General features: G+C 67.0%; 93 protein-coding genes and 2 other RNA genes (2 of these 95 only partly in view). 42 read left to right on the forward strand and 53 right to left on the reverse strand.

Annotated elements, in window-relative coordinates:
- The 3 genes from ACCQ12_RS12890 to ACCQ12_RS12900 all read right to left on the reverse strand — a co-directional run.
- Positions 1-989 carry the beginning of a YhdP family protein gene (locus ACCQ12_RS12890; protein WP_372381890.1) on the reverse strand. Its footprint begins 2929 nt before the window's first position, so only the first 989 of its 3918 coding nucleotides appear in the window; the start codon lies at positions 987-989; its stop codon lies off the left edge, out of view.
- Between the two features lie 169 nt (positions 990-1158).
- The gene (gene rng, locus ACCQ12_RS12895; protein ID WP_047695708.1) at positions 1159-2658 is read right to left on the reverse strand and encodes a ribonuclease G; all 1500 of its coding nucleotides are present in this window, start codon (positions 2656-2658) and stop codon (positions 1159-1161) included.
- A complete protein-coding gene (locus ACCQ12_RS12900) occupies positions 2658-3230 on the reverse strand; it encodes a Maf-like protein (protein ID WP_372381891.1) in 573 nt (190 codons plus the stop codon). Before ACCQ12_RS12900 ends, rng begins: the two co-directional genes overlap by 1 nt.
- Positions 3231-3360: 130 nt before the next feature.
- Between ACCQ12_RS12900 and ACCQ12_RS12905 the strand changes: the two genes are divergently transcribed.
- The 3 genes from ACCQ12_RS12905 to ACCQ12_RS12915 all read left to right on the forward strand — a co-directional run bounded on the left by ACCQ12_RS12905 (position 3361) and on the right by ACCQ12_RS12915 (position 8501).
- Positions 3361-4095: an SIMPL domain-containing protein gene (locus ACCQ12_RS12905; RefSeq protein ID WP_166751470.1), complete on the forward strand. Its 735-nt coding sequence runs from the start codon at positions 3361-3363 to the stop codon at positions 4093-4095.
- Between the two features lie 321 nt (positions 4096-4416).
- Positions 4417-7521, forward strand: a complete 3105-nt coding sequence (locus tag ACCQ12_RS12910) for a TonB-dependent receptor domain-containing protein (protein WP_372381892.1) — start codon at positions 4417-4419, stop codon at positions 7519-7521.
- A 305-nt stretch (positions 7522-7826) separates the two neighbouring features.
- Entirely contained in the window at positions 7827-8501 is a 675-nt protein-coding gene (locus ACCQ12_RS12915; RefSeq protein WP_506191662.1) for an energy transducer TonB, read from the forward strand.
- 430 nt (positions 8502-8931) lie between these two features.
- Here ACCQ12_RS12915 and rlmH read toward each other — a convergent pair whose 3' ends face one another.
- A complete protein-coding gene (rlmH, locus tag ACCQ12_RS12920) occupies positions 8932-9402 on the reverse strand; it encodes a 23S rRNA (pseudouridine(1915)-N(3))-methyltransferase RlmH (RefSeq protein ID WP_184439090.1) in 471 nt (156 codons plus the stop codon).
- Between the two features lie 121 nt (positions 9403-9523).
- Between rlmH and ACCQ12_RS12925 the strand changes: the two genes are divergently transcribed.
- Complete coding sequence (locus ACCQ12_RS12925) at positions 9524-11059, forward strand: alkaline phosphatase PhoX (protein WP_047695702.1); 1536 nt, start codon at positions 9524-9526, stop codon at positions 11057-11059.
- A gap of 245 nt (positions 11060-11304) precedes the next feature.
- Here the strand turns inward: ACCQ12_RS12925 and ACCQ12_RS12930 are convergent, their stop codons facing one another.
- The 7 genes from ACCQ12_RS12930 to ACCQ12_RS12960 all read right to left on the reverse strand — a co-directional run bounded on the left by ACCQ12_RS12930 (position 11305) and on the right by ACCQ12_RS12960 (position 19211).
- Positions 11305-12420: a J domain-containing protein gene (locus tag ACCQ12_RS12930; RefSeq protein ID WP_372381893.1), complete on the reverse strand. Its 1116-nt coding sequence runs from the start codon at positions 12418-12420 to the stop codon at positions 11305-11307.
- An 11-nt stretch (positions 12421-12431) separates the two neighbouring features.
- On the reverse strand, positions 12432-12848 hold the full coding sequence (rsfS, locus tag ACCQ12_RS12935) for a ribosome silencing factor (RefSeq protein ID WP_047695700.1): 417 nt from the start codon (positions 12846-12848) through the stop codon (positions 12432-12434).
- A gap of 56 nt (positions 12849-12904) precedes the next feature.
- Positions 12905-13711 carry a nicotinate-nucleotide adenylyltransferase gene (gene nadD, locus ACCQ12_RS12940; RefSeq protein ID WP_372381894.1) on the reverse strand — a complete coding sequence of 269 codons (807 nt, stop codon included), beginning with the start codon at positions 13709-13711 and terminating at the stop codon, positions 12905-12907.
- Complete coding sequence (gene holA / locus ACCQ12_RS12945; RefSeq protein ID WP_047695698.1) at positions 13708-14736, reverse strand: DNA polymerase III subunit delta; 1029 nt, start codon at positions 14734-14736, stop codon at positions 13708-13710. Before holA ends, nadD begins: the two co-directional genes overlap by 4 nt.
- Before the next feature lie 154 nt (positions 14737-14890).
- Complete coding sequence (locus tag ACCQ12_RS12950) at positions 14891-15532, reverse strand: LPS-assembly lipoprotein LptE (RefSeq protein ID WP_047695697.1); 642 nt, start codon at positions 15530-15532, stop codon at positions 14891-14893.
- A gap of 351 nt (positions 15533-15883) precedes the next feature.
- Entirely contained in the window at positions 15884-18526 is a 2643-nt protein-coding gene (gene leuS, locus ACCQ12_RS12955) for a leucine--tRNA ligase (protein ID WP_372381895.1), read from the reverse strand.
- Positions 18527-18593: 67 nt separating this feature from the next.
- Entirely contained in the window at positions 18594-19211 is a 618-nt protein-coding gene (locus tag ACCQ12_RS12960) for a DUF998 domain-containing protein (protein ID WP_372381896.1), read from the reverse strand.
- Positions 19212-19376: 165 nt separating this feature from the next.
- Here ACCQ12_RS12960 and trxA point away from each other — a divergent pair, with 165 nt between their 5' ends.
- The 4 genes from trxA (at position 19377) to ACCQ12_RS12980 (ending at position 22372) form a co-directional block, all read left to right on the forward strand.
- The gene (gene trxA / locus ACCQ12_RS12965; protein WP_372381897.1) at positions 19377-20234 is read left to right on the forward strand and encodes a thioredoxin; all 858 of its coding nucleotides are present in this window, start codon (positions 19377-19379) and stop codon (positions 20232-20234) included.
- Positions 20235-20456: 222 nt separating this feature from the next.
- Positions 20457-20906, forward strand: a complete 450-nt coding sequence (locus tag ACCQ12_RS12970) for a DUF4442 domain-containing protein (RefSeq protein ID WP_104580527.1) — start codon at positions 20457-20459, stop codon at positions 20904-20906.
- 181 nt (positions 20907-21087) lie between these two features.
- Positions 21088-21327: a DUF378 domain-containing protein gene (locus ACCQ12_RS12975; protein ID WP_372381898.1), complete on the forward strand. Its 240-nt coding sequence runs from the start codon at positions 21088-21090 to the stop codon at positions 21325-21327.
- Between the two features lie 124 nt (positions 21328-21451).
- Positions 21452-22372: a peptidylprolyl isomerase gene (locus tag ACCQ12_RS12980; RefSeq protein WP_372381899.1), complete on the forward strand. Its 921-nt coding sequence runs from the start codon at positions 21452-21454 to the stop codon at positions 22370-22372.
- A gap of 59 nt (positions 22373-22431) precedes the next feature.
- On the opposite strand, the gene ACCQ12_RS12985 is transcribed toward ACCQ12_RS12980, so the two are convergent.
- Positions 22432-23319, reverse strand: a complete 888-nt coding sequence (locus ACCQ12_RS12985) for a DMT family transporter (protein ID WP_047695692.1) — start codon at positions 23317-23319, stop codon at positions 22432-22434.
- Positions 23320-23489: 170 nt separating this feature from the next.
- Between ACCQ12_RS12985 and ACCQ12_RS12990 the strand changes: the two genes are divergently transcribed.
- The 4 genes from ACCQ12_RS12990 to ACCQ12_RS13005 all read left to right on the forward strand — a co-directional run bounded on the left by ACCQ12_RS12990 (position 23490) and on the right by ACCQ12_RS13005 (position 26985).
- On the forward strand, positions 23490-24482 hold the full coding sequence (locus tag ACCQ12_RS12990; RefSeq protein WP_372381900.1) for a LysR substrate-binding domain-containing protein: 993 nt from the start codon (positions 23490-23492) through the stop codon (positions 24480-24482).
- Between the two features lie 369 nt (positions 24483-24851).
- Positions 24852-25166, forward strand: coding sequence for a metalloregulator ArsR/SmtB family transcription factor (locus ACCQ12_RS12995; protein ID WP_064508264.1), 315 nt, complete (start codon positions 24852-24854; stop codon positions 25164-25166).
- 111 nt (positions 25167-25277) lie between these two features.
- Entirely contained in the window at positions 25278-26612 is a 1335-nt protein-coding gene (locus ACCQ12_RS13000) for a DUF2867 domain-containing protein (RefSeq protein ID WP_372383615.1), read from the forward strand.
- A gap of 79 nt (positions 26613-26691) precedes the next feature.
- Positions 26692-26985, forward strand: a complete 294-nt coding sequence (locus tag ACCQ12_RS13005) for a hypothetical protein (protein WP_039412560.1) — start codon at positions 26692-26694, stop codon at positions 26983-26985.
- Between the two features lie 189 nt (positions 26986-27174).
- Here the strand turns inward: ACCQ12_RS13005 and ACCQ12_RS13010 are convergent, their stop codons facing one another.
- Together ACCQ12_RS13010 and ACCQ12_RS13015 are read right to left on the reverse strand one after the other, a co-directional pair.
- Positions 27175-27978, reverse strand: coding sequence for a DUF4349 domain-containing protein (locus tag ACCQ12_RS13010; RefSeq protein ID WP_372381901.1), 804 nt, complete (start codon positions 27976-27978; stop codon positions 27175-27177).
- Positions 27975-28331, reverse strand: a complete 357-nt coding sequence (locus tag ACCQ12_RS13015; RefSeq protein WP_372381902.1) for a GFA family protein — start codon at positions 28329-28331, stop codon at positions 27975-27977. Before ACCQ12_RS13015 ends, ACCQ12_RS13010 begins: the two co-directional genes overlap by 4 nt.
- Before the next feature lie 221 nt (positions 28332-28552).
- On the opposite strand from ACCQ12_RS13015, the gene ACCQ12_RS13020 reads away from it, so the two are divergent.
- On the forward strand, positions 28553-30358 hold the full coding sequence (locus tag ACCQ12_RS13020; protein ID WP_372381903.1) for a DUF885 domain-containing protein: 1806 nt from the start codon (positions 28553-28555) through the stop codon (positions 30356-30358).
- Between the two features lie 503 nt (positions 30359-30861).
- On the opposite strand, the gene ACCQ12_RS13025 is transcribed toward ACCQ12_RS13020, so the two are convergent.
- The gene (locus ACCQ12_RS13025; RefSeq protein ID WP_372381904.1) at positions 30862-32694 is read right to left on the reverse strand and encodes an ABC transporter ATP-binding protein; all 1833 of its coding nucleotides are present in this window, start codon (positions 32692-32694) and stop codon (positions 30862-30864) included.
- Positions 32695-32850: 156 nt separating this feature from the next.
- A complete protein-coding gene (locus ACCQ12_RS13030) occupies positions 32851-33447 on the reverse strand; it encodes a plasmid pRiA4b ORF-3 family protein (RefSeq protein ID WP_372381905.1) in 597 nt (198 codons plus the stop codon).
- Positions 33448-33574: 127 nt separating this feature from the next.
- Between ACCQ12_RS13030 and ACCQ12_RS13035 the strand changes: the two genes are divergently transcribed.
- Positions 33575-33651: non-coding RNA, sX9 sRNA (locus tag ACCQ12_RS13035), on the forward strand.
- A 4-nt stretch (positions 33652-33655) separates the two neighbouring features.
- Here ACCQ12_RS13035 and ACCQ12_RS13040 read toward each other — a convergent pair.
- Genes ACCQ12_RS13040 through ACCQ12_RS13055 form a run of 4 tightly spaced genes read right to left on the reverse strand, consistent with a single transcriptional unit; the run spans position 33656 to position 40165 of the window.
- Entirely contained in the window at positions 33656-36715 is a 3060-nt protein-coding gene (locus tag ACCQ12_RS13040) for an efflux RND transporter permease subunit (RefSeq protein ID WP_372381906.1), read from the reverse strand.
- On the reverse strand, positions 36712-37818 hold the full coding sequence (locus tag ACCQ12_RS13045) for an efflux RND transporter periplasmic adaptor subunit (RefSeq protein WP_372381907.1): 1107 nt from the start codon (positions 37816-37818) through the stop codon (positions 36712-36714). The genes ACCQ12_RS13040 and ACCQ12_RS13045 overlap by 4 nt, the downstream gene beginning before the upstream one ends.
- A 21-nt stretch (positions 37819-37839) precedes the next feature.
- Positions 37840-38676 (reverse strand): MipA/OmpV family protein, encoded by an 837-nt coding sequence (locus tag ACCQ12_RS13050; protein ID WP_372381908.1) that lies wholly within the window; start codon positions 38674-38676, stop codon positions 37840-37842.
- Positions 38677-38695: 19 nt separating this feature from the next.
- On the reverse strand, positions 38696-40165 hold the full coding sequence (locus ACCQ12_RS13055; RefSeq protein ID WP_372383616.1) for an efflux transporter outer membrane subunit: 1470 nt from the start codon (positions 40163-40165) through the stop codon (positions 38696-38698).
- Positions 40166-40270: 105 nt separating this feature from the next.
- Here ACCQ12_RS13055 and ACCQ12_RS13060 point away from each other — a divergent pair, with 105 nt between their 5' ends.
- Positions 40271-40960: a response regulator gene (locus tag ACCQ12_RS13060; protein WP_372381909.1), complete on the forward strand. Its 690-nt coding sequence runs from the start codon at positions 40271-40273 to the stop codon at positions 40958-40960.
- A complete protein-coding gene (locus tag ACCQ12_RS13065) occupies positions 40957-42150 on the forward strand; it encodes a sensor histidine kinase (RefSeq protein ID WP_047695681.1) in 1194 nt (397 codons plus the stop codon). The genes ACCQ12_RS13060 and ACCQ12_RS13065 overlap by 4 nt, the downstream gene beginning before the upstream one ends.
- Positions 42151-42214: 64 nt before the next feature.
- Here the strand turns inward: ACCQ12_RS13065 and ACCQ12_RS13070 are convergent, their stop codons facing one another.
- The 3 genes from ACCQ12_RS13070 to rraA all read right to left on the reverse strand — a co-directional run bounded on the left by ACCQ12_RS13070 (position 42215) and on the right by rraA (position 45809).
- Positions 42215-43480 carry a cation:proton antiporter gene (locus ACCQ12_RS13070; protein WP_372381910.1) on the reverse strand — a complete coding sequence of 422 codons (1266 nt, stop codon included), beginning with the start codon at positions 43478-43480 and terminating at the stop codon, positions 42215-42217.
- Between the two features lie 210 nt (positions 43481-43690).
- Entirely contained in the window at positions 43691-45286 is a 1596-nt protein-coding gene (locus ACCQ12_RS13075) for a serine hydrolase (protein WP_186005746.1), read from the reverse strand.
- 22 nt (positions 45287-45308) lie between these two features.
- Complete coding sequence (gene rraA / locus ACCQ12_RS13080; protein WP_184371261.1) at positions 45309-45809, reverse strand: ribonuclease E activity regulator RraA; 501 nt, start codon at positions 45807-45809, stop codon at positions 45309-45311.
- A 300-nt stretch (positions 45810-46109) separates the two neighbouring features.
- On the opposite strand from rraA, the gene ACCQ12_RS13085 reads away from it, so the two are divergent.
- Both ACCQ12_RS13085 and ACCQ12_RS13090 read left to right on the forward strand, forming a co-directional pair.
- Entirely contained in the window at positions 46110-46943 is an 834-nt protein-coding gene (locus ACCQ12_RS13085; protein ID WP_166748977.1) for a DUF72 domain-containing protein, read from the forward strand.
- Between the two features lie 352 nt (positions 46944-47295).
- Positions 47296-48243, forward strand: coding sequence for a DMT family transporter (locus ACCQ12_RS13090; RefSeq protein WP_372381911.1), 948 nt, complete (start codon positions 47296-47298; stop codon positions 48241-48243).
- A 129-nt stretch (positions 48244-48372) separates the two neighbouring features.
- Here the strand turns inward: ACCQ12_RS13090 and ACCQ12_RS13095 are convergent, their stop codons facing one another.
- From ACCQ12_RS13095 to ACCQ12_RS13110, 4 genes are all read right to left on the reverse strand, one after another.
- A complete protein-coding gene (locus ACCQ12_RS13095; protein ID WP_372381912.1) occupies positions 48373-49443 on the reverse strand; it encodes a GGDEF domain-containing protein in 1071 nt (356 codons plus the stop codon).
- A 118-nt stretch (positions 49444-49561) separates the two neighbouring features.
- Positions 49562-50284 carry a pseudouridine synthase gene (locus ACCQ12_RS13100; protein ID WP_372381913.1) on the reverse strand — a complete coding sequence of 241 codons (723 nt, stop codon included), beginning with the start codon at positions 50282-50284 and terminating at the stop codon, positions 49562-49564.
- Positions 50285-50365: 81 nt separating this feature from the next.
- Positions 50366-52771, reverse strand: coding sequence for a putative bifunctional diguanylate cyclase/phosphodiesterase (locus ACCQ12_RS13105; protein ID WP_372381914.1), 2406 nt, complete (start codon positions 52769-52771; stop codon positions 50366-50368).
- Positions 52772-53029: 258 nt separating this feature from the next.
- Positions 53030-54934 (reverse strand): DEAD/DEAH box helicase, encoded by a 1905-nt coding sequence (locus tag ACCQ12_RS13110; protein WP_372381915.1) that lies wholly within the window; start codon positions 54932-54934, stop codon positions 53030-53032.
- Between the two features lie 170 nt (positions 54935-55104).
- Here ACCQ12_RS13110 and ACCQ12_RS13115 point away from each other — a divergent pair, with 170 nt between their 5' ends.
- From ACCQ12_RS13115 to ACCQ12_RS13125, 3 genes are all read left to right on the forward strand, one after another.
- Positions 55105-55605 carry an RNA polymerase sigma factor gene (locus tag ACCQ12_RS13115; RefSeq protein ID WP_372381916.1) on the forward strand — a complete coding sequence of 167 codons (501 nt, stop codon included), beginning with the start codon at positions 55105-55107 and terminating at the stop codon, positions 55603-55605.
- A gap of 28 nt (positions 55606-55633) precedes the next feature.
- A complete protein-coding gene (locus tag ACCQ12_RS13120) occupies positions 55634-56281 on the forward strand; it encodes a hypothetical protein (protein WP_372381917.1) in 648 nt (215 codons plus the stop codon).
- A gap of 161 nt (positions 56282-56442) precedes the next feature.
- The gene (locus ACCQ12_RS13125) at positions 56443-56685 is read left to right on the forward strand and encodes an RNA-binding S4 domain-containing protein (protein WP_047695671.1); all 243 of its coding nucleotides are present in this window, start codon (positions 56443-56445) and stop codon (positions 56683-56685) included.
- Positions 56686-56861: 176 nt separating this feature from the next.
- On the opposite strand, the gene ubiM is transcribed toward ACCQ12_RS13125, so the two are convergent.
- From ubiM to ACCQ12_RS13150, 5 genes are all read right to left on the reverse strand, one after another.
- Positions 56862-58037, reverse strand: coding sequence for a 5-demethoxyubiquinol-8 5-hydroxylase UbiM (ubiM, locus tag ACCQ12_RS13130; protein ID WP_372381918.1), 1176 nt, complete (start codon positions 58035-58037; stop codon positions 56862-56864).
- An 86-nt stretch (positions 58038-58123) separates the two neighbouring features.
- Positions 58124-58525 carry an MAPEG family protein gene (locus ACCQ12_RS13135; protein WP_039411317.1) on the reverse strand — a complete coding sequence of 134 codons (402 nt, stop codon included), beginning with the start codon at positions 58523-58525 and terminating at the stop codon, positions 58124-58126.
- 25 nt (positions 58526-58550) lie between these two features.
- Positions 58551-59096 (reverse strand): DUF4019 domain-containing protein, encoded by a 546-nt coding sequence (locus tag ACCQ12_RS13140; RefSeq protein ID WP_184385019.1) that lies wholly within the window; start codon positions 59094-59096, stop codon positions 58551-58553.
- A gap of 240 nt (positions 59097-59336) precedes the next feature.
- A complete protein-coding gene (locus tag ACCQ12_RS13145) occupies positions 59337-59591 on the reverse strand; it encodes a hypothetical protein (RefSeq protein WP_047695669.1) in 255 nt (84 codons plus the stop codon).
- Positions 59592-59669: 78 nt separating this feature from the next.
- Entirely contained in the window at positions 59670-60848 is a 1179-nt protein-coding gene (locus ACCQ12_RS13150; RefSeq protein ID WP_372381919.1) for a COG3904 family protein, read from the reverse strand.
- A gap of 269 nt (positions 60849-61117) precedes the next feature.
- Here ACCQ12_RS13150 and ACCQ12_RS13155 point away from each other — a divergent pair, with 269 nt between their 5' ends.
- The 4 genes from ACCQ12_RS13155 to ACCQ12_RS13170 are packed head-to-tail and all read left to right on the forward strand — an operon-like array spanning position 61118 to position 65856.
- Positions 61118-62581: a DNA-3-methyladenine glycosylase 2 gene (locus tag ACCQ12_RS13155; RefSeq protein WP_184439032.1), complete on the forward strand. Its 1464-nt coding sequence runs from the start codon at positions 61118-61120 to the stop codon at positions 62579-62581.
- Entirely contained in the window at positions 62578-63123 is a 546-nt protein-coding gene (locus ACCQ12_RS13160) for a methylated-DNA--[protein]-cysteine S-methyltransferase (protein ID WP_372381920.1), read from the forward strand. Before ACCQ12_RS13155 ends, ACCQ12_RS13160 begins: the two co-directional genes overlap by 4 nt.
- A gap of 37 nt (positions 63124-63160) precedes the next feature.
- Positions 63161-64465: an alkaline phosphatase family protein gene (locus ACCQ12_RS13165; protein ID WP_372381921.1), complete on the forward strand. Its 1305-nt coding sequence runs from the start codon at positions 63161-63163 to the stop codon at positions 64463-64465.
- 53 nt (positions 64466-64518) lie between these two features.
- Positions 64519-65856, forward strand: coding sequence for a chloride channel protein (locus tag ACCQ12_RS13170; RefSeq protein ID WP_372381922.1), 1338 nt, complete (start codon positions 64519-64521; stop codon positions 65854-65856).
- 259 nt (positions 65857-66115) lie between these two features.
- On the opposite strand, the gene ACCQ12_RS13175 is transcribed toward ACCQ12_RS13170, so the two are convergent.
- Entirely contained in the window at positions 66116-66298 is a 183-nt protein-coding gene (locus tag ACCQ12_RS13175; protein WP_008571876.1) for a 30S ribosomal protein THX, read from the reverse strand.
- 283 nt (positions 66299-66581) lie between these two features.
- The gene (locus ACCQ12_RS13180; RefSeq protein ID WP_166745043.1) at positions 66582-66998 is read right to left on the reverse strand and encodes a MerC domain-containing protein; all 417 of its coding nucleotides are present in this window, start codon (positions 66996-66998) and stop codon (positions 66582-66584) included.
- Between the two features lie 161 nt (positions 66999-67159).
- Between ACCQ12_RS13180 and ACCQ12_RS13185 the strand changes: the two genes are divergently transcribed.
- On the forward strand, positions 67160-69226 hold the full coding sequence (locus ACCQ12_RS13185; RefSeq protein WP_372381923.1) for a TonB-dependent receptor: 2067 nt from the start codon (positions 67160-67162) through the stop codon (positions 69224-69226).
- 392 nt (positions 69227-69618) lie between these two features.
- Positions 69619-72000 carry a TonB-dependent receptor gene (locus tag ACCQ12_RS13190; RefSeq protein WP_372381924.1) on the forward strand — a complete coding sequence of 794 codons (2382 nt, stop codon included), beginning with the start codon at positions 69619-69621 and terminating at the stop codon, positions 71998-72000.
- A gap of 327 nt (positions 72001-72327) precedes the next feature.
- On the opposite strand, the gene ACCQ12_RS13195 is transcribed toward ACCQ12_RS13190, so the two are convergent.
- Both ACCQ12_RS13195 and ACCQ12_RS13200 read right to left on the reverse strand, forming a co-directional pair.
- Positions 72328-73359, reverse strand: coding sequence for an aldo/keto reductase (locus ACCQ12_RS13195; protein WP_372381925.1), 1032 nt, complete (start codon positions 73357-73359; stop codon positions 72328-72330).
- Positions 73360-73501: 142 nt separating this feature from the next.
- Entirely contained in the window at positions 73502-74710 is a 1209-nt protein-coding gene (locus ACCQ12_RS13200) for an MFS transporter (protein ID WP_372381926.1), read from the reverse strand.
- Between the two features lie 100 nt (positions 74711-74810).
- Between ACCQ12_RS13200 and ACCQ12_RS13205 the strand changes: the two genes are divergently transcribed.
- From ACCQ12_RS13205 to ACCQ12_RS13215, 3 genes are all read left to right on the forward strand, one after another.
- Positions 74811-75716 carry a LysR family transcriptional regulator gene (locus ACCQ12_RS13205; protein WP_166748988.1) on the forward strand — a complete coding sequence of 302 codons (906 nt, stop codon included), beginning with the start codon at positions 74811-74813 and terminating at the stop codon, positions 75714-75716.
- Between the two features lie 488 nt (positions 75717-76204).
- Positions 76205-77167 (forward strand): metallophosphoesterase family protein, encoded by a 963-nt coding sequence (locus ACCQ12_RS13210; protein WP_184439013.1) that lies wholly within the window; start codon positions 76205-76207, stop codon positions 77165-77167.
- Between the two features lie 105 nt (positions 77168-77272).
- Entirely contained in the window at positions 77273-79573 is a 2301-nt protein-coding gene (locus tag ACCQ12_RS13215; protein ID WP_372381927.1) for a TonB-dependent receptor, read from the forward strand.
- Between the two features lie 3 nt (positions 79574-79576).
- On the opposite strand, the gene ACCQ12_RS13220 is transcribed toward ACCQ12_RS13215, so the two are convergent.
- Both ACCQ12_RS13220 and ACCQ12_RS13225 read right to left on the reverse strand, forming a co-directional pair.
- Positions 79577-79652: non-coding RNA, sX9 sRNA (locus tag ACCQ12_RS13220), on the reverse strand.
- A 253-nt stretch (positions 79653-79905) separates the two neighbouring features.
- A complete protein-coding gene (locus ACCQ12_RS13225) occupies positions 79906-80109 on the reverse strand; it encodes a hypothetical protein (RefSeq protein ID WP_372381928.1) in 204 nt (67 codons plus the stop codon).
- Between the two features lie 218 nt (positions 80110-80327).
- Here ACCQ12_RS13225 and ACCQ12_RS13230 point away from each other — a divergent pair, with 218 nt between their 5' ends.
- On the forward strand, positions 80328-81236 hold the full coding sequence (locus ACCQ12_RS13230) for an AraC family transcriptional regulator (protein ID WP_372381929.1): 909 nt from the start codon (positions 80328-80330) through the stop codon (positions 81234-81236).
- Between the two features lie 11 nt (positions 81237-81247).
- Here the strand turns inward: ACCQ12_RS13230 and ACCQ12_RS13235 are convergent, their stop codons facing one another.
- From ACCQ12_RS13235 to ACCQ12_RS13250, 4 genes are read right to left on the reverse strand one after another with little or no spacing between them, the layout of a single operon-like run.
- Complete coding sequence (locus tag ACCQ12_RS13235; RefSeq protein WP_372381930.1) at positions 81248-81934, reverse strand: TetR/AcrR family transcriptional regulator; 687 nt, start codon at positions 81932-81934, stop codon at positions 81248-81250.
- Positions 81927-83414, reverse strand: coding sequence for an efflux transporter outer membrane subunit (locus ACCQ12_RS13240; protein WP_372381931.1), 1488 nt, complete (start codon positions 83412-83414; stop codon positions 81927-81929). Before ACCQ12_RS13240 ends, ACCQ12_RS13235 begins: the two co-directional genes overlap by 8 nt.
- 1 nt (position 83415) lies before the next feature.
- Positions 83416-86559, reverse strand: coding sequence for an efflux RND transporter permease subunit (locus tag ACCQ12_RS13245; RefSeq protein ID WP_372381932.1), 3144 nt, complete (start codon positions 86557-86559; stop codon positions 83416-83418).
- A 15-nt stretch (positions 86560-86574) separates the two neighbouring features.
- Positions 86575-87774 carry an efflux RND transporter periplasmic adaptor subunit gene (locus tag ACCQ12_RS13250; RefSeq protein WP_372381933.1) on the reverse strand — a complete coding sequence of 400 codons (1200 nt, stop codon included), beginning with the start codon at positions 87772-87774 and terminating at the stop codon, positions 86575-86577.
- A gap of 108 nt (positions 87775-87882) precedes the next feature.
- Here ACCQ12_RS13250 and ACCQ12_RS13255 point away from each other — a divergent pair, with 108 nt between their 5' ends.
- Complete coding sequence (locus tag ACCQ12_RS13255; RefSeq protein ID WP_372381934.1) at positions 87883-88524, forward strand: TetR/AcrR family transcriptional regulator; 642 nt, start codon at positions 87883-87885, stop codon at positions 88522-88524.
- 107 nt (positions 88525-88631) lie between these two features.
- Here the strand turns inward: ACCQ12_RS13255 and ACCQ12_RS13260 are convergent, their stop codons facing one another.
- The 9 genes from ACCQ12_RS13260 to creB form a co-directional block, all read right to left on the reverse strand.
- Positions 88632-89138, reverse strand: coding sequence for a transcriptional repressor (locus tag ACCQ12_RS13260; protein ID WP_039413527.1), 507 nt, complete (start codon positions 89136-89138; stop codon positions 88632-88634).
- A 13-nt stretch (positions 89139-89151) separates the two neighbouring features.
- On the reverse strand, positions 89152-90555 hold the full coding sequence (gene gltX, locus ACCQ12_RS13265) for a glutamate--tRNA ligase (protein ID WP_047695895.1): 1404 nt from the start codon (positions 90553-90555) through the stop codon (positions 89152-89154).
- Between the two features lie 69 nt (positions 90556-90624).
- Entirely contained in the window at positions 90625-91716 is a 1092-nt protein-coding gene (locus ACCQ12_RS13270) for a DUF3616 domain-containing protein (protein ID WP_372381935.1), read from the reverse strand.
- 138 nt (positions 91717-91854) lie between these two features.
- A complete protein-coding gene (locus tag ACCQ12_RS13275) occupies positions 91855-92751 on the reverse strand; it encodes a carbon-nitrogen hydrolase family protein (RefSeq protein WP_372381936.1) in 897 nt (298 codons plus the stop codon).
- Positions 92752-92817: 66 nt separating this feature from the next.
- On the reverse strand, positions 92818-93420 hold the full coding sequence (locus tag ACCQ12_RS13280; protein WP_372381937.1) for a GNAT family N-acetyltransferase: 603 nt from the start codon (positions 93418-93420) through the stop codon (positions 92818-92820).
- Positions 93421-93469: 49 nt separating this feature from the next.
- Entirely contained in the window at positions 93470-93883 is a 414-nt protein-coding gene (locus ACCQ12_RS13285) for a hypothetical protein (RefSeq protein ID WP_355604229.1), read from the reverse strand.
- 7 nt (positions 93884-93890) lie between these two features.
- Positions 93891-95210, reverse strand: a complete 1320-nt coding sequence (gene creD / locus ACCQ12_RS13290; RefSeq protein ID WP_228890479.1) for a cell envelope integrity protein CreD — start codon at positions 95208-95210, stop codon at positions 93891-93893.
- Positions 95211-95332: 122 nt separating this feature from the next.
- Positions 95333-96781 (reverse strand): two-component system sensor histidine kinase CreC, encoded by a 1449-nt coding sequence (creC, locus tag ACCQ12_RS13295; RefSeq protein WP_372381938.1) that lies wholly within the window; start codon positions 96779-96781, stop codon positions 95333-95335.
- Positions 96782-96828: 47 nt separating this feature from the next.
- Entirely contained in the window at positions 96829-97533 is a 705-nt protein-coding gene (gene creB, locus ACCQ12_RS13300; RefSeq protein WP_179454244.1) for a two-component system response regulator CreB, read from the reverse strand.
- A gap of 208 nt (positions 97534-97741) precedes the next feature.
- On the opposite strand from creB, the gene ACCQ12_RS13305 reads away from it, so the two are divergent.
- From ACCQ12_RS13305 to ACCQ12_RS13350, 10 genes are all read left to right on the forward strand, one after another.
- Positions 97742-98650, forward strand: coding sequence for a 23S rRNA (adenine(2030)-N(6))-methyltransferase RlmJ (locus ACCQ12_RS13305; RefSeq protein ID WP_372381939.1), 909 nt, complete (start codon positions 97742-97744; stop codon positions 98648-98650).
- A 385-nt stretch (positions 98651-99035) separates the two neighbouring features.
- Positions 99036-99578: a GNAT family N-acetyltransferase gene (locus ACCQ12_RS13310; RefSeq protein ID WP_047697449.1), complete on the forward strand. Its 543-nt coding sequence runs from the start codon at positions 99036-99038 to the stop codon at positions 99576-99578.
- Between the two features lie 985 nt (positions 99579-100563).
- On the forward strand, positions 100564-104031 hold the full coding sequence (gene mfd, locus ACCQ12_RS13315; RefSeq protein ID WP_372381940.1) for a transcription-repair coupling factor: 3468 nt from the start codon (positions 100564-100566) through the stop codon (positions 104029-104031).
- Between the two features lie 492 nt (positions 104032-104523).
- Positions 104524-104853, forward strand: a complete 330-nt coding sequence (locus ACCQ12_RS13320; RefSeq protein ID WP_039414978.1) for an STAS domain-containing protein — start codon at positions 104524-104526, stop codon at positions 104851-104853.
- Positions 104854-104869: 16 nt separating this feature from the next.
- On the forward strand, positions 104870-106879 hold the full coding sequence (locus ACCQ12_RS13325; RefSeq protein WP_372381941.1) for a chemotaxis protein CheA: 2010 nt from the start codon (positions 104870-104872) through the stop codon (positions 106877-106879).
- Between the two features lie 66 nt (positions 106880-106945).
- Positions 106946-109099: a methyl-accepting chemotaxis protein gene (locus ACCQ12_RS13330; RefSeq protein WP_372381942.1), complete on the forward strand. Its 2154-nt coding sequence runs from the start codon at positions 106946-106948 to the stop codon at positions 109097-109099.
- Between the two features lie 10 nt (positions 109100-109109).
- Entirely contained in the window at positions 109110-109622 is a 513-nt protein-coding gene (locus tag ACCQ12_RS13335) for a chemotaxis protein CheW (RefSeq protein WP_104581733.1), read from the forward strand.
- Between the two features lie 25 nt (positions 109623-109647).
- Positions 109648-110931 (forward strand): EAL domain-containing response regulator, encoded by a 1284-nt coding sequence (locus ACCQ12_RS13340; RefSeq protein ID WP_372381943.1) that lies wholly within the window; start codon positions 109648-109650, stop codon positions 110929-110931.
- 4 nt (positions 110932-110935) lie between these two features.
- The gene (locus ACCQ12_RS13345) at positions 110936-111742 is read left to right on the forward strand and encodes a CheR family methyltransferase (protein ID WP_372381944.1); all 807 of its coding nucleotides are present in this window, start codon (positions 110936-110938) and stop codon (positions 111740-111742) included.
- Complete coding sequence (locus tag ACCQ12_RS13350; protein WP_166751881.1) at positions 111739-112866, forward strand: protein-glutamate methylesterase/protein-glutamine glutaminase; 1128 nt, start codon at positions 111739-111741, stop codon at positions 112864-112866. Before ACCQ12_RS13345 ends, ACCQ12_RS13350 begins: the two co-directional genes overlap by 4 nt.
- A gap of 116 nt (positions 112867-112982) precedes the next feature.
- Here ACCQ12_RS13350 and ACCQ12_RS13355 read toward each other — a convergent pair whose 3' ends face one another.
- Both ACCQ12_RS13355 and ACCQ12_RS13360 read right to left on the reverse strand, forming a co-directional pair.
- Positions 112983-114545, reverse strand: coding sequence for a phospholipase D family protein (locus ACCQ12_RS13355; RefSeq protein WP_372381945.1), 1563 nt, complete (start codon positions 114543-114545; stop codon positions 112983-112985).
- 298 nt (positions 114546-114843) lie between these two features.
- Positions 114844-115343: the end of a M13 family metallopeptidase gene (locus ACCQ12_RS13360; protein WP_372381946.1), read on the reverse strand. 1603 nt of this gene lie beyond the right edge of the window; only the last 500 of its 2103 coding nucleotides appear in the window; its start codon lies off the right edge, out of view; it ends in the stop codon at positions 114844-114846.

Here is a 115343-nt window from a genome sequence, read left to right on the forward strand (position 1 = left end):
CCACCGGCGATGCTCAGCCCGTCCAGCTGCTGCACGGTGCCGGCCTGACCCAGCCGCAACCGGGGCGCATCCAGTCGCCAGCCGCCATCGATGGTCTGCCAGCGCGCGCGTGCCTGCAGCCGCTCCCAATGCAGCGTGCGGCGCGCGGTCTCCTCCGCCAGCGGTGCGCCGGACAGCGCCAGCTGGGTGAGGTCCGCATCCACGGTGACGCCGGTGATCCGGCGCGCGCGCAACTGCGCCCAGGCCTGCACGCGTCCGCTACCGCCTTCCACCCGCAGGCCACCGAGGGTGAGCAGCGACGTCCAGGCAGCCAGATCGGCCGGGGCGGCCTGCGCATAGACGCTGCCATCGCCGCTGTCGCGGTCGAACGCCAGCACGCCGGTCAGCGGCGCGCGCTTGAGATCGATCCAGTTCCGGCTGCCGACCCGGACGGTCGAGCCATTGACGCGCAGGCGCAGGTCGATGCGTGGCAGGGTGGTGTCCAGGCCGATCGAGGGCGCGGCGACGCGCAGGCGCGCTTCGGTCAGCTGGATCTCGCCCAGCCGGCGCAGGGCCTCCAGCGGATCGGAGCGTCGGGCGCTCGGCAGGCCCTGCACCGACCACACGCCGTCGTCACTGCGCTGCAGGGTCAGCGCCAGCCCGCGCAGCCGCACTTCGGTCAGCGACTGCCCGGGCAGCAGGCCCGCATACATGGCCAGCAGAATCTCGGCCTGCCCCACCCGCACCTCGCCGTGCGGGCCGATCCGCAGGCCGTCCAGCCGCAGCAACGGCCCGCGCCGGGTCCACTCGGTATCGAGATGATCGAAGGCGATCTGTTGCCCGGCCCGCTGGCTCAGCCACGCGGCAATCTGCTGCGGATGCTCCTCGGCCAGCGGCAACGCCTGACTGGCCGCGCCCACCAACAACGCGACCGCCACCACCACCAGCGCAACGGCAGTGATCGCATAACGGCGGAACAGTCGCAGACGGCGGCGCAGCGGGGTGGGCATTAACGGCGAGGAATGGGGACTAGGGAATGGGGAATCGTAAGAGCACCAGCGCTGGCGTACGAACGCTTAGCCGTCTGATCGCGCATTGGCGCTGAAGGGATGGCAGACGTGACGTGGGGCGGCTGTTGCTTCAAGCCGATTCCCCACTCCCGATTCCCGATTCCCGGATTCACAGCAACACCACATCGAACTGCTCCTGCAGGTACTGGTCATCGGACTGGAAGCGGATGCTCTTGCCGAGGAACTCTTCCAGCTCGGCTACGGCCGCCGATTCCTCGTCGGTGATGCGCGCGACCACCTTGGACGAGGCGATTACCAGCAACCGCGCGGCGTCGAACTGGCGCACGGCGCGGGTGATTTCGCGGAAGATCTCGTAGGTCACCGTTTCGGCGGTCTTGATGGTGCCGCGCCCGCCGCACTGGCCGCAGGTTTCCGAAAGCTGACGCTCCAGGCTTTCCACGGTGCGCTTGCGGGTCATCTCCACCAGGCCCAACGGCGAAAACTCGTACACGGTGGTCTTGGCATGGTCGCGCGCCAGCGCCTTCTCCAGCGTGCGCAGCACCTGGCGGCGGTGCTCCGGGTCGTCCATGTCGATGAAGTCGATGATGATGATGCCGCCCAGGTTGCGCAGCCGCAGCTGCCGCGCCACCGCCTGCGCCGCCTCCAGATTGGTGCGGAACACGGTTTCTTCCAGATTGCGCTGCCCCACGAACGAGCCGGTGTTGACGTCGATGGTGGTCATCGCTTCGGTCTGGTCGATCACCAGATAGCCGCCGGACTTGAGCGGCACCTGCTTGTTCAACGCACGCCCGATCTCGTCCTCGACCCCGTACAGGTCGAAGATCGGCCGGTCGCCGGTATACAGCTCCAGCCGCTCGGCCAGCACCGGCATGTATTTGGCCACGAACGCCTGCAGCTGCGCGAAGGTCTCGTTGGAATCGACCTTGACCTTCTCCACGTCGCGCCGGATCAAATCGCGCACCGCACGCAGCGGCAGGCTCAGGTCTTCATAGATGATGCTGCACGACGGCGCTTCGCGACCGCGCCGCTCGACCACGTTCCACACCCGCGACAGATACGCGATGTCCTCGGCCAACGCTTCGGCCGGCTGGCCCTCGGCGTTGGTGCGGATGATGTAGCCGAACCCGCCGTGCTGGGCCGAGACCTCGCTGACGATGGTCTTCAGGCGCAGCCGTTCGGCCTCGTCCTCGATCCGAGCCGACACTCCGACGACCTTGGACTGCGGCAGCAGCACCAGATAGCGCGAAGGAATGCTGATCTGCGTGGTCAGCCGCGCGCCCTTGGTGCCGATCGGGTCCTTGACCACCTGCACCACGATGTCCTGACCGTCGCGCAGCAGCTCCACGATCGGCACCGCGGCGGGCGGCGGCGGCGGGATCGGGGTTTCTTCGGTATCGACCACACTGGCCGGCGCCGGTGCCGGGCGCACCACGTCGTTGGCGTGCAGGAACGCGGCGCGCTCCAGCCCCACCTCGACGAACGCGGCCTGCATGCCCGGCATCACCCGCTGCACCTTGCCCTTGTAGATGTTGCCCACCACGCCCCGACGCCAACCGCGCTCGATATGCAGCTCCTGCAGCATGCCGTTCTCGATCACCGCCACGCGGGTTTCGCGCGGGGTGACGTTGACCAAGATCTCTTCCGACATCAATGCGCTCCGAAGGCTGTGAGCAACTGCGAGGTGTGATACAGCGGCAATCCCATCACGCCGGAATAGCTTCCGGACAGGTGACGAATGAAACGCTCCGCGCGCCCCTGGATCGCATACGCGCCGGCCTTGCCCATCGGCTCGCCACAGGCTACGTAGGCAGCGATCTGCGCGTCATCGAGCGTGTCGAAGGTCACCTCCGACACCACCACGGCCTGCGCCGGCGCCCGCTGCGTGCAGACTAGAGCCACCGCCGTGAGTACCTGGTGGGTGCGCCCGGACAGCACGCGCAGCATCGCGATCGCATCGTCGCCATCGACCGGCTTGCCGAATACCCGATCGCCCAACACCACCTCGGTGTCGGAGCCCAGCACGATGGCGTCGGGGTCGCGCGCGCGCACCTGCGCAAGCCCGGCGCGCGCCTTGTCCAGCGCGACGCGCTGCACGTAGTGTTCGGGCGATTCGTCCGGCGCGCGCAGCTCGGGCACGTCCAGTTCCAGTGTCTGGAACGGTACCTCCAGGCGTTGCAGGAGTTCTTGTCGGCGCGGCGAGCGCGAGGCGAGATAGAGCATCCGCCCAGCATACCTGTTGCCCGTGCCCGCCCGCTGACTCGGCACTCGCGTCCGCGCTGCGCGGTGGCGTCCGGCTCACAACATATTCATCGACCTCCCAACACGCTCTTGCCACAGACAAGGAGATCCCATGCGTACCACCCTCAAGCCGTTGTTGCTGGCCCTGTCCATCGCCGCCGGAACCGCCATGACCGCCCACGCCCAGACTGCCCCGAGCTACACCATTCCCAACGACGGCACCCTGCTCAACGTGTCGGCCGAGGCCGAGGCCAAGCGCGTGCCGGACATCGCCACGCTGTCCGCCGGCGTTGTCACCCAGGCCGCCGACGGCAACGCCGCCATGCGCCAGAACGCCGAGCAGATGAGCAAGGTCATGAGCGCCGTGAAGGCGGCCGGCATCGCCGACAAGGACGTGCAGACCAGCGGCATCAACCTGAGCCCGCAATACACCTACAAGGAGAATGAGGCGCCCAAGATCAACGGCTACCAGGCCAGCAACACGGTCAGCCTCAAGGTCCGCGACATCGCCAAGCTCGGCAAGGTGCTCGACGCCCTGGTCGCTCACGGCGCCAACGACATCAATGGCCCCAGCTTCTCGATCGACCAACCCGAACCGGTGTACGACGAAGCCCGCGTCGCCGCACTGAAGAAGGCGCAGACCCGCGCCGAGACCTACGCCAAATCGCTGGGTCTGAAGGTGCGCCGCATCGTCAGCATTTCCGAAGGCCGCAGTGGCGGCGGCGTGCGCCCGATGATGATGGCCGCCTCGATGCGCTCGGCCAAGGCCGAAATGGACACCCCGGTGGCCCCGGGCGAAAGCACGCTCTCGATCAATCTGGACGTGACATTCGAGCTCGGTCGCTGAGAAAACGGACTCCCGCCAATCGCCGTTCCTCGCTGCCCTCTTCGGAGGGCAGTGTCGTTTGTGGAGTGTCGGAACGGATCACGTGGGGCGAGAAACGACGCGGCAGCCCGGCACCAATCAAGTGCCGCTTAAAACTTTGAGGCGGGTAACTTACAAGTGCCCAATATCACACTTCTCAAAATGAATAGGCGGATTTTGGTGTTTGTGCTTAAAGAAACATGAAATTTAGAGAAATCATTCTTTAAGCAGGCTCTACAGCTCTCTAGCATCAATGGTCAGCGTACCGTCATATTCGTGATGGCGCTCCTCTGGAGAGAGACGATGACCCGCTACCCTGTCTTGAAGCACCCCTTGAATCCACCGTCGCGCATGCGCTACGGCCGCATCAGCGTGCTTGCACTTGCACTGTGTGGTGCGGTGGGTGTCATGGTCACCGGCACTGCAGCCGCGCAGAGCACCACCGCCGGCATTTACGGAAGCGCACCGGCAGGCGCCGGCGCCACCGTCACCGCACAGAGCGACAGCGGGTTCACACGGACAGCGACTGTCGACGCCAACGGCCGCTACGCCATCGGCAATCTTCCAGTGGGTACGTACACGGTCACCCTGCAGCGCGAGGGCCAGGCGGCGGAGACACGCAAGAACATCGCGCTGCGCGTCGGCGCGGGTACCGATGTGTCGTTCGGCGTTGGCGCCTCCGGCGATGCCGCCACCCTGGGCACCATTACCGTGACCGGCAAGAACATCTCGCCGGTGGATGTGTCGGCCACCGCCTCGCGCACGGTGATTACCACCGAACAGCTGCAGCGCTTGCCGCTGGCACGCTCAGGCGAAGCGATTGCGCTGCTGTCGCCCGGAGCCGTGCAGGGCAGCGGCTACTTCGGCAATGCGATCTCGTTCGGCGGCGCGGGTGTGACCGAAAACGCGTATTACCTCAACGGCTATCTGAGCTCCAATCCGCTTTCCAACATCGGTGGCGTCACCCTGCCATTCGGCGCCATCGATCAGCAGGAAACCTACACCGGCGGTTACAGCGCGCGCTACGGTCGCTCGGCCGGCGGTGTGCTCAGCCAGCTGGGCAAGCGCGGCACCAACGAGTGGCATTTTGGCGCGCAGGTCTTGTGGCGCCCCAAGTCGCTATCCAGCACGGACAAAAACGTGTTGTATCCCGATACCGCGCCGCCCGACGGTTACGAGTACAGCGACCCCACCCTGCCAGGCACGCTTTACCGCAGCCGAAAGGATGACACCTTCTGGAATACGGTCTACAGCGTGTATGGCGGCGGCCCGTTGATCGAGGACCGCCTGTTCGTGTTCGTTGCCGCCGAGCAGGAGCGCAGCGAAGGCGTTTCCACTGCGCGCCGGGACGACCCGGTCATCGGCCGCAACAACTATCGCATCGACGAGCCCAAGGTCTACGCCAAGATCGACTGGAATATCAACGACAGCAACCTGCTCGAACTGACCGGCGTCAAGAACAATTACCGCGAAGGCGGTGCTTACAGCGATTTCAACGGATATCAGGGAGTCGACGGCGACGCCAACGGTGCGTTCGCCGATACGGTCAAGGTCAACGACCGCTATTACATCGGCAAATACACCAGCTATATCACCGACGATCTGACCTTGAGCGCCACCTACGGTAAAAGCCGGCAGACCGACTTCCGCAACAACCCAAGCACCGCGCCGCTGCTGAGCAGCACGAATCTGCAAGATCCGGCCATCACCGGCGGCAGCGAGATTCGCAACAACCAGACATCCAGCCAGGCACGCGATGGCGAGAATACGACGCGCGGGCTGCGCATCGACCTGGAATATGTGCTGGGCAGCCACACGCTGACCGCGGGCGTAGACAACATGTATTTCAACGCCCGCAATGAGGGCGTCATCACCACCGGCCCAGGCTTTCGCTGGATCTACGGCCGCTCTTCGCGCCCCACCTCGCCCATCAGCGCCGCGCTGGGCGTCGGGCCGGCCGGCGGCAACGGGTATTACGCCTATCGCTCGGTCTTCAATACCGCCACCAGCATGTCGGTGCAACAAAAAGCCTATTTCCTCGAAGACAAGTGGCAGCTCAACGATACGCTGCTGCTGACGCTGGGGATTCGCAACGACAAGTTCACCAACTTCAACGACGTCGGCGCGCCCTATGTCACCAGTGGCGACCAGTGGGCGCCGCGCCTGGGATTGAGCTGGGATGTGTTCGGCGACTCCTCGCTCAAGGTCTACGGCAACGCCGGCCGCTACTACCTGGCCTTGCCCAATAGCGTGGCCATCCGCGGTGCCTCGCCGTCCACCTTTACGCGCGAGTACTTCACCTACACCGGCATAGACGCCCAGGGCACGCCCACCGGCCTGACACCCGTGGCCGTGGACCCGAGCGCAGGCTTTGCGTGCTCCGGCAATATCGTCTCCTCCAACCTGGAATGCGGCCAGGCACCGGATGCGGCAGGCATCGCCGCGAGCGATCTCAAATCGATGTACCAGGACGAGTTCATGCTCGGCTTCGACAAGACCCTGGGCGAGAGCTGGGTCACCGGCGCCAAGGCCACCTACCGCACACTGGGCGCCACCATCGACGATGTCTGCGATGCGGACCGGATGCGTACCAAGTTGACCGCCTCCGGCATCGACCCGAGCACCGTCAACGTGCCCGGCTGCATCATCTTCAATCCGGGCGAAACCAACTCCTTCAGTCTGGCCAACCTCGATGGGTCCGGCCGCACCTCGGTGTCGATGTCGCCCTCGGACTGGGGCTTCGACAAGAAGGCCAAACGCACCTACCTGGCGGTGGACCTGTTCCTGCAGCATCCGTTCGACGGCAAGTGGGAAGGCCGTATCGATTACACCTGGTCGCGCAACTTCGGCAACACCGAAGGCCAGATCAAATCCGATATCGGCCAGACCGATGTCTCCAAGACGCAGGACTGGGATGCTGCCGCGCTGATGTGGTACTCGGGTGGCTACCTGGCCAACGATCGGCGTCACCAGATCAAGATCTACGGCTCCTACCAGATCGCGCCCGAGTGGCTGATTGCGGGCAATATCCGTGTGCTGTCCGGTACGCCGAAATCCTGCCTGGGCTATGTCAGCATCAATGGCATCAGCGAGGATTCCGATGCCGGCGATCCGGTGGGCTACGGTTCGTCGTACCACACCTGCAACGGCCAGCCGTCGCGTCCCGGCGATGCCGGCCGGTTGCCCTGGACCAAGATCGTCGACCTGGGTCTGACCTACCGCCCTGCCTTTGCCGACAACAAGTTTGCGGTGACCCTGCAGGCCTTCAACATCTTCAATGAGCGCAAGCCGCTGCAGGTTGATTCCACCTGGGAAGACGACACGTTCACGCTGTCCAACACCTACAACATGGGCCGGTTTTTCACCCAGCCGCGCTACGCCATGTTCTCGGTGTCTTACGACTACTGACGCCCTCTCCCGTCACTGTCGTTTCCCCGGCCCTGCAAGGGCCGGGCTTTTCTGCCAAAACGCCCAGCTTCGGTTGGGCGTTTTCAGTGGCGACACGATCGAAGCAGGCACCCTCGAAGAAAGCCGGCGGATCGACGCCGCGACCTCGATGGAGTGCATCCGCAGGCCCGTGCCGATCCGTTGCGTCAGACGAACGTCTGCGCCGTGCTTGTGCCGGTGCGCGCGCTGCGGTAAACCTACGCTACCGGATGGTGTATGGCGTCCGGGCCGCGCTGGTCCTTTCCGCAGTTCCGTTCTGGAGGTGGATGATGGTTCGCACGCAATCGCAGGTTTCTTCCCGTCCCCTTGGCATCGACAGCTCGCGCGTCCTGGCGATGAGCACCGCCGTGGCGTTGCACCTTCTGGCCGGTGGCCTGTTGTTGATTCCGCTCTCGCATCGGGCGATTCCGCAGCAGACCGTGCCGAAGGAGCGGTGGCTTATGCCGATGAGTATTCCAACCCCGCCGCCACCGGTGGTGTTTCCAGTCAACGTGACGTTCAAGCCGAAAACACATTCGCCCACCAAAACGCTAACGGTACCGGTGCAGACCGCGGTGGTCAGTCAGGAGCCCGTTGTCGATAACCCAGCGTTTGCCGTTCCGGCAACGGTCTCCGACGTGGTCGCAGAAGGCACCCCCACGACAACTGCGCCCAGCGGGCCGATCGAAGCAGGCCAATTGCAGTATTTGAGTTCGCCAGCGCCGAGCTACCCGGCGGCCGCATTGCGGGTCGGCCAGCAAGGTACGGTGATGCTGCGCGTGCTGGTCGGCACCGATGGACGCCCGACCGAAGTGAGCGTGCAGACCAGCAGCGGCCATCGGGTGCTGGATCTGGCCGCACGCAGTCAGGTGCTACGCAGCTGGCGCTTCCAGCCGGCCATGCAGAACGGCCAGGCGGTGCAGGCCTACGGCCTGGTGCCGGTGAGTTTTTCGTTGAATTGATGAGTGGTCGAATGCGGTGGCCCGGGCATCGGGTCACCGTCTTCGATGCGCTGCGCAGGCATCGGTCCATCCCTCCTTCGCAAGGTCATGGTCTGGATCTAGCCAAGGCAGAGCACCGCGAAGGCACAGATCCTGGCGACAAAGCAGCGATCGAGACGTCGATGACGCGCGCGTAGCAGGCCCCTCCGGTCCCAGCGCTAGCGTCATGTCCAACGCCGCGACGGCGCGCGACGCGGCCTACCTGGCAGCCAGTAGATAGCTGTGACCGGCAATCCGGCGTACGGTCAAATGGAGACGCGAGACCGGGAATCGGGATGTAAGGCCGAGCGCAATCAGGTTCGGTAGCCATTCCTGCACCGGCCAACCGCTGGCAGTCTGCCTCAGCCAGGCACCGTTACAGCCATGCCCAGAGCCACCACGCGCCTGCCACTTATGCGCGGTGATACGGATGATTGGCCAGCATCGCCGCGGCGCGATACAGCTGCTCGGCGACGATCAGGCGCACCAGCATGTGCGGCAGCGTGAGCGGACCGATCGACCAGCTTTCGTTGGCGCTCTTCAAGACCTCGGCCGCATGCCCCTCCGGGCCGCCGATCAGAAACGCCAGATCGCGGCCCTGCCCGCGCCAATGTTCCATGCGCTGGGCCAGCTGTTCGGAACTGAGCGGGCGCCCCGGCACATCGAGCGCCACCACGTAAGCATTTTTCGGAAGCGCGGCAAGCACACGGCGGCCTTCGTCGTCGGTGGCGCGTTGCGCGTCGCGCCCCTTGCCACGCAGGCCGGGTTCGATCTCGACCAGCTCCAGCGGCATCCAGTGCGACAGACGCTTTTGATATTCGGCAAAACCTTGCGCCACCCAGGCTGGTGCGCGCTCGCCGGTGGCGATGAGTCGGCATTTCATGGCGACATGATATCCGCGTCACAGCCTGGGCAGTCCGTGCCGATGTGTCGCTGCGTGTCATGGTGTCGTTACAGCCGGCAATTAGTGTCGCCCGACCACCCAGCCCCGCAGGAGTCGTTCGATGCCGATTTTCGATCCCGCCCGCCGCCAGGTTCTCAAGGGCAGTGCTGCCGTCATGGCCGCTGGCGCCCTTGGCAGCCTGAGTGCGCTGCAATCGCGCCAGGCCCAGGCCGCCACCTCGCCGTCGTCGCGGCTTGCGCCGGTTCCCAGCCGCTACGGTCCGCTCGCCCCGGTGGCCGACCAGAGCACCGGCTTGCCATTGCTGCAATTGCCACGCGGTTTCAGCTACCGCTCGTTCGGCTGGAGCGGCGACCGCATGGACGACGGGCAGCCCTGCCCCGACCGCCACGACGGCATGGCCGTGGTCGGCCTGCGCCGGCCCGACTGGCGCCCGGGCAGCGATCCGCTGCGCGGCCTGGAATACGTGCTGATCCGCAACCACGAACGCGGCGCCACCACGCCGTTCCGCGCGCCGGCGATGTACGACACCGGCATCGTCAGCGGCACCCAGCAGGCCGGCGGCGGCACCACCACGCTGAGTTACGGCCGGCGCGGCTGGGGCAGCCTGGAGCCCAGCCTGGGCGGCACCCTGGTCAACTGCGCCGGCGGCCCGACCCCCTGGGGCACCTGGCTGAGCTGCGAAGAAATCAAGACCAACGCGGTGTCCAGCACCGGTCGCAAGCATGGCTACGTGTTCGAAGTGGACCCCGACAGCCATCGCACCACCGGCCGCCCGTTGGTAGGCCTGGGCCGTTTCAGCCACGAAGCGGTGGCGATCGACCCGCGCACCGGCATCGTCTATCTCACCGAAGACGACCGCAACAAGGCCGGCCTGTATCGCTTCATCCCCAACGACCGGCGCGGCCGCAACGGTTCGCTGGAAAACGGCGGCCGGCTGCAGGCCGCACGCGTGCGCGGGCGTCGCAATGCCGACCTGACCGTGGCCAGCATCGGCCAGCAGTTCCAGCTGGAGTGGGTGGATATCGCCGAGCCCGATCTGGACAGCATCGCCGCACCGGCCGGCTTTGCCGACATCGGCGCCAACGACACCTTGAGCGGGCCGTTCGCGCAGGCCTGGGCCGATGGCGCACTGCGCATGAGCCGCGGCGAAGGCATCTGGTACAGCTACGGCAAGATGTTCATCGTCGACACCAGCACCGGTGTGGATGCGCAGGGCCGCCGCGGTTACGGCAATGGCGCGGTGTGGGTGCTGGACCTGTTTACCCAGCGCCTGAGCGCTCTATTCGTCAGCGGCAACCAGCTGGCCGCGCATAACCCGGACAACGTGACGGTCAGCGCGCGCGGCGGCGTGGTGCTGTGCGAAGACGGCGGCGAAAGCCCGGACGAATACGGTCCCGGCGCACGCTTGTTGGGCCTGACCCGCAACGGCGAATCGTTTTATCTTGCGAAGAACAACGTGCAGCTGACCTCGCAGCAGATCGCCGATGCCGGCAAGACCATTGCCGAAGGCGACTACCGCGACACCGAGTTCTGCGGTGCGTGCTGGGACCCGTTGGCGCGCACCTTGTTCGTCAACATCCAGACCCCCGGCATCACCCTGGCGATCACCGGGCCGTGGGAACGCGGCCCGTTGTAAACGTCGCGGTGGGCACGCGCGATCATGGCCGGTCGTGAACGACCGGCCATGATTTGCCAGTCATTGGCGGAAAGCGGCTGTCGGCGGTTGGCGTTGGCCAGCCGCCTTGCGATGACTGCTGTATGCGCGTCTCATGAGCGTGTTGCAAAAACCAGCGATGCCGGGCGGACAAGGTGCTGTGTCCGGCATCACTCAGCTGAGCTGCGGTATCGGCCGACTTCCGCTGGTTGGCGGATACGCGCCCGTCAGAACCAGGGTGCGTCGGGCATGCCCGCCATGGCGCGCTGCAGCTTGAGCCAGCGCTTGAACGCCGAGGGGTCGGCGAGCTCGCGCAGGCTGTGCTGGGCATCCCACAGATCCTCTTCGACATCGCGCTTGAGTTGCGCCATCAACCGAGACAGCCGCTCGGGCTTGGGACGCGATGGCAGCTCCAGCCCGTACTCCTGGCAGAACTGCATCGCCTGCTGCGCAACCTGCTGTTGCAACGCCTTGCACTGCCGATCCAGTTCGCGGTTGTAGTCCTGCAACCGTGCCGGGCTCATTGCGTCCACGCCTTGCGCATCCAGCAGGCCGATCTCTGCCTGCAATTCGAGCAGGCCCAGCAGATCGCCGGCCTTGTAGGCGGCATTGAGCCGCTGCATCAGGATGGTGCGCGATGCGTGATCGTCGCTGTCCTTGGCGCGGTCGGGATGCAGATTGCCGGCCAGCTTGCGGTATAGCTCGCGCAGCGGAGGCGGTTCGGCACTACCGGCCACCGCTTTCTTTTCGGCGCGCGTGCGACGTTGCGTCTCGCGTTGCTGTTGCTGCGCGTGTTCCTGCTGCAAGCGCTCGCTGACGCGTTCGTAGAGCTCCTCGGGCGAATCGATGCCATCCAGTTCGTCGGCATCCAGCCCGTAGGCTTCGCCAAGAATCTGCTTCATCAACGCGTCGGATTCGGACACTTCCTGCGCATAGCTCACCGCGCTATGGCGATCGTAAATCGGCCGCAGCGCCTCGTGCCCGGCCTCGATCAACGGGCCGGAGATATCGCACACCAGCTCGGACAGGAACTGCCGTTCGGCCTTGCCCAACTTGATGGCGACAGACGCGCGATCGAGTTGTTCGACCAGGGCAACGTCGGCCTCGCGGCGGAGGTCGAACAAGGGCTGTAGTTCGCCGTGATAGCGCTCGCGCCACTGGGCGAGCGCTACCTGCCAGGCCTGCAATTGGGACCGGTGGCCCTGCAGATCGTGCAGCAGCCGGTCGAAGCGTTTGCGCGCCGGCGATAGCGGCGGACCGTTCGCCTGCGCTGGCTGGCCGCGCAGTTGCCGCAATGCCTGCGAATCAGGCGAGGCCGGCGATACGCGGGCTTTTTTCGGCATGCCGGGCGTTGTCAGTCTTCGACTGCGCCGGACTCGTCCGCATCGGAGGGACGCTGGTCGCCTACCGTCCACAGACGTTCCAGTGCGTAGAACTCGCGCACGCGCGGCAGCATCACATGCACCACCACATCGCCCAGGTCCACCAGCACCCACTCGGCTTCGCGCTCGCCTTCCACGCCCAGCGGCATCACATCCAGGCGCTTGGCGAACTTGACCACTTCGTCGGCGATCGATTTGACGTGGCGGGTCGAGGTGCCGGAGGCGATCACCATGTAATCGCAGACGCTGGACTTGCCGCGCACATCGATCTCGACCACGTCCTTGGCTTTCAGTTCCTCGACGGCTTCGCGCACGGTGGCCAACAGGGCCGGCACCGACGGCGGCGGATTCGGAAGGGAGGTCTTGATGACTTGGGCTTGGCTGGTCAAAGCGGCGACTCGATGGAATTGGCGTGAATTATAGGCCGGTCCGGGCGGACGCGTGTTCAGCTAGCCGGCCGGGCGCTGCCATACAGGCCTTCGCGCTGGATCATTCCGGCCACCGGCGGCGGCACCAGCGCCTGCCAGGCGCCGCCTGCAGCAATCCGGGAGCGCACCGCGCTGGCCGATTCGCCGCGCAACGGCTGATGCAGCAGATACAGGCGGCCCGCCGGCGCCGCGACCAGGTCGTCGGCGCTGGCGACCCAGCGGCCCTGCACCGCCGCAGCCAGCTGCGGCGCTTCGGCCAGCTCCAGCGCGGTGCCCGGACGTGCGGCCACCACGAAGTGCGCCAGCCCGAACAAGGCCTCCCACTCGTGCCAATGCTCAAGCCCGACAAAGGCATCGGCGCCGAGCAGCCAGGCGATCGGCGCGCCGGGGCCAAGTTCGGCACGTAGGTCGCGCAAGGTGTCCACGGTGTAGGACGGCGCACCGCTAAGCGCGGCGCGCTGCAGTTCGCGGGTATCCAGCAGCAACCCCGGGCGATCGGCAAGCGCCAGCTCCAGCATGCGCGCGCGCTGCGCGGCGGTGGCGCCGGGCGCCGGGCGGTGCGGTGGATCGGCCGCCGGGATCAGCTGCACGCGCGTCTGCAGCTCGTCGCGCGCCGCACAGGCGATCGCGAGATGGCCCAGGTGGATCGGGTCGAAGGTGCCGCCGTAGTAGAGGTGGAGCCGGGACTCGGGACCCGGGACCCGGGACCCGGGAGAGCCGGTTGCAAGGCTGGGCTGCACAAGGTGATCGGAATGCGCTCGCTGCCCTTGTCCTTCCCGGGACCCGGGTCCCGGGTCCCGGGTCCCGGCTCTCCCGGCCTTCACGCCAGCAATCTCACCGCACGCGCTTCGGCGACCGCCACCAGCAGGCGTTCCAGGCCGACCCAGGCATCGCCGTCGGCGCGCCCCTTGGCCATGCGGTCGACCAGGCCGGCCTCGGCGACAAAACGCTCCCAGCGGCGCGGTTCGGGGTGGCGCTGCAGCGCGCGCTTGAACGGGGCCTGGCGGGCTTCCCAGATGCCTTGCGATTTCATCTCGGCGGCGAGGTTGCCGCCGTTGGCCTGCACCTTGGCCAGCGCGGCGGTGCGCAACAGTTCCTTGATCAGGATCGGCATCAGCGCGGCCACTGCCTCGCCTTCGGCGCGCAACCCGGCCAGCATGCGGACTACCGCAACCGGCTGGCCGGAGAAGGTCGTTTCTGCCAGGCGGAACACGTCGTAACGCGCGGCATCGGCCACCAGCGATTCCATCGCCTCCAGATCCAGTGTCTTGCCGTCGGCCAGCAGGGCGAGCTTGTCGATTTCCTGCGCGGCGGCCAGCAGATTGCCTTCCACCCGCTCGCTCAGCCGCTGCACGGCAGCCGCGTCGGCACGCAGGCCGTGTGCACGCAGGCGGCGCTCGATCCAGTCGGACAATTCGTGCGGCTTGATCGCCCAGGCCACCGCGATGGTGCCGATGCGGCCCACGGCCTCGGCCCACTTGCCCTGGTGCGCCTTGCTCCAGTCGTTGGCGGTGATCAGCAGCACCACGTCCGGCGGCGGATTGGCGCAGAAACGGGTGATGACCTCGGCGCCGTCCTTGCCGGGCTTGCCGCTGGGCAGGCGCACCTCGACCAGACGGCGCGGGCTGAACAGGCTGGGCGCGTTGAAGCTGGCGTCCAGCTGGTTCCAGTCGAAATCACGACCGTCGGCATCGAACACCTCGCGCTCGCCGATGCCTTCGGCGCGCGCGCGCGCACGAATGGCGTCGGCGGCTTCGAGCACACGCAAGGTTTCCGGGCCGGCGATCAGATAGGCCGGCTGCAAGGGCTGGCTGGACTGGCCGGCCAGCTGTTCTGGGCGAAGTTCCATGGGCTACGACCGCGCGTGCAGACCGGCAGCGACCAGGCGCCGCTGGCGCGTCATGGCCCGCGAAGTCAGCAGTCGCGCCGCCGCCAGCGCGCGAGCCGGCGCCAGTCGGCGGTACCCGCCTGGCCACTGCGTCGTCGTATCGATACCCACGCGCTCAGTTGTTCGACGTCGGCGCCGGTGGCAGCGATGCCGGCACGCTCGACTCGGGCGTGGACGGCTGCACCGGCGGCGTGGTGGCCTGCGGCAACGGCGCGGTCGGGGTGCTCTCCAGACTTTCGCCACGCTGGATACGCGCACGCACCACGCTGTCGATGCGACGCAGGATCGATGCGGACATGTCCTTGCGCAGTTCGTCGGCCAGGATCTCGCGCTCGGTGGCGGTACCGGTGGCATCCACCGGTGGCGACACGTAGTCGCGCGAGAGCTCGATCACCTGCTGCGGCACCAGCACAGCCCCGTTGGCCGTGGTGACGGTGAAGATGGCGGCATAGCGCAGGCTGTATTCCTGGGCACGGCCCTGACTGTCGATGGCGATCGGCAGGTCGCCCCAACGCTCGGACAGCACCTGCACCTGCGCAAAGCCGGTCTTGGCATCTTCATCGGCCAGCGTGGCGCCAGCCGCCTTGAGGCCGCGCCGCAGCAACTTGGCCAGTTCGCTGTACTGCACTGCAGACTGCACCTTCACTGCCGGGGTGTCGGGCGGCAACGCAAGCGAATTGCGCAAATGGAAGCCGCAGGCGGTGAGGCTGGAGACCAGCACGAGGGACGCAGCGAAGGCAGTAGGAAATCGAATCATGGGCACAGTCTGGATGAGCGCCCCGGCGGCGGCAACAGGCGGCTAGCCTGACGCAGCACGCGTGAACGGGGCTTGATAAGCGCCGCAACTGATTGCGGCGCCAAGAAATGAAAACCGCGTCGCCACGCGGCACTGCAATGAGTGCCACGAACCACCGAGGCAACCCTGGCGTGCGGTTGCCGAGCGCCAGGGAAGTGATGCACGGGAAACGCGGCAACACGCGCAGCGGCGCATTGCAACTTACCGATGCAATGCATCGCCAGGACCAAATGAAACCCTAGCCCGGCCCGCCAAGCGCCGATCCGGCACACCGCCCGGACCGGGCATGGCAACCCGGCCACTGCGCCACCCTCACCCCGCCACGATGTTCACGATCTTGCCCGGCACGATGATGATCTTGCGGATCGTCAGCCCGTCGAGGAACTTCGCGGCATTGGGCTCGGCCTGCGCCAGCGCTTCGATCTGTTCGCGCGTGGCGTCCGCGGCGACGTCGATGGTGCCGCGCAGCTTGCCGTTGATCTGCACCGCCAGGGTGAGCGCATCGCGCACCAGCGCGCTGGCATCGGCCTGCGGGAACGCCACGTCTTCCAGCAACGTCTCGCCACGGCCCAGCACCTGCCACAACGCGTGGCTGGCGTGCGGGGTGATCGGGTTGAGCAGCAACACCATCGCTTCCAGGGCTTCCTGGCGCACTGCCCTGCCCTGGTCGCTGGCGTCGTCGAACTTGGCCAGCGCGTTGGACAGTTCCATCACCGCGGCAATGGCGGTGTTGAAGCTGTGGCGGCGGCCATAGTCGTCGCTGACCTTGCCGATGGTCTCGTGGGTCTTGCGGCGGATCGCCTTCTGCTCGGCGCTCAGGCTGGCGGCATCCAGCGCAACCGCGGCGCCCTCGCCCACGTGCTTGTGCACCTGCACCCACAGCCGGCGCATGAAGCGCGCCATGCCATCCACGCCGGCCTCGTTCCACTCCAGCGATTGCTCCGGCGGTGCGGCAAACATCGAGAACAGGCGCACGGTGTCGGCGCCGTACTTGGCCACCATCGACTGCGGGTCCACGCCGTTGTTCTTGGACTTGGACATCTTCTCGGTGCCGCCGATGTGCACCGGCTGGCCATCGGCGATCAGCACCGCGCCGGTGACGCGGCCGCGCTCATCGCGCTGGATCTCGACGTCGGCCGGATTGATCCAGTCCTTGCCGCCGTTGTCGGCATCGCGATAGAAGGTGTCGGCGATGACCATGCCCTGCGTGAGCAGATTGGTCACCGGCTCGTCGCTGTCCACCAGCCGCGCGTCGCGCATGAGCTTGTGATAGAAGCGGAAATACATCAGGTGCAGGATCGCGTGCTCGATGCCGCCCACATACAGGTCGGCCGGCATCCAGTAATTGGCGCGGCGGTCGACCATGTCGCGCGCATTGGGGCTGGTGTAGCGCGCCACGTACCAGCTGGACTCCATGAAGGTGTCGAAGGTGTCGGTCTCGCGCTCGGCCGGGCCGCCGCAGTCCGGGCAGGTGGTCTGGCGCCAGGTCGGGTCGGTCTTGATCGGCGAGCCGGTGCCGGCAAATTCCACGTTTTCCGGCAGCACCACCGGCAGCTGGTCCTCCGGCACCGGCACCGCGCCGCACTTGGCGCAATAGATCACCGGAATCGGGCAGCCCCAGTAGCGCTGGCGGCTCACGCCCCAGTCGCGCAGGCGGTAGTTGACCCGGCGCTGGCCCTGGCCCTTGCGCTCGAAGCGCTCGGCCAGTGCCTCGAAGGCGCCGCCGAAATCCAGCCCATCGAACTCGGCCGAATTGATCAGCTCCAGCTCGCGGCTCTTGTCGGTATACCAGTCACGCCACTGGGTGGCGTCCCAGGTCTGCTCGTCGTCGTTGCGCGGCTCGCGCAGCTTGACCACCTGCACGATCGGCAGGCCGTACTTGTTGGCGAATTCGAAATCGCGCTGGTCGTGGCCCGGCACCGCCATCACCGCGCCGGTGCCGTAGCCCATCAACACGAAGTTGGCCACCCACACCGGCACCTGCTCGCCGCTGATCGGGTGGACCGCGGTCAGGCCGGTGGCCATGCCGCGTTTTTCCTGGGTTTCCAGCTCGGCTTCGGAGACGCCGCCGTGCTTGAGCTCTTCCAGCAGGCGTGCCAGTTCCGGGTTGGATTTGGCGGCGTGCAGGGCCAGCGGGTGCTCGGCGGCGATCGACACGAAGGTCACGCCCATCAGCGTGTCCGGGCGGGTGGTGAACACGCGCAGCGGGTCGAGTGCGGCGCCGTTGGTATCGCGCACGTCGAACTGGATCTCCAGCCCTTCCGAGCGGCCGATCCAGTTGCGCTGCATGGTCTTGACCGAATCCGGCCAGCCGTCCAGCTGGTCCAGGCCGTCCAGCAGCTCCTGCGCGTAATCGGTGATGCGCAGGAACCACTGCGGAATCTCGCGCTTTTCCACCAGCGCGCCAGAGCGCCAGCCGCGGCCATCGATGACCTGCTCGTTGGCCAGCACGGTCTGGTCGATCGGGTCCCAGTTCACCAACGCGTTGCGGCGATAGGCCAGGCCCTTGCGCATCAGCCGGGTGAACATGCGCTGCTCGTGCACGTAATAGTCCGGCGTGCAGGTGGCGAACTCGCGCGACCAGTCGATGGCATAGCCCAGCGATTTGAGCTGCCCGCGCATGTGCTCGATGTTGGCGTAGGTCCACTTAGCCGGCGCGGTCTTGTTCTTGATCGCGGCGTTTTCGGCCGGCAACCCGAACGCATCCCAGCCCATCGGCTGCATCACGTTGTGGCCGGTCATGCGCTTGTAGCGGCTGACCACATCGGAGATGGTGTAGTTGCGCACATGGCCCATGTGCAGCGCACCGGACGGGTACGGCAGCATCGACAGGCAGTAGAACTTCGGTTTGTCCGAGTTCTCGTCGACCTGGAAGGCGCGGGTGGCATCCCAGAACTGCTGGGCGGAAGATTCGACCTGCTGGGGGTCGTAGGCGTTCGGTTCGACGGTGGACATTGGGAGCGGATGCTCGGGCGGTGCAAAGCGGTACAGGGTACCGCAGTGCAGCAGGTGCTCCAAACCGTTACTGCAGCACGGGCGGCTTGGCTGGCCAACTCCAGGCGGCCAACGCCAGCCAGCCGACCCAGGCCAGGAACGCCAACCGCTGGGCAATCGCCTGCCGCAGCAGGCCGGGCGGGCCGAACGCCAGCACCGCCACCAGCAGCCCGGCCACCAGGCTGAGCCAGGCCAGGCCACGGGTGTCGGACCCGTTGAGCAGCGCCGCGGCGATCAACAGCATGGCCGGCACGAAGGCCACCGCCCATAACAACCACGCCGTGGCATGCGCCTGGCTGGCGCGGCCGTCCAGGTCGGTGGGGTCCAGCGGCAGCATGCCCATGCCGACGAAGGCCAGCCCCGCCAGCACGACCAGTTGCCCGCCCACGCGCAGGCTCCAGCCGGCCTTGGGCGGCATGCGCGCCAGCAGGCTGACCCCCGTCACCATGCCCAGCACGCCGACCAGCACGAAGGCCAGCAGGTTGAAGCCCAGCGCGTGCGGCATGCCGGCCGCGCCCAGCAGCGCGACCGGGTGGCTGGCCTGCAGATAGCCGGGCAGCGTGGCGCCGAACCCGGCCACCGCCAGCACGAAGACGGTGGCCGCGATCAGGCCCAGGTAGCGCTGTGCGCGGTCGGTACTTCCCATTGTGGTGCTCCGGTGCGGGGCGCATGCGCGCCACCAGGACGCGGCATTGTCGGGCCGGGCGGACGCGGCGTGAACCCCTTGGGCCTGGCAGCCGCGCCGGACTTGTGTCGGCCGGGTTTGCCACCATTACCCTCCACTGTTGCCGTCACTACTTTCAGGAAGCCCATGTCCGACAAACCGCATGTATTCGATGTCACCACCGACACCTTCGAGACCGAGGTCCTGCAGAAATCGTTGACGACACCGGTGCTGGTGGACTTCTGGGCCACCTGGTGCGGGCCCTGCAAGACGCTGACGCCGATCCTGGAAAAGCTGGCCGCCGACTACCACGGCGCCTTCGAGCTGGCCAAGGTCGATGTGGACAAGGAACAGCAGGTCGCGGCGGCGTTCCAGATCCGCTCGGTGCCGACGGTGTTCCTGGTCAAGGGCGGCGAGATCGTGGACGGCTTCCCCGGTGCGATGCCGGACGGCCAGGTGCGCGAATTCCTGACCCAGCATGGCGTGCTGCCGGCCGAGGCGCAGGTGGTCGAAGAAGTGCCTCCCACTCCGCTCGACCCGCAGGCGCAGGCAGCGGCCCTGCGCGAGGCCATCGCCGCCGAGCCGGACAAGGACGAGCTCAAGCTGGACCTGGCGCTGGCGCTGCTGAAGACCGGCGACACCGCCGAGGCCGAGCAGTTGATCGACGCCCTGCCCGCCAACCTGGCCACCGACGACCGCGCCGTGCGCGCCAAAGCGCGGCTGGGCTTTGCCAATGTGCTCAAGGACGCCCCCGGTGCCGACACCTTGCAGGCCAGCGTGGCCGCCAATGGCGCCGACCTGCGCGCCCGCCACCTGCTCGGCGTGCGCCACCTGCTCGACGGCAACGACGAGGCAGCGCTGGAACAGTTCCTGGAAATGCTGCGCCAGGACCGCAGCTTCGAGGACAACCTGCCGCGCCGCAGCCTGATCGATGCATTCCGCGTGATCGAGGACGAAGACCTGGTCGGCCGGTATCGCCGCAAGATGTCGGCGCTGGTGTTCTGACAGCCGATGGCACTGCGGCGCCAGATGGACATGTAGGAGCGGACCTGGCCGCGACGCAGCCTTACCGGGGAGCTCTCGATTGGCGGCCAGCGGTAATACCTCGTCGCGGCCAGGTCCGCTCCTACGAACACCTGCGGCCAGGCCGAGGTGCGCGCCAAGGCCCCATCCATACGCATGCGAATGTTATGCTGGGCACCCGCCCCGCCATGGATTCCGGCACGCATGCGCGCCTCCTTGTTCAAACTCGGCGTCAACCTGTGGCCGCCCTATCTGTTTTCAGGCATCCACGTCACCGTGTTGTCGGCCGACTACCGTTTTGCGCGGGTGGAACTGCGGCAGCGTCCGTGGAACCGCAACTACGTCGGCACCCATTTCGGCGGCAGCCTGTTCGCCATGACCGACCCGTTCTGGATGCTGCTGGTGATGCAGAACCTGGGTCGCGACTATTACGTCTGGGACAAGGCCGGCAGCATCGATTTCATCAAACCCGGGCGCGGAACGGTCAGTGCGGACTTCGTGATCGACGACCAGGTGCTGGCCGAGCTGCGCGAAGCCACTGCCGGTGGCGACAAGCATCTGCGCTGGTTCGAGAACGAAGTGCACAACCGCGATGGAGAGGTGGTGGCACGCGTTCGCAAGCAGCTCTACGTCAGGCGCAAACCCGCGCGGTGACGGCGCGCTGCCGTTGCATGCCAGCGCCGGCGATCGATGTTTCACCTGCGCCAAGGCCGTGCGCCTGGTGCCCGGATGTGATCGTGATGTCTGCATGCGGCGCAACGCGGCGACCGCGCTCACGACATACTCGCTGCCGCATGCGGACCCTGGGACCTCCCAACCCACATGGAATGCCTGCATGAAAGCGATCAACATCATCACCCTGGTGCTTCTTATCGTCGGCGGATTGAACTGGGGCCTGGTCGGCCTGTTCCAGTTCGATCTGGTGGCGGCGCTGTTCGGTGGACAGGATGCGCTGCTGTCGCGTGTGGTCTACACGCTGGTCAGCATCTCCGCGCTCTGGCAGCTGGTGCCGTTGTTCCGCAACAACCATGGCGCCACTGCGCATCACACCAGCCCGCACGTGCGCAACCCGTAACCTGCCCGCTGCACGCGTGACACGACGCCGGCGCATCGCGCCGGCGTTGCCATCTGCGCACCGGCGCTTTGCGTCCTTGCGCGCATTGGTCAAGAATCAGCCATCTCCCCTGCTGGTTGCCTTCATGCTGCTGCGCACCGTTGCTTCTGCCTGCCTGGCGTCTGCCTGCCTCGTCGCACTCGCACTGCCCGCTGCCGCCGAGGCGGCCTATCGCAGCCCGCAGCAGATCCTGGACAGCTCACCGGCCAATACGTGGCGCGTCCTCGACCCGGAGCGCACGCTCTATCTGGAGCTGGATACCGGCAGGGTCATCATCGAACTGGCGCCACAATTTGCGCCCGAGCATGTCGGCAACATCCGCACGCTGGCCCACGAACGTTTCTGGGACGGGCTCACCATTTACCGCTCGCAGGATAATTTCGTGGTGCAGTTCGGCGACCCCGACGGCGAGACGCCGGGCAAGGCCAAGTCGCTGGGATCGGCCAAAACGCATCTGCCGGCCGAGTTCGAGCGCACCTCGCACGGCCTGGACTTCCAGCGTCTGCCCGATAGCGACGGCTGGGCGCCGCAGGTCGGCTTCGTCGATGGCTTTCCGGTCGGCCGCGACGACGCCAACGGCAAGACCTGGCTGGCGCACTGCTATGGCACCCTGGGTGCAGGCCGCAACAACGACGACGACAGCAGCATCGGCGCCGAACTCTACGTGGTCACCGGGCAGTCGCCGCGCCAGCTCGACCGCAACATCACCGTGGTTGGCCGCGTGGTCAAGGGCATGGAATTGCTGAGCGTGATCCCGCGTGGCCCGGACCCGATGGGCTTTTACGAAGACCCCGCCCAGCGCTCGCCGATCCGCGCGATGCGCCTGGCCAGCGAAGTGCCGGTACCCGAACGCACGCCCTTGCAGGTGCTGCGCACCGACAGCCAGACCTTCCGTGATGTGGCCGAAGCCCGCCGCAATCGCAAGGACGCTTTCTACAAGCGCCCGGCCGGGCATATCGATCTGTGCAATGTGCCGTTGCCGGTGCGGGCGCCGCCTGCCGGCTAGTTCGGGATTCGGGATTCGGGATTGGGGATTGGGGATTCGTAAAAGCGGGCGCGCTCGTTTTAGCGGGCGCGTTGGCTGAAGGCGACGCTGCCAAGGATCAGCACTGCGGCGACCAGCATGGTCCAGGTCAGCGGTTCGCCCAGCAGCGACCATGCCAGCAATGCACCGAACACCGGCACCAGATAGGTCACGGTGGACGCGCGTGCCGGGCCGATGCGCTGGATCAGGCGGTAATACATCAGGAACGCCAGCCCGGTGCAGACCACGCCCAGCGCGGTGGCGCAGGCCCAGGCCACTGCCGGCACCGGCGTGGTCGGCCACTGCCACCACGCCAGCGGTGCCAGCAGCAGCGCACTGCAACCCAGCGTGGACGCCGCCGATGCCGCCGGCGGCAGGTCGCCCATGTGCCGCTTCACCAGGTTGTAGCCGATGCCGTACAGCAGCGAGGCGGTGGCGCCCGCCAGTGCTGCCGGCCCCACGCTCAGCCCCGCCGATTTGCCGGTGGCCAGCACCAGCACGCCGATGAAGCCAACCAGCAAGGCCAATGCGCGCCGCGTGCCGATCTTTTCGCCGAAGAACAAAAACGCGATCAATGCGGTGAACAACACCGTCATCGCATTGCAGATCGCCCCGACGGCCGCCGGGGCGTGTTGTGCGCCCCAGGCGAACAGCAGAAACGGCAACGCGGAGTTGAGCACGCCGATTGCCGCCAGCATCGGCCAGCGCCGCAGCGGGAAGCGCTCGCGTGCCAGCCACAGGAACGGCAGCAACACCAATGCACCCAATGCCAGGCGGATCTCCACCAGCGCCACGGTGCCGAACCTGGGTGCGGCCACGCGCATGAACAGGAACGAGCAGCCCCAGACGATGCCGAGGAACCCCAGCTCCAGCGGCGTACGCCATTCGCGTGCCGCCAGCTGCGGCTGCGTCGAGGGGTGTGCGCTCACGGGCAGGCCCCTGCGACGCGCCGCAATGTGCTGAAACGGCAGGCAACGACATCCGGCAGGCAGGTGGACATGGCACGATCATCGCGATGGGATCACCCAGCATCGGCTGCGGCCGCAGGCGCGACAAGCGCGTAGTATCGGGGTCAGCCACAAATCTGACTCATTGCTCGATGAACCTGCGTCCGACCCTGTTGCCTGCGCTGGGCGTCTTCGCCGCCGCCGCCCGCCACCAGAATTTCGCGCATGCGGCCGAAGAACTGCATCTCACCGCCAGTGCGGTCAGCCACCATGTGCGCAAGCTGGAAGCATTGCTCGGCGCGACCCTGTTCCAGCGGCTGCCGCGCGGCGTCAAGCTCACTGCCGAAGGCCGCCAGCTGGCCGATGCCGCCACCGCCGCATTGGCCGAGATCGCCGCGGTGGCCGGCAACCTGCATCCGCGCGACGACGCCATCCCGCTGCGCGTGACCACGCTGCGCTCGCTGTCGTACTGCTGGCTATTGCCGCGGCTGCCGCGCTTCTGTCGCGCACATCCGCATATCCGGCTGGACCTGCAATCGGACCCGGCGTTCTCGCGTTTCGAAGAAGGCGGCCCCGAGCTGGGCATACGCTACGGACAAGGCGCCTGGCCCGGGCTGACCTCGCATCACCTGATGGATGACGAACTGTTTCCGGTGGCTTCGCCGTCGTTGCCGGAAGTGGCCGCGCTGCGCACGCCGGCGCAGATCGCGCAATTGCCGCTGCTGAGCGACATGTCGCCGCAGGGCTGGCGCGACTGGTTTCGCGCCGCACAGGTGCGCGGCACCACGCTGCCGCCCATGCACACCTTCAACGACAGCACCGACGCCATGCGCGCGGCGGTGTACGGCCTGGGCGCGGTGCTGGCACGCAAGCATATCGCCCAGCCCTACCTGCAGCGCTACGAACTGGTGCGCCTGCCGGGCCCCACGCTCAAGGCGCGCTACGCGTATTACATCGTGCACCCCAGCCACCGCGAACCCAGCCCGGCGGCGGCGCTGTTCATCGACTGGCTCAAGCGCGAAGCACTGGACGAACGCACCCCGATGCCGGCGCTGCCGGCCGAGCTGGTGGCGTTGCCGCCGAGCGAAGGCGTGCGGGAGCTGCGGGGACGTCGGAATTCGCGCAAGGCACCGGCAGCGGATTGAAGCAGCACTGAAATCCTGGCAGTGCGTGAAACATCTCGCTGTCCCTTCTCCCCGCGGGACAGTGTCCTCCTTCATGGAGGAGAAGGTGCCCCAAGGAGCGGGTGAGGGTGAGAACGAAGCCTGCTGGAGGCCGGGCAGGCATGGGGCTTCGCCCAGTGCCCTCATCCCAACTCCGCTCCGCGCCCCGGCCCTCGCTTGCGGCGCGGGCGCTCCAAGGCACGCGCGCCAGTGGCCCGCAAGCTGTGCCTTCTCGCCCCGCGGAGAGAGAGGCTTTCAGGACGTCGGGCAGCAGGACGACCAGAAATCGCTTGACAGCCGCACCCATCAAGATCATTAATTAGCTAATTCGTTAATTAGCTAACACTAACTATGTCTGCTGACCGCATTTTCGAAGCCCTTGCCTCGCGCCCGCGCCGGGAAATCCTGGCCTACCTGTCCGCACAGGAACTGACCGCCGGGCAGATCGGCGAACGCTTTGCGATGAGCGCGCCCGCCATTTCGCGCCACCTGTCGGTGCTGTCGGCGGCCGGGCTGGTCAGCAGCGAGCGGCGCGGGCAGTTCGTGGTGTACCGGCTGACCCCGGACAACATGGTCAATACGCTCAGCGGGTTCGCCTTCGAGGTCTGTCCCGTCGCCGGCCCGCTGCAGCGCGAGTCGCGCAGATTGGCCAAGAAATCCAGCTGACGCCCACTTCCACCGCAAGGAGTTGCCATGGACCACCAACGGATTGTTTCCGACCGCAGTTTCCCGCGCGTTGCGCTGCCCTCGTACAGCGGCGGCCGGCCGGTGGAAGTGATGCTGATCGCCCAGCTCGATCCCGGCGCAGGCGATAGCCTGATCGCGCAGACAGTGGAGCGGCAGCGGCAGCATCCGGCGCATCACGACGCGCTGGACGAACCCTCCGCGCAGTTGTCGGCGCCGGACCTGAGTCATGGCGACCCTACTTCGCTGTTCTCGTTTTCGGTGGGTCCGCAGGGACACCCATTCCACTGCCACGCCGGCAACCGCGTGTTCACTGCCATCACCGGCAGCGGCGGTGCACAGTTGCGCTTTTCCACCGCCTCGCCGCAGCAGATCGAAGCCGATCCGCATGCGTTCGTGCGCGCTCTGCGTTATGTAAACCTGCCAGGCGACAGCCTGTTCACCGTGCGCTTCGGCGGCGGCACCTGGCATCAGTTCGCACCGGCGCAGGGCGATGCCGCGCATTCGGCCTTCTTTGCGTTGTCCTGCCACCCGGACGAAGCCGGCGGCGCGCTGAGCGACGCGCAGCAGGCGTTGGTCAACCGGGGCCAGCCCACCATTGCCAGCCTGACCGACCTGCTGCCGGCCTCGGTGACCGCCCTGCTGCAGGCTACGCCGCTGGCCGCCAGCGATGTTCCCACCGTGTCGCTCTCCCTGCATGTCAGGCCGGAGAGCTGGAAGCAACGCGCCTGCAGCCGCGCGCGCCGTTGGAGCGGCCGGCTGCGGCAGGCGCTGCCGCGGGTGCGTCGGCCCGGGTTTGTCGCCACGCGCCTGGGCGTGCCGCAGATCCGCCCGCTGCCGGGCCTGCCTGCCGATGCATTGCTGCGCGGCCAGCTTGGTGAGGCCGTGCATTTCGAAGACAGCCACCAGCTGGAGCTGGATACGCGCCAGTTGCGCAGCGACAGCCTGCAGGGCGTGCTCTGCGATCTGCTGCAGGCATTCGTGGATCAGCCGCCGAGCGGGGTGAGCGGATTGATGCGGCTGCGCAACCTGATGGTCAAGCCGCTGGGGCTGCGCACCTCGCGCCTGGGCTGCCCGGTGTCGTCCTTGCTCGATCCGTATGCAAAGCAGCTGTTCGCCGGGCGCTTCCCGGTGCTGGCGCAACGTCGCGATGCCGATGGGCAGCAGGTGCAGGTCATCCTCGGCGCCGATGACAAGCATCTGCGTTTTCGTTCCTCGATCGGGTTGCGCCGCATCGGCGAGCATCGCATCGTGCTGACCATGGCCACGCAGGTCAGCTGCCGCAACTGGCTGGGACGCCTGTACATGGCCTCAATCCATCACGTGCATCACCACTACATCGTGCCGAGCATGCTGCGCGCCGCGACGCACCGCCTGCTGCATTCCGAACAGGCGGCAAGCGATGCCTGGCTGGCGCATTCGCTGTGAACGGATACGGGCGCGCCATCACCTCGTTTTGTCCTCGCGCTGCCTAGGCTTGGGGTCCCCAACCCAAGGAAGCTGTCCCATGCCCACGCTTCGCATGCGTATCACCGGCACCGACGACGACGCGCGTGCCATTGCCAACCTGCTGCAGAGCATCGAAGGCATCGAGCACGTGGAAGAAGTCGACGACCTGATGCCGCATCTGGACGACGACGATTCCAGCTCGGCGGGCTTGTCCGACGATGAAGGTCCCGGCAGCCACGAGTTCGAGGTGGAAGCCGGCAACGAGGCCACCGCGCAAAAGGTGCGCGATGCCGTGCAGGAACTGGCGCTGCAGCTGGATGTGTTTGTCGAATACGAGCTCGACGAAGGCTGAGCCGCACCGGCAGGTCTGCACTGCCGCACCCGACGGTGCATGTAGTCGATCTGTCGTGAGGTCTTGAGGTCTGCACGTCGATCGGCGTGCCGCCTGCCGCCACCGCACCTCAGGCGGCCACGTCATCTGCGCAGCACCAACGCTGCGCGACGCCAGCCGGGGCGGCACCGCCGCCCGGCCCCCTATAGGTCAGGACATCCGGCGCCGCCGCGCGCGCCAGCGCCACGCCTGCAACAGCAGCCAGCCGGCGATGGCCGCCAACAGCACGACCGGCAGCAGCGCCGCCACTGCGCGGATCACGAACGCCACACTCGACGAAAACACCTGGCCAAACCCTGCCGCGGCCTCGGCAATCTCGCCCCTGCCCTGCTCGCCCCCGGTGCTGCGGAAGGTGAGCGTCAGCAATTGTGTGCGGATGCGGCGTTGCTGCTGCGCGGCGTCCTGCTGGGTCTGCTGCGCTTCGGCTTCGATCTCCGCCAGTCGTTTGGACAACGCGAGCAGATCGGTCACCGACAGATCGCGGCGTTGCTGCAATTCCAGCAGGCGGGCGTGTTCCTTCTGCAGCCGCGCCTGGGCCAGGCCGGTATCGGCGATCTGCTGCGCCAGGTCTTCGGCGCGCGTGCTGCGGGCCGCCACCTCGCCGTGCTGGCCGGCCAGTTGCACCAGCGGCTCGATCCCCTCGGGCACCACCCGCACGCGCACGCTGCCGCTGGGATCGCGCCCGCCCTCCTGTTCCACCGCCAGCAGCGCGCAGCTGCCGAACTGCGCGTTCTGGCAGGCGGTGCGCACCGACGCGATGCGTTGATCGATCTGATCGGCCGGCAGCTCGATACGGACGTCGTGTTCGTACGCCAGCGCGTTGCCCTGCGCGGCGGGCGGCGCCGGGGCCGGGGCGCCACCATCTCCACCCATCTCTGCGGGTGGACGCGCACAGCCGCTCAGCCCCCAACCAACCAGCAACGCAATAGCGTACCTGCGCAAGCGGCGGCTCATCGGCTGGCCCCGTCGACCATGTGGACGCGCAGGCCGGCAAGATCCAGCCCGGGCAGGCAGCGCACGTTGACCGCGACGCCGGCTTCGCCGGTCTTCGGGTCCGCGCCCTCGCTGAAGGGCGCAATGCCGCACTGCGGGCAATGGTGATGCTCGATATGCTGCCGATTGAAGCGATAGCTACCCAGCGCATTCGGGGCCGCCTGCAAGTGCAGTTGGGTACGCGCGCCAAACCAGAGCAGGCCACCGCGGCGGCGGCAGAACGAGCAATTGCAGTCGTAGACCTCGGTGATCGGCGTCTCGGTCTCCAGATCGAACGCGATGCGTCCGCAATGACAGCTACCGGCGTAGTGCATGGGTATTCCTCCTTGGAAGCGCCACCGCAACGTGGCAACGATCGGGCGTAGTGCCTGGCGAGGGCGTTGCCGCCTGGACGAGCGCAAGCTCGGCTGGATGCGCCGCGGCCGCGCCCGCCTGGCGGGGGCGGTGCAGATGCGATCGCCACTCTAAACCAATGGCGGATGCGGACAACCGCACAGTTGCCTATGCTGGCGGTTTGCTTCCACCAGGACCCACGATGCGTCAACGCCTGCTTGTCCTCGCCCTGATCGCCGGCCTGAGCGCCTGCCAGCAGCAGCCCGAATCGCCGCAAGCCGGCACCACCGCAGCTCCCGTCCAGGACGCACAGACCCCGGATGCGCGCTTTGCGGCGTTGTCCAAACAGGCCCTGGACACCTGGATGCAGCTGTCGCCGGTGACCGCCACGCAGACCGGCGACCACCGCTTCGACACCCAGATCGACGACCTCAGCACAGCAGGACGCCAGCGCAGCCTGGACGCCGGCAAGAAGCTGCTGGGCGAGCTGGATGCCATCGACGTGGCCAAGCTCTCGCGCGAGAACCAGGTGGATGCGGCGATCCTGCGCAACCAGCTGCAGTCGGAAATCTGGAATACCGAGGTGCTGCAAAGCTGGGCCTGGGACCCGCAGGTCTATAACGGCCTGGCGGGCAGCGCGTTGTACGGCCTGATGGCGCGCGAGTTCGCGCCGCTGTCCGAGCGCCTTGCCGCGGCCACCCAGCGCATGGAAAAGATTCCCAGCATCTTCGCGCAGGCGCGCGAGAACCTGGACCCGGCGCGCGTGCCGAAGATCCATGCCGAGACGGTGGCCAAGCAGAACAAGGGCATCCTCAGCATCGTCGATACCTTCATCGCGCCCAACATCAGCCAGCTTGGCCCGATCGAGGCGGCGCGTGCGCAGGCGGCCATCGACAACCTGCGCAAGGCGGTGGCCGAGCAGCAGACCTGGCTGGACACCGTGCTGGTGCCCAACGCCAAGGGCGACTTCCGCGTCGGTGCGGAAAAATACGACCAGAAGCTGAAATTCGCGCTGTTGTCGTCGTTGTCGCGTGCCGAAATCAAGCAACGCGCCGAGTCCGAACTCAAGCGCGTGCGCGGCGAGATGTACGGCATTGCGCGCACCGTGCTCAAGGACAAGCCCGGCGCTCCCAAGCTGCCCGAATCGCCCAACGACGACCAGCAGCAGGCCGCGATCGAGGCCGCGCTGGAACTGGCCTATGCCGACAAGCCCGCACGCGACAAGGTGGTTGACGAAGCCAAGGCCGCACTGGCGCAGTCCACCGAATTCGTGCGCCAGAAGGATTTGATAACGCTGCCCGATTCGCCGGTGGACATCATCCTGATGCCGGAATTTCAGCGTGGCGTGGCAGTGGCGTATTGCGATTCGCCCGGCCCGCTGGACAAGAATCTGAAGACGTTCTACGCGGTGTCGCCGATTCCCGACGACTGGAACGACAAGCAGGTCGATTCGTTCCTGCGCGAGTACAACACCCGCATGATCCACCTGCTCAGCATCCACGAGGGCACGCCGGGCCATTACCTGGAAGGCTGGCACTCGGCCAAGTTCCCCTCCACGCTGCGTGCGGTGCTGCGTTCGGGCATGTTCGCCGAGGGCTGGGCGGTGTACACCGAGCGCATGATGCAGGAACAGGGCTACCTGGATAACGACCCGCTGTTCCATCTGGTGCAGTTGAAGTTCTACCTGCGCACCATTGCCAATGCCATCCTCGACCAGGGCGTGCATGTGGACGGCTGGGATCGCGACAAGGCGATGCACCTGATGACCCACGACACCTTCCAGCAGGAAAGCGAAGCATCGGGCAAGTGGGTGCGTGCGCAGCTGTCGTCCGCGCAGCTGCCGACCTACTTTGTCGGCGTGCAGGAGCATCTGGATACGCGCAAGGCGGTGCAAGACAAGCTGGGCGACAGCTTCAACCTGAAGGCCTATCACGACAAGATGCTGTCCTACGGCGCGCCACCGGTCCGCTTCGCACGCGAGCTGATGCTGGATCAGCCGATCGAGTGATCGATCCTTCTCCCGTCGGGAGAGGGGCTTGCTGCTGATCGATCAAAGACTGCAAGTCTTCCTTCTCCCGCGCGCGGGAGAAGGTGCCCCTTAGGGGCGGATGAGGGGCACCTCGTGACGTCGTTGCGGCCGGCGATGTCGAATGCATCGCCACGCGCTTCGGCGATGACACGCCAAGTGGCTTCGCCCGTACCCTCACCCCAACCCCTCTCCCGGCGGGAGAGGGGCTTGCTGCTGGTCGATCAGAGACTGCAAGTCTTCCTTCTCCCGCGCGCGGGAGAAGGTGCCCCGTAGGGGCGGATGAGGGGAGCCTCGTAAAGTTGTTGCGGCCGGCGATGTCTAATGCATCGCCAGGCGCTTCGGCGATGAGGCGCCAAGTGGCTTCGCCCTTACCCTCACCCCAACCCCTCTCCCGGCGGGAGAGGGGCTTGCTCTGTTGCTATTTCTTGGCGAGCGGCGAGCCTGTGCCCAGCTGTCGCGCAACGACCGCGCACGGCCTTGCGTCACGCATCCGCCGCAACAAATCCGCCGGTCTGGCGCGCCCACAGCCGTGCATACAGCCCGCCATGCGCGATCAGCTCGGCGTGCGTGCCGGTTTCGACGATGCGGCCGGCATCCATCACCACCAGCCGGTCCATGCGCGCGATGGTCGACAGCCGGTGCGCAATCGCGATGACGGTCTTGTTGCCCATGAGTGCATCCAGGCTGTCCTGGATGGCCGCTTCCACTTCCGAATCCAGCGCCGAGGTGGCTTCGTCCAGGACCAGGATCGGCGCGTCCTTCAACAGCACCCGCGCGATCGCGATGCGCTGACGCTGACCGCCGGAGAGCTTGACGCCGCGCTCGCCCACATGCGCGTCGAAGCCGCGACGGCCTTCGCCATCGATCAGCGTGTCGATGAAACCTTCCGCGCGTGCCTTGCGCACCGCATCCAGGATCTGCGCGTCGCTGGCCTGCGGCCGGCCGTACAGCAGGTTGTCGCGGATCGAGCGATGCAGCAGCGAGGTGTCCTGGGTCACCAACCCGATCTGCCCGCGCAGGCTGTCCTGCGTGACCTGCGCAATGTCCTGCCCATCGATGAGGATGCGCCCCTGCTCCAAGTCGTACAGCCGCAACAGCACGTTGACCAACGTCGATTTGCCGGCGCCCGAGGGCCCCACCAGGCCGATCTTTTCGCCGGCGCGCACCTGCAGGTCCAGCCCGGCGATCACGCCACCGCGCTTGCCGTAATGGAAATGGATGTGCTCGAACCGCACCTGGCCTTGCGTCACCTGCAACGGCGCCGCAGTCGGCACATCCTGCACCTGTACCGGCTGCGAGATGGTCTGCATGCCGTCCTGCACGGTGCCGATATCTTCAAAAATGCCGTTGACCGTCCACATGATCCAGCCGGACATGTTGTGGATGCGAATCACCAGCCCGGTCGCCAGGGTGATGGCGCCAACGCTGATCTGCCCGCGGCTCCACAGCCAGAGCGCCAGCCCGCACGTCCCGACGATGAGGAACCCGTTGGCGACTGCGATGGCCGTGTCCATTGAGGTCGTCACGCGCGTCTGCCCGCGATGCTTGACCGCCAGCTCGTCGATCGCCTCGCGCACATAGGCTTCCTCGCGGCCGGCATGGGCGAACAGCTTGAGCGTGGAAATATTGGTGTAGCCATCGACGATGCGCCCGGTGGCCTTGGAGCGCGCATCCGACGCGATCCAGGCGCGCGCCTTCATGCGCGGCACGAAGAACGCCATCAGCGCGACATACACCACCAGCCAGATCAACAGCGGCGCCATCAGCCACGGATCGGCCTGAGCGAACAGCCACAACGCGCTGCCGGTATAGACCACGATGTACCACAGCGCATCGACCATCTGCACCGCCGATTCGCGCAGCGACGTACCGGTCTGCATGACGCGGTTGGCAATGCGGCCGGCGAAATCGTTATTGAAAAACCCCAGGCTCTGCCGCACCACATAGTTGTGCATCAACCAGCGCGAGCGGTTGCTCAGCCCCGGCACGATCGCCTGGTTGACCAGCAGGTTGTGCAGGCCGGTGAAGAACGGCCGCGCGATCAGGGTGATCCCCGCCATCCACGCCAGTTCGCTGGCGTGGCGGCGGAAGAAGTCGGGCCCTGGCCGCTCATTCAACATGTCCACGATGCGGCCGAGGAAGTCGAACATCGCCACTTCCACCAAGGCCAGCAACAAGCCCGCGATCAGCGTGGCCAGCAGGATCGGCCACAGCGGCCGCAGGTAGTGCAGATAGAACCGCCACACGCTACGTGGCGGCATCTCCCGCTCGATGGGCGGAAAGATGTCGATCAGGGATTCGAACCAGCGGAACATTGCAGATACTTCGCTAACACCGGGCCGTCAGGCTAGCCGATCGGGCGTCAAGCCGCAGTGCGTTGATCCGGCGGCCTGGCGTAGCGCGGTGGCAGCGTCGGGCGTGGGTGCCCATGTTGCTGCACCTGCACGCCACGGCACTGTCGGCATCCGGATCTACTCGCGAATCCGCGCCAGCAGCCGGTTGACCTCGGCCAGATCGAAATGGGCTGGATCCAGCCGCCCACCGAGCGTGGCCAGCTCCTGCACATGCTGCGGGTGGTCCGTGTCGGCGATGATCTGCAAGAGCGCCCGGTAGGCGTCGATCCCGCCACTGCGTTCCGGCGGGCAGGCATTGGCGCCCTCGATGCAGCGCGCGATGCGCAGCCCCGCATCCGGCGGCAGCACGGCCTCGACCTGCAGCGTGTGCTTCCAGCCAGCGCCGGCACCATAGAAATAGGCGAATTCGCCAAGCTCGCCCACCGCGCTTTCCAGCGTGACCCGGGCGGCATGCTTGAGCCGCGAGCGCTCCGGCACATCCAGCCCGGCCTCGCCATAGCGGCCACCGCCGAAGTCGAATTCGTACGGATGCGCGCCGCTCCAGCCCATCACCGACTGCAGCACGCGGTGCAACGTGGCCAGGCGTACTGCGCCCGACACCAGCAGGCGCCGCCAAATCGGCGGCGCGCTATCGGTCAATGCCACATGCAGTTGATACAGCGGTGCAGATGGCTGCACCGGTTGCTGCGCGAATTTCTTTTTTGCCTTCGTCATCGTGTCGTGCTTGTTCCTGACTGTCACCCAGTATGGCGTGCCAACCAGGCAAATGCAGACGCCGCCCGGAGCGTCGAGTAAACGACCGGGCAGTCGCCAGGCCGGTGCGGCCGGTGCCCGAATCGGTATGCACCACATGTACATTCCGGATCTGAGCGCGTCGTCCACGCCCGCCTGATGTCCCCTCGCTACGTATTGTTAACCACGCCTAGACACTCCTTCGCGTGCGCAAACCGAACAGCAGGTCATACAGGATCGGAATCAGGCCCAGCGTCACCAGCGTGCCCAATGCCAGCCCACCGATCATGGTGATCGCCATGCCCGTCCACAGCGGGCCTGCAAACAGCATCAGCGGTACCAGGCCAACGATGCAGGTGAGCTTGGTCATGATGATCGGGCGCAGCCGTTTGACCGCAGCCGCCACCACCGCTTCGCGACGCGGCAGGCCATCGGCAAGTTCGGCCTCGATGCGCTCCAGCAGCAACACCGCGTTGTTGACGATGATGCCGGCCAGCGCCAGCAGGCCGAAGGTCGCCATGAAGCCGAACGGATAGCCGGTCAACACCAGCGCCAGTGCCGCACCGATCAGCACGAACGGCACCGCCGACAGCACGATGAACAACTTCCGGAACGAGTTGAACTGCCACACGAACAGCAACAGGATCGCGCCCAGCGCATGCGGCATGTAGTGCAGCAAGGCCTGATTGGCTTCGGCCGAATCTTCCAGCTCGCCGCCAATCTCCACGCGGTAGCCAGCCGGCAGCTTGAGCGCGGCGATTGGCGCGGACAGCCGTTCGACGATCTCGGTCGCGGTCAGTTGCGGGTTGCGCGCGGTCACGGTGATGGCACGGCTGAGGTTGCGCCGCTGGATCGCCGACGGCTCGCTGTCGCGCAACACCGTGGCGACCGCCGCCAACGGGACAGGTGCGCCGCCTGCCTGCGGGTACACCAACGTATCGGCCGGATTACCGTTGGCGGCACGCTCGTCGGTGCTGCCGCGCACGACAACCGGCACATCGGTGCCATCGTCGCGGATCACCGTGGCATCCACGCCGCTGTAGCGCCCCTGCAAGGCCTGCGCCACGTCTTCGCTGCTCACACCGGCGCGGCGGGCTTTGAGCTGGTCCACCTGAACGACATAGCGCGGAATGCGCGCCTGCCAGTCGTCCTGCACGTCCACGGTGCCCGGCACTGCCCGCAAGGCCCTGGCAATTGCAGCGGCGCTGCTGCGCAGCACCGCTTCATCCGGACCCACCACGCGATACACCGCCATCCCAGCTTCGGTGGCGCCCAGCGAAAAACGTTTGGGCTCGGCACGCAGCGCAGGGAAGTGGCTGCGCACATGAGAGCGTACCCGCGCGATCACCGCATCGATATCGGTCCCGGGCCGCACGCTGACCGTGAAGTACGCCTGGTTGGCGGCCGGCAGCGGCGGGTTCAGGCCCAGCACGATGCGCGGCCCGCCATCGGCAACATACCCGATGCTGTCCACCACCTCGGGGTTGGCGTGGCGGTCGCCCAACCAGCGGCTGAGTTCACTCACCGTGCGCAGCGTCTGGCGCGCATCGCTGCCCGCCTGCAAGGTCACCGGCATCTGGAACTGCAGGCGGTCGGACTTGGGCAGGAAGTCGTATGGGATGGACACCAGCACGGTGACCGCTAGCGCCAGCATCGCCGTCATCGCACCAATGAACAGCACCTTGTGCTGCAGCACGCGTTCGATCACACGGCGATAGCCGCGATAGAACCGCGATTCGGCTGCGTCGCTGGTCTTGGTGACATGCACCTTGGCGAAGTACATGCACAGCAGCGGCGTCACGGTGATGCTCAGCAACCACGAGCCCAGCAGTGTCACGCCGAGCACGGTGGCCAGCGAGCGCAGGTATTCATTGGTGCTGGTCTGGCCGAAGAAGAACGGCGAAAACGCCAGCACGATGACCAACGAGGAGGTCAGCAAGGGTGTCGCCAACGTCCGGCCGGCATCGATGCAGGCCTGGCGACGTTCCTCGCCGGCCACCAGACGGCGCTCGATGTCTTCGGCAATCACGATGCCGTTGTCCACCAACAAGCCCAACGCAAGAATAATGGCGGCAATCGAGACCGTCTGCAGCTCCACGTCCAGCACACGCATGACGATCAGCGAGGCGAAGATGGTCAGCGGCACGATCGCGCCGACGATCAACCCGGTGCGCCAGCCCAGAAACAGCATCACCACCGCCATGACGATGACAATGGTCTCGCCCATGACGTGATGCATCTTGCCCATCTCGCGCTCGACCACATCGGCCTGGAAGCTCACCACGTGCTGGGTGAAGCCGACAGGCAGCTCACGCGCGGTGTCGTCGAGCTTGGCGCGCAGCGCCTTGCCGAAGTCGGCGATATTGGTGCTGGGCTGCATCGAGACCGAGACCACCACCGCCGGCTGGCCCTGGTAGACGGCCGCGCTTTGCGGCGGGTCGGTCGGCATCACCTGTACCTGTGCCAGCTCGCCCAGGGTCACTTCGCGGGTACTGCCTGCGGGCGCGCCTGGCACGCTCAGCAGCACGCCGCGCAACTGCTCGGGCGTGCGGATTTCGCCGGACGTGGCCACGGTCAGCGCCAGCCCAGACACCGCCACCTGCCCACCGGAGCCCACCACGTTCTGGGCGCGCAATTGCGCCATCACGCTGGACGGTGTCAAGCCGCTGGCCAGCAACCGCGCGCGATCGAACGACACGTACACCGCCTCGTCCTGCAGGCCATACAACTTCACCTGCTCCACGCCGGGCAAGGCGTACAGCTGCTCGCGCATTCGCCGCAACGGGCCGCGCATTTCGCTCATCGAAAAGCCCGGTGCGGTCACCGCAATCGAAGCCACCGACACGCGCCCGAAGTCGTCGTCGACGAGGGGGCCAAGGGTGCCCGCAGGCAATTGTGCGCCGGCCTCCGCGGCCTTGGCGCGCACGCGCTGCCACAGCGCCGCTAGATCCTGCACATCGTCATAAGCGGTCAGCTGCACGATCGCGCTGCCCGGATGCACCGTGGTGACGATGCGCTTGATGCCGGCCAACTCGCGCAAGCGCTCCTCCACCGGACGCGCCAGCAGGTTTTCCACCTGCTCGCTGGGCATGCCGGGATAGGCTACCGACACCAGCGTGTCGCGCACGGTCACCGACGGTTCCTCCTGCGACGGGAAACCGAGAAACGCCACGATGCCGCCGATCAGGATCATCGCTGCGGCAAACAACGTCAGCCGGCTCGAACGCATCGCCATCTGGGTCACCTTCATGGCGTGCGACCTCCGCCCAGCTGCGTCTGCGCCTGCAGCGGTGTCACCGGCTGGCCGTTCACCAAGAAGCCCACGCCAGCGCTCACCACCTGCTCGCCTGCACGCAGCCCGCGCAGAATGTGGACGCGCTCGCCGATGATCGTTCCCAGCTCTACCGCGCGTTCGACCACGGCCCTCTTTGCCGGCTGGTAAACGAACACGCTGGCCTGTTGCCGGTTGAGCCGGGGCAATACCGCCGACAACGGCACACTCGGCGTGGAATCGGCAGGGGTCGGCAGCGCCAGCATCACGCTGTCGCCGCTGCGCAGCGACGGCGCGGCGGCGAGGGGTTGCAGCAACGCATGTACCGTCGTGGCATTGTCCAGGCGGCTGGAAAGACTGCGCAGACGCAGTTCGATCAGCCCATCGCCCGCATCCGCCACACGGGCATGCACGGTCTGCCCCGGCACCAAGCCGGCACCGGCAGTTGCCGGCAATGTGGCGACCAGTTGCACATGGCCCTGCCCCTCCACCTGCAGCACCGTCTGCCCAGCCGCCACATCGGCCTGCGGTTGTTGCAGGCGCGCCACCACGCTGCCATCGAAGGGCGCGCGGAGCTCGCTCAAACGCGTGCCGCGGCGCGCCATGGCCAGATCGGCCCTGGCCACCTGCAGCTGTGCGGCCGCCGCATCTGCCGCTGCGCGCGCAGCAGTCAAGGTGGCGTTGGAACTGGCACCGTCATCGAACATTGTCTGTTGCTGGCGCAATTGCAGTTGCCGCTCGCCGGATTGCGCCAGTGCCGCGCGCACGTTTGCAGCAGCCTGCTGTTCGCGCAGGCGCAGCGGTTCATCATCCAGCCGTGCCAACAGCTGGCCGCGGGTCACCCGGTCGCCGACATCCACTAGCACTGCGGAGAGACGGCCCGCCCCTTCGAACCCCAGCTCGGCGCGTTGTTCCTGGCGCACCAGCGCCGGCACCTGCAGTGGGTTATCGCTCCCGCTGCCGAAGCGCTCCAGCTTCACCGCGCGTGGTGTCTCACTGGCCGGCGCATCCGGCCCGCTGCATGCGGCCACTCCCAGCAGCAACGTGCCGCACACCAGGCCGCGATAAAACATCGTCATCATTTGATCCCCGGTCTATGCCGCTCAGCGGCTGTAGGTCAGTGCAAGGTTGCCGCTGACCACGCTGCGGCGTGCCACCAGCGGGCTGTCTTCGGCGTTGTCCAGGTAACGCGTTCCGGTGACCCCCAACGTGGTGGCCCAGTGGTCGCCCAACGAGTGCGTCCAACTGCCACCTACCGCGGCGGCATACGCACCGGATCCGGAATTGAAGGCGGCAAAGCGGGTGCGCGCGGCTTGCGCATCGGTGACGCCGAAGTAAGCCTGATTGAAGCGGCGGTCGCCGCCATGCACGTCCAGATCCAGGGTGATCATGTCGTTGGCGCTATGCAGCAGGGTGAATTCCATCCCGGCGCGATAGCGGTTGCGGCGCGCAGCATCCTTGAGCGTGAACTCCGCCTCCGCATTGACGTTCATGTAGGGCGTCACTTGCTGCATCACCAGCGTGCGTGCCGTCACCGACCCAGGCACATCGCCCATGCCGGCCAGCAGGCGCGAGCCCGGCCGCCAGTTGCTGTCGCTTTGCAGCCGGCCCAGGTCGTAATACAGCGATTGCGATATGTAGAAGCCGGATGTGCTCTGGAATTGCAGGCCGCCGCCGCGGGAGGTGTCGAAGAACAGCACGCCGCGCTGCACCACCAGCACCGGGTTAAATTGCACGCGCGCGCGCTCGGCACCGGCATACTCCGGCGTGGCAACCGCGGCGGCACCGGCGGTGATTTCAGTGCGATCTCCCAGCAGGCGCGAACTCCCGGTCAGATCGGTTTGTGCGTGTGCGATGCACGGAATGGCGGTCATGCACGCGAGAACGCTGGCGCGGACGGCACGGTTGCCACGCAAGCGATTGAAGGACGATACGTTCATCGAAAGTCTCAGTCGGAAGTCAGGAAGCGGTGGGCAGGCGCACGCCATAGAACGCCTGAAACAGCGCAATACGGCTCAGCACGCGTTGGCGTGCGGTATCCAGGTAATCGAGTTCGGTTTGGGCGATGCGGGTCCGCTCGGCCAGCAGCGCGCTGCGGTCTTCCAGACCGGCATCTACGCGCTGATGCATTCGGGCAAGCCGCAGTTGCTCGCGTTCGACCTGCTCGCGCGAGCGCGGCTCGGCCTGCGACAAGGTGGCGTGGGCGTCGAGCGCGTTGGCGACCTCGCGAAATGCCGCTTCGATTGCCTGTTCGTAGGCAACGACATCCGCGCGTTTGCGCACTCGTGCCAGGTCCAGGTTGGCGCGATTGCGGCCGCCATCGAACACCGGCAGGTTCAGTTGCGGCATGAAGCTCCACACGCCGTGGCCTGCAGAAAACAAGCCGTTCAATCCGTCGCTGGCCGTGCCCACGCTGCTGCTCAAGGTGATCGACGGAAAAAACGCCGCGCGCGCCGCACCGATATCGGCATTGGCCGCGCGCAACTCCAGCTCGGCCTGCTGGATATCCGGGCGTTGCAGCAACAGCGACGAATCCAGCGCGCGCCACGCACTGGCCGGCGTATCGGCGGCGATCAGCCCCTGCAGATCGCCGGGTACCGGCGTGCTGTCGTAGCCGGCCAGCACCTGCAGCGCGCGCACCGCCGCCGCGTGGTTGTCGTTGCCCTGCAGGGCCGCCACGTGGGCCTGGTCGGCCTGACGCTGCTGCGCGTCGCGCTCGTCGCGCGCGATCAGCCCGACCTGATATTGCCGCTCGGCAATGGCAAGCAACGCATCGCTGTCAGCATCCAGCGATTGCAGCTGTTGCAGCGCCTGCGCGGTGGTGCGCTCGGCGGTGTAGGCGCGCAGCACCTCTGCAATCAGGGCGCCACGCGCCGCGTCGCGGCCATGGGTGCTGGCCAGGTAGCGCTGGCGTGCGGCCTCGGACATCGCCTGCAGCTTGCCGAAAAAGTCCACTTCGAAATTGCCGATCCCTGCATTGGCAATGACCAGATCCTGCTGGTACCGCGCATCCAGCGTCGGGTTGTCGAAATGTTGCCGCAGCTGCTGTGCGCCGACGGCGAGCGCCGGCAGTCGCGATGCCTGCGCGATGCCGTACTGCGCGCGTGCCTGCTCTACCTGCAAAGCCGCACGGCGGAAATCGCCGTTGTGCGCCAAGGCACGTTCGACCAGGGGCCGCAGGTCGCGGTCTGGCGCTAAGGTCTGCAAGAACACGCGCTCTTGCTCGTTCAGAGTGACGGTGGTAGTCGCGTTGGCGTCGGGCTGACCGGATGCGGGCGCCAATGCGGCCTGCCGGTCGCCGAACGTGGCCGGCACGCTCAGCGCCGGGCGCTCGTAGGCCGGCGTCAGCGAGCATCCAGTCACCAGCACTGCACTGGCGGCGACCAGGCACACGCAAGACCAACGGTGCGGAATAATTTGTGGAATCATGATGTCGGGGCACAGAGCCAATCTCGACCGACATCCTCGACCCGCAGCGTCCAGGTTGTTTTCGGGAATTATCCAGATTTGATCGAGATGACAGGGCAACACGCCATGACAGGCAAGAAAGTTCTGCTGGTGGAAGACGACGCCGATAGCGCGAGCATTCTGGAGGCCTATCTCCGCCGCGACGGCTTCGATGTGGCCGTGGCCGGCGATGGCGAACGCGCCATCCAGCTACACCGGCAATGGGCACCGGACCTGGTGCTACTGGATGTGATGCTGCCCAAGCTCAGCGGCATCGAGGTGCTGTCGACGATCCGCCGCGCCGGCGACACGCCGGTAATCATGGTCACCGCCATCGGCGACGAGCCGGAAAAGCTCGGCGCCCTGCGCTACGGCGCCGACGATTACGTGGTCAAGCCTTACAGCCCCAAGGAGGTTGTGGCGCGCGTGCATGCCGTGCTACGCCGGAGCGTGGCAGTGCGTGCGCCGGGCGAGCCCTTGCAGCACGGTCGGCTGAGCGTGGATCCGGCCGCCGTGGTGGCCAGCGTGCAACACGAAAACGGCGACAGCGTGGTGCTGGATCTGACGCCGACCGAATTCAACCTGCTCGCGCTGCTGCTCAAGACCCCATTCAAGGCCTTTACGCGCAGCGAACTGCTCGACGCCTGCCTGCCCGACAGCGATGCATTGGAACGGGTAGTGGATTCGCACATCCACAACCTGCGCCGCAAACTCGAAGTGCATGGCATCACCGGGGTGCTGGTCACCGTGCGCGCAGTGGGGTATCGCTTTCAATGAAGGTGCTGCGGCGGTTTCATGCCTGGCGCAACCAGGCGCCCCTGTGGTGGTGGGTAGGGCTGCGCATGAGCGCGCTGGCGGTGGTGACCATGATGGTCATCGCGTTCGGCATGTGGTGCTATTTCAATCTGCGCTACAGCCTGATCCTGAGCACCGTTCCGGCCGGGCCGCGTGCAGAGATCTCCCAGCTGATCGAGCAGCCCAGGGCCAACCAGGCCCGCCTGTGGGAGCTGTTCCAGCGCTATTACGACATCGAAAATTTCTTGCCCGGGCTGGCCAATCCGGACTGGTGGATGCTTGGCGCCATGATGACCGTCTCGGTCCCGGTCATCCTGTTCTGCGGCCTGCTCGCGTCGCGGCCGCTGTCGCGGCAATTTTCGCAGGTGGCTTTCGCGGCGCACCGGGTCAGCGATGGCGATTTCGGCGCACGCGCAGAAGTGGTGCGCGGCGCACCGGACGAGCTCACCGCCCTGGCCGACGACTTCAACACGATGAGCGGCAGGCTGCAGCAGTACGAGCGCGAATTACGCGACTCCAGCGCGATGCTGGCGCATGAATTGCGCACCCCGCTCAATGCCGCGATGGGACGCGTGCAAGGCATGCTGGACGACGTCTTCCCGCGCGAACCCGAGCAACTGCGGCTGGTGCATCGCCAGCTGGAGCAGATCAATCGCCTGATCGGCGACCTGCACCTGGTGTCGCTGGCGCGTGCCGGCCAGCTGGTGCTGGAGCCGGAAAGCGTCGAGCTGCGGGAGCTCGTCGCCGAGCGCATCGAATGGGCAGGGCCGGCGCTGCGCGAGGCGCAGATGACCATCCACTACCCCACGCATCCGGCGCTGCGCCTGCATGCCGACCGGCACCGGCTGGGCCAGGTGCTGTCGATCCTGATCGATAACGCGTTGCGCTACGCCGCAGCCGGCAAGTTGCTGGAGATCCAGGTGCGCCGCGACGGCAACATCGTGCAGCTCACCGTCGGCGACCGCGGCCCTGGCGTGGCGCCTGCGCAACTGCCGCACCTGTTGGACCGCTTCTGGCGCGCCGATAGCTCGCGCGCGCGGCATTCCGGCGGCAGCGGCCTGGGCCTGGCGATCGCCTCGGCCATCTGCCAGGCGCACGATGGCCAACTGGTCGTCAGCAACCGCCCCGGCGGTGGCCTGCTGGCCAGCGTGCAGTTACCGCTGGGGCGTTGACGCAACGCCCGGCCGCGCACACGTCAGTGCAACTGCCCGCACCCGCGGGCGGTTGCGCACCCGATCACCGCGACTGCAGACTCGGCACCGCATCGCTCACGTTGGCGTGGCGACGCATGATCCAGTTGAACAGCGGCGTCGCCATCAGCGTGGACAGGATCGCCATCAGCACCAGTACCGAGAACAGGCCCTGCTCGATCACACCGGCCTGCAGGCCGATGTTGATGATGATCAGCTCCATCAGGCCGCGTGCATTCATCAGCGAGCCGATCGCCATCGCGTCGCGGTTGTTTTCGCCGGTAACGCGCGCCGCGGCCCAGCACGCCACACCCTTGCCAACGAACGATGCAGCCAGGATCGCGACACCGGCCAGCATGATCTGCGGCTGCAACAGCACGCTGAGCTGGGTCTTCAGGCCCGAATAGGTAAAGAACAACGGCAGCAGCAAGACCACCACGAACGGTTGCATCATCTCGCGCAGTTTTTCCGTCAACGGCCCCTTGGGCAGGCAGACACCCAGCAGGAAGCCACCGAACACCGCGTGGATGCCGATCGCGTCCATCGCCCACGCACTCACGCAGAACAGCATCAGCACGATCGCCAGCACGCTGTCGCTGAGCGGCTGATCCGGCACCACGTGATCGGCCAGGCGACGCAACAGATGCCGTCCGACGAAAATCATGAACACCGCGTAGCCCACGCCGCCACCGATGGCCAGATAGGCGCTGCCCCAGCTGCCGCCGAAGCTGGCCAGCACCACCGCCAGGATGCACCACGCGGCAGCGTCGTCGAACGCGCCAGCCGTCAGCGCCAGCGTTCCCAGCGGGCTATTGGTCAGGCCGCGTTCGTGGATGATGCGCGCCAGCATCGGGAAGGCAGTGATGGCGATGGCTGCGCCCAGAAACAGCGACGCTTCCGTGAGCTTGGCCTTCTCGGAAAACAGGCCATCGACGGTGAGCAGCCATGGGCACATCGCAAATGCCAGCGCGAACGGCACCGCGATGCCGGCCAGCGACACGCTCATCGCGCTGCGGTAGCGCGCGCGGAAGTGATCACCGCGGAAGTCGGTCCCGACCAGAAACATGTACAGGCCCACGCCGAACTGCGCGAACACGTACAACACATCCATGGTCTGTTTGGGGAACAACGCCGCCTGCGCGCCCGGCGCCAGCAGGCCGAACAACGATGGCCCCAGCATCACCCCGGCAATCATCTCGCCGACCACCTGCGGCTGCCCCAGGCGCTTGGCCAGCAACCCGACCAACCGGCACACCAGCAGGATGGCTGCAGCCTGCAGAAAGAAATACACCGACATCTGTGGAGTGGTCATGCGTGCGGCGACATCCTTGAGAAGTGCGCGGATCATAACCACACGCGCCGCCAGGCGGTAGCGACGCGGCGGCGGTCCTGCAACGCTGCACGCGCCAGCCGCCATGGCCATGTCAGCGTGCAGAGCTGCGCTGCGGTGGCCGCCGGCCGCAACCGACTCCGGCCACCAGCGCACTGCAGGACAGCGAGCGCCCGGCAACCGAGCGCCGCTTCACTTCGGCGCAGCGGCCTGCGTCTGCACAGGCGTCAGCAGCAGATCCTGAAAATCGAAGCTGAAATCGGTCAGCGGCGAGATCGCCTGCATGCGCATCTCGCGCACCGCACCGTCCGGGGTCAACGCGAAGTTGACGAAGGCATCCGCGTTCAAAGAGCGGTCGTCCCAGCGCACGATGAAGCTGTCGTGCTGCCAATGCTCCAGCGTGCCCACCAATTGGGCGGTCCTGGTGAACTGCAGGCGCAGCCGCTTGCCGTCCTGGCGGATCACCACATCGCCATACCAGGGGTCGCGATAGGTCGCCGCATAGCCGCGCAGCGGCAACGACGGCGTGGAGCGTGCCGCGCGTGCGTCCTGATGCGCCTTCCAACTGGTATCGGCCTCGCTGCCGGCCTTGGCCACGGCCTTGGCGTACGCCTCGGTCCAATCGGTGGGTGGCACCTGCAGGAATGCGTCCAGCACCTGCAGCGTCACCGCATTGAACGCCGCGCCGACTTCCTGATTGGTCAGCACCACCACGCCCAACTTCTGGTCGGGCACCAGCGTCAGCCGCGACACCATGCCGGGCCAGCCGCCGGTATGCCACACCAGACGATGGCCGCGATAGTCGCTCAGGCTCCAGCCTTCGCCATAGCCGGCGAAATTGGGCTGCGCGCCGGCCAGTTCGGGCACTGCCGGAGCGGCAACGGCGATCGGCGTGATCATCGACCACATCTCCTGCTGGCGCTTTGCACTGAACAGCGGTGTGCCGTCCGGCAACACGCCGCCGGCCAGTTGCACCTTCATCCACAACGCCATGTCGTGCGCACTGGAGTAGATGCCGCCGGCACCGGAGTTGTTGGACCAGGTCAATGGCGCAACCGTGCGCAACTCGGTGAAGTCGTACTTGGCGTGCCCTACTGCGGCGTTATCGTCGGGCTGCAGATGGTCGGCATTGAAGCGCGTGCCGCGCATGCCCACCGGCGCAAAGATGCGCTGCTGCAGAAACGCAGCGTAGGGTTGCCCGGAGACCTGCTCGATCACCTTCTGCGCCACGGCGTACAAGATATTGTCGTACGCATAGCGATCGCGGAAACCGCCTTTCAATGGCACCTTGGCCAGGCGCTGCACGACCTCTTCGGTGCTGTAACTGGTGGTTGGCCAGAACAACAGGTCGCCTGCGCCCAGGCTCAGGCCGCTGCGATGCGCCAGCAAGTCGCGGATACGCATTTGGTCGCTGACATACGGGTCGGACATGCGGAACCACGGCAGGTGGTCGATGACCTTGTCGTCGAGCGAGAGCCTGCCTTCGTCGGCCAGAATCGACAGCGAGGCAGCGGTGAACGCCTTGGTGTTGGAGGCGATCGCAAACAGCGTATCGGCCTGCACCGGATCGGGTTTGCCGATCTCGCGGACGCCGTAGCCACGCTCCAGCACCACCTGGCCATCCTTGACGATGGCCACGGCGATGCCGGGCACGTCGAACTGGGTGCGCACGCGTTCCATCTGCGCGTCGAACTGCTGCATGCCGGCCGGCAGGTCGGCCGCATGCGTCGTTGTCACCAGGGTTGCCAGCATCAGCACGCCTCCCGTCAGCCATCGGTTCACGATCACCACCACGTCCTCCTGTTGTCGATCAGGGTGTGCCACCGGCACTGTCCAGCGACAGCGGCAGCGGCGTCACCAGCACGCCGTTGGCGTCGGCGTAGAGCCAGTGCCCGGGCACGAACGGGACGCCGGCAAAATTCACCGGCACCTGCGCATCGCCCAGGTCGCGCCGTTCGGTACGGCGCGGGCAGGCAGCCAAGGCCAGCACGCCCAGCGGCAGCGTGCCCAGGATCTCGACATCGCGCACGCAGCCATGGATCACCACCCCGGCCCAGCCATTGGCCACCGCCTGCGCTGCGATCTGGTCGCCCAGCAGCGCATGCTTCAACGAGCCCTGCCCGTCCACCACCAGCACCCGCCCGTCGCCCGGCGTGGAGGCCAGTTCGCGCACGCGCGAGTTGTCTTCAACACAGCGCACCGTTGCGATCGGCCCGCAGAACGCGGTGCGCCCGCCAAAGTGGCGGAACAATGGCTCGGCAACGCTCACCTCGGGAAAGCGGTCACACAGATCGGGAGTGGTCCAGGTCATCGAGACGGTCTCATGCGGCGATGCAGGCATGGTAGCCGGCCGCGCTGGCGTGCGGGCGCTGGCTGCCGCATGTCGCGGTGGGGCCAGGCTGGCAGGCGTGCGATGGCGTAGCTGACGGTTGCGCGATCGATGTGCTTGCGTCCGCTGTAGGCATTGCAACGCGCACGGCCGTCGCCGCTGCAACGCCGCCGTTCTCACGCGCCATCCAGTCCGGATGCGCCAGGCTATGCGCCGCGGTCGCTGCCGGCTTCGCGCAGCACGCCCCGCCACCGTGCCCTCCTGCCAGCGAGTACCCCAGCGATGACTGATCTGTTCGCTTCCGCCCCGCCCTCCCTGGATGGCATCCACGTCGGCATCGGCGGTTGGGTGTACGCGCCTTGGCGCGCGGGCATGTTCTATCCGGAAGGACTGGTGCAGCGCCGCGAGCTGGAATACGCCAGCCGCCACGTCACCGCCATCGAAATCAACGGCACCTATTACGGCGCGCAGAAGCCGGCAACCTATGCAAAGTGGCGCGACGAAGTGCCGCCCGGGTTCGTGTTCTCGGCCAAGGCGCCGCGACGCATTACCCAGTCGCGCAGACTGGCGGGCACCAGGGCGCAGGTGGAGGACTTCGTCGGCGGCATTGTCGAGCTCGGCGACACGCTTGGCCCGCTGGTGTGGCAGTTCGAACACGGGCATCGCCTGCAGGCCGACGACCTGGACGACTTCCTGGCACTGCTGCCCAGGCACACGGGCGGCCGCACGCTGCGCCACGTGCTGGAAATCCGCGATCCGGATGCGGTGGATGCGTCGTTGCTGGCGCTGGTGCGCCGCCATGGCGTCGCGACTGTGTTCACCGATTCGGACGAACACCCCTCCTTCGCCGACCTCTCCACCGACGTTGTCTACGCGCGGCTGATGCGAAGCCAGGCGCGCCTGCATGCGGGCTACTCCGCGCCTGCGCTGGCACGCTGGGCCGAACGCATCCAGGCATGGCGCCGCGGCGAAGACCCGGACGATCTGCCGCACATCGAAGATCCGTCGAAAACGCCTGCTGCGCCGCGCGAGGTGTTCGTGTTCTTCATCAGTGCGGCAAAGGAACGCAATCCGGCGGCGGCGATGGCGTTGTTGAAGGCGTTGTCGGCAGGTTAGCTGCCTCGCCGACGTTGCACGCCGTTGTGCGTGCGGCAGTTTTTAACGGTGGCGCGTGGCAGACAAGTGGCGATGTGCGACGACCTCACATCTGCTGCCTGGGCATGATCGCCATGATCGTTTCGCACCGATCCTGCGAACGGTCCTGCGTGCTCACCGTGGCGTTGGGCCTCAGCGACGCCGTAAATGGTGCAGCAGTCAGTGGCATGGGTAGGCGGTGCCCTCGCCCCTTTCCTGTGGGAGACGGGCTTGGTACTCGGTACCCGCTGCAGCCTGGCACGGGATTGCCATCGCCATCCACACTGCTGTCGCCGCCCGACGTCGGCACGCAACTTTTCGGCGACAATGGCGCATGCCCACGACCGACCTGCGCAAGGCGCAACTGCAAATTCATTTCTGCGTGCTGCTCTGGGGCATCACCGCGATCCTGGGCAAATTGATCACCCTGCAGGCCTTGCCGCTGGTGTGGTGGCGGATGTTGATCGTGGTGGTGGCGCTGGCCGTGTGGCCACGCGTGTGGCGCGGGCTGCGCGGGCTGTCCGGGCGCGTGGTGCTGGGCTATTGCGGCATCGGCGCGCTGGTGGCGTTGCACTGGCTCACCTTCTACGGCGCGATCAAGCTGGCCAATGCCTCGGTGGCGGCAACCTGCATCGCCCTGGCGCCGGTGTTCACCGCGGTGATCGAGCCGTGGGTCACGCAGCGGCCGTTCCGTCCGCGCGAGTTGCTGTTCGGTCTGGCGGTGCTGCCGGGGGTGGCGCTGGTGGTCGGCGGCGTGCCCGATGGCATGCGTACCGGCGTGGTGGTGGGCGCGATCTCGGCGGTCTTCGTCGGCCTGTTCGGCTCGCTCAACAAGCGCATGGTCGCGCATGCAGACCCGCTGACCGTTACCGCACTGGAGTTGGGTGCCGGCACCTTGACCCTGACCGTGCTGGCGCCGGCCATGCCGCAGTTGCTGCCATCGCTGCATGGCAGCCTGCTGGTCCTGCCCAGCCTGCACGACGCTGTGCTGCTGCTCGCCCTGTCACTGGCCTGCACGTTGCTGCCGTTTGCGCTGGCGCTGATGGCGCTGCGTCATCTGAGCGCGTATTCGGTGCAACTGGTGACCAACCTGGAACCGGTCTACGCCATCGTGCTGGCCATCGCCCTGCTCGGCGAGCAGCGCGAGCTGACCCTGCAGTTCTATCTGGGCGTGGCGATCATTCTCGGCGCCGTGTTCCTGCATCCGGTGCTGGAACGCCGGCACAAGGTGGTGCATCCGGAACTGCTCGGCACCGCCGAGGCGAAGAACATCGTCGATTGATCCGATCGTCACAAGGGTGCGCCAGCGACATCCGCACTGGCCAGCCGTACAGCTGCAGCACCGTCGCGGCGCTGCACACACGCGTCCTGCGCTGTCCCAGCCACGAAGCTCCACCCGGCAAGCCACGCGCTACTCCAGCGCCACCACCTGATCGCGGCCGCCGCGCTTGGCCGCGTACAAGGCCTGGTCGGCGCGCTTGATCACCGCCTCCACGCTCTCGTGCGGGTACAGCATGGCCACGCCGATGCTCACCGTCACCGGCAGGGCGAGCGTCATCGTCGCCACACTCTGGCGCAGGTATTCGCACTGCACGCGCGCCTGCTGCAGGTCCACGTTGGGCAGCAGCAACACGAACTCTTCGCCGCCGTAGCGCGCAATCGTTCCCGCGCCGGCCGCATGCGCACGCAACAGCGCCGACAGCTCGCGCAGCACCAGATCGCCCTGGTCATGCCCATGAACATCGTTCACCACCTTGAAGTGGTCCACGTCCAGCAGGGCCACCGACAGCGGTTGATTGGCCACGCGCGTCTGCTGCGTGGCGGCGGCGAGCGCAGCGGTGAACGCGCGACGATTGGGCAGGCCGGTCAGCGGGTCGGTGCGGGTCTGCTCGACCAGATCGGCATTGACCGCCTCCATCGCCGCGTAATACTGCGCCATCTGCTGCTCGTACCAGTCGCGCTCACGCAGTTGCTGCCGCAGCTGCTTGCCTGCCAGGCGCAGTTCCAGCAGATGCGAGGCCTGCCGCGACAATGCCTGCAACGCGGCGCGTTGCGCGTCGCGCAGATGCGCCGGCGCCTGATCGAACACGCACAACGAACCCAGCGGCATGCCGTCGCTGGTGACCAGCGGCGCCCCGGCATAGAAGCGCACCGCGCCTTCCCCGGTCACCATCGGATTGTCGAAAAAGCGCTGGTCCAGCAAGGTGTCTTCGACCGTCATCACCTCGTCCGGGCGCAGGATGGCATGTGCGCAGAACGAGATATCGCGCGGGGCTTCGCTACGCGGCACGCCATGGGCCGCCTTGAACCACTGCCGATGCGCATCCACCAGCACCACGGCCGCCATCTGCGTCTCGCACACGGTGGACGCCACCAGCGTGAGGTCGTCGAAAGCGCGCTCGGGTGGCGAATCCAGCAGCTCGTACTGACGCAGGGCGATCAGCCGTTCGGCCTCGTTCCCTGGCAATTGCGGTTTGATCACGCGGTCAGCCCCCTGCTGAGTCGTTATCGTCGGAAGTATGCCGGCCCTGTCGGGCGAGCGCTCTGCGCAGGCGACGGCTGGCCGTTCGCGCAGTCTGCGGTTCATCCGGCGCGCCGGCTCACCAGTCGGTGCGCTGCGGCAGCAATCCGCGCAGTTCCGCATCGCTGAGGTTGCGCCATTGCCCCGGCTTGAGCGCCGCCAGCTTGATGTTGTCGATGCGCACCCGCCGCAACTGCGTCACCCGATAGCCGAACTCGGCGGCCATCAACCGGATCTGCCGGTTCAGGCCCTGCTCCAGCACGATGCGAAAGCCGAACTTGGCGATGCGCGCGGTGCGGCACGGCAACGTGGTCTCGTTATGGATGCGCACGCCACGTGCCATGCCGCGCAGAAAGTCGTCGGTGACCGCCTTGTTGACCGCCACCAGATACTCTTTCTGGTGGCGGTTTTCCGCACGCAGGATGTCATTGACGATGTTGCCGTTGCTGGTCAGCAGGATCAGCCCCTCGGACTCCTTGTCCAGCCGGCCGATCGGAAAGATGCGCTGCTCGTGGCCGACGAAGTCGACGATGTTGCCCTTGACCGAACTCTCGGTGGTGCAGGTGATGCCCACCGGCTTGTTGAGCGCGATATAGACATGTTTGCGCCCGCCCGGCTTCTTGGCTTCGCGCGCGCGCAGCGGTTGGCCATCCACCAGCACGGTGTCCTGCTCGCCCACCACCGCCCCGGTGCCGGCCACCACGCCATTGACGGTGACACGGCGCTCGCCGATCAGCCGATCGGCCTCGCGGCGTGAGCAGAAGCCGGTATCGGCGATATGTTTGTTGAGTCGGATCGTCATCGTCGGATTATCGGCGATTTGGCGCCGGCAACGCACTCTCGCATCGCCGTGCGCCGCTACCGCGACATCTGCCCGCAGGCCTCATCCGGTGATCGCCAGCAGCGGTTGCGGCGCGACCAGGTCTTCCAGCGGGCATGGGCGGTGCAGGCTGAAGCCCTGTACCTGGCCGACGCCAGCCTCGCGCAGGCCGGGAATATCCGCTTCGGACTCGACCCCTTCGGCCACCACCTCGATCCCCAGGGCCAGGCCGACCTGGGCGATCGAATGCACCGCCGCGCGGTCCACCGCATCGTGCGCGTAATTACGCACGAACCCGCAATCGATCTTCAGCACATCCACGGTGAACTGCTTGAGGTAGCCGAACGAGGCCAGCCCGCTACCGAAGTCGTCCAGCGCCACGTGGCAGCCGCGTGCACGCACGCTCTGCACGAAACGCTGCGCATGCTCCAGATCGCCGATCACCGCGGTCTCGGTGATTTCCATGCACAGCTTGGGCACCAAGGTGGGGTAGCGCTCGAACAGGGCGCAGACAAAATCCAGGAAATCCGGCTGCGCGATCGACTGCGCTGACAAATTAACGTGGCACAGGTCCAGCGTGGCCACATGCATCGGGTTGTCGGCCAGGTGCGCGCACAGGGTCTCCAGCACGTAGGCATCGACCATGCGCCCGAGCCCGTAGCGCTCCACCGCCGGCAGAAACTCGCCGGGGCTCAGCACGCGCCCGTCACGCGCGCGCATGCGCACCAGCACTTCGTACTGCACCCGCCCGGGGTCGCTGAGCACCTGGATCTTCTGCGCATACAGCAGCAACCGGCTTTCGGCGATGGCCTGCTGCACTGCGCTGATCCAGCCACCGTCATGGCGGCGGCGCGCCAATGCCAGATCGTTTTCGCTGAAGCAGCGAATCCGGTTGCGGCCTTCTTCCTTGGCCGCATAGCAGGCCAGATCGGCCGCGGTCATCAGTGCGTTGACATCGCTGGCGCCGTGGCAGACTTCCACCACGCCGAAGCTGCAGCTCGGCGTCAGCGGCTTGCCATCCTGATGGCTCCACGGCTGCCCGAGCACCCCGTGCATGCGCTCCAGCAAGGCCTGCGCCTGCGCCAGATCGGTGTTGGCCAGCAGGATCGCGAATTCGTCGCCGCCCAGCCGCCCCAGCCAGTCGCCCGGACGCAGCTGCATGGTGATGACATCGGCGAAGTGGCACAGGAACTTGTCGCCGACCGCATGCCCGAAGGTGTCGTTGACCAGCTTGAAATGATCCAGGTCCACGAAGCACAGCGCATGGCACAACTGTGACGATTGCGGCGGCTCGATCAGCTTCAGCAAGCGGCGTTCGATTTCGCGGCGGTTGATCAAGCCGGTCAAGGCATCGTGGCGCGCGTGGTAGGCGACTTCGTCGGCCAGCTCGTGCGCATGCGAGACATCTTCGATCACCGCCAGCACCAGCGTGGGTTCTTCCGGGCCGGGCTCCACCAGCGACGCGCTCCAGCGCCCCCACATCACCCCGCCATCGGCGCGCAGGAAGCGCAGCTCGCCCGATTGCAGCAGGCGCGGCCAGTCGATCATGCCGCGGCTGTCCAGCACGATGTCGTCCGGGTGCATCACCTGCGCCAATGTGCAGGCCTGCAGTTCCTCCGGGCGATAGCGCAGGATGTTGGCCATCGAGGCGTTGGCGTCCAGCACGTGGCCTCGCAGATCGAACTTGACCATGCCCAGCGCCGCCTGCTGAAACGCGGTGCGGAAGCGTCCTTCGTGCGACAGCAGGTAATCGCGGATACGGCGCATGGCCAGCACGCAGGTGGTCAGCACCAGCAGCAGGGTGGCCAGGCTGCAGACCACCATCACATCGTGCAGCAGCCGCGCACAGCGGGTCAGCAACACCAGAAATTCCGCCGCGATGCGGCGCATGCGTGCGTCCAGCAGATGCAGCTCATCGCGCAGCGCCTGCAGGGTGCGTGGGTCGGGCGTGGCGGTGGCCTGAGCGGACGCGGCCCGGTCGGCCAGCGCATTCAATTGCAGGATGTCGCTGTCGGTCTGCTTCCACAGCGCGATCGCCTCGCCCAGGTGCGGTACGCGCTGGCCGTAGCGGTACAGCCGCACCATCTGCGGCATGTCCTCACGGGCATTGCGGCCGGCGGCCAGCCCGGCGTAGACCGTGTCCCAGTCGATCGCCGGCTGCTCGACCGCGATGCGCGCCGAGCGATCGCCCAGCGGCACCTCCAGCGCCCGGCAGGCCGCCTGCAGATCGGCCGGGTCGCCGCTTCCCAGATAGCGCTCCAGCCAGTAGACCGACTCCTGCTGGGCCTTGGACCAGTGGCTCTCGCCGACGATCCAGGCAGTGGCTCCGGACTGGATCTCGATCACCAGCGCCGAGATCACCGCCATCGCCACCGCCATGCCGATCAGGAGCGCCAAAGGAAGCGTCAGCCATCCGCGCATCAGATGCAGGGTCTGCCCACCACTCTTGCCGCGTGCTGCCTGCCCCATTGCCATCCGTCCTTCGCCGCGCCGATGCGATTCAGGCGCCCAGTGGGCGCCTGAAGGCAGTAACGGCCGCAATGGCCCAGTCTGTATGGCAGGGTTCGCGTGCCGGACGCCCGGTCGGGCCAGCTGCGGGCGGCGGGACGGTGCCAAGTGCGGCGCTGGAACGGGCCCGGCAACGACGCCGGGCTTGCTATGCGCCTATAGGCATAGCCAAATCAACCACTTGCAGCGCCTGCCGGCTGCCACCGGCCCCGGCCGCGCTTACTCGCCGCGCGGCTTGGGCGGGCCCTTGCGATGCGGCGCGCCGGAGCGATCCATCGGGCGGCCCGGGCCGTTCGGACGACCGGACGGCTTGCCGCCTCGCGGGAAGCGTGGCTTGGCCGCCGACGCTGCGGCTTCGCCGTCTTCCAGCTTGCGCATGTTGAGCTGCTGACCGGACACCCAGACCTTCTTCAGGTGTGTGAGCAACTCGCGCGGCATGTCGGCCGGCAGGTCCAGGATCGAGTAATCGTCCTGGATGTCGATACGGCCGATGTAGCGGCTTTCCAGGCCGGCCTCGTTGGCGATGGCACCGACGATATTGGCCGGCTTCACGCCGTGGGTGTGGCCCACTTCGATGCGATAGCTTTCCATGCCGAACTCCGGCTCACCGCGTGGTGCCGGCTCGCGACGCGGGCGCTCGCCGCCGGCATCGTCGCCGCGCGGCGGACGCGGTGCGCGCTCGCCGTCGTGGGCACGAGGACCACGCTCGAACTTCGGCTCGAAGCGCGGACGCTCGCCACGGTCGGCGCGCTCGCTGCGTTCGCGCGGTGCGAACTCTTCGCGCGCACCACGCACCGGCGGGGTCAGCAGGAACGGCGCATCACCCTGCAGCAACTTGGCCAGCGCGGCAGCGATATCGATCGCCGGCACGTTGTTTTCGGCCTCGTAGCGCTGCAGCAGATCGCGGTACATGTCGATCTGACCACCGGCCAGGGTCTCGGTGATGCGGGTCATGAAACGCGCCACGCGGGTGTCGTTGACCGCATCCACGCTCGGCAGCTGCATTTCTTCGATCGGCTGACGGGTAGCGCGTTCGATCGAGCGCAGCATGCCCTTCTCGCGCGGGGTCACGAACAGGATCGCGTCGCCGGCACGCCCGGCACGGCCGGTACGGCCGATGCGGTGCACGTAGCTTTCGGTGTCGTAGGGAATGTCGTAATTGAGCACGTGGCTGATGCGTTCCACGTCCAGACCGCGGGCGGCCACGTCGGTGGCGACCAGGATGTCCAGCTTGCCGTCCTTGAGCTGGGCGATGGTCTTCTCACGCGCGGCCTGCTGCATGTCGCCGTTGATGGCGGCCGCAGCCATGCCGCGTGCCTGCAGCTTCTGCGCCAGTTCTTCGGTGGCCGCCTTGGTACGCGCGAAGATGATCATGCCGTCGAACGGCTCGACCTCGAGGATGCGGGTCAGCGCATCCAGCTTGTGCAGCCCACTCACCCACCAGTAGCGCTGGCGGATGTTGGCCGAGGTGGTGGTCTTGGCCGCGATGGTGACTTCGGCCGGGTCCTTCAGATAGGTCTGCGCGATACGGCGGATGGCCGGCGGCATGGTGGCCGAGAACAAGGCCACCTGGCGCTGCTCCGGCAGCTTCTTGAGCACGGCTTCGACGTCGTCGATGAAGCCCATGCGCAGCATTTCGTCGGCTTCGTCCAGCACCAGGGTCTTGAGCTGCGACAGGTCCAGCGTGCCGCGGTCCAGATGGTCGATCACCCGGCCCGGGGTGCCGACCACCACATGCACGCCGCGCTTGAGCGCGCTCAGCTGCTGCGCATAGGGCTGGCCGCCGTACACCGGCAGCACGCGGAAGCCGGGAATGGCCTCGGCATATTTCTGGAACGCCTCGGCGACCTGGATGGCCAGCTCGCGGGTAGGCGCCAGCACCAGGGCTTGCGGCTTGACCTGGTGGAGCTCGGCGTTGGACAGCACCGGCAACGCGAACGCGGCGGTCTTGCCGGTGCCGGTCTGCGCCTGGCCGAGCACGTCGCGGCCTGCCAGCAGCGCGGGAATGGTGGCGGCCTGGATCGGCGACGGCGACTCGTAGCCAACGTTGGCGACGGCTTTCATCACAGCGTCCGAGAGGCCGAGGTCTGCAAACAGCAGCGGCGCGGAAGATTCTTGGGTCATGGGTAACTCCGGAGGCGCCGCACGGAGCCGGCAAGCGCAAAGCAGCATAGTGTGCGCCCTTAGACCCCCTCCTGTCGAAGGGCCGTGACGTTCCGTTCAGGTTGTGACGAATTACCCGCGTCGACGAATCATCTGTTCGACCCTTGTCATCCACCCACGCGGCCGGAGCCATGTCCCTGGAAACAGACCTGCACACCCGCTTCAACGCCTTGTTGCAGCAGCACCGTGGCATCGTCCTGAAGGTCGCGGCCAGCTATTGCTGGAACCCGGACGACCGTGCCGAGCTGGCGCAAGACATCATCGTGCAGTTATGGCGCGCATTTCCCGGCTATGACACCGGCCGGCGTTTTTCCACCTGGATGTACCGCATCGCCTTGAACGTGGCAATCAGCGATCTGCGCGGCCGCAGCCGCATGCCGCACGACCCGCTCCCGCTGGAGGTGGTGGCCGACAGCATCGCCGACCCGCTGGCACGCGACCCGGCGCACGAACAGCAGGTCGCCGCGCTCTACGGCTTTATCGCGCACCTGCCGCAACTGGAACGGGCCTTGATGCTGCTGTACCTGGACGCGCACAGCTACCGCGAGATCGGCGAGGTGCTCGGCATCAGCGAGACCAACGTCGCCACGAAACTCAGCCGCCTCAAGGCACGCATCCGCGCCGAACTCTGACCACCCCACTTAACCGAAGGAACACTCGATGGAACTCGACGACATGCAACGCGCCTGGCAGGCGATGGAACACCGCCTGGATCAGCACACCACGCAGATCGGCCACATCAGCGGCGAACTACGTCGCCATGCAGTGCGCGCCAGCCTGCGCCCGCTGTGGCTGAGCCAATCGGCGCAATTGCTGTGCGCGGTGGTGCTGCACATCCTGATCGCGCACAGCTGGCTTGCCCATACCGATCGGGCCGCGGCGATCATCGGCGGCGTGCTGCTGCAGCTGTGGAGCATTGCGCTGGCGATCTCCGCACTACGGCAGCTGCAGCTGTTGGCGCAGCTGGACTTTGCCGGACCGCTGCTGCCCACGCAGCGCGCGCTCGCGCAGTTGCGGCGCTGGCGCACGCGGGTGGCCCCGTGGCTGGGCGTGGCGTTCTGGGTGCTGTGGGTGGCGGTGGCGGACGCCGGCTGGCGCGCGCTGACCGGCCTGACCCTGCCGCACGACTGGCTGCTGCTCAATCTGCTGGTGGGTGTGCTCGGCGGTATTGGTACCTGGCTCGGCTATCGACGGCTGCAGCGCAGCCGCCATCCGTGGCTGGAGCGCATCGACAACGTGCATGCCGGGCCCGGCGTCGTGCGTGCCGAAGGCATGCTCGATGAAATCGCACGCTTTCGACGCGAATAAGCGCGCAGACGCGGCCTACGACGATCGTGCAATGGATGCAGCCAGTGGCCTGGGTACCGCTGCGCCACCGATTGCAGCCGCCGGCCCCCGTCGTCTTGCCACGGTGGTGTTGTGGACGGCGACAGGCGGATAATCGCCGTCTTCCTGTCATCGAGCGCAGCATGCAATTCCTGGAATTCGACCTGGACGGCGAGTACATCGAACTCAATCAACTGCTCAAGCTGGCCGGCATTGCCGACAGCGGCGGCCAGGGCAAGGCGATCGTCGCCAGCGGTGCCGTCAGCGTCGATGGCGTGCAGGAACTGCGCAAGACCGCGAAGATCCGCCCGGGCCAGCTGGTGCAGCTGGATGAGGTGGAGATTCGTGTGCTGGCGATGGACCCGGATGCCGACCACCCTGCATGACGCTCGTTGAGCGGCCAGCGCAACATCGCGCCGTCCCCGGATGATCCGGCGTAAGACTGCAACACGGGCGAACCGCCTGCATCGGGCGGCATCGCGCAGCACAGCCTGGCGCTTGTGATCACGCCACCCGACCCGCGATGTGGTGACGATCGACCTGGGACGGTCTTCTCGACGCGTCAGCTGCGCTGGGTCAAATGTGCCGCAATCGCCTGCCGGAAAGGAGCGATCGCATGCGCCGCACGCAGCGCGCCGCCTCGCAACACGCGCGCCGGCAGGCGGTCATCGGTGTAGAGCGCAGCCAGGGCATTGGTCGCCTCGAACAAGGGCCGGGTGGCAAGGCGGTGCACGCGTTGGTAGTCATGCAACAGCCCGGCGCTGCCGATGTCGCGCCCGGCAGCGGCGGCGGCACGCACGCGCTCGGCCAGGCGCGCCTGGCTTTGCAATCCAAAGTTGAACCCGTGCGCGGTGACCGGATGCATGCCCACCGCCGCATCGCCGATCAAGGCCGCGCGCTCAACCACGAACCGGTGCGCGTAGACGGCAACCAGCGGATAGGCATGCCGGCTGCCGTCCTGGTACATGCGGCCGAGGCGATGCTCGAATGCGTCACTGACGGCGGCGCTGAAGTGGTCTTCATCCAGCGCAAGCAGTGCGTTGACCTGTCGCGGCGGCAGGGTGAGCACGGCGCCGGCGCGGTGACCGTGCAACGGCAACAACGCCAGCGTCTTGCCGTAGCCAAACCACTCCCACGCCGCATGCCGGTGCGGCAGCGCGTGGCGCATCCGGCACACCAGCATGGTCTTGCCGAAATCGCGCAAGTGCGCCCCGATGCCGAGCAGCCGCCGGGTCGTGGAAAACCGGCTGTCGGCCGCAACCAGCAGGCGCGACGACAGCCGCTGCCCGTCGGAGAGTTGCAGCTCCACCCGCCCGGCACCGTGGTGCAGCGCGTGCACGCTGCAACCGCAGTGGATCTGCAGTCCATCCTGCGCCTGCACGGCCTGCCAGGCCGCGCGACGGATCAGATGATTGGGTACCAGCCAGCCCAGCGCGCCGGCAGCGGGCGCAGCCGCGGCAAAGGTCAGCGCAAAGGATGAGTGCCCATCCATGACGCGCGCATCGCGCAGTGGCGAGATTGCCGTTGCGGGGAACTGCTGCCAGATGCCCAACTGCTCCAGCACGCTACGCGAGGCGTGCGTGAGCGCAATCTCGCGTCCATCGAAGGCCGGTTCGGCAAGCGACTCGCGCGGCTGTTGGTCGATCAGCGCAACCGACAGGCCGCTGCCGGCCAGGGCCCGTGCAAAACCGAGCCCGACCGGCCCGGCGCCAATGATCGCGATATCCACCGATTGCATGCTGCGCACCCGCGACTGCCGATGCGCCCAGTCTAGACGCTATCCCTGGCCTGCCCCTTGATCAGGATCATGCGCGCATCCACACGTCACCAGCCCAGCAGCGCGCGCAGCAGCTTGACGATGCCCCAGAACGACACCACCCAGATCGCGCTGCGCACATAGGGAATGCCGGCCGCATAGGCCGGCACATAGGCCACGCGCGCCCACAGATACAGCTGCACACCCAGCGCGGTGTCTGCGCTGGTGCGCCCGGCCACGCTCACCGCCAGCACGGCGGCGGCGAAGATCGGAAAGGTCTCCAGATAGTTGCGGAACGCGCGGTCCAGACGCGCCGCAACGCCGGTCAGCGGCTTGGCCTCGCCGTCGCGGGCGCTGGCGTTCCATTTGGTGCCACGCTGGGCCGTCATGCTGCCGGAGGCCGCCAGCAGCTGTACCAGGCCAAGCACCATGGCCCAGCCGAGCATCTGCAGTTCGATGGTCAGTTGCATGCAAGGCTCCTAGGAAGCGGCACCATCACTTGGCCGCCGTGCGCAGGCTGTAGCCGGCAACGCGCCAGGTCTTGTCTTCGTCCAGACGGAACGAAACCAGTTCACGCACCGGCTGCGGCGCATTGGCAAACCGGGTCGGGAAACTGACGTTGACGTACAGCCCCTCGGGCACCTGCGCGCCGGGGCCGTACTTCACCCGCGTTACCGAGCTCTGGCCGCGCCCGACCACCGCACCCAGGCGCGCACGCTCGCCAGCCAGCTGGGCGACGAAGGCGTCGCGCTTGACCGCAGTCTTGGCGACAGCGGACGCGCCGTCCCACAACGAAGCGGCCTTATTGGCATCGACCATTTGCGCCACGCGCAGGGCGGCCTGGGTCATTTCGATGTCCTGCTTGGCCACCTGGGCCTGCTGGGCGGCGCTCGAGGCGGGAGCCGGCTGCGCCGCAGACGGCCGCTGCGTGGACGGCGCTGCCTGCGTGGCGGTGACCGGGCGGCTGGACGGCTGCGGCTGTTGGGCAAACGCCAGCGCGGGAGCCAGCACAAACGCGACAAGCAAACGAGGACGGAGCATGGGACAGGGGCCTTGTACGGATCGGATGGAAGAAACGGGCCGCAGCGTGCGCTGCGCTGCGCAGTCTATGGCGCGACCTGCGCAACACAAGTGCAGCTGCGGATGTCGCGATGGAATCGCTGGAAAACGTCTCGATGGTGGGTGCCAAGCGGGCGCAGGTCGGCTTGATGGGAATGAGGCGGGCAACCCATCGCGCACGCCGCATCCGAAGGCGAGAACAGTGCCGGCCGAGCGCAGCGCCTACACCTCACCGCCCGGTGCGGGCGGCACCGTCGCCACGCTGCGTGGTCGCCACAGGCGCCAGCTGACCCAGAACGCGCGCGCGATGGCCGCAATCAAGGCCGCCAGGCTGAGCCACATCGCCAGGGTGGCCGGCCACTGCTCGTGCATTGCGGCAGCGGCCACACGCAGCAGCTCGGCCACGCCAAAGCCCACCAGCACCAGCAGGGCGGACGGCAGATATGCCAGCAAAACGCCCTTGGTCTTCCCTCGCATACTGCCCCCCCGGCTCGGTTGTGTTCCGGCGACGATAGGCAGCGCCCAGTGCGATACGCGTGAAACCTGCGGCCGGCCTCAACCGTCGGCGTGGGCGGCTGACGGCGGCGCCGGCACGGACTCGGCGGCCGGTTGGGCGTCCGGCGCGGCCGGTGCCTGCTCGGCGGGGGCGGCATCGCGCTGCACGTCGGCCGCCGGGGTGGTCGGCAGGGCCGCCGCGTCGGTTTCGGCCAGCGGGCTTTCTTCCGGGCAGGCCGCATCCGGAAAGCCGAAGCGTTGCTTCAAGGCCAGGCCGCAGGCGTTGACCGCATCCAGGTCCGCGCCCTCGCCCTTGCACTTCTGGTCGAAGGCGACCAGAAACGCATCCTTGCGGCGCACGAACGCATCGCCGCACTTGCGCATCTGGCGGATCCGCTCCAGGTCGTCCTGCACGGCATTGGTGCCGTCCAGCCCGTATTCGCGCAGCTCTTCCATGGTGAGCAGGCGCAGGCTGCGGTTGGGCACCGTCATCATCAGGTCGGCCACCGCCACCGCCACGCCGTTGCGCTCCAGGTAATCCTTGACGTTGCCATAGACCTCGCGCAACTCGCGATTGAGCTCGGCCCGCGAGGTGGCCTTGGAGCTGATCCGCATCATTCGGTGGATGCCGACCTTGCCGGCCACCAGACGGTTGTCGCCAGCGGCAAGCACGAACACGCAGGCACTGTGGCAGATCGAGCCTTCGCGCACCCAGATGGTCCAGTTGGATTCGCCGATGGTGTCGCCGGCGCGGATCGCGGCCTCCACCTGCCCGCCGCTGGAATCCAGATCCAGGATGCGGTGCGGCAGACGCCACTGCTCGGCCACTGCCGCCAGCCGCCATACCAGCGCGGCAAAGCCGGCGTTGATCTTGCCGGCGTAGCGCACCCGCAGCAGCCCGGTGTCGCGGCACGGCGCCAGCGCCGCTTCCACGCTGGCCCGATCCAGCGCCGGCAGCAGCGTGCCGTCGCCGGCCTCTTTTCCGTAATCGGTGGCGCAGCTGATCCAGGCCTGGCCGGCATCAAGCTCGGCCTGCGGCCAACCCGCCTCGCCTGCCTGCGTACGCGGGCGCGGAGGCGGCACCGGCTCGGGCGTATCCACCGACACCATATGGTCGCCGTCGCCGGCCTGCGCGCCGCCGTTCTGCTGCGCCATCGCGGCATCGGCGGAGGTGCTGGTGCGGTCGCACGCCGCCAGCAGAAGCAGACACGCAAGGGACAGGCAAAGCGGTTTCAACATCGGGCGCGGACCATCGAGAGCGTGAGCGGGCTCCCAGTCTAGGGCGGACGCGCAGCATGCCCCGAACCCGACCTTAACCTGGCACCCGTCAGGCCAGTTGCCTGCATGCGTGCGCTACGAAGCATCCAGCGGCATCGCACCCCGGCGCAGGCGGCGCTGACGTCGCGGCGGTTGCACATGGCTCGCCTCGGACGAGGCGGCGTCACGCTGAGCACAGTGCTGTCCGAAAACGGCCAGCCGGGGCGATGGGCAGCGCATAGACTGGCGCCATGCAATCGCTCACGCCCGACCGGACCCAATGCGACCGCGCCCGCCTGGCGCGCGATGCGCGCTTCGACGGGCTGTTCTTTACCGCCGTGCGCAGCACCGGCATTTATTGCCGCCCGGTGTGCCCGGCGCCGGCGCCCAAGCCGGGCAACGTCAGCTACTACCCCAGCGCTGCGGCGGCCAGTGCAGCCGGCTACCGGCCATGCCTGCGCTGCCGGCCGGAGTTGTCGCCGCAGGCGCAGCAGCATCTGGGCGACGAGAGCGTGCAGCGTGCCCTGGCGATGATCGCCGACGGCGTGTTGCAGGAGCAGCCGGTGCAGACCCTGGCCGATGCGGTCGGCGTGAGTGCGCGGCAGTTGCAGCGGCAGTTCGTGCAGCAGCTCGGCGCCACGCCGATCCAGGTGCATGGCACGCGTCGGCTGCTGCTGGCCAAGCAACTGCTCACCGAAACCGCACTGCCGGTGACCGAGGTCGCGCTGGCCGCGGGCTTCAACAGCCTGCGCCGTTTCAACGCGGCCTTCGTACAGGGCTGCGGGATGCCGCCGTCGGCCTTGCGCAAGCAACGCGCCGAAGTCCCCGGCGGCGAACTCACGCTGCGCCTGGGCTATCGGCCGCCGCTGGACTGGCCGGCGATGCTGGCATTCTTGCGGCGCCGTGCGATCCCGGGGATCGAGCAGATCGACGCCGGCAGCTACCGGCGCGTGATCGGCACGCCCGGCAACGCCAGCGTGATCGAGGTCGCACCGGCGCCGCAGCGCGCCGAGCTGCTGCTGCGCATCGGCGCCACCGACCCACGCCGGATCCCGCAGATCGTGCGCCGCGTGCGCCGGCTGTTCGACCTGGACGCGGACCTGCAGGCCGTGCACGCCACGCTTGCCCAGGAGCCGCTGCTGGCCGAGGCGATTGCGCGCCGGCCCGGCCTGCGCGTGCCGGGGGGATGGGACGGGTTCGAAGTGGCCGTGCGTGCGGTGTTGGGCCAGCAGATCAGCGTGGCCGGTGCCACGACGCTGGCGGCGCGCCTGGTCGACCGCCACGGCGGCCAGCATGCCGACATGCCGCCAGGCCTGGACCGCAGTTTTCCCACCCCCGCGCAACTGGCCGACGCACCGCTGGAGCAGCTGGGCCTGCCACGCGCCCGCGCCGCCACCTTGCGGGCGCTTGCCGGCGCCTGTGCGCAGGGGAGGCTGCAGTTCGGTGCCGGCCAGCGGCTGGTCGATTTCGTCGCGGCCTGTACTGCCCTGCCCGGCATCGGACCGTGGACCGCGCACTACATCGCCATGCGCGCGCTGTCGCATCCGGATGCGTTTCCGGCCGGCGATCTGATCCTGCAGCAGGTGCTTGGCGCGCCGGAGCGGCTGAGCGAGCGCGCCACCGAGGCGCGCTCACAGGCATGGCGGCCATGGCGCGCGTATGCGGTGCTGCACCTGTGGCATCTGGCCGTCGATCACAAGGAACCCCGCCCATGAGCGCAGTGCGTTACGACACTTTCTCCTCGCCGATCGGCGCGCTCACCGTGGCCGCCGACCACGCTGGCGTGCGCCACATCCTGTTCGCGCAGAACCGTTACGACGCGGCCGGGCGGGCGCGCTGGGTACACGATCCTGAGGCCGCACTGGTGCGCGAGGCGCGCGAGCAACTGCTGGACTATCTGCACGGCGGGCGACGCCGTTTCGACCTGCCGTTGGCGCCGGCCGGCACGCCGTTTCAACTGGAGGTCTGGCACACGCTGGCGCAGATTCCGTTCGGCCAGACCTGGAGTTACGTGCAACTGGCGCAGGCGGTGGGGCGGCCTGCCGCCAGCCGTGCGGTGGGCGCCGCCAACGGCCGCAACCCGCTGCCGATCGTGCTGCCGTGCCACCGCGTGATCGGCGCCAATGGGGCGTTGACCGGCTTCGGCGGCGGCCTGCCGACCAAGCAGGCGTTGTTGCAGCTGGAAGGCTGGTCGCCACGCCAGCGTGCACGCGCCGACGATCTGTTCGCCCACGCACACACGCCCCACACGCCCTGACTTCGCGACGTCATCGCCGCGCCTTACACTCGCGTGCATGATCGACCGACGTCTTGTGTTCGCCGCAATGGCCAGCGTGCTGCTCGCGGCCTGTACTCCCCAGCCTTCCGTCCGCGGCGCTGCCCCACCCTCGCCCGCTGCAGCGTCGCCCGCACAGAACGCGGCAGCCGATGCCAGCGCGCACACCTTGCTGCTGATCTCCATCGACGGGCTGCGTGCGGACATGCTCGATCGCGGCATCACCCCGCACCTGTCGCAGCTGGCGCGCGAGGGCGTGCGTGCGCGCTGGATGACGCCGTCGTATCCGTCGCTGACCTTTCCCAACCATTACACGCTGGTCACCGGGCTGCGCCCGGACCACCACGGCATCGTGCACAACAGCATGCGCGACCCGGCGCTGGGCAGTTTCTGGCTGAGCAAGCCCGAGGCGGTGGGCGATGCGCGCTGGTGGGGTGGCCAGCCGTTGTGGGTGGGCGCAGAAAACGCCGGCCTGCATGCGGCGACATGGTCGTGGCCGGGCAGCGAAGCGGCGATCCAGGGCGTGCGGCCCACCCAGTGGCGCCATTACGAAGAAGGCATCGGCCTGGAAGCACGCGTTGACACCGTGCTCGGCTGGCTGGGCGACTCCGGCGCCGCACGCAAGCGACTGGTCACGCTGTACTTCGAACACGTGGACGAAGCCGGCCATGACCACGGCCCGGAGTCGCGCGAATACGCCGACAGCGTGCGCGCGGTGGATGCCGCCATCGGCCGGCTGCTGGCCGGGATGCAGCGCGACGGCACCCGCGCACGCACCAACATCATCGTGGTGTCCGACCACGGCATGGCCGAGGTGGCGCCGGGCCATGCGATCAGCGTGGAAGACATCGCGCCGGCGACGGTGGCCACCGCGCTCACCGACGGGCAGGTGATCGGGTTTGCGCCAATGCCCGGGCAACAGGCCGCCGCCGAAGCCGCCCTGCTCGGCACGCATGCGCAGTACGACTGCTGGCGCAAGGCAGAACTGCCGGCGCACTGGCATTACGGCAGCAACCCGCGCATTCCACCGATCGTGTGCCAGATGCATGAGGGCTGGGACGCGTTGTTCCCGGACAAACTGGCCAGGCGCCCGCAGCAGGGCATGCGCGGCTCGCACGGCTTCGACCCGGCGCTGCCATCGATGCGTGCGGTATTCGTGGCGCAAGGCCCGGACCTGGCGCGGGGCAAGACCTTGCCCGGCTTCGACAACGTCGATGTGTATGCCTTGATGACGCGCCTGCTGGGCATTGCAGCTGCGCCCAACGACGGCAACCCGGCCACCTTGCTGCCGGCACTGCGCGTGCCGCCGGACGCTGCACACTGAAGCACTGAGCACACTGTCCACCGGCGACGGCCGGCGGGTGCGACAATGTTGCGATGTCCGTTCCCCATCCGTCGCCGCGTCGTCTGCGGCCGCTGTTGTCCAGCGCAGGCTGGCGTCGCCGTGCGGCACTGTGGGGTGGTGCGATCGCGGTGGCCCTGGTGGCGATCGTGTTCGCCAAGGCCAGCGATGCGGCCTTCCACCTGTTCCAGCGCATCACCGCACACTCGCTCTGGTGGGCACTGCTGCTGACGCCGGGCATCTTCGCCCTGCTTGCCTGGCTCACCGCCGGCGCCCTGCTCCCCACCCGTGGCAGCGGCATTCCACAGGTCATCGCCGCGCTGGAGCATCCGGACCCGGCGTTTCGCGAGACCAACCTGTCGCTGCGCGTGTCGGTCGGCAAGCTTGCCTTGACCACCTTGTCGTTGCTGGGTGGCGCCTCGGTCGGGCGCGAAGGCCCCACCGTGCATGTGGGCGCCAGCCTGATGCATGTGTTCGGGCGCTGGTTCGGCTTTCATGATCCACGCGAGCTGTCGCACTTTTTGCTGGCCGGCGGCGCTGCCGGCATTGCCGCGGCGTTCAACACGCCACTGGCGGGGGTGGTGTTTGCGATCGAGGAATTGAGCGGGCGCTTCGAGCACCGCTTTTCCGGCACCCTGCTCACCGCGGTGATCGTGGGCGGCGTGGTGTCGCTGGGCCTGCTGGGCAACTACACCTATTTCGGCAAGGTGGCGGTGGCCTTGCCGCTGGGCCAGGCCTGGCTGGCGATCGCCCTGTGCGGCAGCGTGGCCGGGCTGCTGGGCGGGATCTTTGCGCGTCTGGTGCTGGCCAGCGTCAGTGGCAAGCCGCGCTGGCTGGGCAGCCTGCGCCGGCGCCACCCGGTGCTGTTGGCGGCGTTGTGCGGCCTAGCGTTGGTCGGGTTGGCGCTGGTGTTCGGGCAAGGCGCCTTCGGCACCGGCTACGAGCAGGCGCGCAGCCTGGTGCAGGGGCAGGCAGTGGTGGGGCACGAATTCGGGCTGATGAAGCTCATCGCCAATCTGGTGTCGTATCTGGCGGGGATTCCGGGTGGCCTGTTTTCGCCGGCGCTGGCGGTCGGTGCCGGCATCGGCCACAACCTGTCGGTGCTGATGCCGGGCGTGGACCCGCGCACTTTCGTGCTGCTGGGCATGTGCGCCTATCTCACCGGCGTGACCCAGGCACCGCTGACCTCGGCGGTGATTTCGCTGGAGCTCACCGATACCGGGCAGATGCTGCTGCCGATCCTGGCCACCGTGTTGATTGCGCGCGCGGTGTCGGGGCTGGTGTGCAAAACGCCGATTTATCGTGGGCTGGCCGAGCAGTTGCTGACCCCAGCGGCGAAGAACACCGCACCGGCGGCGGACACAGCACACTAGAGACGTTGCACAATCGAGGCGCGCAGGCTGTCTCCGATCCATCACGGACTGCGCCGGTGAATGCCATGGCGCAAGCCACTCTTGAGTGTCTTGCCTTGATTTGCAGCGGCTACCGACGGCGGTGATGCACCGCATGGTCCACGTGGTCCAGCGTCGGTCCATGCACGCCAACAGGCAGACGAACAGCACGGTGCGCTGACGTCGGGCATAAAAAAACGCGGCGCAAGCGCCGCGTTTCGATGTCGCGAAGTGGCTGGAATCAACCGGCCTTGGCAACGGTCTTCTTGGCAACAGCCTTCTTGGCCGGCGCCTTGACCACGCCCTTCTTGGCAACCGGGGCAGCTGCACCCACGACAACCTTGCTCACCGCGTGCGAACGCGAATTGCCGTAGCTGGCGTTGTAGCGCTTGCCCTTGGCGGTCTTACGGTCACCCTTACCCATTTCGTCGACTCCTGAATGTGAATACAAATTCCCGTGCTGGCACGGGTCTGGCGAGGTTTGCACCGGCGGCGCCCTCGCGCAAGGCCGGCAAGCCTATCACGTCGGCCGCAAGGCGCGCAGCCCGGCGGTAGAGCTGCCCAACGCTGGCGCCGGGCAAGCGGCCTGCCCGTGCAGCGCGCCGGTGCCCGGTCGGTACCGGATATCCATCGTTGCGATCAGGTGCCTGCAGCAGCTCAAGGCGTCGCCGGCGCGCCCTGCCGACTGCCGAACGACTCAGCCGATCTCAGTGCGCGCAGCTGGCATCGTGGACATGCCCGTGCCCGTGGTTGAGACGCAGATTGACCAGATGGGCGATGCCCACCAGGGTGCCGCCCAAGGTCATCACCACCGCATGCGGCACCACCGAGTGATGCAGCGGGTCGTACAGCAGGCCCAGCCACAGCAACGCCAGGCCCGGCAGCAGCAATGCCAGCGCATGCAGCGCCCTGTGCCGGCGATAGCCCAGGACCAGGCTGAACAATCCCAGCAAGGTCACGAACACCACGATGGCCAGTTCCACCCCGTCCCCCAGCCAGAAAGAAAGGCCCAGCGAAGGCGCCAGGGCCAGGACCAGCGGCAGCACCGCGCAGTGCACGGCGCACAGCAGCGACCCGGTCGCACCGAAGCGGTCGAGCAGATGGCGAAGCGTGGGTAGAGGCATGACTTCCAGCAGGTACTCGCGGCGACGTGGAATAATATAACATCTTCCTTGTTCCAGCCCCGTACCACCGCATCGCGCAGGGCGGGTCTTGCCCGTCGGCGCAGCAGGCAAGCTGCGCCATCCTATTGATATACAGTAACAATTCTGAGAGTCCGGTCGATATGTCCCCCTCCCTCGTTCCCTCGCTGCGCCGCTCCGCCCTCTCGCTGGCATTGGCCGGCCTGCTGTCCCCCGTCCTGGCCATGGCAGACGACGCGTCGGCCGCTGGCGACCCGCAGACGCCACCGTCCTCGGACACCCGGCACGACGCCACGCCCTCCAGCGGCCGCCATATCAAGGATCTGAACAAGGTCGTCGTCACCGCCAGCCCGCTGCGCGATGCCGCCGGTGAGCTGAGCCGCCCGGTCGAGGTGCTGGCCGGCGAACGCCTGGACGAAGTGCGCAGCTCCAGCCTGGGCGAGACCGTGGCCAGCCTGCCGGGCGTGCAGAGTTCCAACTTCGGCCCCGGCGTGGGCCGGCCGATCATCCGCGGCCTGGACGGCCCGCGCGTGGCGGTGCTGCGCGATGGCCTGTCCACCCAGGACGTGTCCACCGTCAGCCAGGACCACTCGCCGGCGATCGAGCCGTTCCTGGCCAACCAGATCGAGGTGCTCAAGGGGCCGTCGACGCTACTGTACGGCTCCGGCGCCATTGGCGGTGTGGTCAACGTGGTCGACGGCCGCATCGCCGAGACCCCGGTGGACGGTTTCAGCGGGCGCGCCGAAGTGCGCTTCGACGGCGGCGACAAGGACGGCAACACCGACATGTTCCGCGTCGACGCCGGCAATGGCAGCGGTCTGTCGGTTCACGCCGATGGCGTGTACCGCAACCAGAACGACTACGACACCCCGCAGGGTCGCCAGCGCAACAGCTGGATCGATTCCAAGGTGGGCTCGATCGGTGCATCGCTGTCCGGAGACTGGGGGTTCGTGGGCCTGTCGGCATCGCGGTTCCGCGACAACTACGGCAACCCCGGCGAGCCGGGCGACCCGTCCATCGGCGAGCGCGGCGTCTCGTTGAAGCTGCAGCAGGACCGCTACGACCTCAAGGGCGGGCTGACCGACCCGTGGGGCGAAGGCAGCGCGCTGCGCTACAGCTTCGGTCATACCGATTACGCGCATACCGAGTTCGAAGGCGATGAAGTGGGCACGGTGTTCACCAAGCGCGCCAACGAGGGGCGCGTGGAAGCGTCGTTTACGTTCGGCGGCGGCTGGCAGACTGCGTTCGGCCTGCAGGGCAGCGACACCACCTTCCAGGCAGTGGGCGAAGAATCCTTCGTGCCCAAGACCGATACGCGCTCGCTCGGCGCCTTTGCCGTGGCACGCAACAGCTGGGAGCGCGTCACCGCCGAAGTCGGCGCGCGCGTGGACAAGGTCAAGTACCAGACCGACATCGGCGTGGACCGCGATTTCACCCCGACCAGCTTCTCGGCCAGCGGTGGCTTCCGCTTCAACGAACAGTGGCGCCTGACCGCCAACCTCGACCATGCCGAGCGCGCACCGGCCGAGGAAGAGCTGTTCGCCAACGGCCCGCACATCGCCACGCTCGCCTTCGAGATCGGCGATGCCGATCTGAAGACCGAAAAGGCCAACCAGGCCGAGCTGGGCCTGAACTTCCAGAACGACTGGGTGGATGCCAAGGTGGCGGCGTACTACAACCGCTACAACGACTTCGTCTACATCGTCGATACCGGCGGCCAGTGGTTCAACGAAGAAGACAACGACTTCCTGCCGATCCGCCAGTGGACCCAGGCCGACGCGATCTTCCACGGTTTCGAAGGCGAAGCCACGTTCCACCTGGCCAACAACGACACCGGTGCGTGGGACCTGCGCGTATTCGGTGACACCGTGCGTGCGCGCCTGAAGGACGGCGGTAACCTGCCGCGTATCGCGCCTGGCCGTTTCGGTGCGCAGATGCGCTGGAATGCAGACCAGTGGCGCGCCTCGCTCGGTGCCACCCGCACGCTGAAGCAGGACAAGGTGGCGGTGAACGAAACCCCGACCGACGGCTACACCTTCGTCGACGCGCATCTGGCGTACCACGTAGACCGCGGCAGCAACGCGTGGGAAGTGTTCCTGGACGGCAACAACCTGACCAACCAGGACGCGCGTGTGCATACCTCCTTCCTCAAGGACGACGTGCTGCTTCCCGGCCGCAGCGCCTCATTCGGCGTGCGGATGTTCTTCTGACAGCGGTCTCTCTCCCCCGCTGACTGGAAGCGAGGCCGCCTTCGGGCGGCCTTTTTTATGCGCGGTATCGACGCAACGGCGCGCGGCGCATTGGCACTGCACCGACGCAGGCAGTTGCGTCCGTCACCGCATGCGAGGAGTGGGTCGCAGGATGTGATCGTCGCCACAGCGCAGGCACACCCTGCCGTGCGGACAGCGACACACCGAGACCGTAGCTGCTGCGTCGCACAACAGGCTGCGGCGCATCTGGGGTTAAAACTTCATTGCATTGCGCTGACAGGGGGCGCCAAGCGACGCGACAGCGCGGGCGCGCGCATGCACTGCCTGCCGTTGCATGCGCGCCACTGCGTGGCACGGCAGCGTTCTTGCACCGAGACCAAGGAACCATGCGCATGCGTTTTTCCTCACCCCGCTACACCCTCTCGCTCGCCATCGCCGCCGTGCTGCTGGCACCGGATGGCCACACGCAGACCGCCACGCCCGCCACGGGTCCTCAGGATGCCACCACACTGGATGCGGTGATCGTCAGCGGCACCGCGCGCTTCAAGGGCCTGGCCAAACGCGATGCCAGTTTTTCGATCACCACCGCCAGCCCGGAGCAGATCCAGCAGGCGGTGCCGCAAAGCACCGCCGACCTGCTCAAGATCGTGCCCGGCGTGTGGGCCGAACCCAGCGGTGGCGGCACCGGCGCCAACATCTTCGTGCGCGGCATGCCGTCCGAAGGCGATGCGCCGTTCGTGACCATGCAACTGGATGGCTCGCCGTTGTTCCCGCCGCCGACCTTGTCGTTCCTGGAAAATTCCACGCTGTTCCGCGTCGATGACACTGTCGAGCGCATGGAAGTGCTGCGTGGTGGCTCCAGCCCGATCTTTTCCAACGGTCAGCCTGGCCTCACCGTCAATTTCATCCAGAAAAAAGGCCAGGACGAACCCGAAGGCAGCGTGCGCCTGACCGGCGGCAACAACGCCTTGCGCCGCATCGATGTGTTCAACAGCGGGCCGATGGGCAATGGCTGGTACTACAGCGTGGGCGGCTTTTTCCGCGAAACCGACGGCGTGCGCGACCCGCAGTTCGCTGCCGACAAGGGCGGGCAGTTCAGTGCCACCCTGAGCAAGCGCTGGGACAGCGGCGAGCTGTCGTTCTATGCGCGGCATACCGACGACAACAACGCGTTCTACACCGCCATTCCGTTGCTCTCGCGCAACAACGGCAACGATCTGTCCAGCTTTCCCGGTTTGAACGCGCAGACCGGTACCCTGCTCGGTCGCGACTTCCGCAACGTCGATCTGCTGGTCGGGTCCGATGGCCAGACGTTGCGGCGCGACCTGGCCGACGGGCGCGGCGTCAACATCGATGTATTCGGCGGCGAATGGAACTGGGAAAGCGGCGGCTGGACCGTTGCCGACCGCTTCAATGTGATGAGTGGCAGCGCGCCGACCTATGCGCTGTTCACCGGCGACGCACCGCAGCGCTTGAGCGATTTCATTGCAAGCTACGGCAGCGGCGGCAGCGCCAGCTACACCAATGGCGGCGGTGCAGTGGATGCAGATCAACAGGTGCTCGGAGCCGGCTGGTGGTCGGTGGACAAGCGTCTGAACTCCTTCACCAACGACCTGCGCCTGAGCCGCGAGTTGTTTGCCGGCAATACGCTCACCGTGGGCGCGTATTACGCCAAGTATTCCTCGGCCGACACCTGGTACCTGGGCAACACCATGCTGCTCACGGCCCAGAACAATGCGCGCCGCATCGACGTGGCGCTGGACGACGGGCGCCAGGCCACCCGCCGGGGATTTACCAGCACGGCCTTCTTCAATTTGCGCGCGAAGTACGATGGTGAAAATATCGCCGCCTTCGTCGCCGACGAGTGGGAACTCAACGAGCGCCTGCGCCTGGACCTGGGGGCACGCTACGAGCGCCAGAGCGTCACCGGTGACGTGCACGACACCGCAACCGTCGACCTGGACGGCAACCCCGCCACGCTTTACGACAACGCCACCTCGCTGGCGCTGGCCACCACGCGGCGCATCGATCAGGACGATGAAGCGTTTTCGTGGACGGCCGGCCTGAACTTCACGCTCGACCAGAACAACAGCCTGTTTGCGCGGGTCAACTCGGGGGTGAAGTTCCCCGGCTTCGACAATCTGCGCGATGGACAGAACCGCGTGCAGGAAGTGGATCAATACGAGTTGGGGTTGAAGTCCGGCGCCAGCAGCTACGACCTGTATCTCACCGCGTTCTACAACACGTTCAAGAATTCGCCGTTCCAGGCATTCCTGTCCAATGGCCAGAACTTCACCGCCGTCGGCGATTCGCGCGCGCGCGGCCTGGAAGTGGAAGGCGCCATCCGCCCGTTCGGCGGCTTCGAGCTGGCCGGCACCGGGGTGTGGCTGGATGCGAACTACCGCAACTATCGCGAGTTCACCGGCAACCAGGTGATGCGCCAGCCCAAGCGGCAGTTCCGGCTCACGCCGAGCTATTACTGGATGCTGCCGTTCGGCGACCTCAAGCTGTTTGCCACCTATTCCTACATCGGCGAGCGCTTCGCGGATCTGGCCAACAGCCAACGCCTGCCGTCTTACGACATGGTCGATATCGGCGCCAACCTGCATGTGGGCGATCACTGGGAAGTGACCGCCAGCGGCAGCAACGTCACCGACACGCTGGGGCTCACCGAAGGCAATGTGCGCGTGCCCGGCGCTGCCACCGGCGGGGTGTTCATGGGCCGACCGATCGCCGGACGGCAATACCAGATGTCGGTGGCCTACCGCTGGTGATCGGCCGCAGGTGATCCACCGCGGCCGTCCCGCGTGCTGGCACCCGGCCATCACGCGGGACGTGCCTGGGCATCGAGACCATCTGCAAGGTCGGTACGCCGGGCGCTTGCACTGCTGCTTCAGCGCTGGCGCGGCCTGCTCGCGGGCCGGCTACGACTCGGTGGCAACTGCATTGGACAACTGCAGGCAGTTGCAGGGCGCTGAGGGTGTGGAGCGATCAGGCCGGAGGTGATTCCACGCGCGGCCCGGTCGTTGTGAGACGACAGCGATGCAGCGCGCCACGCTGCTGCCGCCGGCGTGCAGCGTGGCGCAATGGCGCAGCCCGCGTCACACCGGCAACGGGCTGCGTTCGGCGAAGTGTCCGCGCCAGTAGGGGTAATACGGATACGGCGGCTCTACTGCGCTGGCCGCATCCAGGCGGGCGCGTTGCTCCTCGGTCAACGACCAGCCCACTGCGCCGAGGTTGTCGCGCAGTTGCGTTTCGTCGCGCGCGCCGATCAGCACCGTGCTCACGGTGGGCCGCTGCAGCAGCCAGTTGATGGCGATCTGCGGCACGCTGCGGCCGGTCTCGGCGGCGATGGCGTCCAGCGCATCGACGATGTCGAACAGGCGCGCATCGTCAATGGCAGGCCCGGCTGCGGCGGTGGCGTGCAGCCGGCTATGCGCCGGCAACGGCTGGCCGCGCCGCAGCTTGCCGGTGAGCCGCCCCCAGCCGAGCGGGCTCCACACCACCGCGCCGATGCCCTGGTCGATGCCCAGCGGCATCAGTTCCCACTCGTAATCGCGCCCGGCCAGCGAGTAATAAGTTTGATTGGCAACGAAGCGGCTCCAGCCGTGCGCGTCGGCCACGGCCTGCGATTTCATCAGCTGCCAACCGGCGTAATTGGACGCACCCAGATAGCGCACCTTGCCCGCGCGCACCAGACCGTCGAGCGTGGACAGGGTTTCTTCCATCGGCGTCAACGCATCGAAGGCATGCAGCTGCAGCAGATCGATGTAGTCGGTGCGCAAACGCCGCAATGACGCCTCCACCGCACGCAACAACCGGAAGCGTGAAGCGCCGGCATCGTTGGGGCCTTCGCCCAGACGCAGGCCGGTCTTGGTCGAAACGATCACCTGATCGCGGCGGCCCTGCAGCGCCTGGCCGAGAATGTCTTCCGAAGCCCCATCGGAATACACATCGGCGGTATCGAACAGGTTGAGCCCTGCGTCCAGGCACACGTCGATCATGCGCCGCGCCTGCGCCACATCGGTGTCGCCCCACGCCGAAAACAGCGGCCCCTTGCCGCCGAATGTGCCGGCGCCCAGGCCGAGCACCGGAACCTTGAAGCCGGAGCGACCGAGAAAACGTGTCTCCATTGCAGAACTCCATGAGTTGGAAGAAGACGCGATGCCGGTCAGCGCCGGCACATCGCCAAGTCACTGGCAAGACAGCGCACCCCGCCACCACCTGCCCGCAGCACCAGGCCTTCGGCACGCGGAGCGTGACCGCCGCGCAGCGTCAGCGTGCCTGCAGACAACCGGCCGACCCGAGAGTGCGCCGACGTTGCAGGTGCACGCTCCACAGCGCGATGGCCAGGCCTAAGGCCGTCAGCAGCGCGGCGACCCACGGGGTGGCCACCAGCCCGGCCCGCGTGGCGATCACCATCCCGCCCAGCCACGCACCCAACGCATTGCCGAGGTTGAACGCTGCGATGTTCAGGCTGGAAGCCAGGTTCTGGCCGGCGCCGCGCGCGTGTTCGAGCACGCGCAGCTGCAACGGCGCCACCGTGGCGAACGCGGCCACGCCCAGCAGACCGACAAACACCACCATCGCGGTCTTGCTGTGCAGGACCAATCCCATTGCCCCGAGCACCAGCACCAGGGCGCCCAGGCTGCCCAGCAACGCAGCGGTGGGGCGACGGTCGGCCAGCCGGCCACCGAGCAGGTTGCCCACGATCATGCCCACCCCGAACACCAGCAGGACCGGCGACACCGCCGCCTGCGCGAACCCGGTGACCTGCACCAGCATCGGCTGGATGTAGGTGAACACCGCAAAGACCCCGGCATAGCCCACCACCGTCATTGCCAGCGCCAGCAGCACCTGGCCGCGTGCCAGCACCGCCACTTCCTGCCGCCACGGCACCGGCGCCGCCGCGCCTGCGGCCGCCGGCACCCACAGCGCCACCGCCGCAGTGGCGAGCACGCCGATGACCGCCACCGCCCAGAACGTGGCCCGCCAGCCCAGTTGCAGGCCCAGCCAGGCACCGGCCGGCACCCCGAGCAGGGTGGCCACGGTGAGCCCGGCGAACATCAGCGAAATGGCCGACGCGCGCCGCTCCGGCGGCACCAGCGAGGTCGCCACCACCGCGCCCACGCCGAAGAAGGTGCCGTGCGCGAGCGAGGTCAGCATGCGCGCCACCATCAGGGTGGTGTAGTCCGGCGCCAGCGCGCAGGCCACGTTGCCGACGGTGAAGATCAGCATCAGCCCGACCAGCACCGCCTTGCGCGGCAGGCGGGCGCTGGCCAGCGTCAGCAGCGGCGCGCCGACGAACACACCCAGCGCATAGCCGCTGATCAGCAGGCCGGCGGCGCTGAGCGACACGCCCAGATCGCCGGCCACCTGCTGCAGCAGGCCCATGATCACGAACTCGGTGGTGCCGATACCGAAGGCACCGATGGTCAATGCCAGCAGTGCTGGCGGGAAACGGGAAGACGCTACAGCGGACATGGGCGTTGGCCAGCAAGGATTGCCAACAGGCTGCGCCGCACCGTCCTGTGCAAACAGCCCTGTTATCCTGATTCACTTTCAACAAATGGTTGAGAATTGCATGGACCGGCTCGGCGACATCGCCTTGTTCCTGCGCGTGCTGGACCTGGGGTCGATCACGGCCGCCGCGCACAGCCTGGATCTGTCGGTGGCAGTGGCCAGCCAGCGCCTGAAGCGGCTGGAAGGCGAGCTCGGCGTGCGCCTGCTGCACCGGACCACGCGGCGCCTGCATCCGACGGCCGAAGGCCAGCAGTTGGCCGACCGCGGGCGGGTGCTGGTGGACGATCTGGAGGCGCTGGCCGACGATCTGCGTGAGAGCGCACACGATGTCGGCGGCGTCCTGCGCATGACCTTGTCGGCCACGTTCGGACGGCAGTTCGTGTCGCCGCTGCTCACCGAATTCCAGGCGCGCCACCCGCGCCTGCGCATCAGCGCACATCTGAGCGACGACGTGGTGGACCTGGTCAGGCAGGGCTTCGACCTGGCAATCCGCATCGGGCCGCTGGACGACTCCGGGCTGGTGGCCCGGCGCATCGCCGACAACCGCCGCACCCTCGCCGCCTCGCCCGACTATCTCCGTCGCCACGGCACGCCGCGCACGCCGGACGAACTTGCGCAGCACGCCGGCGTGCTGCTGATGGGCCGCGACGGCCGCCAGGATGTGTGGACACTGCAGACGCCCGACGGCGGGCTGGTGCGCGTGCGCATGCAGAGCCGCTTCGAAAGCAACCTGGGCGAACTGGTGCGCGATGCGGTGGTGGCCGGCCAAGGCATCGCCGTGCATTCGTACTGGCATATCGCCGACGAACTGCGCAGCGGTCGCCTGGTCGCGGTCATGCCCGACTACCCGCCGCCCGCCTCGCAGATCAGCGCAGTGATGCCGGCGCGCCGGCTGCAGCCACCACGGGTACGCGCGTTCGTGGACTTCCTGCTGGAGCGGTTGGGCACGCGGCCGCCGTGGGAGTGACGCACCTTGCGCGGGCGTGAGCACCTTGCGCGGGCGTGAGCGCCTGCGCCTGGTTTGCGCCGCGTGATCAGGCGCGTGACACCAGCGCTGTTGAATGCAACGGCGCTGCAATGGGTTGAGCAGCCGTGCGCGACGAACGAGTGAGCGCCATGGGCCCTGTCGATGATGTTGCGAAGTGCGCGCTCGGTCGACGTACAACTCGCGGTCACTGGCAACCCATGACCGCAGCCTGCAATGCGGGCAAAAACGTCATGCGACAGCCACCGCGTCGTCAACACACCCGCGCGGCGGCACCGCGACCGTAACGGCGTGCTGCGGGGATGACGGCCCACGAGCGCGCGCGTATCGATCGGCACGTACATCGCAGGCATGGTCCACGCTGCAATCGCATGACGACGCAAGCGGTCACATCCGGGACATGGCGAGCACATCTGGCTGACATCTACGCTGCCCAAACTGCGCAGCGTGTTCCAGACCCCGCTGCGTTCATGACATCTTTGCCCATCAGCCGGCGACGGCTGCTGACCGGCGCGGCCGCTGCCTCCGCAGTGCTGGTGGCCGGTCAAACCACGCGTGCAATGACCACGGCGTCATCGAAGGACCGGTTTTCCTTCGTGTTCATGACAGACACGCATATCCAGCCGGAGCTCGATGCGCGCACGGGCTGCCTGGGCTGCTTTCGCCGTATCGCCAACGAGCCGGTGGACTTCGTCATCCACGGGGGAGACCACGTCTTCGATGCGCTGGAAGTGGATCGCAAGCGTGCCTACATGCTGCGCGATCTGTACTTCGAGGTGGAGAAGGAGATCGGCAAGCAGGTCTATCACACCATCGGCAACCACGACTGCTTTGGCGTGTTCCCCAGCAGCGGCGTGGAGCCCGGCAGCCCGGGCTACGGCAAGGCCTATTACACCGAGCGCTTTGGTCCGCTGTACTACGCCTTCGACCACAAGGGCGTGCACTTCATCGTGCTCGACTCGATCGGCCTGACGCCCGACCGCAGCTACGAAGGCCGGCTGGACGCGGCGCAGATGCGCTGGCTACGCGACGACCTGGCCGCACTGGCGCCGGGCACCCGCATCATCATCACCACGCATATCCCGCTGGTCACCGCGCTCGGTTGCTACGAGCCACTGTCCTGGACCCACGCGCCGCATAACTGGACCTTCGTGAGCAACGCCCGGGACGTGCTGGCATTGCTCCGTGGCCATACCGTGCTGGCAGTGCTGCAAGGCCACAGCCATGTCGCCGAAAGCGTGGTGCTCAACGGCATCACCTTCGTGACCGGCGGCGCGGTCAGCGGCAACTGGTGGCAGGGGCGCTTTCTTGGCACTGCCGAAGGCTATATGCGCGTGGATGTCGATGGCGACCGCGTGACCAGCCACTACCAACGGCTCGACTTTCAGCCCATCGATCGCCACGACGTCGACATCGGCGATGCGCAGGCGTGATGCACGCGCAGCACTGACGTACCTCAAAAAAAAAAAGCCGATCAGGCCGCTTGCCGCAGGACATGGCTGCAGCTCGACAGCTCATCCCCCTCAGCGAGTCACTCCATGTCCATGCCATTCCCCTGCCGCCTTGCCTGCGGCCTTCCCTTGCTGCTGCTGTTACCCACCCCGCGTGCCGCCGCCGTCGAACCACCCGACGCCGCTACCAGCACCGCAGGCCAGGCGCCCAAGACCACACTGGATGCCATCATCGTGCTGGGCGCAGGGCAATCGCGGCAGGTGCAGACGATCAAGCCGGCAGACCTGGCCAAGGCTCCGCCCGGCACCTCGCCGCTGGCCAGTCTGTCCAAGCTTCCCGGCGTCAACTTTCAATCGTCCGATCCGTTGGGCGGCTACGAGTGGGCCCAGCAGATCACCATCCGCGGCTTCAGCACCGACCAGATGGGCTACACCCTGGACGGCGTGCCACTGGGCAACATGCAATACCGCAACAACAACGGCCTGAGCATCGGGCGTGCCTTGCAGGCGGAAAACAACGGGCCGGTGACACTTTCGCAAGGCAGTGCCGCGGTGGGCACCGCCTCGACCAGCAACATCGGCGGCACCATCGATTTCACCTCGCTCGACCCCACCGACGGCTTCGGCGTGGATCTGGCGCAGACCGTCGGCAGCGCCAGCAACCTGCGCAGCTTCGCGCGCCTCAATAGCGGCACCTTGCGCGGCGGCGGACGCTTCTATCTGTCGGCCAGTCACCAGGACGCGGACAAGTGGAAAGGCCACGGTTCGCAGCGCCAGCAGCAGCTCAATTTCAAATACGTGCAGCCGCTGTCGGACAGCCTCACCGCCACCACCTTCATCGATGGCGTGGATCGCCGCGAAGACGATTATCTGGATGTCTCGCTGGATCTGATTCGTCGCCTCGGTGATCGGGTGGACAACATCTCCAATGATTTCCCCCTGGCCGAGCGCATGGCGCAGGCGCTGCAGAATGGGACGCCTGCGCCGGCACCCTACCGCAATGGCGACGATGTCTATTACAACGGCGGCGGCGTGCGCAAGGACCTGTTCGCCTACGAAAAACTCGACTACGACCTGAGCGCGCAACTGAGCGGCCAGACCACGCTGTACTGGCATCAGAACCACGGCATCGGCACCTTCGCCAGCCCGTACGACCCTACGCCGGCGGCGTTCGGCGGCTCGCCGGTATCGGTGTCCACCGTGGGTTATGACATCCAGCGCAAGGGCATCCTGTCGCAGCTGGAACTGCGGCTGGACCGGCACACGCTGCAGGCCGGGCTGTGGTACGAGAACAATCGCTTCGATCAGATCGCCCGCCTTTATGGCCTGCAGGCCGGCAGTACCCCGCGCAACTTCCAGCGCTTCTACGACAACCCGTTCCGCACCCGCTGGCACTACATCTTCGACACCGAGGTCTATCAGCTGCATGTCGGCGACAGCTGGGAGGTCAACGATGCCCTGCGGGTGGACCTGGGCCTGAAATCCCTGCAGGCCAAGAACACCGCCCGCACCATCACCAGCAGCCAGCCGATCGATGGCCAGATCGAGGCGTCGGGCCATTTTCTGCCGAGTGCCAGCGCGTTGTACCGGTTCGACAGCCGTAACGAAGCCTTCGTCGACTACACGCGCAATCTGTCCGCCTTTGTCGCCTCCGCCTCCACTGGCCCGTTCTCGACCACCAAGGCCGGGTTCGACTACATCCGCGACACGCTGAAACCGGAAAAGACCGCCACCACCGAACTGGGCTTCCGCCACACCGGTGCCTCCGTGCAGACCTCCATCACCGCCTACCACGTGCAGTTCCGCAATCGCCTGCTGGCCTCGTCGATCAGCGCGGCGGTGGTGGGCAACCAGAACGTGCTGCAGAACGTCGGCGGCGTCACCTCGCAGGGAGTGGAGCTGGCGGCAAGCTGGAATTTTTTGCCGCACTGGTCGCTCTACGGCAGCAGTTCCTATAACGACGCCCACTACGACGATGACGTGGCCGTGCCCGGCAGCGCCGTGGTGGCCATCCGCGACAAGCAGGTGGTGGGCTCGGCACGCACGCTGGCCAATCTCCAGCTCGGCTACGACGATGGCGCCGCGTGGGCGCAACTGTCGGCGCACTACACCGGCAAGCGCTATTACAGCTATTTTAACGATCAGCCGATTGCCGGGGCGACGGTGCTGAACTTCGGTACCGGCTACCGCTTCCATGCGGCATCCGGCGGCGTCCACTGGCTGGACGGCACCGATGTGGATCTCAACGTCACCAATCTGCTGGACAGGCGCTACATCGCCTCCCTGGGCACCAGCGGGTTCGTGACCGCCGATCCGGACGGCACCTACACCACGCTACAGGTGGGTGCGCCGCGCCAGGTCTTTGTCAGCGTGCGCAAGCACTTTTAGAGCGGCTAACAAAACGTAGCGAGCGGTCGTCAGGTGGGTGCGGACGGCGCGGAGGAACCGCAGTGTACAAGTGGTACATGAGGATTCCGAGCACCGACCGCGCCCGCCTGACGGCCGCGCAGTAGTTTTGTCAGCTGCTCTTAGGCGGGCGGTGGCAGCCGCGTCGGTGGCCGATGCAGATGTGCAGGGAAGGCAGTGGTCGGCAGTGACGGCTGCCGGCAGTGCAATCATGCAGGTCGGCGCCCCGCCGATCGCGCCGGTCGTCTGCATCCCGACTCACGCTGCGGCGGACCAGTGCGCGGCGCCTGACCTCGGGCGCCGACGGCACACGCTCAACGCCCGCCGCGTTGCAGGCGCTTGTGCAGACTGCGGCGCTGCGCATCGCTCAACAGGTGCCCATGCGTGCTCAACAGCCCCAGGATCTGCTGATGCGCCTGCGCGGTACGCCGGGCGAGCTCTGCGCTGGCTGCAGCTTCGAGGCGTTTCCACTCGACAGCGGTGGTCGGCGTCGGCAGGGACAAGGGCTTTGCAGGCATGGGTGGCGCAGGCACGGGAGCGGGCCGCCATGATACGGCGCGCACGTGAGCGCGCTATCAGCAGCTGCCGCGCCGCCGGCAGGCCATCGCGTCGGTGACCACGCGCGAGCTCGTGCAGGCGGCTGCGTTCGCCAACCCCGTTGCCGGCCGCATGACCTGTGGTCTTGTACGATCGGCCCGTCGCGGCCGGGCCGCCCTGCACCATCGACGAGTTGCGCATGTCTTCGCTGATCGAGTTGAGCACCCTGTTACTACGGCATGCGCCGGCCGACGGCCTGCATGCCACCGCGATTGCCGGGCTGCAGATCATGCGCAGCTCCACGCAAACGCTGTCCATCCCGACCGTCTACACGCCGATGCTGTGCCTGGTGGCGCAGGGCCGCAAGCGCGCGATGCTGGGCGCGCAGGCCTACGACTATCACCCGGACATGTATCTGGTGGCCTCGGTGGATCTGCCCATCGTCGGCTCGGTCACCCAGGCCAGCGCCGCGCAACCGTACCTGTGCTTCTGCCTGGATCTGGACACCGCGGTACTCAGCGAGCTGGCCATCCATCACCCCGAACTGGCCGAGCCGCAACGCGACGCTGCCGCAACCGGCCTGCTGCTCAACCACAGCACGCCGCCGCTGCACGACACCGCCGTGCGGCTGGCACGCCTGCTCGACCGGCCGCAGGAAATCGCCGCGCTGGCACCGCTGGTGACCCGCGAGCTGCTGTACCGCCTGATGGCCGATCCCGCCAACGCGGTGGTGCGCCAGATGGCCATCGCCGACAGCCGGCTCAACCAGATCTCCAAGGCCATCGTCTGGGTGCGCGAGCACTATGCGCAGCGTTTCAGCATCGAGCAGATCGCGGACCTGTCGGCCATGAGCCGCTCCACCTTCCATGCGCATTTCAAGACGGTGACCTCGATGACGCCACTGGAATACCGCTCGCACCTGCGCGTGCACGAGGCGCGCCGGCTGATGGTGGCCGAGGCACTCACCGCCGCCGACGCCGGCTTCCGGGTCGGCTACGAAAGCGCCTCGCAGTTCAGCCGCGACTACGCGCGCATCCTGGGCGAACCCCCGGCCCGCGATGCACAGCGGCTGCGCGCCAGCACACCGGATGCGACCGAAGCGGCATGAGGACTGCGTCGCTAGAACCCGCTCGGCGTCTCGCGCTTCTGCTGCGCCACTGGCTGTGCCACGACCGGTCGATAGGCACGCAGGAACAATGCCACTGCGCCGCTGACGTAGGCCGATACCTGCGCAGCACCGGCATGCGCCGCACCGCTGCGCACCGCCGCATTGGCCGGTAGCCCGGCCATCAACCCGAAGAAATGCACCGAGGCATCCGGCAGGTTGTCGATCACCAGGACACCCTGGGCCACCTCGCGGGCCAGCAGCGTGCGCGTCATGCCGTCGTAGCGCTCGAAGCACAGCATCCACATCTCCTCGCGCATCTGGCTCGGCAACAGCGGTGGGCGCACCAGGCCGTATGCGGCATCGTCCGGTGCGCTGCGGCTCGCCACGCCCAGCACCGCGTTGGCCACCGCAATCAACCGTTGCTGCAGTGGGCCGCGCAGCGCCAGCAACGCGTTCCACTGGTTCGGCGACGCCTGCGCCACTGCGTCCAGGGTGGTGCGGAACAGCACTTCCTTGGACGCGAAATACGCATACACCGTGGCCTTGGACACCATCGCATGGGTGGCGATGGTCTCCATGCTGGTGCGATCGAAGCCGTGTTGCTGAAATAGCCGCAGTGCCGCCGCGACGATTGCGCCACGTTTGCCGGACGGTGCTGGCAGCGGTGGCGCGTCCGGCGCCGGACCGGCTTCATCCACGGGGTTGCGCCGTCCCCACGCTGGCCAGCTCCGGTTGTGCCGTCTGCAACCAGCCGCCGCCCATCGCCTTGTAGAAGGTCACCAGATTGGTGAAGCGCGACAACTGGGTGGCGATCAGCGTCTGGTGCGCGCTGTACAGCGAGCGCTGTGCATCCAGCGCCTGCAGATAGCTGTCGATGCCGCGTTCAAAACGCGCCTGCGACAGCCGGTAGCTATCGGCAGTTGCATCGACCAAGGCCTGTTGCGCCTGCAATTGCCGCCCCAGGGTGTCGCGCTGGGCCAGCGCGTCGGAGACTTCGCGGAAGGCGCTCTGGATGGATTTTTCGTAGCGCGCCACTTCGATCTCGCGGTTGGCCTTGGCCATGTCCAGGTTGGCGCGGTTACGCCCGGCATTGAAGATCGGCAAGGTCAGCGACGGTACGAAACTCCAGGCGCGGGTGCCGGAATCGAACAGGTTCGACAGGCTGCTGCTGGACGACCCCAGCGAGCCGGTCAGGCTGATGCTGGGGAAGAACGCCGCACGCGCCGCACCGATGTTGGCATTGGCCGCACGCAGGTTGCGCTCGGCCTCCAGGATGTCCGGGCGGCGTTGCAGCAACTGCGACGGCACCCCGGCCGGCACGCTGGCCAGCACATTGCCCTCGACACTGGCGCCGTCGGGCAAGGCGCGCGGCACCAGGGTATCGGGCACGGACGTGCCAACCAGCAACACCAGCGCATTACGATCCTGGGCCACCTGTGCGGTGTAGCGCTCCACCTCCACGCGCGCGGTTTCCACCGTGGTCTGTGCCTGGCGCAAGGTGAGTTGCGAGGCCACACCCAGCTCGAAACTGCGTTGCTGCAGGCGGTAGCTGGCGCTCTGGCTGCTCAGGGTGGACTGGGCCAGGTGCAGCGACGCCTGATCGGCGGCCAGGGTCAGGTAGGCAGTGGCCACCTCTGCCACCAGGCTGATGTGCGCGCTGCGGCGGGCCTCGGCCGTGGACAGGAACTGTTGCAGCGCCTGTTCCTTCAGACTGCGCACCCGCCCGAACAGGTCCAGCTCGTACGCGCTGATGCCGATGTTGGCGCTGTAGGTGCGAAACACCGCCGGCTGGCCGGGGATGGCCAGTTCCGCCGGCGTGCGCGCGTTGTTGGCAGTGCCGGTGCCCTCGATGGCCGGCAGCAGCGCGGCGCGCTCCACCCGGTATTGCGCACGCGCCACTTCGATATTGAGTGCTGCCACGCGCAGGTCGCGGTTGTTCTGCAGGGCCAGCTCGATGACCTGCTGCAATGCCGGGTCGGTGAATACCTCGCGCCAGCCGATGTCGGCAACGGTGCGCACCGAATCCACTGCAGCCGCCTGCGGCATGGCAATGGACGTGGCGCCGGCGAACGTGTCCGGCACCGGCGCATCGGGACGCGCGTAGCGCGGCATCATCGTGCAGCCAGACAGCACGCTGGCCACCGCGATCGCGGCAAGTGTCATGCGGATCGGAGTCATGTCAGTGTCCTGTGGGTTGCGGAACGGGCACGGCCGCTTGCGGGCGACGCTTGAACAGGCCGCTCACCAGCACGAAGAACAGCGGGACGAAGAACACCGCCAGGACCGTGCCGGACAGCATGCCGCCGATCACTGCGGTCCCCAGCGCATGCTGCGCGCCGGCACCGGCACCACTGCCGAGCACCAGCGGCACCACGCCCAGGATGAACGCCAGCGACGTCATCAGGATCGGCCGCAAGCGCATGCGCGCCGCTTCCAGCGCGGACTCGATCAGGCTCTTGCCACCGGCGTGCAGCTCCTTGGCGAACTCCACGATCAGGATCGCGTTCTTCGATGCCAGGCCAATGGTGGTGAGCAGGCCCACCTGGAAGTACACGTCGTTCATTTTCCAGGTCAGCATGGCGCCCAGCAGCGTGCCGAATACGCCCAGCGGCACCACCAGGATCACCGAGAACGGAATCGCCCAGCTCTCGTACAGCGCCGCCAGACACAGGAACACGATCAGGATCGACAGGCCGTACAACAACCCGGTCTGGCCGGTCGAGGATTTTTCCTGGCGCGACAGACCGGTCCACTCGAAGCCGATGCCCCGCGGCAGTTTTGCTGCCGCAGCCTCCACGATCTGCATCGCCTCGCCGCTGGAGGCGGCACCGGGCATTGCCATGCCCAGAATCTCCACCGACGGCACGCTGTTGTAGCGCTCCAGCCGCGGCGACCCCGAGCGCCAGCTCACCGTGGCGAAGGCGTTGAACGGCACCATGGTGCCGGCGCTGTTGCGCACGAACCAGCGATCCACATCCTGCGGGTTCATGCGGTACGGCGCATCGGCCTGCAGCATCACCTTCTTGACGCGGCCCTTGTCGATGAAGTCGTTGACGTACACGCTGCCCCACGCGCTGGAGAACGTGTTGTTGATGTCGGCGATCGACACGCCCATCGCCTGCGCGCGGTGCGGGTCGATCTCCAGCTTGAACTCGGGCGTGTCTTCCTGCCCGTTCGGACGCACGCCGACCAGCCGCTTGTCCTGCGACAGTTCGGCCAGCAGTTGATTGCGTGCCTGCATCAGCGCGTCATGCCCCAGATTGGCGCGGTCCTGCAGCATCAGATCGAAACCGGTGGCATTGCCCAGCTCCGACACCGCTGGCGGCGCAAACGCAAATACCTGCGCGTCGCGGATGCCGGCAAAGAACGCGCCGGCCTTGCCCGCCACATCGGTCACGCTCTGGCCCTTGCCGGTGCGTTCGTCCCAGGGCCGCAACTTGACGAAGGCAAGGCCCACGTTCTGCCCGGTGCCGGCAAAACTGAAACCGGACACCGCGAACACGCCCGACACCGAATCCTTCTGGTCGACCAGGAAGTGATGCTCCACCTGCTCGAGCACCTCGCTGGTGCGCGCATGCGACGCGCCCGGCGGCAACTGCACCAGCACGAACAAGGTGCCCTGGTCTTCATCCGGCAAAAAGCCCACCGGTAATTTCATGAAGCCCACCACCACCAGCGCCAGCAGCACGGCGTAGGCCAGCATGTAGCGCCCCCCCTTGCCCAGCATGTGCCGCACCACGCCCTGATAGCGGGTGTTGCCGCGATCGAAGATGCGGTTGAACCAGCCGAAGAAGCCGGTGGTCGCCATGCCGTGGCCTGGTTGTACCGGCTTGAGCAAGGTGGCGCACAGGGCCGGGGTGAGGATCATCGCCACCAGCACCGACAAGGTCATCGCGGACACGATCGTGATCGAGAACTGGCGGTAGATCACACCGGTCGAGCCGCCAAAGAACGCCATCGGCACGAACACCGCAGCCAGCACCAGCGCCACGCCCACCAGTGCGCCGGAGATCTGGTCCATCGACTTGCGCGTGGCCTCCCTGGGCGACAGTTGCTCTTCGCCCATCACACGTTCGACGTTTTCCACCACCACGATGGCATCGTCCACCAGCAGGCCGATCGCCAGCACCATCGCGAACATGGTCAGCGTGTTGATGGTGAAACCGAAAGCGGCGAGGACGCCGAACGTGCCCAGCAACACCACCGGCACCGCAATGGTCGGGATCAAGGTGGCACGGAAGTTCTGCAGGAACAGGTACATCACCAGAAACACCAGCACCACCGCTTCCAGCAGCGTATGCACCACCTGCTCGATGGAGATGCGCACGAACGGCGTGGTGTCGTACGGCTTTTGCACCTTCATGCCGGGCGGGAAGAATTTCTCCTGCTCTTCCAGGCTTTTATCGATCGCACGTACCGTATCCAGCGCATTCGCGCCGGTGGCCAGCTTGATCGCCAGACCGGCCGCCGGCTTGCCGTTGTAACGGCCCACCGTGTTGTAGCTTTCGCTGCCCAGTTCCACGCGCGCCACATCGCGCAAGCGCACCTGTGCGCCATCGGCCTGGGTGCGCAGCAGGATGTTTTCGAATTCCTGCGCCGTCTTGAGCCGGGTCTGCGCGGTGATGGTGGCATTGAGCTGCTGGTTGGCCACCGCCGGCAACGCGCCGAGCTGGCCGGCCGACACCTGTGCGTTCTGTGCCTGGATGGCGGTGCGCACGTCGACCGGCGTGAGATTGAAATTCGTCAACTTGTCCGGGTCCAGCCAGATGCGCATGGCGTATTGGGAACCGAACAAGGTGGTGTCGCCCACGCCTTCGACGCGGCTGATGGTCTCCTGCACGTTGGCAGCCACGTAATCGGACAGGTCCGAATCGCTCATGCTGCCGTCTTCGGACGTAAAGGCCAGCACATTGACGAAGTTGGTGGCCGACTTGGTCACTGTCACGCCCTGCTGTTGCACTTCCTGCGGCAACAACGGCGTGGCCAGCGACAACTTGTTCTGCACCTGCACCTGCGCCGTGTCCGGGTCGGTGCCGTTCTCGAAGGTCAGGGTGATGGTCACCGCACCGCTGGATTCGCTGGTGGAGGCCATGTAGCTGAGATGGTCCAGCCCCTTCATCTTCTGCTCGATGACCTGGGTGACGGTGTCTTCCAGGGTCTGCGCCGATGCACCGGGGTAGTTGGCGGTGATGGCCACGGCGGGCGGTGCGATGCTGGGATATTGCGCAATCGGCAAGGTGGCAATGGACAGGATGCCGGCCAGCATCACGATGATGGCCAACACCCACGCAAAGATCGGACGGTCGATAAAAAAGCGTGCCATGTCGTGTGCTCCGCCTCAGTTGGCCGCACGCGGTGCGGTCGGGGCGGCAGCCGCGGCATCGGCGTTGCCACGCTTGGGCTGCCACGGCACGGTCTTGACCTCGATGCCATCGCGCGCGCGCGAGGCGCCTTCCACCACCAGTTGCTCGCCGGGCCTCAGGCCGCTGCGGACCAGCCACTGGTCGCCAACCTCACGGTCGACATCCAGCAGGCGCAGGTGCAGCTTGCGGTCGCTGCCCACCACGAACGCGGTCGGCTTGCCGGCGCCGTTACGCGTCACTGCCTGCTGCGGCACCAGCATGCCCTGCTGCTTGACGCCTTCCTGCAGCACCGCGCGCACGTACATGCCCGGCAGCAGGTCGGCATTGGGGTTGGGGAACACCGCGCGCAAGGTGATCGAGCCGGTGGCCTGGTCCACGGTGACGTCGGAGAACGCCAGGTGCCCCTGCAGCGGGTAGCGGCTGCCGTCCTCCAGCAGCAGCGACACCTTGGCCGCGCCGTCGCCGGCCTGTTCCAGGTCGCCGCGCGCCATCGCCTGCTTCAGCCGCAGCACGGCTGCGCTCGGCTGGGTGACATCGATATAGATCGGGTCCAGTTGCTGGATGGTGGTCAGCGCCGTGGCCTGGTTGGCAGTGACCAACGCACCGGGTGTGACGCTGGAGCGGCCGATACGGCCGGAAATCGGCGCATCCAGGCGTGCGAACGCCAGATTGATGCGGGCGGTCTCCACGCTGGCCTTGCCGGCGGCCACGTCGGCCTCGGCCTGGCCCAGCGCGGCGGCTGTGTCGTCGCCTTCCTGCTGGCTGATCGCCTTGATCTGGGCCAGCTCCTTGTAGCGCTCGGCCTTGAGCTGCGCCGTGCGCAGGGTCGCCTCGGCCTTGGCCAGCGAGGCCTGGGCGCTGGCATAGCTGGCGCGGTACTGGGCCGGGTCGATCTGGTACAGGGTCTGCCCGGCCTTGACGTCGCCGCCTTCGGTGAACTGGCGCGACTGCACAAGGCCACCCACCTGCGGGCGAATTTCGGCGATCAGGTACGGAACGGTGCGCCCCGGCAATTCGGTGGTCAGCGTCACCGGCTGCTGCTTGACGGTCAGCACGCCCATTTCAGGGGTGCCCTCCTGCGGCGGCGGGCCGCCCGGCGGGCTGCCGCAGGCGCTGAGCAAGGCGGCAACGGCAACGGCAAGCAACGACAGGCGAAACGAGGCATGGGCACGCACGGGCAGGTCTCCGACGGGAGTTGTGATGGTTAAATCTAAACGGTACGGTTCGGTATCCTAATAAGCTCATCCGTAGCCGTCAAGCATTTCTGCCCAGTCGGTATACTTATGAATTATTGGGAGAACCTGATGCGGGTCAGAACCGAAGAAAAGCGCGATGCGATCATTCAGGCCGCCAGCGAGGTGTTCCTCGAACTGGGCTTCGAAGGCGCGTCGATGTCGCAGATCGCCGCCCGGGTCGGCGGCTCCAAGCGCACGCTGTACGGCTATTTCCCGTCCAAGGAAGAGTTGTTCGTGGCGTTCGCCAAAGACATGTCCGACCGCTACATCGACCCGTTGCTGGACGCGTTGTCACAAAGCAGCGGCCCCGTTGCGGAAACCCTGCAGCGCTTCGGCGAGGACATCCTCAGCTTCCTGTGCGCCCCCAGCTCGATCACGATCTGGCAGACCATCATCGGCGTGTCGGGGCGGTCGGACGTGGGGGCACTGTTCTTCACTGCAGGCCCCGAAGAAGGCGTGCAACGCATGGCCGAATTCCTGCAGACGCAGATGGATCGCGGCGTGATCCGCTGCGCCGACGTCCTGATCGCGTCAAGGCAGTTCGGCGCGCTGCTGGAAGCGGAAACCCTGATGCCTTGCCTGTTCGGCGCGCTCAAGGACCCCTCGCCCGAGTATTTGCGCGAGGCAACGCGACGCGCGGTAGATTTGTTCCTGGCGGGCTATGGGTGCAAGACCGCCGCCGCGGCGTGATGCGCGGTGGCGTAGTTCGGTAGCTTGCAGAGCGCATCCATCGGCAGCCGAGTGCGCGTGTTTCTATTGCCGCCAGGTCGATAAATCGCCTGTTTCCCAGGCGATCGTCACTCCGCCACCGCGCACTTGGCGCACAGGCCGTGCACTTCCAGCGTCTGCGCCTGCGGCTGGAACCCGAGCGCCTTGGCGCGGGCTTCCAGCTGCGAGACCACCTCGCGGTCTTCCAGTTCCACTGCGCTGTGGCAGCGGTCGCAGATCAGGAACGGCACCGAATGCTGTGCGCTGTTGGGGTGATGGCAGGCGACGAAGGCGTTGACCGATTCGAGCTTGTGCACAAAGCCATTGGCCATCAGAAAATCCAGCGCGCGGTACACCGTGGGCGGTGCATCGGCGCCCACGCCCTTGCCTTCGCGCACCCAGTCCAGCAGTTCGTAGGCCTTGACCGGCTTGCCGGCGTCGGCGATCAGCCGCAGCACGTTGGCGCGGATGGGGGTCAGCCGCAGGCCGCGTTCGCTGCAGGCGCGCTCCACCGCGCGCACGAAGCCGTTGGCGTCGTCGACGTGGTGGTGCGGCTCGGTACAGGCGTGGTCTTGGGCGTGGGTGTGCTTGGTCATACAGGCTCCGGCGTCAGGCCGCTCCAATCTTGATGAGTGCCGCATCGATGCGTTTCAAGGCACCCTCGCGGCCGGCCAGGTACACCGTCTGCGAAATATCCGGGCTGACCTGGGTGCCGGTGATGGCCACACGCAACGGCTGGGCGACCTTGCCCATGCCCAGTTCCAGCGCAGCGGCCGCATCGTGCAACGCCGCCGACACGCCCTCCACGCTCCATTCGCTCAGCGCAGCCAGCAGTTCGCGCGCCTTGCCCAGCGGCACCTCGGCACCCAGCTTCAGGTGCTTCATCACCGCCGCCTCGTCGTAGACCTCCAGTGGCTGGTACCAGACCACGGCTTTTTCGGCCATTTCCTTCAGGGTCTGCACGCGCTCGCGCAACGCCACCACCACGTCCGCAGCGGCCGGGCCGGCGGCGATGTCCACCCCCAGCTTGGCAAGCTGGTATTCCAGCTGCGGGGCGATGCTGGCCGGGTCGTCGGTCTTCAGATAGTGCTGGTTGACCCAGCCCAGCTTGGCCATGTCCAGGCGCGCGGCCTTGGAATTGACGTCCTTGACGTCGAACAGGTCCAGCAGTTCCTGCGGGGTGAACAGCTCCTGGTCGCCATGCGACCAGCCCAGGCGCGCCAGGTAATTGATCAACGCATGCGGCAGATAGCCGGCGTCCTTGTACTGCATGACATCGGCCGCGCCGGTGCGCTTGGACAGCTTGGCGCCCTGTTCGTCCAGGATCATCGGCATGTGCGCGAACCTGGGCACCGGCGCGCCCAGCGCTTCATAGATGTTGATCTGGCGCGGGGTGTTGTTGATGTGGTCGTCGCCGCGGATCACCTCGGTGATGCCCATGTCCCAGTCGTCCACCACCACCGCGAAGTTGTAGGTGGGGAAGCCGTCCGGGCGGAAGATCACCATGTCGTCGAGCTCGCTGTTGGCGATCTCGATGCGGCCCTTGATCAGGTCCTCGAACACCACCGTGCCGCCGATGGGATTCTTGAAGCGGATGACCCGATTGGGGTCGTCGCGGTACGGCAGGTTCTGCTCGCGCGCGGCGCCGTTGTAGCGTGGCTTTTCCTGCCGGGCCATCGCCGCTTCGCGCATGGCGTCGAGCTCTTCGCGGGTTTCATAGGCGTAATACGCCTTGCCCTGCGCGAGCAGCTGCTCGGCGACCTCCTGATAGCGGGCCACGCGCTGGGTCTGGTAGATCGGGCCTTCGTCGTAGTTCAGGCCCAGCCAGTCCATCGCTTCCAGGATGGCGTCGATCGCTTCCTGGGTGCTGCGTTCGCGGTCGGTGTCCTCGATGCGCAGCACGAACTGCCCGCCACGGTGGCGTGCCTCCAGCCAGCAATACAGGGCGGTGCGGGCGCCGCCGATGTGCAGGTAACCGGTGGGGCTGGGAGCGAAGCGGGTGCGGCAGGTCATGGAGCGCTCGGCGAAACGGGAGTGCGCCGATTTTACCTTGCGCAGCGGGCCCCTGCCCGGCCCGCCGGTTCAGCGGTTGCGCAGCAGGTCGCCGTACACCACGCAATCACCGCCGCTGCGCGCCGGGCCGGGCGCGTCGTACAGCACCAGCCAGCTGGGCATGGCGCCGGCCAGTTGCGGCGGCAGGTTGCAGATGGCCTCGGCGCGGTCGCTGTCGGTGCCGTGCGGCAGCACCGCCGATTCCAGCAGCGCATGCTGAAAGCGCACCGGCGCGCGATTGGCGGCCAGCGCGCTGCGCGCATCCGGCCACTTGAACAGGCGGATTTCGCCGTTCAACACCATCGTCGGCCCGGCCAGCAGGTACAGATCGTCGCCGGAGTAATGCAGGTCGCGGATGCCCAGCCCACCCAACTGCAGGAAGTGCTTGCGCAGCAGCGTGCCGTCCTCGTCCAGCGGTACCAGGCGCAGGTGGTCGCCATGCGCTTCCACCGCAATCTCCAGCAGCGCCGACCAGCCGCGCAGCACCGGCCCGCGCAGGCCCAGCAGCAGGCGCTGGCCATCCACCACGATGCCTTCGATATCGAAGCCGTTGTCCTTGCCCGGGATCTTCAAAAACGGGCCGAAATGCGGGTCGTCGGCCAGCAGCTCGGTGAGCTGGTTGTGCCTGGCGTCGCCCTTGAGCCGCAACGCGCGGCGACCGTCGGCGGCTTCGCGCACCAGCTGCGGGGTGCCGTCGGCATCGCGCTCGATCGGCAGGCAGGCCAGCAGGCGGCGGTTGGCATCGAGTTTGAGTTTGCTCAGGCGCTTGGCGTTGTCGGCATCGTCGCGACCGGGCTTGGCGTTCTTGCGTTTCAACCCGTGCGAGCCGACCACCCACAGATACCCGTCCGACAGGCCCATGCCTTCCAGGTCGGCTTCCTCGGCACCGTCGCCGGGCAGGTCCAGCAGCTCGGCCAGCGGAAAACTCTGCCCCTCGCCGAAGCGCAGGGTCTCGTGCTGGCCGGGCGGCAGCTTGCGCAACCGGTCCACTGCACAGGCTTCGTCGCCGGCCACCCACAGCCAGTCGTCGGTGAACGCCGCGCCGGAAAGATTGCTGTGCACCAGTGCGCCAGGCGTGAACTCCAGCCGGACGCTATGCGGAATCAGGGTTTTCTTGGCCATTGAGCAGGTGGGCGACGGTGCGGAAGAAGACCGCCAGTACACCACGGCCGCCGCACCGGTGGGCGCCGTGGTGACAGAACGGCCCGTGGCGAGGCGGTGCCAACGCGGCCGCGCGCCCAGGCCGCGATCACCGCACGCTCACTCCCACGGCGCCAGCCGGGCACGCGCCAGGCCGGCCGCCCACTGGCCGGGCCAATCGCGGTCGTTGGCCACCTGCGCCTGCGCGCGGCTGGCCTCCAAGGCAGCGACATCCAGCGCCGCGTACGCCCAGACCGCCTCGCCCCGGGTCTGCGCCAATACGCCGTCTTCCGGAAAGCCCACATCCATCGGCGCGAACACTGCCGCTTCGCCGGTGTTGACGTCCAGCGCCGGGCTCCACGGCGCCTCGCCCGCGGTCACCGATTGCGCAACGAACATGCGGTTTTCCAGTGCGCGTGCCAGGCAGCCGACCCGCACACGGGTGGCGCCGGCGGCGGTGTCGGTGCAACTGGGCACGACCAGCAGGCGCGCGCCGGCCTCGTACTGCGCCCGCACCGGCAACGGGAATTCGCTGTCGTAGCAGATCGCAATCGCCGCGCGCACGCCGTCCAGGTCGAACACGTTGAGCGCATCGCCCGGCTCGATCAGCCCGGTGGCCTTTTCGAACCCGGTGAGCTGCAGCTTGTCCTGCCAACCGTGAGCACCGGCGGGCGTGAACCAGTCGCTGCGGTTGCGGTAGCGGCCCTGGCCCAGATCAAGCAGAAAACTTCCCGCGATCAGGTGCAGCCGATGTTGCCGCGCCAGGCCGGCAAACAGCTCCAGCCAGCGCCCCCGCAGTGCCTGGATCGCGGCCAGCGATTCGGGCAGGCCGGCGGACACCTGCGTCCCGAACGTGGCGGCCAGCTCCAGCGACAGATATTCCGGCAGCACGGCCACGCGTGCACCGGCCGCGGCGGCCTCGCCGACCAGCGCCGCCATGCGCGCAGCGAAGGCGTCGAAGTCCTGTGGCCGGCCGATCGGATACTTGGCAACGGCAATGGTGAGTGGCGCATTCATGGGCAAAGGTCCTGTCACGACAGTGGAAAGCAACGAGCACGCGGCGGCGCGATCGCGTGCGCGCGCTCAAGGGTTCAGCGCGCGCGTCCAGACACGCAAGCTGTGGTCGACCGGGCCGCGTTGCAACTCCGCCCATTCCAGCCGCACCTGCATCCCCGGCCGCGGTGCGTAACCGCGCTTGCGCCAGAACACATCGTTGGGGCGATAGTCCGCAGGTTTGCGCGGATCGTCCGATGCCCGCTCCACCGAGCAGAAGGCCATGAGCGCAAACCGGCCCAGCGCGCGGGCATGTGCCTCGCGCTGGTCGAAGAAGGCGTGGCCGATCCCCTGCCCGCGATACGCCGGCAGCAGCACCGATTCGCCGAAATAGAACACCCCGGCCGGCTCGATGCCGGCGGCACGAAACGGCGCCTGGAACGCATCGCTGTCGTCGAGCAGCGGCAGGCCGGTGGATGCACCGACCACCGCATCGCCATCGCGCGCCAGCACGAACACGCTCTGCGGCGAGGCGGCATAGGCCGCCAGGTACTCGCGTTCGTAGCCGGCGTCGCCCTCGTACAGGTACGGCCATGCGGCGAACACTGCGATACGCAACTGCGCCAGCGCGTCCAGATACGGCAACACCGCAGCGCCGCGCACGGTTTCAACGGTGAGGGAGGTCCTGGTCATGCCGCCATGGTAAGCGAGCCTGGCCGGGGCGATGCCGTGCCGCCGCGCCTCAACGCAACCAGCCGCCATGAGCGCGAGCCGTGCTGGCCGGCTGCTCCCACAGCAACCACACCGCCGCTTCGTCCTGGGCCACCAGCACGCCGAGCAAGGCGTCGCTGCTGCGCGCCCAGTAACTGCCGTTGCTCAGGCGTTGCCAGGGTCCATAGCCACGAACCGGCGTGCCGGTCGGCTGCGCCTGCCGCTGCCGCTGCAGGAACGCAGATCCGTGCGCGCGCAACGCCTGCACGGTACGTGCATGCAGGCGCAACCCGATCACCCCACGGCGGCCCTCGCACGCCAGCGGCAGCGCCGACAGCGGCGAACAGTCCCACTGCGGTGGCGCTGCGGGAAGCAGCGCCACCGTGTCGATCCCGGCGGGCAGCAGACGCTGCGCCCGCCGCATCACCTGAGCATGTGCGCGCATGCCGACCTCAGCGCAGGCTGTTGCCAAGCTCGTACCAATCGAGCTTGCGGGTCACCCACATGATGCTGGCCAGGATGCCGAACAGCAGCAACGAGCCCATCAGCAGCGCGTTGTCTTCGGAGATCAACAGGCTGTACAGCACGCCATACAAGGCAGTGAGCATCAGCGAAAATCCCGCCGCGCGCGTCCAGCTGCGCAAGACGCCGGACAGATAGAAACACTGCAGCCCGATGCACGCCGCCGCCGATACCAGATACGCCTGCCAGAACGCGATGTGCTCGGAAAGGCTCAGCAACAGCAGGAAAAAGATCGCCAGCGCCAGGCCGACCAGCAGGTATTGCAGCGGGTGGATCGGCAAGCGCTTGATCAGCTCGAACAGCACGAACGCCACGAAGGTCAGCACCACGAACAGGATGCCGTACTTGCTGGCACGATCGGCCTGGGTATACACGTCCACCGGGTCGACCAGGCGCACTTCCAGCGTATCCAGCGACGACTGGCTGGATTGCAGCTGCGTCTGCGCGCCGGTAGCCAGGGACGACAACGACCAGCTGGCATCGAAGCCGCGATCGCTGATGGTGGGCGCATTCGGCAGGAAGCGCCCGCCGAAGGACGGGTGCTGCCAGGCCGAACGCAGGGCGATGTCGTTGTTGTCGGCGATCGGTGCGATGGCCAGCCGGCGGGTACCGTCCAGCACGAACTGCATATCCACCACATTGCCTTCCTGCAGCCGCCCGGCGAGCGGGTCGGCCAGCGGGCTCAGCTCGGCATGCACACCGGTCGATCGATCCGCCAGCGCGCCGGCACCGCTTTCCAGCGTCGCCGCACGGCCGTCCACCTGCAGACGCGGCGTGCCCACCAGCCCGCGCACATCGGAAATGCCCACCGCCAGATGCGGCTGGCCATACACGCGGGTCGGTGCGGCGGCATAGTCGAAGGGGGCGTATTCCGCGTGCAGGGTCGCCTTCCACGAATACACCTGCACGCGATACAGGCCCACCTCGCGCACCGAGGGCACCATCTCGCCGCTGAGCTTCAGGCTGCGCGGCGTCTGCAACAGCGCGCCCTCGCGCTTGCGCCACACCTTGCGCTGGTTGCCCTGCTCGTCCGGCTCGGTCACCTGCACGTCTTCGGTGTAGGGCAGCACGCGTACCGGCGCAATGAATTGCTGCTCGCCCGCCTTGCTCTGCGCCACCCGCTCCACCGCCTGGTCGCGGTAGCGCGCGCGGTCCTGCACCGCGCCACGGATCAGCAACAACGGAATCAACAGCAGCAGGATCAGTCCGCCGATGGTGGCGAACCGCAACAACAGTTTCAGGGATTTCATCGACCGTCCTCAGTCTGGGAGGTGGTCAGGCTGCGCCGCGTCGATGGTGGGGGTTTGAGGCGAATTTGAAGCGAATGTGAAGTGGGTGGTCGACAGGCAACGGGTCCTCCTGCCGCAATGGCTCAGGAGATTGGCAGACGCAGCATTGCCACCGCACCACCACCGTCGCGATTGCGCAAGCTCACCTCGCCGCCGTGCAGGCGGGCCACCTCGCGCACGAACGGCAGGCCCAGCCCGGAGCTGCGTTGTCCGGTCTGCGGGCGCGCCAGCGAATAGAACCGCTCGAAGACGCGTTCGATCGCGTAGTCCGGCACGCCACTGCCGCGGTCTTCGACCAGCAGGTGCAACTGGCCGTCCTGCCCCTGCGTATGCAGCCGCACGGTGCCGCCCTGCGGCGAGAAGGCGATGGCGTTTTCCAGCAGATTGACCAACGCCTGACGCAACAGATAGGCGTCGCCCTGCACGGCCTGCGTACTGGCCGTCACGCACGCCGCATCGCACTCCACCCGCACACCGGCGCTGGCGGCACGCTGCCGCACGGCGTCCACCGCCGCCTGCAGCAGGGTTGGCACGGCAATTCGCTCGCGCGTCTGCAGCCAGCCGTGCTGCTCCACTTCGGCCAACGCCAGCAGCTTGTCGATGGTTTCGGTCAGCCGCTGCTCCTGCGCGCGGATGCTGGCCACGAAGTGCTGGCGATCGGGCTCGGGCAACGGCTCGGTCAACAACTCCGATGCCCCGCGGATCGCCGCCAGCGGGCTCTTCATCTCATGCGTCAGCGACTGCACGTACTGCTCGACGTAAGCCTTGCCCTCCAGCTTGCGGCGCATGGTTTCCAGCGCCTGGCCCAGGTCGCCGATCTCATCGCCGCGCGGCTTGGGCGGCGGCACCGGGATGCCGGCGCTCACCGCCTGCGCATAGCGGTTGAGCCGGCCGATGCCGCGCATCAGCCACCAGGTCATCGCGATGCCGATCAACGCAGAAATGCCGATCAACCAGGCACCCCGCTGCAGGATATTGCGCTGGCTGGCTTCGATGAACGGGTCGATGCTGCGATTGGGCTGGGCCAATGTGAGCACGCCGATCAACGTGCCCGGCTGGCCGGGCGCGTAAATCGGCGCGGCCACATGCATGACCGTCGCGCCGGGGTCGCCGTCGCTTTCCGGACTGGAACGCGCGCCGTATTCGCCGCGCAAGGTGCGGTAGACATCATTCCAGCGCGAGTTGTCGCGGCCTACGTCGCGGCCTTGCGAATCGAACACCACCACCCCGCGCGCGTCGGTCACGGTGACGCGGTAATCCACGTTGTTCTTGCGGAAACGCCACACCCAGGCCTTTGGGTCACGCCGCTGCGCCTGCGCCAGGTTGCGCGCAAAGCGGCCGTCGGCGATGTGGCCGGCCGCCAGGTCGCCGCTGGCCATCTCCGCCAGCACATTGGCCGCATCCACCAGGGTCGCTTCCATCGCCTGGCGCACGCCTGGCTTGACCTCGTTGACGAAGACCCGCATCACGAAGAACGCGGCCAGCCCGACGATCAGAAAGAAGCCCAGAAACAGCTTGAGGCCGAGCCGCATCTCAGTGCGCCACGCCGGTCAACGCATGCGCGGGCCCACCCATCGCCTTACAGCTCCAGCGCATAGCCCAGACCACGGTGCGTGCGGATCGGGTCGGCCGGCACGCCGGCCAGGCGCAGCTTGCCGCGCAAGGTCTTGATGTGGGTGTCGACGGTGCGGTCGGCGCTCTCGGCGCTGGCGTCCCAGCCACGGTCCATCAACTGCGCACGGCTCAGGATCGCACCGGGGCGCTGCAGCAGCGCCGCCAGCACGGCGTATTCGTAACGGGTCAGCGGCAGCAAGGCATCGCCATACCGGATGCGGCTGCCTTCGCGGTCGATCGCAAACGCGCCGTGCGGCTGCCAGCCCGGCTCTGCGACTGCAGCCACCGTGCGGCGACGCAGGCGCGCCCGCACGCGCGCTACCAGCTCGCGCGGGGAGAACGGCTTGGCCATGTAATCGTCGGCGCCCAGCTCCAGCCCGAGCACGCGGTCGATCTCGTCGTTGCGCGCGGTCAGGAAGATCACCGGCACCTCGCTGAAACTGCGCAGGTTGCGGCACACCTCGAAGCCGTTGATGTCCGGCAGGCCCACGTCCAGCACCACCACATCGGCCGGCTCGGCGCGCAGCCGCGCCAGCGCCTCGCGGCCCAGCAGGCAATGCTCGGGCGCATAGCCTTCGCTGCGCAGCGCGTACAGCACGGTATCGGCAATGGCGGCCTCGTCTTCGACGACGAGCACGCGGGCGGGAGCTTCGGACATGCCGCGCAGCATAGCCGCATGCTGGCGCGGCCTGTAGCGCCATCGCGGCACAGCAGGCGCTCCGCACAGGTGATGGTTGCAGGCACGGCGCGCAATGCGGCGCCCCTCGACAACACCAAGCGCCGACGCGGCGGGTATGCACCCGGCGCACAGGGCGCCCATGCGCAGCATCCAGACCCGCAGGCCAGCGCAAACCAGCGCGCCCGCTTACACTGCCGCGATGAACTATCGCCACGCCTTCCATGCCGGCAACCATGCCGACGTGCTCAAGCACATCGCCCTGCTTGCCCTGATCGACACCCTCAAGCGCAAGGACACCCCGTTCTTCGTGCTCGACACCCACGCCGGGCGCGGGCGCTATCAACTCGGTGGCGAAGAAAGCCGCAAGACCAACGAAGCCGACGCCGGGGTGATGCGGCTGATGGCCGAGGCCAGCTTGCCCGAGGTGGTCGAACGCTACCTGCGCGCAGTGCAGGCCGACAACCAGACCGTGGCCCGCCCGGCCACGCCCGGCCAGAAGCCCACCCGCCCCACCGCAGGCATCCAGCTCAATTACTACCCCGGCTCGCCGCTGCTGGCCGCGCAGGCGCTGCGCGCGCAGGACCGCATGGCGTTCTGCGAACTGCAACCGGACGAAGCCGAGGCGCTCAAGGGCCTGTTCGCCAAGGACAACCGCGTGCGCGTGCATGGTGGCGACGGCTATGCGGCCATCCGTGCATTTCTGCCGCCACGCGCCGGCGAGACCAAGATCGGCCGCGGGCTGGTGCTGATCGACCCGCCGTACGAATCGCAGGATGCCGAATACCAGCAGATCATCCACAGCGTGCGCGAGGCGCTGGCACGCTGGCCGCAGGCGATCTGCATGGTGTGGTACCCGATCAAGCTGCGCCGCAGCCTGCAGCCGTTCATGCGCAAGGCCGCCACGCTGCCGGCCAAGTCGGTGCTGGTGGCCGAGCTGCAGGTGCGCCCGGACGACTCGCCGCTGCGCCTGACCGGCAGCGGGCTGTTGATCGTCAACGCACCCTGGCAATTCGACAAGGTGCTGGCGCCGGCGCTGCCGGTGCTGAAGAAGCACCTGGGCGAGCTGGGTGCCTCCACCCGGCTGGAATGGCTGCGCCAGGACGCGTGATGCGGTGCGCTCCACCTGCCCGGCTGTCGGGCACTACAGCGAGATAAGGCGCTGCAACGACGACCGCACCGCGGTGGCGCATCGGCGCGCGCTCCTGGGCGCTGCAAATGCGTGCCACTGGCAGCGCCTGCCGCGCCCTCCGCGCCGCGCAGGCGATTGCGCGTGTGGCGTCACAAGCACAATCGCCTGCGCACGCACTAGCTCGGCACATCCGGCAGCCGCCGCAGCCAGACGCCAAGCTCACGACCGGCTCACGGCTCGGCTCGTTACAGTGCCGTGGGAAGCACTGCCACCCCTCTGTTGGCCCCCGACGACGCACCGGATTCATTCACGGTAGCGCGCCGGGCTGGTGCCAGAATCTTCCGATCTTCAAGGAACACCGGTCATGGCCATTCGCAATCGCATGCCTCCCTGGCATGAAAACTTCAGCCTGCCCAATGGCCGCACCCTTCTGCTCCGCCCGATCCGTCCCGAGGACGGTCCGCCGCTGCAAGGGGCTTTCAGCCTGTTGGGCCCGGAGGAAATCCGCGCGCGTTTCGTGCGCTCCTCCGCCGAAATCACCCCGGAGATGGTGCAACGCCTGACCCATCCCAACCCCAAGAGCGAAATCGTGCTGGTGGCCGCCGAACAGTTGCCACCTGGCGAAGCGCTGGTGGGTGCGGTCGCCCGCGCCGCGTTGGTGCCGGGCACCCGCCAGGCCGAATACACCATCCTGGTCAGCAGCTTCGTCGCCGGCCAGGGCCTGGGCCGGCAATTGATGCGCAAGCTGGTGAAGTGGGCGCGCCGCAAGTACCTGGATTGCCTGTTCGGCGATGTGCTGCAAAGCAACGTGCCGATGCTGCAGCTGGCCGAGTCACTGGGCTTCAAGCCGCAGGCGCATCCCGATTCGCCGGAGCTGGTGCGGATGGTGCTGGAGCTGGATGCCTGAGGGGCTGGGATTCGGGATTCGGGATTCGGGATTCGTCGAAGCGGCTCGGCTGTTGGTTTGCTGCAGGGCCCTTGCCCGTCCACCATCGCAGGACACGCCGTGAATGCGTCCCTGGAGGCTCTGGCGCAGCATCCATGCCGCTCAAGGTCCCGCGACAGTGAGCGGGCAAGGACCAGTCACGATGGTCGGTGCGCATGGCGCAAGCAGTAAATTGCGCTCGTCATTAACTGGATCACTTGCCAGCACATTCGATGTCCTGTCGCAGCGCTTTCGAATGTCATAAGCCGGCGATCCGCAGCCGTTGCCCAACTCCTGCAGTGAATCGCTTCAGTAGGCCATCAGCCAACTGTCTGGCGCGGTGTCCTTGCCGATTGAGGGACCGTTGGCGGCATGGATGCCGCCACCGAGCCCCCATGGACGGGTTAACGGCGTGTCCCGCGAGCGGTGAGGGCACCGCGCACTCGACCGAGGCTGCGCGTTTGCTGCAGGGCCCTTGCCCGCCCACCATCGCGGGACACGCCGTGAATCCGTCCATGGAGGCTCTGGCGCGGCATCCATGCCGCTCAAGGTCCCGCGACGGTGGGCGGGCAAGGACCAGTCGAGTTGGTCGTTTCGCAGAGCTTTCAACAGCGCAACGATCAACGCTCTGGTGCGGTGTTTTGTTCCTACTGGTAAGCCACCAGCCAACTGTCTGGTGCGGTGTCCTTACCGATTGCGGGACCGTTGGCGGCATGGATGCCGCCACCGAGCCCCCATGGATGGGTTAACGGCGTGTCCCGCAAGCGGTGAGGGCACCGCGCACTCGACCAGCGCGGCTTTGGACTTTCCAGGCCCCACAGAGCGCCGCCAACAACACAGATGCAAGACCTCGCAACCGCTAGCGAGGCCTGTCCCCCCCGCAACGCCATCCTGCACACACCGTCAAAACCACCTTTCACGCCAGATGGACCGGCCGTGGCGGGGGCTCTGATAAAATTGTGAGCTGATGCCGTCGCCTACCTTCCCTTCTCCGCCGCTGCCCAAGTCCGGCCAGCTCCGCGCCTACTGGCGCGCACCCTCGTCTGCGACGGCGCTGGCCTGGTCGATCGCGCGTGCCGCCGAAGCACATGCCGGCCCGTTGCTGGTGATCGCCCGCGACAACCAGAGCGCGCACCAGATCGAAGCCGACCTGCTCGCCCTGCTGGGCGAACAGTCCGCGCTGCCGGTGGTGCCGTTTCCCGATTGGGAAACCCTGCCGTACGACCAGTTCAGCCCGCACCCGGAAATCATCAGCCAGCGCCTGGCGGCCTTGCATCGCCTGCCCGGCCTGACCAAGGGCGTGGTGATCGTGCCGGTGCAGACCCTGATGCAGCAGCTGGCGCCGCTGAGCTACATCGTTGGCGGCAGCTTCGATCTCACCGTGGGCCAGCGCCTGGACCTGGATGCGGAAAAACGCCGCCTGGAAAGCGCCGGCTACCGCAACGTGCCGCAGGTGATGGACCCGGGCGATTTTGCGGTGCGCGGCGGCTTGCTCGACGTGTTCCCGATGGGCGCAGACACGCCGTTGCGCGTGGAGTTGCTGGATGAGGATATCGACTCGATCCGCGCCTTCGACCCGGAATCGCAGCGCTCGCTGGACAAGGTGGACGCGGTCAAGATGCTCCCCGGCCGCGAAGTGCCGATGGACGATGCCAGCATCGAACGCGTGCTGGCCTGCCTGCGCGAACGCTTCGATGTGGATACCCGGCGCAGTGCGCTGTATCAGGACCTCAAGTCCGGCATCGCGCCATCGGGCATCGAGTATTACCTGCCGATGTTCTTCGCCAAGACCGCTACCTTGTTCGAGTACCTGGACAAGCGCGCCCTGCCGTTGATCGCCAGCGGTGTCTCCAATGCGGCCGATGCGTTCTGGACCCAGGCACAAAACCGCTACGAACAGCGTCGCCACGATGTGGAACGCCCGCTGCTGCCGCCGGACGAGTTGTACCAATCCCCGGATGCGCTGCGCGAGCGGCTCAACAAGCTGGCGCGCATCGAAGTGTGGGCCAGCGATCATGCGCGCATCGATGAGGCCGCCCCGCTCGGCGACCAGCCGCTGCCGCCCTTGCCGGTGGCCGCGAAGGACGCGCCCGCTGGCCAGGCGCTGGCGACGTTCCTGAGTCATTACCCCGGCCGGGTGCTGGTGGCCGCCGACTCGGCCGGCCGCCGCGAAGCCTTGATGGAAGTGCTGGCCGCCGCGCAGTTGAAGCCCGAGGTGGTGGCCGGTGTGCCCGCATTCCTGGCTGCGACCACGCTGCGCTTCGGCATCACCGTGGCCGCACTGGACGACGGATTTGCGCTGGATGCCCCGCAGATTGCGGTGCTCACAGAGCGCCAGCTGTTTCCCGAGCGGGCCAATCAGCCGCGCCGCACGCGTCGGGTGGGACGCGAGCCGGAAGCGATCATCCGCGATCTGGGCGAGCTGTCCGAAGGCGCGCCGATCGTGCACGAGGATCACGGCGTGGGCCGTTACCGCGGCCTGATCGTGCTCGATGCCGGCGGCATGCCCGGCGAGTTCCTGGAAATCGAATACGCCAAAGGCGACCGGCTGTATGTGCCGGTGGCGCAGCTGCACCTGATCAGCCGCTACTCGGGTGCTTCGGCCGAGACCGCGCCGCTGCATTCGCTGGGTGGCGAGCAATGGACCAAGGCCAAGCGCAAGGCGGCTGAGAAGGTGCGCGACGTGGCCGCCGAATTGCTGGAGATCCAGGCGCGCCGCCGCGCGCGTGCGGGTCTGGCCTTGCAGGTGGACCGGGCGATGTACGAACCGTTCGCGGCCGGCTTTCCGTTCGAGGAAACCGGCGACCAGTTGGCCGCCATCGATGCCACGCTGCGCGATCTAGGTAGCAGCCAGCCGATGGACCGCGTGGTCTGCGGCGATGTCGGCTTCGGCAAGACCGAGGTCGCGGTGCGCGCTGCGTTTGCGGCCGCCAGCGCCGGCAAACAGGTGGCCGTGCTGGTGCCCACCACGCTGCTGGCCGAACAGCATTACCGCAATTTCCGCGACCGTTTCGCCGATTACCCGATGAAGGTGGAAGTGCTCTCGCGCTTCAAGAGCACCAAGGAAATCAAGGCCGAACTGGAGAAGGTGACCAGCGGCGAGATCGACGTCATCATCGGCACGCATCGGCTGTTGCAGCCGGACGTGAAGTTCAAGGATCTCGGCCTGGTCGTGGTCGACGAGGAACAGCGCTTCGGCGTGCGGCAAAAAGAGGCACTCAAGGCGATGCGCGCCAACGTGCATCTGCTCACGCTGACCGCAACACCTATCCCGCGCACGCTCAATATGGCCATGGCCGGCCTGCGCGATCTGTCCATCATCGCCACCCCGCCGCCGAACCGGCTGGCGGTGCAGACCTTCATCACTGCCTGGGACAACGCGCTGCTGCGCGAAGCCTTCCAGCGCGAACTCAGCCGTGGTGGGCAGCTGTACTTCCTGCACAACGATGTGGAAAGCATCGTGCGCATGCAGCGCGACCTGTCCGAACTGGTGCCCGAAGCGCGCATCGGCATCGCACACGGGCAGATGCCCGAGCGCGAGCTGGAACGGGTGATGCTGGATTTCCAGAAGCAACGCTTCAACGTGCTGCTGTCGACCACGATCATCGAGTCGGGGATCGACATCCCCAATGCCAATACCATCATCATCAACCGCGCCGATCGGTTTGGCCTGGCCCAGTTGCATCAGCTGCGTGGCCGCGTCGGCCGCTCGCACCACCGTGCCTATGCGTACCTGGTGGTGCCCGATCGGCGCTCGATGACCTCCGATGCAGAAAAGCGCCTGGAGGCGATTGCATCCATGGACGAGCTTGGCGCCGGCTTCACCCTGGCCACGCACGATCTGGAAATCCGCGGTGCCGGCGAGTTGCTGGGCGAAGACCAGAGCGGGCAGATGGCCGAGGTCGGCTTCAGCCTGTACACCGAGCTGCTGGAACGCGCCGTGCGCAGCATCCGCCAGGGCAAGTTGCCCGATCTGGATGCCGGCGAGGAAGTGCGTGGCGCGGAGGTCGAACTGCATGTGGCGGCGTTGATTCCGGAGGATTACCTGCCGGACGTGCACACCCGGCTGACCCTGTACAAGCGCATTTCCAGTGCACGCGATCCCGACGCGCTGCGCGAGCTGCAGGTGGAAATGATCGACCGTTTCGGCCTGTTGCCGGACCCGGTCAAGCACCTGTTCGCCATTGCCGAGCTCAAGCTGCAGGCCAATGCCTTGGGCGTGCGCAAGCTGGATCTGGGCGAGAACGGCGGACGCCTGGTGTTCGAGGCCAAGCCGTCGATCGACCCGATGACCATCATCCAGATGATCCAGAAGCAGCCCAAGATCTACACCATGGACGGCCCGGACAAGCTGCGCATCAAACTGCCGATGCCCGAGGGCGCCGACCGCTTCAATGCTGCACGCGGCCTGCTGGCGGCGTTGGCACCGGGCTGAAGCGCGGCACGGCCTGGCGATCATCCGACCCTGGACAGGGCCGCCAGCGCAATAGTCCCTGCGAGCAGGTGAGCGATCACCTGCTCGTTGCGTCTGTGCGCCACGCCCTGCCCGTTCGATCCAGCCGGAGTGGACAGCGCCAACGGCCGCAGCCCGGTGTCGCCAAACAGCAGATCGCACATGCCCCGCCCATGCAGGGCAGCATCCGCACCGCCAGCGAACATTCGATTCAGCGCTTCGCCTGTCCCCAGGACAGCCCGGGACAGTGCCTTCCTGAGCCTGCTTGCGACGAAGCTGAGCTGTTAATGCCCGCGCAGTGACGCATTTCGCAAAACCGTCATTGCGCTGAATTTGGCCTAAATATTCCTGTCAGGCGCCGATACCAGCATGGACCGGCATGACCCCGCGTGCAGAACAGCGCCACGCCACCCCATGCCATTGCGATCCATCCCGCGTCAGCGCACTCCCCGTGCGGCATCGCCCGAGGCACTCATGAACAGCCCGCTTTCCGATCTCCCCGCGCCGTTGACGCTTGCCCTGGAAGGCGAGATGACCATCCGTCGCGCCGCCGAACTCAAGCCGCTGCTGCAGCCGGCACTGGCGCATCCGGGTGGCTTGCATCTGGACCTGGGCGCGGTCAGCGAGATCGACACCACCGGCTTGCAGTTGCTGCTGGCCACCAAGCAGGCCATCCAGGCCGACGGGCGGCCGTTTTCGCTGACCGATTCCAGCCGCGCGGTGGTGGATGTGATCGAACTGCTTGGCCTGCTCGAAGCGCTGTACCCGCATGCGGTTGCAGGCCTCGGCGAACGCATTCACTAACGGACTGGTGACGCACATGGACATGAACCAGCTGATGCAGACCTTCCTGGCCGAAAGCCGGGACCTGCTCGAAGACATGGAACGCCACCTGCTCGAAGCCGAGCGTGGCGAATCGTCGCCGGATGCGGTCAATGCGATCTTCCGCGCCGCGCACACCATCAAGGGTTCCGGCGGCCTGTTCGACCTGCCGCAGCTGGTGGGCTTCACCCATGTGGTGGAAAGCGTGCTGGACCTGGTGCGCGACGAAACGCTGACCTTGAGCTCGGAGCTGATCGGCCTGCTGCTGGTGTGCTGTGACCACATCCACGCGCTGGTGGAAACCGCGGCCGACCCCGGCCATGCCGATCCTGCCGCCCTCGCCGCCGAAGCCGAACCCCTGCTGGCGCAATTGCAGACCTATCTGCATGCCAGCGCCTGTGGCGTCACCACCGCTGCCATCCAGCACAGCACGCCGGAAAAGCAGAGCGGGTACTGGCGCATCACGCTCACCCTGTTTGCCGACGCGCTGCGCTTCGGCAACTCGCCGCTCAAGCTGATCCGCAATCTGCGCAGCCTGGGTTCGGTGGAAGCGATCAGCACCGATCACAGCAAGCTGCCGAGCTTTGAAGAGCTCGATCCGGAAGCCAACTACCTGGGTTTCCAGATCCTGCTGCGCAGCGATGCCGACCGCGCCGCGATCGAAGAAGTGTTCGAATTCGTTCGCGACGATTGCGATCTGGACATCGTCGCGGTGCCGGCGCCCGCCGATGCGGCAGCCCTGCTCGCGGCCGAGCCGCTGGCCGTTGCCACGCCGAGCAACGCGCTGGCCGCCGTGCCGTCCGCTGCCGCAGCGCCTGCGCGGGCTGCGCCCGATGCCGGTGCGCGCAACGCCGACGCACGCTCCATCCGCGTGGATGCCGACAAGCTCGATCGCATGATCGACCTGGTGGGCGAACTCATCATCGCCGTGGCCAGCACCAATGCCAATGCGCAACGCAGCGGCGATGCGCAATTGCTGGAATCGGCCTCGATCCTTGCCGGCCTGGTGGAAGACGTGCGCGAAAGCGCGCTGCAGCTGCGCATGGTCAAGATCGGCGGCACCTTCAGCCGCTTCCAGCGCGTGGTACATGACGTGGCGCGCGAACTGGGCAAGGACATCGCACTGGTCGTTGCCGGCGAAGACACCGAACTGGACAAGTCGGTGGTGGAAAAGATCGGCGACCCGCTCACCCATCTGGTGCGCAACGCGATGGACCACGGCATCGAGCCGGCGGACGTGCGCGTGGCGCGCGGCAAGCCCGCACGCGGCACCGTCGGGCTCAATGCGTACCACGACTCCGGCAGCATCGTCATCCAGATCACCGACGACGGCGGCGGTTTGAACCGCGACCGCATCCTGGCCAAGGCGCTCGAACGCGGGCTGGTCGAACCCGGCCGCCAGCTCAGTGACCGCGAGGTGTTCGCGATGATCTTCGAGCCGGGCTTTTCCACTGCCGAAAAGGTCACCAACCTGTCCGGCCGCGGTGTCGGCATGGACGTGGTCAAGCGCAACATCACCGCATTGCGTGGCACGGTCGATATCGACAGCGCAGCCGGCGTGGGCACCACCATTTCGGTGCGCCTGCCGCTGACCCTGGCCATCATCAACGGCTTCCAGGTGGGCGTGGGCAAATCCGTGTTCGTGGTGCCGCTGGACGTGGTGGAGGAATGCGTGGAATTCACGCCCGACTACGCCAGCGACTACATCGACCTGCGCGGCAGCGTGTTGCCGTATGTGCGTCTGCGCGAGCTGTTCGCGCTGGGCGGCAAGACGCCCGCGCGCGAAAGCATCGTGGTGATCCGCCAGGGCGCGCAGCGTTTCGGCCTGGTCGTGGACACCTTGCTGGGCGAATGGCAGACGGTGATCAAGCCGCTGTCCAAGGTCTTCGCGCAGGTCAAAGGCATCAGTGGCTCGAGCATTCTGGGCAGCGGCGATGTTGCGCTGATTCTGGATGTGCCCAGCCTGATTCAGCAGTTGCACCCAAACCAGGACGCGTTGGCGGCCTGAGCGCTCGCAGCATCGCTCCCGCACGAACCGCGTCGTTTGTCGTTACCTGACCCCAGGACACTCGCCATGTCACACCGTCTTCCGATCGCCACCCAACTCTGGTTCACCGCCGCGCTTGCGGTGGCCCTGCCCGTCCTCGTGATCGTCGCCGGCTTTGCGCTGACGCTCTCGCATGCGGCCCTGCTCGGCGCCAGCATCGTGGCCGCACTGATCAGCGGCGCCTTGCTGGTGTGGGCAATCCGTCTGGCCAGCGACTCGCTGGAGCTGGCCACCACCACGCTGGACGCGTTCTCGCGCGGCAACTTCGATGTCGCCCTGCCGCAGACGCGCGACGAGCAGGCCGGCGACGTGCTGCGCGGCCTGCGCAAGGTGCAGAGCGGCATCCGTCATGTCAACGAGGAGATCAACCGCGTCTGGCGCGAGCACGATGCCGGGCAGATCGAGGCGCGCATCGACGTGGCGCGCTTCGACGGCGATTTTCGCACCCTGGGCGATGGCATCAACCGCATGGTGGCCAGCCATATCGCCGTGAACAAGCAGGCCATGGCATGCGTGGCCGAGTTCGGCCGCGGCAACTTCGCCGCCGAGCTGGAGCGCCTGCCGGGCCAGAAGGCCTTCATCAATGACGTCGTGGACCAGATCCGGGGCAACCTCATCGGCATGGTCGCCGAGGTCAACCACATGTCCGCCGAGCACGATGCCGGCGACATCGACGTGGTCATCGACACGCAGCGCTTCACCGGCGATTTCCGCCGCATGGCCGAGGGCATCAACGCCATGGTCGCCGGCCACATCGCGGTCAAGAAACAGGCCATCGCCTGCGTCGGCGAGTTCGGCCGCGGCAACTTCACCGCGCAGCTGCCGTTGCTGCCGGGCAAGAAGCGCTTCATCAACGACACCATCGAACAGGTGCGCGGCAACCTCACCGGTCTGATCGGCGAGATCAACCACATGTCGGCCGAACACGAGGCAGGCGATATCGATGTGGTCATCGACAGCGCACGCTTCGACGGTGACTTCCGCAGCATGGCGCTGGGCATCAACCAGATGGTGGGTGCGCATATCGCGGTGAAGAAGCTGGCGATGGGCGTGGTGGCCGAATTCGGCCGCGGCAACTTCGATGCCCCGCTGGCGCAGCTGCCCGGCAAGAAGGCCTTCATCAACGACACCGTGGAGCGGGCGCGCGGCAACCTGCGCAGCATCTCCGAAGTGATCCAGGTGATGGGCGCGATGGCCGAAGGCGACCTCACCCACACCGTGGAAGGCCGCTACGAAGGCGCGTTCGCCGACATGCAGCGCTACGTCAACACCACCATGACCCGCCTGACCGAGATCGTGGACGAGGTCAATCGCAACGCCGAGAACCTGGCCAGTGCGTCGGAAGAAGTCAGCGCCACCGCGCAGGCACTGGCGCAGGCCGCCAGCGAACAGGCCGCCGGCGTGGAAGAAACCAGCGCCTCGCTGGAGCAGATGACCGCCTCCATCGCGCAGAACACCGAAAACGCCCGCGTCACCGACAGCATGGCCGCCAAGGCCGCCAGCGAAGCGGCCGACGGTGGCGACACCGTGCGCGCCACCGTGGTGGCGATGAAGGACATCGCCAGGAAGATCGGCATCATCGACGACATCGCGTACCAGACCAACCTGCTGGCGCTCAACGCCGCCATCGAAGCGGCGCGTGCCGGCGAACACGGCAAGGGCTTTGCCGTGGTGGCCGCCGAAGTACGCAAGCTGGCCGAGCGTAGCCAGATCGCTGCGCAGGAAATCGGCGAAGTGGCCGGCTCCAGCGTGGAACTGGCCGAAAGCGCCGGCCGCGTGCTGGGCGAGATGGTGCCTTCGATCCGCCGCACCTCCGACCTGGTGCAGGAAATCGCCGCCGCTTCCGAAGAGCAGACCGCCGGCGTCAGCCAGATCAACACCGCAGTCGGCCAGTTGAACCAGACCACCCAGTCGGCCGCGGCCAATGCCGAAGAACTGGCCGCCACGTCCGAAGAAATGAGCGCGCAGGCCGAACAGCTGCAGCAACTGATGGGCTTCTTCCGGCTGGGCAACGGCGGACGTGGCGCCGTGCCGGCCAGCAAGAGCGGGCCGCGACGTGTGGTGCAGGCCGGCCACGCGCCGGTGGTCAGCGCACCGGCACGCCGCACCAACGTACGCCAGATCGGCATGGCGGCGGCCACTGCCGATGCCATCGACGAATCGCAGTTCGCCAGCTTCTGAGGAGCCGACGATGCACACGCACACTGCCAACAGCAGCACACCGTCGCCGACGGCCCCGCAGCAATACCTCACCTTTACGCTGGGTGGGGAGATGTTCGGCCTGGGGATTCTCGGCATCAAGGAGATCATCGAATACCGCGCGCCCACCGATGTGCCGATGATGCCGCCGGCACTACGTGGCGTGATCAACCTGCGCGGCGCGGTGGTGCCGGTGGTGGACCTGCAGCAGCGCTTCGGACGCAGCGCCAGCGCAATCACCAAGCGCAGTTGCATCGTGATCGTGGAGATCGCGCACGCCGACACGCAGCAGGTGCTCGGGCTGCTGGTGGATGCGGTGAGCGAAGTGCTGGAGATCGCCGCGGGCGATATCGTCGACACACCGAGTTTCGGCGCCGGCATCGCGCGCGACTTCATCCAGGCCATGGGCAAGATCGGCGAGCGCTTCGTGATCCTGCTCGATGCCGATGCCGTGCTGGGCAACGATGCGCTCGCCCAGCTTCCTGCCGCCGCGCTGGCGGCCTGACTTTCGCATGCACGCAAGGATTCCCATGCGCCCTGCCCTCCTCTCCTGCAACTGCACGCTGGCCGGCCCGGTACTGGTGGTCGACGACAGCGTGGTCCAGCGCGAACACGCCATGGCGTTATGCCGCCAGCTTGGCGCCACGCAGGTCGATGGCGCCGGCGACGGTCACGCGGCGCTGGACTGGCTGAGCCACGCCACGGCGCCGTCGCTGCTGCTGATCGATCTGGAAATGCCCGGCATGGACGGCGTGCAACTGCTCGACGCGCTGGCCCGCGGCCAGTACGGCGTGCCGGTCGTGGTGGTGTCGCAACGCGGCGGCGCGCTGATCGATGCGGTGATGCAGCTCAGCCGCAGTGCCGGCGTGCGCGTGCTGGGCGGGATCGAAAAACCGATGAACCTGCAGGACCTGGCCACCGTGCTGGATTGCGAGCCGGGCAGCGGTACCACGGCGCCCGTCGCATCGGCGGCGGCGATCTCGCCGTTGATGTCCAGCGGCGGCGCGGCCGCCTCGCGGCTGGACCGCGCGATGCGGCGCGGCGAAATCCGCGTGGCCTACCAACCCAAGCTCGACCTGAAGGATGGCCGCCTGCGCGGTGTGGAAGCGCTGGCACGCTGGCGCCGGCCGCAGGGCGACATGATCGGCCCGGACCGCTTCATCCCGCTGGCCGAACGCGAAGGGCTGATCCATGCGCTGACCCAGCAGGTCATCGACAAGGCCATCGCGCAGCTGGTGGACTGGCGCGCCGAAGGCTTCGAGCTGAGCCTGGCATTGAACCTGTCGCCCCGCTTGCTGGGCGAAGAGGATTTTCTCGAGCAGCTGTGCGGCAAGCTGAGCGACAACGGCCTGGGTCCGGTCGATCTGGTGCTGGAGCTGACCGAAAGCGCCATCGTGGAGCCGGCCAATGCCTTGAGCATGCTGGCGCGTTTGCGCTTGCATGGGTTCGGCCTGTCCATCGACGACTACGGCACCGGTTTCTCCTCGCTGCAGCGTCTGGCCAGCATCCCGTTCACCGAACTCAAGCTGGACCGCAGCTTCGTGCAGGCCGCACATCGCAGCCGCAGCCAGCGCACCGTGCTCGAATCCACGCTGGAGTTGGCGCATCGTCTGGAGCTGACCGCCGTAGCCGAAGGGGTGGAAACCCCGGACGACTGGCGGCTGCTGCGCGAGCTGGGGTGCGATCTGGCGCAGGGCTATCTGATGGGCTCGCCGATGCCCGGCCCGATGTTGTCGGACTGGTGGCGCGAGCACGCCGTGCGCATTGCGCGCCTGAGCGACAGCAGCGTGCCCAGCGATGCGGACGTGGCCTGAGCCGATGAGCACCGCAACCGCCATCACCGAACAGGAGTTCGGCCGCTTTCAGCGTTTCATCTTCGAAGCGGCCGGCATCAGCATTTCCTCCGGCAAGAAAGCCATGCTGTGCGGCCGCCTGGGCAAGCGCCTGCGCGAGCACCAGTTCAACAGCTACACGCAGTATCTGCAGCTGCTGGAAAGCCGCCAGGACCGTGCGGAGATCCAGACCGCGATCGATCTGCTGACCACCAACGAAACCTATTTCTTCCGCGAGCCCAAGCACTTCGAGTTGCTGCGCAAGCTGGCCGCAGAGCATCGCGGCGGGCTGCCGTTCCGCTGCTGGAGCGCGGCCAGCTCCAGCGGCGAGGAGGCCTACAGCATGGCAATGGTGCTGGACGACACCCTGCAGGGGCGCCCGTTCGAGGTCGTGGGCACCGACATCAGCACGCGCGTCCTGGCCAAGGCGCGCACCGGGCATTACGCGCTGCAACGCATCGACGGCATCCCGCAGCCGTATCTCAAACGCTACTGCCTGCGTGGCCAGGGCGAGTACGCCGGCACCTTGCTGGTGGAGCGCCGCCTGCGCGACCGCGTGCAGTTCGTGCACGCCAACCTCAATGCTGCGTTGCCGCCGTTGGGCAGCTTCGATGCGATCTTCCTGCGCAATGTCATGATCTATTTCAACGGGCAGACCAAGCGCGAGGTGATCCTGCGCGTGCTGGCCGCCCTCAAGCCGGGCGGACATTTCTGCATCGGCCACTCGGAAAGCCTGAGCGAACTCGACATCGATCTGGTCCAGGTGGCACCCTCGATTTTCCGCAAGGCATGACCCAAGGATTCACCGTGTCGACAGCGCTCAACCGTCCCACCGCCAATCCCGCCACCATCAAGGCCATGGTGGTCGACGACTCGGCAGTGGTGCGCCAGGTGCTGGTGGGCGTGCTCAACGACGCGCAGGGCATCGAGGTGATCGCCACGGCCGCCGACCCGCTGCTGGCCATCGACAAGATGCGCCAGCAATGGCCGGATGTGATCGTGCTGGACGTGGAAATGCCACGCATGGACGGCATCACCTTCCTGCGCAAGATCATGAGCGAGCGGCCCACCCCGGTGGTGATCTGCTCCACGCTCACCGAAAAGGGCGCGCGCGTCACCATGGACGCGCTGGCCGCCGGCGCCGTGGCGGTGGTGACCAAGCCGCGCCTGGGGCTCAAGCAGTTCCTCACCGATTCGGCCGACGAACTGGTGGCCACCGTACGCAGCGCCGCACGCGCCAACGTCAAGCGGCTGGCCGCACGCGTGACCGCCGCACCGCTGGAGCCGGAAGTCAAACACACCGCCGACGTGATCCTGCCGGCGCAGAGCGGGCGCGCCCTGGCGCAGACCACCGAGCGCATCGTCGCCATCGGCACCTCCACCGGCGGCACCCAGGCGCTGGAAGAAGTGCTGACCGCGTTGCCGCGCGTGTGCCCGGGCATCGTGATCGTGCAGCACATGCCGGAGAAGTTCACCGCCGCCTTCGCCGCACGCCTCGACGGCCTGTGCCAGATCGCCGTGAAAGAAGCCGCCAACAACGACCGCGTGATGCCGGGCCGCGCCCTGATCGCGCCCGGCGGCAAGCACCTGCTGCTGCGGCGCAGCGGCGCACAGTATTTCGTCGAAGTGATGGAAGGCCCGCCAGTGAACCGGCACCGCCCGTCGGTGGATGTGCTGTTCCGCTCCGCTGCACGTGCGGCCGGCAGCAACGCGCTGGGCATCATTATGACCGGCATGGGCGATGACGGCGCCGCGGGACTGCTGGAAATGCGTCAGGCCGGCGCACGCACGGTGGCGCAGGACGAGCACACCAGCATCGTGTTCGGCATGCCCAAGGAAGCGATCAAGCGCGGCGGCGCGGACCGCATCCTGCCGCTGGGCGCGATGGCACGCGAGATCGTGACGCAGCTGCAATAACCAACGGACGTCCGCGTCACGCGCAAACGGATCCAACAAGGCCGCCACACTCCCTTCTCCCGCCCGCGGGAGAAGGTGCCCAAAGGGCGGATGAGGGCAACCGCTAACCAACCCACCTACAACTGCGACTCCAGCGGGAACCAGCCCATCACCGTTGCCGCGCCACGCCGCCACGCGCTCGCGGCCGGCTCGCGCGACCACACCTCCGGCGGCGTTGCGGCGTCGTCGTGCCAGCGCAGCTCACCGTGGTCCAGCGTCACGCGATAACTCACCGGCGCACTGACCTTATGGTTGTACAGCCGCTCGAGCTCTGCAGTGACCACCCGGTCGTCGAACAGCAGCCCCATCTCGGTATTGAGGTTCATCGAGCGCGGGTCCAGGTTGAACGAGCCGATGAAACCGCTGCTGTCGTCCACCACAAACGCCTTGGTGTGCAGGCTGGCACCGCTGGAGCCGAACAGGCTGCCATCGGGTTTGCCCATCGGCTTGAGCTCGTGCAGGCGCACGCCCTGCTGCAGCAGTGGCACCCGATAGTCGGCGTAGCCACTGTGCACGGCGACCACATCGTTTGCCGCCAGCGAATTGGTCAGGATATTGACCCGGACATTGCGCCGACGCAACTCGCCGATCCAGCGCATGCCCTCGTCGCCGGGCACGAAGTAGGGCGAGATCACCTTCAATTCGCGCTGCGCGCGCGCCATCTCGCCGATCAACACCGGCGTCATCCAGTCGGCCTGCGGCGGTGCGCCTTCGGCCTTCTCCGGCGGATCGGAGACGATGCGTGCATGGTCCAGCCAATGCACCGCACGATCGCCCTGCATCAGCGCATGCACGCTCGGCGAACGGCGCAGCCGCTCCACGTACGGGTGCGCGCGCGCCGAGGCCATGCCGGCATCCAGGCTGCCACGCAGCGCCTCCAGCGCCTGCGGCTTTGCCTTCACCAGGGCGGCCAGCGGCAAGGCATTGGGGCTGTTCCAGTACGCATCGAAGTTGCCTTCGGCCTGCTGCACCGTCGGGCCCATCAGCGCTGCATCCATGTCCATGAAGTTGGTATCGCGCGCCGCATCGAAGTATTCATCGCCCACGTTGCGCCCACCCACCACCGCGATGCGGCCATCGGCAATCCAGGCCTTGTTGTGCATGCGCCGGTTGATGCTGAACATGCGTAGCACCATCTCCACGCCGCGCATCAGGGTGCCTTCGCGCGCACGGGTGGGGTTGAACAGGCGGATCTCGATCATCGGATGGCTGTCGAGCGCGGCCAGTACCGAATCGCTGCCATGGATGTTCATGTCGTCCAGCAGCAGGCGCACGCGCACGCCGCGGTCGGCGGCACGCAGCAACTCGTTGTGCAACAGATTGCCGGTGAAATCGGCATGCCAGATGTAGTACTGCAGATCCAGGCTGCGCCCGGCCGCACGCGCGGTGAGCGCACGCACTGCAAACGCATCGATATTGTCGGACAGGATCACCATGCCGGTCTGATCGGCATGCGCCCGCTGCAAGGGCGCCACCACCTGATCGATCGGCGTGCTGACGGCAGTGGCCGGCAAGGCATGGCTTGCCGGGCCGCGTTGGCGGTCGGCGAAGCGGCCGTACCCGTACAACGACAGCGCGCTGCCCAGCACGAACACGGCGATGCCGATGCCCATCCACTTGAAGACGTTACGCTTGCTCACTGCCGGCCCTGACATTCACGACGCGCCAGTGTAGATGCTGCCCCTGCAGCGGCGCGTGCAGGGCCTGCCACGCAAGCGGGCTCGACAACCCTGGGAAACAAGGTCTTTTTTGATCGCTATTGCCGGCATCGCCCGCGCAAGTGGCGTGCATGCCGAACGGCAACGCACGCACCTCCGGGACGACACGACCAGGTTCCGCTCGACGCACCCCAGCTGCACGCAGCCACGCGCAACTGCAGCGACCCACACCATGACCGACTGCGCCCGCTGCCGCAGAGCGCAGTCGTGCAGCGGCCGCCTACCAGATGGCGACACGCGCCTTGTCACCGCGCACCATCGCGTCGCCCGGCTTGCACTGGAACGCTTGCGCAAACACCGGCATGTTCGACGGCGCACCGTTGGCGCGGAAATTGGCCGGCGCGTGCGGGTCGGTGTTCAGACGCACACGCAATTCGCCATCGGTGAAGTTGCGACGCCACACGGTCGCCCAGTTCATGAAGAAACGCTGATCCTGCGAATAGCCGTCGATGTCCCTGTTGGCATCGGGCTGTTCCTTCAACGCCATTTGCAGGGCATCGTAGGCCACGGTCAGCCCGCCCAGGTCACCGATATTTTCACCCAGGGTCAGCTTGCCTTTGACGTGCACGCCGGGGATGGCTTCATAGCCGCCGAACTGTGCCACCAGTTGATCGGTGCGCTGGGTGAACAGCTTGCGGTCCGCATCCGTCCACCAGCTGGCGAAGTTGCCCTTGGCATCGAACTGGCTGCCGGAGTCGTCGTAGCCGTGCATCATCTCGT

The organism is Xanthomonas sp. NCPPB 1068, assembly GCF_041479385.2.
GTDB lineage: Bacteria > Pseudomonadota > Gammaproteobacteria > Xanthomonadales > Xanthomonadaceae > Xanthomonas > Xanthomonas cannabis.

What these genes read in the sequence shown, in the direction of transcription:
- ACCQ12_RS13090 (WP_372381911.1), top strand. Translation starts at nt 47,296, where the DNA reads ATGCCCACGACCGACCTGCGCAAGGCGCAACTGCAAATTCATTTCTGC.
- ACCQ12_RS13000 (WP_372383615.1), top strand. Translation starts at nt 25,278, where the DNA reads ATGCTGATCGCCCAGCTCGATCCCGGCGCAGGCGATAGCCTGATCGCG.
- leuS (WP_372381895.1), bottom strand. Translation starts at nt 18,526, where the DNA reads ATGTCCACCGTCGAACCGAACGCCTACGACCCCCAGCAGGTCGAATCT.
- ACCQ12_RS13180 (WP_166745043.1), bottom strand. Translation starts at nt 66,998, where the DNA reads ATGCCTCTACCCACGCTTCGCCATCTGCTCGACCGCTTCGGTGCGACC.
- holA (WP_047695698.1), bottom strand. Translation starts at nt 14,736, where the DNA reads ATGGAACTTCGCCCAGAACAGCTGGCCGGCCAGTCCAGCCAGCCCTTG.
- ACCQ12_RS13225 (WP_372381928.1), bottom strand. Translation starts at nt 80,109, where the DNA reads ATGCCTGCAAAGCCCTTGTCCCTGCCGACGCCGACCACCGCTGTCGAG.
- ACCQ12_RS13120 (WP_372381917.1), top strand. Translation starts at nt 55,634, where the DNA reads ATGGAACTCGACGACATGCAACGCGCCTGGCAGGCGATGGAACACCGC.
- ACCQ12_RS13170 (WP_372381922.1), top strand. Translation starts at nt 64,519, where the DNA reads ATGTCCGTTCCCCATCCGTCGCCGCGTCGTCTGCGGCCGCTGTTGTCC.
- ACCQ12_RS13325 (WP_372381941.1), top strand. Translation starts at nt 104,870, where the DNA reads ATGGACATGAACCAGCTGATGCAGACCTTCCTGGCCGAAAGCCGGGAC.
- ACCQ12_RS13185 (WP_372381923.1), top strand. Translation starts at nt 67,160, where the DNA reads ATGTCCCCCTCCCTCGTTCCCTCGCTGCGCCGCTCCGCCCTCTCGCTG.
- ACCQ12_RS12910 (WP_372381892.1), top strand. Translation starts at nt 4,417, where the DNA reads ATGACCCGCTACCCTGTCTTGAAGCACCCCTTGAATCCACCGTCGCGC.
- ACCQ12_RS13010 (WP_372381901.1), bottom strand. Translation starts at nt 27,978, where the DNA reads ATGAGCCGCCGCTTGCGCAGGTACGCTATTGCGTTGCTGGTTGGTTGG.
- ACCQ12_RS13110 (WP_372381915.1), bottom strand. Translation starts at nt 54,934, where the DNA reads ATGACCCAAGAATCTTCCGCGCCGCTGCTGTTTGCAGACCTCGGCCTC.
- ACCQ12_RS13330 (WP_372381942.1), top strand. Translation starts at nt 106,946, where the DNA reads ATGTCACACCGTCTTCCGATCGCCACCCAACTCTGGTTCACCGCCGCG.
- ACCQ12_RS13025 (WP_372381904.1), bottom strand. Translation starts at nt 32,694, where the DNA reads ATGTTCCGCTGGTTCGAATCCCTGATCGACATCTTTCCGCCCATCGAG.
- ACCQ12_RS12990 (WP_372381900.1), top strand. Translation starts at nt 23,490, where the DNA reads ATGAACCTGCGTCCGACCCTGTTGCCTGCGCTGGGCGTCTTCGCCGCC.
- ACCQ12_RS13050 (WP_372381908.1), bottom strand. Translation starts at nt 38,676, where the DNA reads ATGAACGTATCGTCCTTCAATCGCTTGCGTGGCAACCGTGCCGTCCGC.
- ACCQ12_RS12950 (WP_047695697.1), bottom strand. Translation starts at nt 15,532, where the DNA reads ATGATTCGATTTCCTACTGCCTTCGCTGCGTCCCTCGTGCTGGTCTCC.
- ACCQ12_RS13085 (WP_166748977.1), top strand. Translation starts at nt 46,110, where the DNA reads ATGACTGATCTGTTCGCTTCCGCCCCGCCCTCCCTGGATGGCATCCAC.
- ACCQ12_RS12960 (WP_372381896.1), bottom strand. Translation starts at nt 19,211, where the DNA reads ATGGGAAGTACCGACCGCGCACAGCGCTACCTGGGCCTGATCGCGGCC.
- gltX (WP_047695895.1), bottom strand. Translation starts at nt 90,555, where the DNA reads ATGACCTGCCGCACCCGCTTCGCTCCCAGCCCCACCGGTTACCTGCAC.
- ACCQ12_RS13045 (WP_372381907.1), bottom strand. Translation starts at nt 37,818, where the DNA reads ATGATGACGATGTTTTATCGCGGCCTGGTGTGCGGCACGTTGCTGCTG.
- ACCQ12_RS13255 (WP_372381934.1), top strand. Translation starts at nt 87,883, where the DNA reads ATGAATTATTGGGAGAACCTGATGCGGGTCAGAACCGAAGAAAAGCGC.
- rlmH (WP_184439090.1), bottom strand. Translation starts at nt 9,402, where the DNA reads ATGAAATGCCGACTCATCGCCACCGGCGAGCGCGCACCAGCCTGGGTG.
- ACCQ12_RS13190 (WP_372381924.1), top strand. Translation starts at nt 69,619, where the DNA reads ATGCGTTTTTCCTCACCCCGCTACACCCTCTCGCTCGCCATCGCCGCC.
- ACCQ12_RS13260 (WP_039413527.1), bottom strand. Translation starts at nt 89,138, where the DNA reads ATGACCAAGCACACCCACGCCCAAGACCACGCCTGTACCGAGCCGCAC.
- ACCQ12_RS12970 (WP_104580527.1), top strand. Translation starts at nt 20,457, where the DNA reads ATGCGCGCCTCCTTGTTCAAACTCGGCGTCAACCTGTGGCCGCCCTAT.
- ACCQ12_RS13200 (WP_372381926.1), bottom strand. Translation starts at nt 74,710, where the DNA reads ATGTCCGCTGTAGCGTCTTCCCGTTTCCCGCCAGCACTGCTGGCATTG.
- ACCQ12_RS13015 (WP_372381902.1), bottom strand. Translation starts at nt 28,331, where the DNA reads ATGCACTACGCCGGTAGCTGTCATTGCGGACGCATCGCGTTCGATCTG.
- ACCQ12_RS13125 (WP_047695671.1), top strand. Translation starts at nt 56,443, where the DNA reads ATGCAATTCCTGGAATTCGACCTGGACGGCGAGTACATCGAACTCAAT.
- mfd (WP_372381940.1), top strand. Translation starts at nt 100,564, where the DNA reads ATGCCGTCGCCTACCTTCCCTTCTCCGCCGCTGCCCAAGTCCGGCCAG.
- ACCQ12_RS12905 (WP_166751470.1), top strand. Translation starts at nt 3,361, where the DNA reads ATGCGTACCACCCTCAAGCCGTTGTTGCTGGCCCTGTCCATCGCCGCC.
- ACCQ12_RS13020 (WP_372381903.1), top strand. Translation starts at nt 28,553, where the DNA reads ATGCGTCAACGCCTGCTTGTCCTCGCCCTGATCGCCGGCCTGAGCGCC.
- ACCQ12_RS13060 (WP_372381909.1), top strand. Translation starts at nt 40,271, where the DNA reads ATGACAGGCAAGAAAGTTCTGCTGGTGGAAGACGACGCCGATAGCGCG.
- rng (WP_047695708.1), bottom strand. Translation starts at nt 2,658, where the DNA reads ATGTCGGAAGAGATCTTGGTCAACGTCACCCCGCGCGAAACCCGCGTG.
- ACCQ12_RS13175 (WP_008571876.1), bottom strand. Translation starts at nt 66,298, where the DNA reads ATGGGTAAGGGTGACCGTAAGACCGCCAAGGGCAAGCGCTACAACGCC.
- ACCQ12_RS13335 (WP_104581733.1), top strand. Translation starts at nt 109,110, where the DNA reads ATGCACACGCACACTGCCAACAGCAGCACACCGTCGCCGACGGCCCCG.
- ACCQ12_RS13005 (WP_039412560.1), top strand. Translation starts at nt 26,692, where the DNA reads ATGCCCACGCTTCGCATGCGTATCACCGGCACCGACGACGACGCGCGT.
- ACCQ12_RS13140 (WP_184385019.1), bottom strand. Translation starts at nt 59,096, where the DNA reads ATGCTCCGTCCTCGTTTGCTTGTCGCGTTTGTGCTGGCTCCCGCGCTG.
- ACCQ12_RS13030 (WP_372381905.1), bottom strand. Translation starts at nt 33,447, where the DNA reads ATGACGAAGGCAAAAAAGAAATTCGCGCAGCAACCGGTGCAGCCATCT.
- ACCQ12_RS13100 (WP_372381913.1), bottom strand. Translation starts at nt 50,284, where the DNA reads ATGACGATCCGACTCAACAAACATATCGCCGATACCGGCTTCTGCTCA.
- ACCQ12_RS12980 (WP_372381899.1), top strand. Translation starts at nt 21,452, where the DNA reads ATGCTGCTGCGCACCGTTGCTTCTGCCTGCCTGGCGTCTGCCTGCCTC.
- ACCQ12_RS13340 (WP_372381943.1), top strand. Translation starts at nt 109,648, where the DNA reads ATGCGCCCTGCCCTCCTCTCCTGCAACTGCACGCTGGCCGGCCCGGTA.
- ACCQ12_RS13055 (WP_372383616.1), bottom strand. Translation starts at nt 40,165, where the DNA reads ATGATTCCACAAATTATTCCGCACCGTTGGTCTTGCGTGTGCCTGGTC.
- ACCQ12_RS13230 (WP_372381929.1), top strand. Translation starts at nt 80,328, where the DNA reads ATGTCTTCGCTGATCGAGTTGAGCACCCTGTTACTACGGCATGCGCCG.
- ACCQ12_RS13350 (WP_166751881.1), top strand. Translation starts at nt 111,739, where the DNA reads ATGACCCAAGGATTCACCGTGTCGACAGCGCTCAACCGTCCCACCGCC.
- ACCQ12_RS13310 (WP_047697449.1), top strand. Translation starts at nt 99,036, where the DNA reads ATGGCCATTCGCAATCGCATGCCTCCCTGGCATGAAAACTTCAGCCTG.
- ACCQ12_RS13345 (WP_372381944.1), top strand. Translation starts at nt 110,936, where the DNA reads ATGAGCACCGCAACCGCCATCACCGAACAGGAGTTCGGCCGCTTTCAG.
- ACCQ12_RS13115 (WP_372381916.1), top strand. Translation starts at nt 55,105, where the DNA reads ATGTCCCTGGAAACAGACCTGCACACCCGCTTCAACGCCTTGTTGCAG.
- creB (WP_179454244.1), bottom strand. Translation starts at nt 97,533, where the DNA reads ATGCTGCGCGGCATGTCCGAAGCTCCCGCCCGCGTGCTCGTCGTCGAA.
- ACCQ12_RS13065 (WP_047695681.1), top strand. Translation starts at nt 40,957, where the DNA reads ATGAAGGTGCTGCGGCGGTTTCATGCCTGGCGCAACCAGGCGCCCCTG.
- ACCQ12_RS13210 (WP_184439013.1), top strand. Translation starts at nt 76,205, where the DNA reads ATGACATCTTTGCCCATCAGCCGGCGACGGCTGCTGACCGGCGCGGCC.
- ACCQ12_RS13240 (WP_372381931.1), bottom strand. Translation starts at nt 83,414, where the DNA reads ATGACTCCGATCCGCATGACACTTGCCGCGATCGCGGTGGCCAGCGTG.
- ACCQ12_RS13165 (WP_372381921.1), top strand. Translation starts at nt 63,161, where the DNA reads ATGATCGACCGACGTCTTGTGTTCGCCGCAATGGCCAGCGTGCTGCTC.
- ACCQ12_RS13305 (WP_372381939.1), top strand. Translation starts at nt 97,742, where the DNA reads ATGAACTATCGCCACGCCTTCCATGCCGGCAACCATGCCGACGTGCTC.
- ACCQ12_RS13160 (WP_372381920.1), top strand. Translation starts at nt 62,578, where the DNA reads ATGAGCGCAGTGCGTTACGACACTTTCTCCTCGCCGATCGGCGCGCTC.
- ACCQ12_RS13135 (WP_039411317.1), bottom strand. Translation starts at nt 58,525, where the DNA reads ATGCAACTGACCATCGAACTGCAGATGCTCGGCTGGGCCATGGTGCTT.
- ACCQ12_RS12930 (WP_372381893.1), bottom strand. Translation starts at nt 12,420, where the DNA reads ATGCCGAAAAAAGCCCGCGTATCGCCGGCCTCGCCTGATTCGCAGGCA.
- ACCQ12_RS13270 (WP_372381935.1), bottom strand. Translation starts at nt 91,716, where the DNA reads ATGGCCAAGAAAACCCTGATTCCGCATAGCGTCCGGCTGGAGTTCACG.
- ACCQ12_RS13215 (WP_372381927.1), top strand. Translation starts at nt 77,273, where the DNA reads ATGTCCATGCCATTCCCCTGCCGCCTTGCCTGCGGCCTTCCCTTGCTG.
- ACCQ12_RS13285 (WP_355604229.1), bottom strand. Translation starts at nt 93,883, where the DNA reads ATGCGCGCACATGCTCAGGTGATGCGGCGGGCGCAGCGTCTGCTGCCC.
- ACCQ12_RS13275 (WP_372381936.1), bottom strand. Translation starts at nt 92,751, where the DNA reads ATGAATGCGCCACTCACCATTGCCGTTGCCAAGTATCCGATCGGCCGG.
- ACCQ12_RS13150 (WP_372381919.1), bottom strand. Translation starts at nt 60,848, where the DNA reads ATGTTGAAACCGCTTTGCCTGTCCCTTGCGTGTCTGCTTCTGCTGGCG.
- ACCQ12_RS12925 (WP_047695702.1), top strand. Translation starts at nt 9,524, where the DNA reads ATGCCGATTTTCGATCCCGCCCGCCGCCAGGTTCTCAAGGGCAGTGCT.
- ACCQ12_RS12900 (WP_372381891.1), bottom strand. Translation starts at nt 3,230, where the DNA reads ATGCTCTATCTCGCCTCGCGCTCGCCGCGCCGACAAGAACTCCTGCAA.
- ACCQ12_RS13280 (WP_372381937.1), bottom strand. Translation starts at nt 93,420, where the DNA reads ATGACCAGGACCTCCCTCACCGTTGAAACCGTGCGCGGCGCTGCGGTG.
- ACCQ12_RS12975 (WP_372381898.1), top strand. Translation starts at nt 21,088, where the DNA reads ATGAAAGCGATCAACATCATCACCCTGGTGCTTCTTATCGTCGGCGGA.
- ACCQ12_RS13245 (WP_372381932.1), bottom strand. Translation starts at nt 86,559, where the DNA reads ATGGCACGCTTTTTTATCGACCGTCCGATCTTTGCGTGGGTGTTGGCC.
- rraA (WP_184371261.1), bottom strand. Translation starts at nt 45,809, where the DNA reads ATGACCTGGACCACTCCCGATCTGTGTGACCGCTTTCCCGAGGTGAGC.
- ACCQ12_RS12995 (WP_064508264.1), top strand. Translation starts at nt 24,852, where the DNA reads ATGTCTGCTGACCGCATTTTCGAAGCCCTTGCCTCGCGCCCGCGCCGG.
- ACCQ12_RS13195 (WP_372381925.1), bottom strand. Translation starts at nt 73,359, where the DNA reads ATGGAGACACGTTTTCTCGGTCGCTCCGGCTTCAAGGTTCCGGTGCTC.
- ACCQ12_RS12915 (WP_506191662.1), top strand. Translation starts at nt 7,827, where the DNA reads ATGATGGTTCGCACGCAATCGCAGGTTTCTTCCCGTCCCCTTGGCATC.
- ACCQ12_RS13320 (WP_039414978.1), top strand. Translation starts at nt 104,524, where the DNA reads ATGAACAGCCCGCTTTCCGATCTCCCCGCGCCGTTGACGCTTGCCCTG.
- ubiM (WP_372381918.1), bottom strand. Translation starts at nt 58,037, where the DNA reads ATGCAATCGGTGGATATCGCGATCATTGGCGCCGGGCCGGTCGGGCTC.
- trxA (WP_372381897.1), top strand. Translation starts at nt 19,377, where the DNA reads ATGTCCGACAAACCGCATGTATTCGATGTCACCACCGACACCTTCGAG.
- ACCQ12_RS13040 (WP_372381906.1), bottom strand. Translation starts at nt 36,715, where the DNA reads ATGAAGGTGACCCAGATGGCGATGCGTTCGAGCCGGCTGACGTTGTTT.
- ACCQ12_RS13205 (WP_166748988.1), top strand. Translation starts at nt 74,811, where the DNA reads ATGGACCGGCTCGGCGACATCGCCTTGTTCCTGCGCGTGCTGGACCTG.
- ACCQ12_RS13145 (WP_047695669.1), bottom strand. Translation starts at nt 59,591, where the DNA reads ATGCGAGGGAAGACCAAGGGCGTTTTGCTGGCATATCTGCCGTCCGCC.
- ACCQ12_RS13155 (WP_184439032.1), top strand. Translation starts at nt 61,118, where the DNA reads ATGCAATCGCTCACGCCCGACCGGACCCAATGCGACCGCGCCCGCCTG.
- ACCQ12_RS13070 (WP_372381910.1), bottom strand. Translation starts at nt 43,480, where the DNA reads ATGACCACTCCACAGATGTCGGTGTATTTCTTTCTGCAGGCTGCAGCC.
- ACCQ12_RS13105 (WP_372381914.1), bottom strand. Translation starts at nt 52,771, where the DNA reads ATGGGGCAGGCAGCACGCGGCAAGAGTGGTGGGCAGACCCTGCATCTG.
- creD (WP_228890479.1), bottom strand. Translation starts at nt 95,210, where the DNA reads ATGAAATCCCTGAAACTGTTGTTGCGGTTCGCCACCATCGGCGGACTG.
- creC (WP_372381938.1), bottom strand. Translation starts at nt 96,781, where the DNA reads ATGCGGCTCGGCCTCAAGCTGTTTCTGGGCTTCTTTCTGATCGTCGGG.